The sequence below is a fragment of the Streptomyces sp. HUAS TT7 genome (genome assembly GCF_051550175.1).
Lineage (GTDB): Bacteria > Actinomycetota > Actinomycetes > Streptomycetales > Streptomycetaceae > Streptomyces.
Genome location: NZ_CP196175.1, coordinates 4,922,596 through 5,034,991 on the forward strand (window position 1 = coordinate 4,922,596; position 112,396 = coordinate 5,034,991).

At 70.0% G+C, this 112,396-nt stretch carries 107 protein-coding genes, 1 tRNA gene and 1 pseudogene (1 of these 109 cut by a window edge); 60 read left to right on the forward strand and 49 right to left on the reverse strand.

Translation table 11 applies throughout. The features are described 5' to 3' along the window. Positions 1–567 carry the 5' portion of a helix-turn-helix domain-containing protein gene (locus ACSHXC_RS22285; protein ID WP_438293280.1) on the reverse strand. It extends 267 nt beyond the left edge of the window, so 567 of the gene's 834 nt are visible here — the first part of the coding sequence; it begins with the start codon at positions 565–567; its stop codon lies beyond the left edge, outside the window. 121 nt (positions 568–688) lie between these two features. On the opposite strand from ACSHXC_RS22285, the gene ACSHXC_RS22290 reads away from it, so the two are divergent. From ACSHXC_RS22290 to ACSHXC_RS22335, 10 genes are all read left to right on the forward strand, one after another. After that, complete coding sequence (locus tag ACSHXC_RS22290; protein WP_438293281.1) at positions 689–1,135, forward strand: ATP-binding protein; 447 nt, start codon at positions 689–691, stop codon at positions 1,133–1,135. 126 nt (positions 1,136–1,261) lie between these two features. Then, entirely contained in the window at positions 1,262–1,687 is a 426-nt protein-coding gene (locus tag ACSHXC_RS22295; protein WP_438293282.1) for a hypothetical protein, read from the forward strand. A 9-nt stretch (positions 1,688–1,696) separates the two neighbouring features. Further along, positions 1,697–3,514 (forward strand): alpha/beta hydrolase, encoded by a 1,818-nt coding sequence (locus ACSHXC_RS22300; protein WP_438293283.1) that lies wholly within the window; start codon positions 1,697–1,699, stop codon positions 3,512–3,514. 100 nt (positions 3,515–3,614) lie between these two features. Beyond that, positions 3,615–4,025, forward strand: a complete 411-nt coding sequence (locus ACSHXC_RS22305; protein ID WP_438293284.1) for a hypothetical protein — start codon at positions 3,615–3,617, stop codon at positions 4,023–4,025. 455 nt (positions 4,026–4,480) lie between these two features. Further along, positions 4,481–4,894 carry a PaaI family thioesterase gene (locus ACSHXC_RS22310; RefSeq protein WP_438293285.1) on the forward strand — a complete coding sequence of 138 codons (414 nt, stop codon included), beginning with the start codon at positions 4,481–4,483 and terminating at the stop codon, positions 4,892–4,894. Between the two features lie 111 nt (positions 4,895–5,005). Then, a complete protein-coding gene (locus ACSHXC_RS22315) occupies positions 5,006–5,950 on the forward strand; it encodes an LLM class F420-dependent oxidoreductase (RefSeq protein WP_438293286.1) in 945 nt (314 codons plus the stop codon). Between the two features lie 26 nt (positions 5,951–5,976). After that, entirely contained in the window at positions 5,977–6,762 is a 786-nt protein-coding gene (locus ACSHXC_RS22320; RefSeq protein ID WP_438293287.1) for an SDR family NAD(P)-dependent oxidoreductase, read from the forward strand. 130 nt (positions 6,763–6,892) lie between these two features. Continuing rightward, positions 6,893–8,020, forward strand: a complete 1,128-nt coding sequence (locus tag ACSHXC_RS22325; protein ID WP_438293288.1) for an LLM class flavin-dependent oxidoreductase — start codon at positions 6,893–6,895, stop codon at positions 8,018–8,020. 715 nt (positions 8,021–8,735) lie between these two features. Next, positions 8,736–10,475, forward strand: coding sequence for an N-acyl-D-amino-acid deacylase family protein (locus ACSHXC_RS22330; RefSeq protein ID WP_438293289.1), 1,740 nt, complete (start codon positions 8,736–8,738; stop codon positions 10,473–10,475). After that, entirely contained in the window at positions 10,472–11,947 is a 1,476-nt protein-coding gene (locus tag ACSHXC_RS22335; protein WP_438293290.1) for an aldehyde dehydrogenase family protein, read from the forward strand. The genes ACSHXC_RS22330 and ACSHXC_RS22335 overlap by 4 nt, the downstream gene beginning before the upstream one ends. A gap of 24 nt (positions 11,948–11,971) precedes the next feature. On the opposite strand, the gene ACSHXC_RS22340 is transcribed toward ACSHXC_RS22335, so the two are convergent. From ACSHXC_RS22340 to ACSHXC_RS22355, 4 genes are all read right to left on the reverse strand, one after another. After that, the gene (locus ACSHXC_RS22340; protein ID WP_438293291.1) at positions 11,972–12,295 is read right to left on the reverse strand and encodes a putative quinol monooxygenase; all 324 of its coding nucleotides are present in this window, start codon (positions 12,293–12,295) and stop codon (positions 11,972–11,974) included. A 100-nt stretch (positions 12,296–12,395) separates the two neighbouring features. Beyond that, positions 12,396–13,142 (reverse strand): IclR family transcriptional regulator, encoded by a 747-nt coding sequence (locus ACSHXC_RS22345; RefSeq protein ID WP_438293292.1) that lies wholly within the window; start codon positions 13,140–13,142, stop codon positions 12,396–12,398. 22 nt (positions 13,143–13,164) lie between these two features. Then, positions 13,165–13,752 (reverse strand): Uma2 family endonuclease, encoded by a 588-nt coding sequence (locus ACSHXC_RS22350; RefSeq protein ID WP_438293293.1) that lies wholly within the window; start codon positions 13,750–13,752, stop codon positions 13,165–13,167. 85 nt (positions 13,753–13,837) lie between these two features. Continuing rightward, complete coding sequence (locus ACSHXC_RS22355; protein ID WP_438293294.1) at positions 13,838–15,361, reverse strand: CehA/McbA family metallohydrolase; 1,524 nt, start codon at positions 15,359–15,361, stop codon at positions 13,838–13,840. Positions 15,362–15,543: 182 nt separating this feature from the next. Between ACSHXC_RS22355 and ACSHXC_RS22360 the strand changes: the two genes are divergently transcribed. Beyond that, a complete protein-coding gene (locus ACSHXC_RS22360; RefSeq protein WP_438293295.1) occupies positions 15,544–16,374 on the forward strand; it encodes a TIGR03619 family F420-dependent LLM class oxidoreductase in 831 nt (276 codons plus the stop codon). Positions 16,375–16,428: 54 nt separating this feature from the next. Here the strand turns inward: ACSHXC_RS22360 and ACSHXC_RS22365 are convergent, their stop codons facing one another. After that, the gene (locus ACSHXC_RS22365; protein WP_438293296.1) at positions 16,429–18,126 is read right to left on the reverse strand and encodes a CocE/NonD family hydrolase; all 1,698 of its coding nucleotides are present in this window, start codon (positions 18,124–18,126) and stop codon (positions 16,429–16,431) included. Between the two features lie 208 nt (positions 18,127–18,334). On the opposite strand from ACSHXC_RS22365, the gene ACSHXC_RS22370 reads away from it, so the two are divergent. Further along, the gene (locus ACSHXC_RS22370) at positions 18,335–20,959 is read left to right on the forward strand and encodes a bifunctional FO biosynthesis protein CofGH (protein ID WP_438293297.1); all 2,625 of its coding nucleotides are present in this window, start codon (positions 18,335–18,337) and stop codon (positions 20,957–20,959) included. Here the strand turns inward: ACSHXC_RS22370 and ACSHXC_RS22375 are convergent. Beyond that, positions 20,956–21,444, reverse strand: coding sequence for a cupin domain-containing protein (locus tag ACSHXC_RS22375; RefSeq protein ID WP_438293298.1), 489 nt, complete (start codon positions 21,442–21,444; stop codon positions 20,956–20,958). The genes ACSHXC_RS22370 and ACSHXC_RS22375 overlap by 4 nt on opposite strands. A gap of 109 nt (positions 21,445–21,553) precedes the next feature. On the opposite strand from ACSHXC_RS22375, the gene ACSHXC_RS22380 reads away from it, so the two are divergent. The 4 genes from ACSHXC_RS22380 to ACSHXC_RS22395 all read left to right on the forward strand — a co-directional run bounded on the left by ACSHXC_RS22380 (position 21,554) and on the right by ACSHXC_RS22395 (position 26,362). Further along, positions 21,554–22,165 (forward strand): TetR/AcrR family transcriptional regulator, encoded by a 612-nt coding sequence (locus tag ACSHXC_RS22380; RefSeq protein ID WP_438293299.1) that lies wholly within the window; start codon positions 21,554–21,556, stop codon positions 22,163–22,165. Positions 22,166–22,192: 27 nt separating this feature from the next. Next, entirely contained in the window at positions 22,193–24,691 is a 2,499-nt protein-coding gene (locus tag ACSHXC_RS22385; protein ID WP_438293300.1) for a tetratricopeptide repeat protein, read from the forward strand. An 83-nt stretch (positions 24,692–24,774) separates the two neighbouring features. Then, complete coding sequence (locus ACSHXC_RS22390) at positions 24,775–25,899, forward strand: ADP-ribosylglycohydrolase family protein (protein WP_438293301.1); 1,125 nt, start codon at positions 24,775–24,777, stop codon at positions 25,897–25,899. Positions 25,900–25,981: 82 nt separating this feature from the next. Then, positions 25,982–26,362 (forward strand): hypothetical protein, encoded by a 381-nt coding sequence (locus ACSHXC_RS22395; protein WP_438293302.1) that lies wholly within the window; start codon positions 25,982–25,984, stop codon positions 26,360–26,362. 52 nt (positions 26,363–26,414) lie between these two features. Here ACSHXC_RS22395 and ACSHXC_RS22400 read toward each other — a convergent pair whose 3' ends face one another. Then, positions 26,415–27,989, reverse strand: coding sequence for a sodium:solute symporter family protein (locus ACSHXC_RS22400; RefSeq protein ID WP_438293303.1), 1,575 nt, complete (start codon positions 27,987–27,989; stop codon positions 26,415–26,417). Between the two features lie 380 nt (positions 27,990–28,369). Further along, positions 28,370–29,152 (reverse strand): SDR family oxidoreductase, encoded by a 783-nt coding sequence (locus ACSHXC_RS22405; RefSeq protein ID WP_438293304.1) that lies wholly within the window; start codon positions 29,150–29,152, stop codon positions 28,370–28,372. An 81-nt stretch (positions 29,153–29,233) separates the two neighbouring features. On the opposite strand from ACSHXC_RS22405, the gene ACSHXC_RS22410 reads away from it, so the two are divergent. Further along, positions 29,234–30,073, forward strand: a complete 840-nt coding sequence (locus ACSHXC_RS22410) for a hypothetical protein (RefSeq protein ID WP_438293305.1) — start codon at positions 29,234–29,236, stop codon at positions 30,071–30,073. Between the two features lie 104 nt (positions 30,074–30,177). Here ACSHXC_RS22410 and ACSHXC_RS22415 read toward each other — a convergent pair whose 3' ends face one another. The 3 genes from ACSHXC_RS22415 to ACSHXC_RS22425 all read right to left on the reverse strand — a co-directional run bounded on the left by ACSHXC_RS22415 (position 30,178) and on the right by ACSHXC_RS22425 (position 32,402). After that, the gene (locus ACSHXC_RS22415) at positions 30,178–30,381 is read right to left on the reverse strand and encodes a DUF397 domain-containing protein (protein WP_189961619.1); all 204 of its coding nucleotides are present in this window, start codon (positions 30,379–30,381) and stop codon (positions 30,178–30,180) included. A 174-nt stretch (positions 30,382–30,555) separates the two neighbouring features. Then, positions 30,556–31,425: a helix-turn-helix domain-containing protein gene (locus ACSHXC_RS22420; RefSeq protein WP_053727303.1), complete on the reverse strand. Its 870-nt coding sequence runs from the start codon at positions 31,423–31,425 to the stop codon at positions 30,556–30,558. A gap of 224 nt (positions 31,426–31,649) precedes the next feature. Then, complete coding sequence (locus ACSHXC_RS22425; RefSeq protein WP_385999856.1) at positions 31,650–32,402, reverse strand: GOLPH3/VPS74 family protein; 753 nt, start codon at positions 32,400–32,402, stop codon at positions 31,650–31,652. 145 nt (positions 32,403–32,547) lie between these two features. On the opposite strand from ACSHXC_RS22425, the gene ACSHXC_RS22430 reads away from it, so the two are divergent. Beyond that, positions 32,548–35,223 carry a serine hydrolase gene (locus ACSHXC_RS22430; RefSeq protein ID WP_438293306.1) on the forward strand — a complete coding sequence of 892 codons (2,676 nt, stop codon included), beginning with the start codon at positions 32,548–32,550 and terminating at the stop codon, positions 35,221–35,223. 221 nt (positions 35,224–35,444) lie between these two features. Beyond that, the gene (locus ACSHXC_RS22435; protein WP_438293307.1) at positions 35,445–37,385 is read left to right on the forward strand and encodes an MFS transporter; all 1,941 of its coding nucleotides are present in this window, start codon (positions 35,445–35,447) and stop codon (positions 37,383–37,385) included. Between the two features lie 12 nt (positions 37,386–37,397). On the opposite strand, the gene ACSHXC_RS22440 is transcribed toward ACSHXC_RS22435, so the two are convergent. The 5 genes and pseudogenes from ACSHXC_RS22440 to ACSHXC_RS22460 all read right to left on the reverse strand — a co-directional run bounded on the left by ACSHXC_RS22440 (position 37,398) and on the right by ACSHXC_RS22460 (position 40,823). Beyond that, positions 37,398–37,898, reverse strand: a complete 501-nt coding sequence (locus tag ACSHXC_RS22440; protein WP_438293308.1) for a hypothetical protein — start codon at positions 37,896–37,898, stop codon at positions 37,398–37,400. Positions 37,899–37,961: 63 nt separating this feature from the next. Then, positions 37,962–38,744, reverse strand: a complete 783-nt coding sequence (locus ACSHXC_RS22445) for a hypothetical protein (protein WP_438293309.1) — start codon at positions 38,742–38,744, stop codon at positions 37,962–37,964. 68 nt (positions 38,745–38,812) lie between these two features. Beyond that, positions 38,813–38,971: pseudogene (locus tag ACSHXC_RS22450) on the reverse strand (flavoprotein); the annotation flags it as partial. Positions 38,972–38,993: 22 nt separating this feature from the next. Next, a complete protein-coding gene (locus ACSHXC_RS22455; protein WP_438293310.1) occupies positions 38,994–40,340 on the reverse strand; it encodes a hypothetical protein in 1,347 nt (448 codons plus the stop codon). A 33-nt stretch (positions 40,341–40,373) separates the two neighbouring features. Then, entirely contained in the window at positions 40,374–40,823 is a 450-nt protein-coding gene (locus ACSHXC_RS22460; RefSeq protein ID WP_438293311.1) for a hypothetical protein, read from the reverse strand. Positions 40,824–40,886: 63 nt separating this feature from the next. On the opposite strand from ACSHXC_RS22460, the gene ACSHXC_RS22465 reads away from it, so the two are divergent. Continuing rightward, positions 40,887–41,153 carry a hypothetical protein gene (locus ACSHXC_RS22465; protein ID WP_438293312.1) on the forward strand — a complete coding sequence of 89 codons (267 nt, stop codon included), beginning with the start codon at positions 40,887–40,889 and terminating at the stop codon, positions 41,151–41,153. Then, on the forward strand, positions 41,150–41,317 hold the full coding sequence (locus ACSHXC_RS22470; protein ID WP_438293313.1) for a hypothetical protein: 168 nt from the start codon (positions 41,150–41,152) through the stop codon (positions 41,315–41,317). Before ACSHXC_RS22465 ends, ACSHXC_RS22470 begins: the two co-directional genes overlap by 4 nt. 81 nt (positions 41,318–41,398) lie before the next feature. Here the strand turns inward: ACSHXC_RS22470 and ACSHXC_RS22475 are convergent, their stop codons facing one another. Further along, entirely contained in the window at positions 41,399–41,902 is a 504-nt protein-coding gene (locus tag ACSHXC_RS22475; RefSeq protein WP_438293314.1) for a mycothiol transferase, read from the reverse strand. A 268-nt stretch (positions 41,903–42,170) separates the two neighbouring features. Between ACSHXC_RS22475 and ACSHXC_RS22480 the strand changes: the two genes are divergently transcribed. The 3 genes from ACSHXC_RS22480 (at position 42,171) to ACSHXC_RS22490 (ending at position 44,367) form a co-directional block, all read left to right on the forward strand. Then, positions 42,171–42,452, forward strand: a complete 282-nt coding sequence (locus tag ACSHXC_RS22480) for a hypothetical protein (protein WP_386153077.1) — start codon at positions 42,171–42,173, stop codon at positions 42,450–42,452. 676 nt (positions 42,453–43,128) lie between these two features. Further along, positions 43,129–43,815, forward strand: a complete 687-nt coding sequence (locus ACSHXC_RS22485) for a DUF317 domain-containing protein (protein ID WP_438296751.1) — start codon at positions 43,129–43,131, stop codon at positions 43,813–43,815. A gap of 96 nt (positions 43,816–43,911) precedes the next feature. Next, a complete protein-coding gene (locus tag ACSHXC_RS22490; protein ID WP_438293315.1) occupies positions 43,912–44,367 on the forward strand; it encodes a hypothetical protein in 456 nt (151 codons plus the stop codon). 343 nt (positions 44,368–44,710) lie between these two features. Here ACSHXC_RS22490 and ACSHXC_RS22495 read toward each other — a convergent pair whose 3' ends face one another. From ACSHXC_RS22495 to ACSHXC_RS22545, 11 genes are all read right to left on the reverse strand, one after another. Beyond that, entirely contained in the window at positions 44,711–45,052 is a 342-nt protein-coding gene (locus tag ACSHXC_RS22495; RefSeq protein WP_385999872.1) for a glutamate ligase domain-containing protein, read from the reverse strand. Continuing rightward, positions 45,049–45,576, reverse strand: a complete 528-nt coding sequence (locus ACSHXC_RS22500) for a C39 family peptidase (protein ID WP_438296753.1) — start codon at positions 45,574–45,576, stop codon at positions 45,049–45,051. The genes ACSHXC_RS22495 and ACSHXC_RS22500 overlap by 4 nt, the downstream gene beginning before the upstream one ends. Positions 45,577–45,612: 36 nt before the next feature. Further along, positions 45,613–46,713: a D-alanine--D-alanine ligase family protein gene (locus tag ACSHXC_RS22505; RefSeq protein ID WP_438293316.1), complete on the reverse strand. Its 1,101-nt coding sequence runs from the start codon at positions 46,711–46,713 to the stop codon at positions 45,613–45,615. Then, complete coding sequence (dapF, locus tag ACSHXC_RS22510; RefSeq protein ID WP_438293317.1) at positions 46,710–47,510, reverse strand: diaminopimelate epimerase; 801 nt, start codon at positions 47,508–47,510, stop codon at positions 46,710–46,712. Before dapF ends, ACSHXC_RS22505 begins: the two co-directional genes overlap by 4 nt. A 63-nt stretch (positions 47,511–47,573) precedes the next feature. Then, positions 47,574–47,819 (reverse strand): hypothetical protein, encoded by a 246-nt coding sequence (locus ACSHXC_RS22515; RefSeq protein ID WP_438293318.1) that lies wholly within the window; start codon positions 47,817–47,819, stop codon positions 47,574–47,576. Between the two features lie 81 nt (positions 47,820–47,900). After that, positions 47,901–48,440, reverse strand: a complete 540-nt coding sequence (locus ACSHXC_RS22520) for an NUDIX domain-containing protein (RefSeq protein WP_438293319.1) — start codon at positions 48,438–48,440, stop codon at positions 47,901–47,903. Beyond that, positions 48,437–48,802, reverse strand: coding sequence for a hypothetical protein (locus ACSHXC_RS22525; RefSeq protein WP_385999880.1), 366 nt, complete (start codon positions 48,800–48,802; stop codon positions 48,437–48,439). Before ACSHXC_RS22525 ends, ACSHXC_RS22520 begins: the two co-directional genes overlap by 4 nt. Before the next feature lie 120 nt (positions 48,803–48,922). Next, the gene (locus ACSHXC_RS22530; RefSeq protein ID WP_438293320.1) at positions 48,923–49,765 is read right to left on the reverse strand and encodes a helix-turn-helix domain-containing protein; all 843 of its coding nucleotides are present in this window, start codon (positions 49,763–49,765) and stop codon (positions 48,923–48,925) included. Between the two features lie 27 nt (positions 49,766–49,792). After that, positions 49,793–50,305 (reverse strand): DUF6879 family protein, encoded by a 513-nt coding sequence (locus ACSHXC_RS22535; protein WP_438293321.1) that lies wholly within the window; start codon positions 50,303–50,305, stop codon positions 49,793–49,795. Then, a complete protein-coding gene (locus ACSHXC_RS22540) occupies positions 50,283–50,510 on the reverse strand; it encodes a hypothetical protein (RefSeq protein ID WP_188276832.1) in 228 nt (75 codons plus the stop codon). Before ACSHXC_RS22540 ends, ACSHXC_RS22535 begins: the two co-directional genes overlap by 23 nt. Before the next feature lie 166 nt (positions 50,511–50,676). Continuing rightward, entirely contained in the window at positions 50,677–51,108 is a 432-nt protein-coding gene (locus ACSHXC_RS22545; RefSeq protein WP_438293322.1) for a hypothetical protein, read from the reverse strand. A gap of 94 nt (positions 51,109–51,202) precedes the next feature. Between ACSHXC_RS22545 and ACSHXC_RS22550 the strand changes: the two genes are divergently transcribed. The 4 genes from ACSHXC_RS22550 to ACSHXC_RS22565 all read left to right on the forward strand — a co-directional run bounded on the left by ACSHXC_RS22550 (position 51,203) and on the right by ACSHXC_RS22565 (position 53,914). After that, on the forward strand, positions 51,203–52,390 hold the full coding sequence (locus ACSHXC_RS22550; protein ID WP_438293323.1) for an ISAs1 family transposase: 1,188 nt from the start codon (positions 51,203–51,205) through the stop codon (positions 52,388–52,390). 137 nt (positions 52,391–52,527) lie between these two features. Next, positions 52,528–52,923 carry a hypothetical protein gene (locus ACSHXC_RS22555; RefSeq protein WP_438293324.1) on the forward strand — a complete coding sequence of 132 codons (396 nt, stop codon included), beginning with the start codon at positions 52,528–52,530 and terminating at the stop codon, positions 52,921–52,923. A gap of 358 nt (positions 52,924–53,281) precedes the next feature. Further along, entirely contained in the window at positions 53,282–53,557 is a 276-nt protein-coding gene (locus tag ACSHXC_RS22560) for a hypothetical protein (RefSeq protein WP_438293325.1), read from the forward strand. A 63-nt stretch (positions 53,558–53,620) separates the two neighbouring features. Beyond that, positions 53,621–53,914, forward strand: a complete 294-nt coding sequence (locus tag ACSHXC_RS22565) for a hypothetical protein (protein ID WP_438293326.1) — start codon at positions 53,621–53,623, stop codon at positions 53,912–53,914. An 807-nt stretch (positions 53,915–54,721) separates the two neighbouring features. Here ACSHXC_RS22565 and ACSHXC_RS22570 read toward each other — a convergent pair. Then, positions 54,722–54,814, reverse strand: coding sequence for a helix-turn-helix domain-containing protein (locus ACSHXC_RS22570; RefSeq protein ID WP_438293327.1), 93 nt, complete (start codon positions 54,812–54,814; stop codon positions 54,722–54,724). Positions 54,815–55,389: 575 nt separating this feature from the next. On the opposite strand from ACSHXC_RS22570, the gene ACSHXC_RS22575 reads away from it, so the two are divergent. The 3 genes from ACSHXC_RS22575 (at position 55,390) to ACSHXC_RS22585 (ending at position 58,815) form a co-directional block, all read left to right on the forward strand. After that, complete coding sequence (locus tag ACSHXC_RS22575; protein WP_438293328.1) at positions 55,390–56,043, forward strand: hypothetical protein; 654 nt, start codon at positions 55,390–55,392, stop codon at positions 56,041–56,043. Positions 56,044–56,106: 63 nt separating this feature from the next. Then, complete coding sequence (locus ACSHXC_RS22580) at positions 56,107–56,400, forward strand: hypothetical protein (protein ID WP_438293329.1); 294 nt, start codon at positions 56,107–56,109, stop codon at positions 56,398–56,400. Positions 56,401–57,072: 672 nt separating this feature from the next. Further along, entirely contained in the window at positions 57,073–58,815 is a 1,743-nt protein-coding gene (locus tag ACSHXC_RS22585; protein WP_438293330.1) for an RNA-guided endonuclease InsQ/TnpB family protein, read from the forward strand. 830 nt (positions 58,816–59,645) lie between these two features. On the opposite strand, the gene ACSHXC_RS22590 is transcribed toward ACSHXC_RS22585, so the two are convergent. From ACSHXC_RS22590 to ACSHXC_RS22615, 6 genes are all read right to left on the reverse strand, one after another. Then, a complete protein-coding gene (locus ACSHXC_RS22590) occupies positions 59,646–60,041 on the reverse strand; it encodes a hypothetical protein (protein ID WP_438293331.1) in 396 nt (131 codons plus the stop codon). A gap of 238 nt (positions 60,042–60,279) precedes the next feature. Then, entirely contained in the window at positions 60,280–62,007 is a 1,728-nt protein-coding gene (locus ACSHXC_RS22595) for a mobilization protein (RefSeq protein ID WP_438293332.1), read from the reverse strand. Further along, positions 62,004–62,345: a plasmid mobilization relaxosome protein MobC gene (locus tag ACSHXC_RS22600; RefSeq protein ID WP_438293333.1), complete on the reverse strand. Its 342-nt coding sequence runs from the start codon at positions 62,343–62,345 to the stop codon at positions 62,004–62,006. The genes ACSHXC_RS22595 and ACSHXC_RS22600 overlap by 4 nt, the downstream gene beginning before the upstream one ends. A 397-nt stretch (positions 62,346–62,742) precedes the next feature. Continuing rightward, positions 62,743–63,702, reverse strand: coding sequence for a DUF2637 domain-containing protein (locus tag ACSHXC_RS22605; RefSeq protein ID WP_438296755.1), 960 nt, complete (start codon positions 63,700–63,702; stop codon positions 62,743–62,745). 473 nt (positions 63,703–64,175) lie between these two features. Beyond that, complete coding sequence (locus tag ACSHXC_RS22610; protein ID WP_438293334.1) at positions 64,176–65,732, reverse strand: DnaB-like helicase N-terminal domain-containing protein; 1,557 nt, start codon at positions 65,730–65,732, stop codon at positions 64,176–64,178. 238 nt (positions 65,733–65,970) lie between these two features. After that, positions 65,971–66,201: a hypothetical protein gene (locus tag ACSHXC_RS22615; protein WP_438293335.1), complete on the reverse strand. Its 231-nt coding sequence runs from the start codon at positions 66,199–66,201 to the stop codon at positions 65,971–65,973. A gap of 94 nt (positions 66,202–66,295) precedes the next feature. On the opposite strand from ACSHXC_RS22615, the gene ACSHXC_RS22620 reads away from it, so the two are divergent. Together ACSHXC_RS22620 and ACSHXC_RS22625 are read left to right on the forward strand one after the other, a co-directional pair. After that, positions 66,296–66,994: a helix-turn-helix domain-containing protein gene (locus ACSHXC_RS22620; RefSeq protein ID WP_438293336.1), complete on the forward strand. Its 699-nt coding sequence runs from the start codon at positions 66,296–66,298 to the stop codon at positions 66,992–66,994. After that, positions 66,991–68,664, forward strand: a complete 1,674-nt coding sequence (locus ACSHXC_RS22625; RefSeq protein ID WP_438293337.1) for a site-specific integrase — start codon at positions 66,991–66,993, stop codon at positions 68,662–68,664. Before ACSHXC_RS22620 ends, ACSHXC_RS22625 begins: the two co-directional genes overlap by 4 nt. Positions 68,665–68,710: 46 nt before the next feature. On the opposite strand, the gene ACSHXC_RS22630 is transcribed toward ACSHXC_RS22625, so the two are convergent. Next, positions 68,711–68,783: transfer RNA gene (locus ACSHXC_RS22630), tRNA-Arg, on the reverse strand. A gap of 85 nt (positions 68,784–68,868) precedes the next feature. Continuing rightward, positions 68,869–70,137, reverse strand: a complete 1,269-nt coding sequence (locus ACSHXC_RS22635; RefSeq protein WP_438293338.1) for an Ig-like domain-containing protein — start codon at positions 70,135–70,137, stop codon at positions 68,869–68,871. A 135-nt stretch (positions 70,138–70,272) separates the two neighbouring features. Here ACSHXC_RS22635 and ACSHXC_RS22640 point away from each other — a divergent pair, with 135 nt between their 5' ends. Then, the gene (locus tag ACSHXC_RS22640; protein ID WP_438293339.1) at positions 70,273–71,364 is read left to right on the forward strand and encodes an LCP family protein; all 1,092 of its coding nucleotides are present in this window, start codon (positions 70,273–70,275) and stop codon (positions 71,362–71,364) included. Positions 71,365–71,570: 206 nt separating this feature from the next. Beyond that, positions 71,571–73,265, forward strand: coding sequence for a class I adenylate-forming enzyme family protein (locus ACSHXC_RS22645; RefSeq protein ID WP_438296757.1), 1,695 nt, complete (start codon positions 71,571–71,573; stop codon positions 73,263–73,265). 129 nt (positions 73,266–73,394) lie between these two features. Here ACSHXC_RS22645 and ACSHXC_RS22650 read toward each other — a convergent pair whose 3' ends face one another. Continuing rightward, positions 73,395–74,699: a M6 family metalloprotease domain-containing protein gene (locus tag ACSHXC_RS22650; RefSeq protein WP_438293340.1), complete on the reverse strand. Its 1,305-nt coding sequence runs from the start codon at positions 74,697–74,699 to the stop codon at positions 73,395–73,397. A gap of 290 nt (positions 74,700–74,989) precedes the next feature. Between ACSHXC_RS22650 and ACSHXC_RS22655 the strand changes: the two genes are divergently transcribed. Continuing rightward, positions 74,990–75,646, forward strand: a complete 657-nt coding sequence (locus ACSHXC_RS22655) for a TetR/AcrR family transcriptional regulator (protein ID WP_438293341.1) — start codon at positions 74,990–74,992, stop codon at positions 75,644–75,646. A gap of 136 nt (positions 75,647–75,782) precedes the next feature. Continuing rightward, a complete protein-coding gene (locus tag ACSHXC_RS22660) occupies positions 75,783–77,327 on the forward strand; it encodes an MFS transporter (RefSeq protein ID WP_438293342.1) in 1,545 nt (514 codons plus the stop codon). Positions 77,328–77,375: 48 nt separating this feature from the next. On the opposite strand, the gene ACSHXC_RS22665 is transcribed toward ACSHXC_RS22660, so the two are convergent. Beyond that, positions 77,376–77,867: a MarR family winged helix-turn-helix transcriptional regulator gene (locus ACSHXC_RS22665; protein ID WP_438293343.1), complete on the reverse strand. Its 492-nt coding sequence runs from the start codon at positions 77,865–77,867 to the stop codon at positions 77,376–77,378. Positions 77,868–78,015: 148 nt separating this feature from the next. On the opposite strand from ACSHXC_RS22665, the gene ACSHXC_RS22670 reads away from it, so the two are divergent. Next, on the forward strand, positions 78,016–78,801 hold the full coding sequence (locus ACSHXC_RS22670) for a dioxygenase family protein (RefSeq protein WP_438293344.1): 786 nt from the start codon (positions 78,016–78,018) through the stop codon (positions 78,799–78,801). A gap of 39 nt (positions 78,802–78,840) precedes the next feature. Here the strand turns inward: ACSHXC_RS22670 and ACSHXC_RS22675 are convergent, their stop codons facing one another. Continuing rightward, positions 78,841–79,377 carry an N-acetyltransferase family protein gene (locus tag ACSHXC_RS22675; RefSeq protein WP_438293345.1) on the reverse strand — a complete coding sequence of 179 codons (537 nt, stop codon included), beginning with the start codon at positions 79,375–79,377 and terminating at the stop codon, positions 78,841–78,843. 148 nt (positions 79,378–79,525) lie between these two features. Between ACSHXC_RS22675 and ACSHXC_RS22680 the strand changes: the two genes are divergently transcribed. After that, complete coding sequence (locus tag ACSHXC_RS22680) at positions 79,526–80,524, forward strand: sigma-70 family RNA polymerase sigma factor (RefSeq protein ID WP_438293346.1); 999 nt, start codon at positions 79,526–79,528, stop codon at positions 80,522–80,524. Positions 80,525–80,630: 106 nt separating this feature from the next. Here the strand turns inward: ACSHXC_RS22680 and ACSHXC_RS22685 are convergent, their stop codons facing one another. Further along, entirely contained in the window at positions 80,631–81,614 is a 984-nt protein-coding gene (locus tag ACSHXC_RS22685; RefSeq protein ID WP_438293347.1) for a helix-turn-helix transcriptional regulator, read from the reverse strand. Positions 81,615–81,678: 64 nt separating this feature from the next. On the opposite strand from ACSHXC_RS22685, the gene ACSHXC_RS22690 reads away from it, so the two are divergent. The 5 genes from ACSHXC_RS22690 (at position 81,679) to ACSHXC_RS22710 (ending at position 87,545) form a co-directional block, all read left to right on the forward strand. Then, positions 81,679–83,211, forward strand: a complete 1,533-nt coding sequence (locus tag ACSHXC_RS22690) for an MFS transporter (RefSeq protein ID WP_438293348.1) — start codon at positions 81,679–81,681, stop codon at positions 83,209–83,211. Positions 83,212–83,416: 205 nt separating this feature from the next. After that, positions 83,417–84,178 carry a DeoR/GlpR family DNA-binding transcription regulator gene (locus ACSHXC_RS22695; RefSeq protein WP_438293349.1) on the forward strand — a complete coding sequence of 254 codons (762 nt, stop codon included), beginning with the start codon at positions 83,417–83,419 and terminating at the stop codon, positions 84,176–84,178. Continuing rightward, positions 84,175–85,131: a 1-phosphofructokinase gene (pfkB, locus tag ACSHXC_RS22700; RefSeq protein ID WP_438293350.1), complete on the forward strand. Its 957-nt coding sequence runs from the start codon at positions 84,175–84,177 to the stop codon at positions 85,129–85,131. The genes ACSHXC_RS22695 and pfkB overlap by 4 nt, the downstream gene beginning before the upstream one ends. A 40-nt stretch (positions 85,132–85,171) precedes the next feature. Continuing rightward, positions 85,172–87,151 carry a PTS fructose transporter subunit IIABC gene (locus ACSHXC_RS22705; protein WP_438293351.1) on the forward strand — a complete coding sequence of 660 codons (1,980 nt, stop codon included), beginning with the start codon at positions 85,172–85,174 and terminating at the stop codon, positions 87,149–87,151. A 139-nt stretch (positions 87,152–87,290) separates the two neighbouring features. Next, positions 87,291–87,545: a hypothetical protein gene (locus tag ACSHXC_RS22710; protein WP_386153008.1), complete on the forward strand. Its 255-nt coding sequence runs from the start codon at positions 87,291–87,293 to the stop codon at positions 87,543–87,545. Positions 87,546–87,596: 51 nt separating this feature from the next. Here ACSHXC_RS22710 and ACSHXC_RS22715 read toward each other — a convergent pair whose 3' ends face one another. From ACSHXC_RS22715 to ACSHXC_RS22735, 5 genes are all read right to left on the reverse strand, one after another. Continuing rightward, positions 87,597–88,454, reverse strand: coding sequence for a DUF6227 family protein (locus ACSHXC_RS22715; protein WP_438296758.1), 858 nt, complete (start codon positions 88,452–88,454; stop codon positions 87,597–87,599). 166 nt (positions 88,455–88,620) lie between these two features. Then, entirely contained in the window at positions 88,621–89,922 is a 1,302-nt protein-coding gene (locus tag ACSHXC_RS22720) for a L,D-transpeptidase (protein WP_438293352.1), read from the reverse strand. A gap of 112 nt (positions 89,923–90,034) precedes the next feature. After that, positions 90,035–91,057 (reverse strand): P1 family peptidase, encoded by a 1,023-nt coding sequence (locus ACSHXC_RS22725; RefSeq protein ID WP_438293353.1) that lies wholly within the window; start codon positions 91,055–91,057, stop codon positions 90,035–90,037. A 302-nt stretch (positions 91,058–91,359) separates the two neighbouring features. Next, positions 91,360–92,499 (reverse strand): low temperature requirement protein A, encoded by a 1,140-nt coding sequence (locus ACSHXC_RS22730; RefSeq protein WP_438293354.1) that lies wholly within the window; start codon positions 92,497–92,499, stop codon positions 91,360–91,362. 38 nt (positions 92,500–92,537) lie between these two features. Beyond that, the gene (locus ACSHXC_RS22735; RefSeq protein WP_438293355.1) at positions 92,538–93,209 is read right to left on the reverse strand and encodes a sirohydrochlorin chelatase; all 672 of its coding nucleotides are present in this window, start codon (positions 93,207–93,209) and stop codon (positions 92,538–92,540) included. A gap of 470 nt (positions 93,210–93,679) precedes the next feature. On the opposite strand from ACSHXC_RS22735, the gene ACSHXC_RS22740 reads away from it, so the two are divergent. The 16 genes from ACSHXC_RS22740 (at position 93,680) to ACSHXC_RS22815 (ending at position 111,222) form a co-directional block, all read left to right on the forward strand. Further along, entirely contained in the window at positions 93,680–94,204 is a 525-nt protein-coding gene (locus tag ACSHXC_RS22740) for a cupin domain-containing protein (protein ID WP_438293356.1), read from the forward strand. Then, the gene (locus ACSHXC_RS22745) at positions 94,201–94,599 is read left to right on the forward strand and encodes a VOC family protein (protein WP_438293357.1); all 399 of its coding nucleotides are present in this window, start codon (positions 94,201–94,203) and stop codon (positions 94,597–94,599) included. Before ACSHXC_RS22740 ends, ACSHXC_RS22745 begins: the two co-directional genes overlap by 4 nt. A gap of 676 nt (positions 94,600–95,275) precedes the next feature. Beyond that, a complete protein-coding gene (locus tag ACSHXC_RS22750; RefSeq protein WP_438293358.1) occupies positions 95,276–96,139 on the forward strand; it encodes a helix-turn-helix domain-containing protein in 864 nt (287 codons plus the stop codon). Further along, positions 96,136–96,390 (forward strand): DUF397 domain-containing protein, encoded by a 255-nt coding sequence (locus ACSHXC_RS22755; RefSeq protein WP_438293359.1) that lies wholly within the window; start codon positions 96,136–96,138, stop codon positions 96,388–96,390. The genes ACSHXC_RS22750 and ACSHXC_RS22755 overlap by 4 nt, the downstream gene beginning before the upstream one ends. Before the next feature lie 43 nt (positions 96,391–96,433). After that, positions 96,434–96,688 (forward strand): DUF397 domain-containing protein, encoded by a 255-nt coding sequence (locus ACSHXC_RS22760; RefSeq protein WP_438293360.1) that lies wholly within the window; start codon positions 96,434–96,436, stop codon positions 96,686–96,688. A gap of 150 nt (positions 96,689–96,838) precedes the next feature. Further along, positions 96,839–97,591, forward strand: a complete 753-nt coding sequence (locus ACSHXC_RS22765; protein WP_438293361.1) for a DUF1838 family protein — start codon at positions 96,839–96,841, stop codon at positions 97,589–97,591. Between the two features lie 153 nt (positions 97,592–97,744). Continuing rightward, positions 97,745–100,510 carry a nitrite reductase large subunit NirB gene (gene nirB, locus ACSHXC_RS22770; protein ID WP_438293362.1) on the forward strand — a complete coding sequence of 922 codons (2,766 nt, stop codon included), beginning with the start codon at positions 97,745–97,747 and terminating at the stop codon, positions 100,508–100,510. 162 nt (positions 100,511–100,672) lie between these two features. After that, positions 100,673–102,103, forward strand: a complete 1,431-nt coding sequence (locus tag ACSHXC_RS22775; RefSeq protein WP_438293363.1) for an MFS transporter — start codon at positions 100,673–100,675, stop codon at positions 102,101–102,103. Positions 102,104–102,415: 312 nt separating this feature from the next. After that, a complete protein-coding gene (gene pflB, locus ACSHXC_RS22780; protein WP_438293364.1) occupies positions 102,416–104,686 on the forward strand; it encodes a formate C-acetyltransferase in 2,271 nt (756 codons plus the stop codon). Between the two features lie 130 nt (positions 104,687–104,816). Continuing rightward, entirely contained in the window at positions 104,817–105,647 is an 831-nt protein-coding gene (gene pflA, locus ACSHXC_RS22785) for a pyruvate formate-lyase-activating protein (protein WP_438293365.1), read from the forward strand. Positions 105,648–105,742: 95 nt separating this feature from the next. Continuing rightward, entirely contained in the window at positions 105,743–106,864 is a 1,122-nt protein-coding gene (locus ACSHXC_RS22790; protein WP_438293366.1) for an MFS transporter, read from the forward strand. Continuing rightward, positions 106,861–109,161: a molybdopterin oxidoreductase family protein gene (locus tag ACSHXC_RS22795; RefSeq protein WP_438293367.1), complete on the forward strand. Its 2,301-nt coding sequence runs from the start codon at positions 106,861–106,863 to the stop codon at positions 109,159–109,161. Before ACSHXC_RS22790 ends, ACSHXC_RS22795 begins: the two co-directional genes overlap by 4 nt. Positions 109,162–109,169: 8 nt before the next feature. Further along, entirely contained in the window at positions 109,170–109,772 is a 603-nt protein-coding gene (locus tag ACSHXC_RS22800; RefSeq protein ID WP_386110977.1) for a 4Fe-4S dicluster domain-containing protein, read from the forward strand. Then, on the forward strand, positions 109,769–110,422 hold the full coding sequence (locus tag ACSHXC_RS22805; protein ID WP_438293368.1) for a Rieske (2Fe-2S) protein: 654 nt from the start codon (positions 109,769–109,771) through the stop codon (positions 110,420–110,422). Before ACSHXC_RS22800 ends, ACSHXC_RS22805 begins: the two co-directional genes overlap by 4 nt. Further along, the gene (locus ACSHXC_RS22810) at positions 110,419–110,844 is read left to right on the forward strand and encodes a hypothetical protein (protein ID WP_438293369.1); all 426 of its coding nucleotides are present in this window, start codon (positions 110,419–110,421) and stop codon (positions 110,842–110,844) included. The genes ACSHXC_RS22805 and ACSHXC_RS22810 overlap by 4 nt, the downstream gene beginning before the upstream one ends. A gap of 174 nt (positions 110,845–111,018) precedes the next feature. Further along, positions 111,019–111,222, forward strand: a complete 204-nt coding sequence (locus tag ACSHXC_RS22815; RefSeq protein WP_438293370.1) for a hypothetical protein — start codon at positions 111,019–111,021, stop codon at positions 111,220–111,222. Between the two features lie 16 nt (positions 111,223–111,238). Here ACSHXC_RS22815 and mscL read toward each other — a convergent pair whose 3' ends face one another. Both mscL and ACSHXC_RS22825 read right to left on the reverse strand, forming a co-directional pair. Then, positions 111,239–111,688: a large conductance mechanosensitive channel protein MscL gene (gene mscL / locus ACSHXC_RS22820; RefSeq protein WP_438293371.1), complete on the reverse strand. Its 450-nt coding sequence runs from the start codon at positions 111,686–111,688 to the stop codon at positions 111,239–111,241. A 123-nt stretch (positions 111,689–111,811) separates the two neighbouring features. After that, the gene (locus tag ACSHXC_RS22825) at positions 111,812–112,375 is read right to left on the reverse strand and encodes an RcpC/CpaB family pilus assembly protein (RefSeq protein ID WP_438293372.1); all 564 of its coding nucleotides are present in this window, start codon (positions 112,373–112,375) and stop codon (positions 111,812–111,814) included. Positions 112,376–112,396 lie beyond the last annotated feature (21 nt).

Sequence of the window (112,396 nt, forward strand, 5' to 3'; positions counted from 1 at the left end):
GAGGCGTTGGAGCTGGCGGCGCAGCACCATGGCCCCTCCGATCGGCCGTCGTAGCGTCACCTCCTCCTGGACGAAGCTGAGTTCGGGCGCGGGCGTGCGGTCGAAGACCGCACCTCGGACCACCCTCGCGGCGACCATCCGCTCCAGTTCGTCCGGCGAGTAGGAGGGCCGCCACGTCCGCAGCAGTGCCCGCGCGTACTCCTCCGTCTGCAACAGCCCGTGGATGTTGTGGTTGGTGTACATGCACAACTCCACGGCCCTTGCCTCAAGTTTGGCCAGCTCCCGTACCTTCTTCGGGTACCGCGCCTCAGCCACGTCCTTCTTCATCGCTGCGATCCTGCCGCCCGCGCGCAGTACCTGATCCGCCTGGTCCAGGTATTCGGGGCGGGGGATCCGGCGGCCGCCCTCCACCTTGAAGACCAGGTCCTCGCCGTACCCGATGGCCGCGCCGAACTCTGTCGCGGTCAACCCGGCTGTCTCACGCCAGAGTTTGAGCTGCCGGCCCACCGCCGCCACCACCGCGCTTGCCTCGTCGTCCGGCTCCACGCCCCAGTCGTCGATCCACACCCACCTCCGAGGCAGCCGTACCCGGGACGGCCGGGACGGCACCGGACAACGCCGGGACAGAAACTCTGTGTACTCACTCGATCACTCGCCAGAGTAGGTGCGGGTGGCCACGCTGAGTGACGTGAAACAAGAAACTGCCCAAGGGGTACGTGAGTTCAGCGTCCAGCTCTCCTGCACCCGGCGTGGCGCCCGGATCGCCAGGATCCTCGCGGCCGAGCGACTCCGCAGCTGGGAAGGGGGTTTCGCGGATGCCGAGTACGTCGTCGGCGAACTGGCGGCCAATGCCGCGTTGCACGGGCGCGTGCCGGGGCGAGACTTGCGGCTCCTGCTCAGGGCCGATGAAGTCACCCTGCGCATCGAGGTTACGGATGCGCAGGGTGACCGGCTGCCGGTCGTGCGGAGGGACCCGTACGGCGAATCGGGCCGCGGGTTGCTGCTGGTCGGCGCCCTGGCCGACCGCTGGGGCGTCCTGCCGGGGCCCGGCCCCTGCAAGACGGTGTGGGCGGAGCTGACGCTGCCGGGACGGTCCCGTCACCGTGTGGACCATGACGAGCCCGGCAGCGGCTGATGGTTGCTGCCGGTGCCGCCGCCGTGCGGGCTACGAGTGATTGAGTACGCGTACTCATGAACCTGCCCATTACTCCCTCCTAGCGTTGCGGCGGTAAGAGCGGGGCGGGTGAGGTGGAGGGGAAGAGTGGCGTCGTTCGAGGAGGAGTGGGCGCAGCTCAAGCGCGACGCTACGGCGATGCGGTTGGCGAGCGCCGCGCAGGCCGATGTCGGCACGGCGGACGTGAAGGTCTCTCGGGCCGCGTGGACGTCGGCAGGCCGCGCCGTCGGAGAGCTGGCAGGCGATGTGAAGAAGGCGCTGGGATCGCTCGACCAGGGGCAGCAGGGGCTGGCCACCGGTGGCGGGGTGGACAGCGCGGCGGCCCAGGCTGAGGTCTACCAGAGCTGGAAGACGTATCTGGACAAGGTGTCCGGGCGTTGCAGCAAGCTCCAGGGTGGGCTGGAGCGAGCGGGTAACGACCTGTTCCTGACGGACAAGGCCATCGAGGGCATTTTCGACGAGATGGGCAAGCAGTACGAGGACACCCCTGGTGTCGGCGGCCAGGGGCGGTGACCTGAGACGATGGACGTCGAAGCGCTGAAGGCGCTCAAGCCGCACGAGTTCGAGGAGGCGGCTCTCGGGTACCGCTCCAGCAGCGACATGGCGAGTCAGGCGAAGGACGCGCTGGAGCAGCGGATCATTTCGCAGATGCAGAAGGCGCTGCAGGGCGAGACGGTCGACGCCGCAATCGGGCAACTGCGGGAATTGACGAAGGACTTCCACTACATACAGGTGGAGTGCGGGTTGATCAGTACGGCCCTGAACGCCTTCGCGTCCGACGTACGCCCGGCGAAGACCAAGCTGGAGCGGGCGCTCTCGGATGCGGACGGGCATCGGTTCACGGTGGGTGCCGATGGTTCGGTTGCCTATCCGGCGGCGGGCCAGAACCCGGGCGGCCTGCCGCCCGGGCCGGGGTCGGCGAGCGGAACCCTGTCCGACCAGGCTCGGGCAATCCAGCGGCAGGCCGGCGCCTTCGATCCCAACCCGAACTACGCGATCGCCCAGGACATCGCGAACCGGATCGCGGAGGCCTTGAAGGAGGCCACGGAGGCGGACCAGAAGTGGGCGCCGGAGCTGCGCAGGCTCAAGGCGGACGACGACCTGACCGTGTCCGATGGGGACTGGGCTGATGCGCAGAAGGACATGGAAGGTGTCCGCACAGATGCCCAGGGCTACTTGAGTCACATCAAGGGTCCACCGAAGGACGGTGATGGCGAAGACAACGCGGCATGGTGGAAGGGCCTTTCCGACCAGGAGAGGTCCGACTATGTAGCCATGTATCCGGCGAGCGCCGGTGCCCTGAATGGTCTTCCGGCGACGGTCCGCGACGAGGCTAACCGGATGGTGCTGGCGGAGAAGCACGGCGAGTACACGACGCGTCTGCAGGCGATTCCCCCAGAGCCATCTCCCAAGATGAAGCTCATGGGTGCCTACGGCATGATCTATACCGACGAGTGGACGTCCTGGAACAAGAAGTACGGTGACGATCGGAAGCACTTGCAGAATGTTCTGAAGGGGATGGATGCCATTCAGAGTAGATTTGACTCCACCGGAAATAATGGTCTTCCTGAGGCCTATCTCCTTGGCTTCGATCCCGAGGCGAACTCCCACGACGGGAGGGTGATTCTGGCCACCGGAAACCCCGACACCGCAGCGCACACGGCAGTCTACGTGCCGGGTACGGGAACTCATCTGGAAAACATTGCGAAGGACTTGGGGCGAGGCGAGGCGCTCTGGGGTGCAACTCAGCAATTTGCTCAGGGGAAACCGGTATCCACCATCACATGGTTCGACTATGACGCACCGCGATCGGCGAAGCCTATGGAGAAGGGGGATCTTTTTCCGGAGGCCATGTTTGATTCTCGCGCAGCAGGAGGCGGGCCTATTTTGCGCGACTTCCTCGATGGCAATAGAGCAGCGCATCAGGCTGCTGGAGAGGGTCCTGGACATACCACTGTGATTGGGCACAGTTTTGGCAGTACCCTCGTCGGAGACGCAGCCAAGAGCGTCCATTGGCCACAAGGCTCTCTGGCAGCCGATGATGTCATTGCGGTTGGCAGCCCCGGCATGCAGGCACGTCGAGCAGCCGACCTAGGTATCCAGCACGGCCACATGTGGGCCGAGTCTGCTGGTGGCAATGACGTCGCGGTGAGAGAGGGCGGACGATATCTGGCAGGTCTTGGTGACGACTGGGTGATCCCGACCGACCCGGAATTCGGCGCGAATATCATGAAGTCAGATGCCGCAGATCATGGAGCGTACTGGGACGATAATTCCGAGAGTCTCCGCAACCAGGCAGCCGTCATAGCAGGCAGGTACAACAAGGTGACCTATGACTAAGTGGCGTTCAGTGGCGATCGGCCTGGTCGCCGCGGCATTGGTTCTCTCAGGGTGTTCTGGGTCGAGAGGGAAAAGTGTGCAAGTTCGCGACGATGCGCAAGTGAAGAAGAAAGTGCAGGACACGTCGAGCCAGCTTCTCGACATCATGGGGGTCAAGGGAAAGGTGTCGGAGCCCGGACCGTCGACACTGGCCTGTTCGGACTACCCGGACGACCAGGCGGTCCACAGGATGCGGCACCCCTGGAGCGTTTACGGCGTTCCAGACGATGAGTTGCGGCGTGCGATGGACCGGCTGCGGGATCAACTTCCTCGGAACGGGTGGCAGATCACCAAGGACGGCGTCGACAGCAGTCAGTCGAAGTCTCCGCAGATCATTGCTGAGTCTTCTGCCGACCACCTCGCCGTTGACATCCGGCTGGGGATCGAGCCCGCAGGCGGTGAGTATTCCTCGATGATCGAGGTGACCGTCTCCTCCGACTGCTTCCGTGGCCAATCGCCCGATTCTGCTTGAGCGGAAGGGGAGTTGAGGCTGGCCCGCTTCACACGCGGCGGCGTTGCCCAGCCTCCTGGCGGTGAGCAGCGCCCCCAGCACGCCCCCGCCAGCACCCCCACCCCATGGTTGTTGCTCAGAACGCACAGGACCAGGCTCGCGGCCTGGGCCAGGAGGGGGAGGAGGCGGGGTGTAGGGCGTGGGTCACGGCGAGGGCGCCGACCAAGCCGCACAGGGACACGGAGTCGCCGCCTCCCGTCGGGCTCCAGCCCGCCGTGCTCACCGCGTGCGCGGTCACCCCGGTCGCCACTGGACGAGCTTCGTGCCGGGTACCACGACGGCTGCCGCGCAGCCGTGGAGGATCACTGTGTGGAGGGATATGGGCACATGGTGACGCAGGTGGTCCGGGGTGCGGCAGGGTGGTCCGTCGTCGGGTGGCGGTGACATGTGTTCGGGCCGCCGCCACCATGGACGGCATGGCGCTGACCCTCGCAGAAGCAGAGAAGATCCTGGCCGACAACTTCGCACCCTGGGTGCTCGATCTCGGGCTGACGGTGGAGGACACCGGCGACCTCCATGCCGTGCTGCGGCTGCCCTGGAGTGACGCGCTCGCCCGGGACGGGGGCGGGATCAGCGGGCAGGCGCTGATGGCCGCCGCCGATACCGCCACCGTCATCGCCGTGGCCTCCGCGCGCGGGGCGTACGGGCCCATGACGACCGTCCAGCAGTCCACCACCTTCCAGCGCCCGGTGACCGGCGTCGACGTACTGGTCGACGCGCGCGTCACCAAGCTCGGGCGCCGGATGGCCTTCGCCGAGATCACCCTGACCGCCGAGGGCGCCGAGGAACCCGCCGCCCGGGCGTCCACGGTGTACGCACTGCTGGGCTGAGCGCCAAGTCCCAAACGCTACACACCCCTTGCCTGACGATGCGTCAGCTATGACGATGGGCCCACCAAGCCATTTGACGGATCGTCAGATCAGGGTGGAGGCGGGCGCGCGGTGCCGATACTGCCGAACGGGCGACTGGTGTACGGGATGCAGCTCCCCGTCCAGTCGCAGAGCACCATCTATGCGGAGGGGTGGGAGGCGGAGGCGGGACCGGGCGATCTGGTGGAGATCGCGCGGGCCGCCGACCGGGCCGGCTTCGCCTACATCGCCGGCTGCGACCACGTTGCCATTCCGCGCCGGCTCGCCGGGCCGATGAGCACCATCTGGTACGACCCGGTCGCCACCCTCTCCTTCCTCGCCGGGGTCACCGAGCGGGTCCGGCTGATGAGTCATGTGGCCGTCATCGGGCTCCGGCACCCCCTCGTCACCGCCAAGCAGTACGCGACCCTGGACCACCTCAGCGGCGGGCGGCTGGTCCTGGGGGTCGGGGCCGGGCACGTACGGGAGGAATTCGAGGCGGTCGGGGCCGACTTCGAGCGGCGCGGGCCCGTGCTCGACGAGACCATCGACGCGCTGCGGGCCGCGCTCGGGCCGGAGGAGTACCCGTCCTTCCGGGGCGAGCGGTTCGCGTTCAGCGGGCTCGGGCAGCGGCCCCGGCCGGCCCAGCGGCACGTACCGATCTGGGTGGGCGGATCGTCCCCGGCGGCGGTCCGCCGGGCCGCTCTGCGCGGGGACGGCTGGCTTCCCCAGGGGGACAAGAGGAGTGAACTGCCCTCGCAGATCGCCAAGTTGAAGGGCATTCGGGAGGGCGCCGGGATCGTCGACCCCATCACGGTCGGCGCGATCACCGAGGCGCTGTACGTCGGTGAGCCCGGCTGGGAGACCGGGCGGCGCACCCTCGCCGGGAAACCGGAGGCCCTCGCCGAGTCGCTGCGCGCGTACCGGGCGATGGGAGTTGACCAGATCCAGGTGCGGTTCCGCTCCCGGGGGCGCGACGAGCTCACCGACCAGATGGCCGCGTTCGGGGCCGACGTCGGCCCGTACCTCAATGACTAGGGCACTTCTACGGCTGGGAGTACGGCATGGGCAAGCTTGACGGGCGGGTCGTCTTCATCACTGGCGGGGCGCGGGGGCAGGGCGAGCAGGAGGCCCGGCTGTTCGTGGCCGAGGGGGCCAGGGTCGTCGTCGCCGATGTGCTCGACGAGCAAGGGGAAGCGCTGGCCAAGGAGTTGGGGGAGGGCGCGGCCCGCTTCGTCCATCTCGATGTGAGCCGGGAGGAGGAGTGGACGGCCGCAGTCGGCGCCGCCAAGGGCGCCTTCGGGAAGATCGACGGGCTTGTCAACAACGCGGGGATTCTGCGATTCAACGCGCTGGTGGACACCCCGCTCGACGAGTTCATGCAGGTCGTGCAGGTCAACCAGGTCGGCTGCTTCCTCGGGATCAAGACCGTCGCGCCCGAGATAGGCGCCGCGGGCGGCGGCACCATCGTCAACACCGCCTCGTACACGGCGATGACCGGCATGAGCGCGGTCGGCACGTACGCCGCCACCAAGCACGCCATCCTCGGGCTCACCCGGGTCGCCTCGATGGAGCTCGCGCATCTGGGGATCCGGGTCAACGCGGTGTGCCCGGGGGCCATCGACACGGCGATGTCCAACCCCGCCCAGCTGGACCCGACGGCGGACGCCACGGAGACCTCCGCGGCTCTCGACGAGCTCTACCGCAAGCTGGTGCCGCTCGGCCGGGTCGGCAGGCCCGAGGAGGTGGCCGCGCTCGCCCTGTTCCTGTCCGCCGAGGACTCCTCGTACATCACGGGGCAGCCGTTCGTCATCGACGGGGGGTGGCTGGCGGGGGTGTCGCTGTTCTGAGGCCCTCTTCCCATAGACGTTCTGACTCGTCGTCAGGTATTGACTGCCTTCGCGGCCGGTGGAACAGTCGAGCTCGTCACAATCTGACGATGCGTCAGAAACTCGTGATACCTCATGAAGGAGAAGTCCCTTGGAATTCGGACTCTTTGTGCAGGGATACGTGCCGGCAGCACGGTCCGCGGTCGACCCCATGGCGGAGCACAAGGCGCTGATGGAGGAGACGAAGTACGTCATCCAGGCCGACAAGTCCGGCTTCAAGTACGCCTGGGCCTCCGAGCACCACTTCCTGGAGGAGTACTCGCACCTCTCGGCCAACGAGGTCTTCCTCGGCTACCTCGCCCACGCCACCGAGCGCATCCACCTCGGCTCGGGCATCTTCAACCCGCTGGCCCAGGTGAACCACCCGGTGAAGGTCGCCGAGAAGGTGGCCATGCTCGACCACCTCTCGGAAGGCCGCTTCGAGTTCGGGTCCGGGCGGGGAGCGGGCTCGCACGAGATCCTGGGGTTCATACCGGGCGTCACCGACATGAACTACACCAAGGAAATCTGGGAAGAGACCATCGCGGAGTTCCCCAAGATGTGGCTCCAGGAGGAGTACCCGGGGTTCCAGGGCAAGCACTGGTCGCTCCCGCCGCGCAAGATCTTCCCCAAGCCGTACGGGAAGTCGCACCCGGCCATGTGGTACGCCGCCGGGTCCCCCTCCTCGTACGCCATGGCGGCGAAGAAGGGGCTCGGGGTGCTCGGCTTCTCCGTGCAGAAGGTCTCCGACATGGAGTGGGTCCTGGAGCAGTACAAGACGGCCATCCAGGAGGCCGAGCCGGTCGGTGACTTCGTCAACGACAACGTGATGGTGACGTCGACTGCGATCTGTGCGCCTACGCATGACGAGGCCGTACGGATCGCGGTCGAGGGCGGGCTCAACCGGCTCCAGTCGCTGGTCTTCCGGTACCACGACACCTTCCCCCGGCCGGAGGGGATTCCGGAGTGGCCGGAGACCCTGCCGGAGTACAACGCGGAGATCATCGAGCTGCTCATCGCCGAGGAGCTGATGATCTGCGGCGACCCGGACGAGGTCACCGCGCAGTGCAAGCGGTGGGAGCAGGCGGGGGCGGATCAGCTGTCGTTCGGGCTGCCGATCGGGGTGCCGTTCGAGGACACGCTGCAGACGATTCGGCTGATCGGGGAGCATGTGATTCCGAAGATCGACACGGATCCGGTGCACCGGTCGTCCCGGTTCCGGTCAGCGGCGGGGGGCTGACGCCCCCAGACCCCGGATGCCCCCACCCCGCCCCTTCCCGAGACCCTCCGGGGGTGCGGGTGAGCTGAGCTGGACTCCTGGGGCTCCGCCCCAGACCCCGTTCGCGCCTGAAGGGCGCTCGTCCTCAAACTCCCCCAAGGCCTTAAGGGCCAGGGGGGACCCCCATGACAGGCTAAAGACGCCGGTGCTGACCAGCGTCAACCCTGCTAGGGGCGCGGGGAACTGCGCGACCAGCCACGCACGGCCCGTAAGCCGAAAGACATGGGGTCTGGGGCGGAGCCCCAGGGCTGAACCTTTCCGTCCCCGTCACGGGCGGGTGGGTGGGCGACCCGTGGGGTCTGGGGCGGAGCCCCAGGAGCTCAGCCCATTCCATGCTGAGCAACGGGCGGGCGGGTGGGCAAACCCCCTGGGGCCCGCCCCAGACCAGGGGGTGCCGGGGGCAGAGGCCCCCGGGCAGAAAGACGCGGGGCGGTGTCTTCCCGGACCGCCGCCCCGTAACCGGCCCCGGCCGGAGGCCATTCGCGGCGGCCCCCGGCCGGGGCAGACCCGCGTACGCGGAATGCGGAGGCGCACCCCGCGTACGCAGAACCGCCCCGGCGGGGCAGACCCGCGTACGCGGAGAACGGAGGGGGCCCCGCGTACCCAGAACGGACCCCGGGCCCGCCCCCCCGCGTACCCCGCAGGACAAAGCCGCCGTACCCAGGAAAGGGACCCCATGCTCGACCACCTGATCAAGGGCGCCACCCTCGTGGACGGCACCGGCGCCCCCGCCCGGCCCGCCGACGTCGGCATAAGGGGCGGCCGGATCGCCGTCATCGCGGACCCCGGCACTGTCCGGGAGGCCGCCGCGAGCACCGAGGACGCCACCGGGCTCGTACTCGCCCCCGGGTTCGTCGACCCGCACACCCACTACGACGCCCAGCTCTTCTGGGACCCGTACGCCACGCCGTCCATGAACCACGGCGTGACCACCGTCGCCGGCGGCAACTGCGGCTTCACCCTCGCCCCGCTCAACCCCGACCGCCCCGAGGACGCCGACTACACCCGCCGCATGATGTCCAAGGTCGAGGGCATGTCCCTCAAGGCCCTGGAGACTGGGGTCGGTTGGGGGTGGTCGAGCTTCGGCGACTACCTGTCCGCCCTCGACGGCCGCATCGCCGTCAACGCCGGATTCATGGTCGGCCACTGCGCCCTGCGCCGCCACGTCATGGGCCCGGACGCCGTCGGCGGGCAGCCGAGCCCCGAGCAGCTCGACGCCATGCTCGCCCTGCTCCACGACGCCATGGACGCCGGGGCCTGGGGGCTCTCCACCACCCAGTCCTCCACCCACTCCGACGGCGACGGAAAGCCCGTGGCCTCCCGGCACGCGCTCCCGGCCGAACTCCTCGCCCTCAGCAGGGCGGTCGGCGAACACGAGGGCACGCAGCTGGAGGCCATCGTCGCCGGATGCCTCGACCAGTTCGCGGACGACGAGATCGATCTGCTCGTCGAGATGAGCGCCGCTGCCGGGCGTCCGCTCAACTGGAACGTCCTCACCATCGACGCCGCCGTACCCGAGCGCGTACCCCGTCAGCTGGTCCCGAGCGAGCGCGCCCGCAAGGCCGGCGGCCGGATCGTCGCGCTGACCATGCCGATCCTCACGCCCATGAACATGTCGCTCGGCACCTTCTGCGCCCTCAACCTCATCCCCGGCTGGGGCGAGATCCTCGGCCTGCCCGTCCCCGAGCGCATCGAGCGGCTGCGCGACGCCGGCGTACGGGCCGAGATGCTGCGCCGCGCCGACAGCAAGGAGGCCGGGATCTTCCGCCGCCTCGCCAACTTCGGGCGGTACGTCATCGGCGACACCTACAGCCCCGGGAACGAGGGCCTGTCGGGCCGGGTCGTCGGCGACATCGCCGCCGAGCGCGGGCTCGACCCGTTCCACTGCCTCGTCGAGATCTGCGCCAACGACCGGCTGCGTACGGTCCTTTGGCCCATGCCCACCGACAACGACCCCGCCACCTGGGCGCTGCGCCGCGAGACATGGGAGCATGAGGACGTGCTGCTCGGCGGGTCCGACGCGGGCGCGCACCTCGACCGGATGTGCGGCGCCCCGTACACCACGCGCTTCCTCGGGGACTGCCTGCGCGGCCGCAAGCTCGTCCCCCTGGAGCGCGCCGTGAAGATGCTCACCGACGATCCGGCCCGCCTGTTCGGGCTCCGCGAGCGCGGCCGGATCGAGGAGGGCTTCCACGCCGACCTCGTCCTCTTCGACCCCGAACGGATCGAGGCAGGCCCCGCCACCCTCGTACACGACCTGCCGGGCGACAGCCCCCGGCTCGACTCCAAGGCGATCGGCGTCGTCTCGGTCCGGGTCAACGGCATCGAGACCCTCCGCGACGACCGGGTGACGGGGGCCGTGCCGGGCACGGTGCTCCGTTCGGGCCGCGACACCAGGACGGTGAGCACCAAGTGAGCAATTCTCAACTGCCGGACCATGAACGGAAGTTGTTCGTCGGTGGTGAATGGGTCGAGCCCGACGGCGGGTACTATCCCGTGCTCGACCCCGCCACCGAGGACGTCGTCGGGCTCGCGCCCGAGGCGAGCCGCGATCAGGTGTACCGGGCGGCCGCCGCCGCGCGCGAGGCCTTCGCCTCCTGGTCGCGTACGACTCCGGAGGAGCGGGCCGCGATCCTCGACCGGGCCGCCGACCTCATGCAGCGCGACTTCGCCTCGAACGCCGAACTGGCCCGCGCCGAGACCGGCGCCACCACCGCCACCGCGCGCGGCATGCAGGTCGGGGTCGGGGTCTCGCGGTTCCGCCGGTACGCGAAGGGTGCCCTGGAGCCGGTGGAGGAAGCGCTCGTACCGCAGATCAACGAGGCCGGGCCCATGGGCAGGGCAGGGGTCTTCGGGGCGCTCGCCGTGCGGCAGCCGGTCGGCGTGGTCACGTGCGTCACCTCGTACAACAACCCCTGGGCCAACCCGGCGGGCAAGGTCGCACCCGCGCTCGCCATGGGCAACACGGTCGTGGTGAAGCCCGCCCCGCAGGACCCGCTGTCGGTGTTCCGGATGGCCGAGGCGCTGGAGGAGGCGGGGGTGCCGCGCGGGGTGGTGAACGTCGTCACCGGCTCCGCGCCCGCGGTCGGCGAGGCGGCCGTCGGCTCACCGGACGTGGACATGGTCAGCTTCACCGGCTCCACCGCCGTCGGGCAGCGCATCGCCGAAGCATGCGGCCGCGACATGAAGCGGCAGCTGATGGAGCTGGGCGGCAAGGGCGCGGCGCTCGTCTTCGACGACGCCGACCTCGACTCGGCGGTCCTGGGCATCGGCACGACCTTCGCCTTCTACAGCGGCCAGATCTGCACCGCGCCGACCCGCGTCCTGGTGCAGCGCGGCGTCCACGACCAGCTGGTCGAGAGGCTCAAGGGATACGCGGGCTTCATGAAGGTCGGCGATCCCACCGCGCGGGACACGGTGGTCGGCCCGGTGATCTCGGCCGCCCACCGGGACCGTGTCGAGTCGTACGTGGAGCTGGGCAGGAAGGAGGGGGCGACGGTCGTGGCAGGAGGCCAACGCCCCGCGTACGACCGGGGGTTCTACGTCGCCCCCACCCTCCTCGCCGACTGCACCAACGACATGCGGGTGGCCCGCGAGGAGATCTTCGGCCCGGTCGTGGTGGTCATCCCCTTCGACGACGAGGACGAGGGCATCGCGCTGGCCAACGACAGCGAGTACGGCCTGCTCGACTACGTCTGGTCCGGGGACGTGGCCCGCGCCTTCCGCGTCGCACGGCAGCTGCGCGCGGGCGGGGTCGGCGTGAACACGATCGGCCGCAACATGGAGGCGCCGTTCGGCGGCTTCAAGAAGAGCGGGGTGGGCCGGGACGTCGGCTCGTACGCCCTGCACGCGTACAGCGAACTCCAGGCGATCGTCTGGCCGGGCTAGTCGACTCTTTCGGGGACAGCTCGGCTACTTCGGGGACAGCTCGGCCATCTTGTTCCACCCCTGGCCGGGCACCTCGACGTTGATGATCTCGGGGGTGGCGGCGATGGCACCGGCCATCGACTCCATGCCCGCGCGGAAGTGGTCGGAGTCGACGTGCGCCGCACCCGCGGCCGCGTCGGCGAAGCCTTCGAGGAGGGTGTACTGGGTGGGGTCGTCCACGCTGCGCGACCAGTCGTAGAACAGGTTGCCCGGCTCGGCGCGGGTGCTGCGGGTGAAGTCGTCCACGATGGTGAGCCAGTTGTCGGCGTGCTCGGGGCGGACGGTGAACCGTACGGCGATGAAGATCATGCCTCGACGGTGCGGGGGTGGGCGGAGCCGGTGCAAGCGGGGAGCCGGCCGATTCCGGCTCCCTCGGAATCCGGGCCGGAGCCCGTCGCGGCCGGGCCGCTCAGGCCCCCGGCACCAGCTCGGCGGCCGCCCGGGCCACGGCGCCCCGGATCGCACCGTGCCGCTTGCGGAACTCGGCGGTGGCGAGCGATACGGACAAGGCATGCACACTGCCGTCCGCGCGCGGACCGGGAAGCGCGACCGCGAGGCAGGTGTACGCCGGATCGGCCTCCCCCATGGACACGGCGAACCCCTGCCCGCGGACCCGGGTGAGCTCCGCCTCGAACCGGTCCGCGGCGGTGATCGTACGGTCGGTGAACCTGGCCATGCCGTGCTCGTCGAGGTAGCGCCGGCGCACCGGCCGGGGGAGCCCGGCGAGCAGCGCCTTGCCGTGCGCGGTGGCGTGGGCTCGGATCTCGGGGCCGGGTGTGAAGGGGTTGGCGATGTCGGTGACGGGGGCGGTGCTGTCGACCACGGTGATCAGCCCGCCGCGGTACGCCGTGTAGTACGCCTCGGCCCCGGTGGCCCGGCGCAGCCGCCCGAGCAGCTCACCGACGCCGGGGGCGAGCCGCAGGTGCCGCTGGAAGGACCGGTGCAGCGCGGGCACCCGGGGCCCCGGCGCGTACCCCTCGGTGGTCCGGGTGAGGTGCCCGCGCGCGGTGAGCGCCCCGAGCAGGTGGTACACGGTCGACAGCGAACAGCCGAGCCCCCGGGCCAGCTCCTTGGCCCCCACCGGGCGGGGCGCATCGGCCACGGCATCGAGGATCGCGAGCGCGCGGTCGACGGACTGGGGAGTGCTGCTGGTCATGGGGCGAGGGTACGGCGGGGGGTCACTCGCGAGGGAATCCGTCGGTGGGGAGGACGAGGTCGACCACGGTCCCGGTGAGGTCGACCTCGGCCCCGAAGGCGACGCTGAGCTCGGTCCGGTAGTCGCCTCTCTTCGGGTCGGTGTAGACGTGGCACTTGCCGGTGTAGGGGTCGGCGATGAGGTAGACGGGCACGCCCGCGGTGGCATACGTCAGCCTCTTCGGGCCGTAGTCGTTGGCGGCGGTGCCTTTGGAGATGACCTCGGCGACGAATTCGATGTCCTGGTAGCGCCAGCGACCGTAGGAGTCCTCTTCGACCCCGTCCCGGACCTTCGCCAGGTCCGGGCAGAATCCGTTGAGATGGCCGGGGAAGTCGATGCGCACGTCCGAGAGCGCAGTGACCTCCATTCCGAACCTGGCCTCGAGGGCGTGCATGATCCTTCGGATGATCTGCCAGTGCACGTTCCGCTGTGGCGTCATGTGGACGAACCCCTCGACGATCTCGACCCTGTATCCCTCGGGGACAGGCATCCGCTCGAGTCGCTCGAACCAGCTGTCGAGATCGTCGCCGTGGTCGGCCATCTTGATCCTGTCTTCTTGAAGAACAGTCACTGTGGCGCTCCTCCCCGCTGCCGCCCGCTTGATCGAGTGCAGCCGCGCAATACAACGATAAGCACGGACGCGGGGTCACGCCGGGTTACCGGCCGTCCAGGAACACCGGATTCGTGAACGCCGCCAGCGGCCCCGGCAGCCCCGCGACGACCGGGGCGTGGCGGACCTCGGCCCGGATGTACGTCGCGTACTGCGGGGTCGTCTGCCACTGAGCCGTGCCCGCGCCCGAGGCGGGGAGCTGGGTCGTGTACAGGGTGCCCTGGTCCGTCACGAAGGCCACCGAGCAGCCCGGCGCGCCCGTCACCTCCAGGCGGGCCGTCACCGGCTCGGCGGCGTCCGCCCGCAGGCGTTCGCCGATGCCCGCGTGCTGGCCGTGGCCGCCGGACACCGAGAAGGACAGGGACACCTGCGCCGACTCCGCCACGTACGAGTGGCCCGCCTTCAGGCCCGCCTGGATCGCCTCCCGGCTCAGGTCGTCGGCCAGGACCACCGTCTGGGGGCCGCCGATGCGGTCCGGGTCGCGGTGGGCGTCGCTGTTGCCCATCGCGGGGGTCCACGGTTTTCCCCAACGCGCCGACGCTGTAAGGGAGTTGTCCCACTCCTGGAGGGTCACCTCGTCGTCCGGGGTGTACGGGCCGTTCCACACCTCCACCGCGTCCGCCTCGCCGAAGCCGAACTTCCAGTTGCAGCCCACGCACGTGGCGTGCGGGTGGGCCGGGACCACGAGGCCGCCCGCCGCGCGGACCTCGCGCGCGAAGTGGCCGAAACGGTTGTCCCGGGCCCGGTAGCGCCAGTCGATGAAGGTGCCCGGGTTCGTGCCGAGCGCCACCACGTGGCCGTTGCGGGTCGTGATCTCCTCGCCCGTCATGATCAGCAGGTCGTCGCCCCACAGGCCCTGCCACGCCCGGTGCGCCGCATTCGTGTTGTGCTCGGAGGTGTTGATGAAGTCCAGGCCCGCCGCCCGCGCCAGTGCCGCGATCTGGGCCGGGGTGCGGCCGCCGTCCGAGTACACCGAGTGCATGTGGCAGTCGCCCCGGTACCAGGCCCGGCCCCGCCCCTTGGCCCGCGTCGGCGGGTAGACCGGCGCCGGGGTCGTGCCGGGCTCGCCGTACTTCAGCGTGATCGTCACCGTGTACGGCAGGCCCTGCGGCGCCACGGTGTACGGGCCGAGCGCTACATGCCAGGTCCCCGCGTGCACCGGGCCGCGCAGATAGCCCGGCGTCGCGTCGTCCGCGCGGATGAAGAACTCCGTACGCGCCCCGCCCGACCAGCCCCTGAACCCCGCCCCGCCGAGCCCCGTACCCCGCTCGTCGAAGACGCCGATGTCGAGGGCGTTGCCCTGCGTACCGGCCGGCACCGTCACCTTCTCGTACGTGTACGAGACCGCCAACTCCCTTACTCCACCCGGCACTTCGACCGGCAGATACACGAAGTCGGGGGAGCCGGGCGGCAGCGTGCCGCGGACCACCCTCGTCTCGTCGGGGCGGCCGGCCGCGCCGCCGCCGGGTGCCGCGCTCGCGAAGCTCACGGTTCCCAAGGTAAGCGCGGTCGCCGCGCCCGTCACGATGAGACCGCGTCTGCCGATGGGTTCGGATCCGTTCTCGGTCATGAGCTGAGCTCCCAACGGGTTGGGGACGAGTCGAGATGGTTCGGGTGGGCGGAAGGGGGTGCCCGCCCACTGTCGTACCCCCGTGTGAACGCGGGGAGTCGGGGAGTTGAGCATCCCTTGCGGCCTCGCCCCGCTGAGGATAGGAAGTGATCTCCACCGCAGACCGACCGGAAGGTATGCCGATGCGCATCGCCGTCACCATCTTCCTGACCGATCAGACGATCACCCCCGTACGCCTCGCCCGTGAGCTGGAGGAGCGCGGGTTCTCCGGGCTCTACCTGCCCGAGCACACCCACATCCCCGTGGAGCGGGTCACCCCCTACCCGGCGGGCGGTGAGCTGCCGCCGGAGTACGGGCGCACCCTGGACCCGTTCGTCGCGCTCGGCCAGGCCTCGGCGGTGACCGGCAACCTCGGCCTCGGCACCGGGATCACGCTCGTCGCCCAGCGCGACCCGATCGACCTCGCCAAGCAGATCGCCACCCTCGACCACCTCTCCGGCGGCCGCTTCACGCTCGGGCTCGGCTACGGCTGGAACAAGGAGGAGGCCGCCGACCACGGCGTCGAGTGGGCGACCCGGCGTGAACTCGTCCGCGACCGGATGGCTCTGATGCGTGCCCTGTGGGCCGATCAACCGACCGACCACGAGGGCGAGTTCGGGTCGGTGAAGGCCTCGTACGCCTTCCCCAAGCCCGCCCGCAACGGCGCGCCCCGCACGCTCATCGGCGGGGCCGCGGGACCCAAGCTGTTCGCCGCCATCGCCGAGTACGCCGACGGCTGGCTGCCGATCGGAGGGCGCGGCCTCGCCGAGTCGCTGCCGGTGCTCCGCCGGGCCTGGGAGGACGCCGGGCGGGACGTGCGGGACCTTCAGATCGTCCCGTACGCCGTGCTCCCGGCCCCCGGCAAGCTCGCCCACTACGCGGAGCTCGGCATCGAGGAGGTCGTCCTCCAGCTGCCGCCCGCCGACGAGGCCGGGGTGCTCAAGGTCCTGGACGAGTACGCCTCGTATCTGTAAGAGGGAACAGCGGGAAGTGGGGGCGGCCCGTGAGCCGCCCCCGGGCCGCTCGGCTCAGCTCAGCGGGATGTCCAGGTACGACGGGTCCTCGTCGGGCGAGGTGATCGTGATCGTGCCGGGGGTCCCGGCGGGCTCGCCGTAGAACGGGTCCACCGAGTCCACGACGAGCATCAGGCGGTGCCCGGCCCTCACGTCGTACCCGGTGACCTGGAGCGCGATGTCGACCGTGGCCGGCGTCTTCGGGGTGCCGCCGAGCAGCGTGTACGGCGCGTGCGTGATGATGCGGGCGATCCCGAGCGCGTTGACGTCGAAGAGGTACGCCACGAACGTCGTGTCCGGCGCGCTCGGCGCGACCGTCAGGCGCAGCCTCGGCACGCCGCGCAGCTGGTGCCGGGAGGGCAGGGGCGCGCTCGTCCACACCCCGGCCGCGTTCCGGTCGATCTTCCCCGTCCGGTACGCCTTGGGGAGCCCCGCCAGTTCGGCGTACCCGGTGAAGATGATCCGGTCCGCGACGGTGGCCGGGGTGTCCGTTCCGGTGGTGAACGTGGTGTGCCAGCCGTTGGTGGGCTTGTCGAGGAGCCCGCCGTCCTTGGCGCCCTCGGAGGGGCCGGTGAGGTAGAAGCGCTCGGGGTTGCCGGTCGCCGCGTGCCAGGTCGCGCGCGACTCCAGGGCCCGGCCCCACATGATCTCGCTGACGACCTGGTCCTCGGCGCCGGACTCGGAGTCGAACGCGGCGGCCGCGGCCTCGTCGCCGTTCGCTTCGAGCAGGTGGCGGTCGAACCAGCGGTGCGCCTCCTGCCAGATCCGGTTGGGCAGCCCCACCATGCCGGTCATCTCGGGACCCGAGTGGTCGCCGATCGACCACAGCAGCCGCTTGGGGCCGCTCAGCGCGTTGAACATCTTCAGCGTCTGGTTGCCCGGGAACAGCGTCTCGTGCCAGGCCTGCGCGAAGAGGACCGGCACCTCGCGCTCGTTGAGCTTGCCGACGCGACGGTAGGGCGAGCGCTTGGCCGCCCACTTCAGCGTCTCCTCGACGTTCTCGTTGGCCAGCACGTCGTCGAAGGCCTTCTGGGTGCGCTCGCTGAGCCTGGCCGTGGCGGCGGCGCCGAGCAGCGTCCGGACGGCGGCCACGTGCCGGGTGTCGTTCTCGTAGAACGCCTCGCCCAGGTCGCCCCAGGTGCTGAGCGCGACCACGGCGTGCACGCGGGAGTCCTCGGCGGCGACCAGCTGGCTGATGCCGGAGCCGTAGGAGTCGCCGAGGAAACCGATCCGGCCGGCCGAATCCGGGCCGCCCACCTGGGAGATGAGGTAGTCCAGGGCCTTGATGCCGTCCGCGATGTCCTTCTCGCCGGCCACCTCGACCTCGCCGCCGGACTCGCCGAAGCCCCGCGTCGTGTAGGCGAGGACGTGGTAGCCGCGGCGGGCGAAGCGCATCGCCTGCACGGTGTAGACGGTCCAGCCCTGCTTGGCCCACGGCGAGGGCATCACGATCAGCGGGTGCGGCCCCTCGCCGTTGTGCAGCCACAACGCGGCGTCGAGCTCGACGCCCTCCTCGACCGGTACTTTCACGCCGTCCAGGAAGGTCGTCGCCTCCCGCGTCTCGGCCACCTCGGCCGCCCGCGCGGGGGCGAGCTTGGAGGTGTCGCCGGTGCGCAGCGCCTGCACGACCTGTACGAGTGCGCCTTCGTCCAGCTCCGGGTAGAGGCTCACCACGGCGGTCGGCTGCTGTCCCTTTGAACCCTTTGAAGTCACGTCGGTCCCATCCCAGTTCGTCGAACTTGTACGGAACGTGCACGGGTGTCGCCGCTCGGGCCCGGAGCGACCCCCAGTATCGGCGCGGACGCGCTGCGTAGCGCCGCCCTTTCGCGCAGAACGGCCGGAAATGTACGGCGGCTTGATCCCGGGGGCTGGTGACGACGCCCATGGTCCCGGGACGAGCGCACGCTCGTATGCTCGGTGGATGACTTCCAGCACGCAGCCCCCGCAGGCAGAAGGACCGGGCCCTGCCTCACAGCAGTCCGCCGCACCGACCGCCAACTCGATGCGGCGTGCGCTGAAACGTGCCAGGGACGGCGTCGCGCTCGATGTCGCCGAGGCCGCCGTGCTGCTCCAGGCCCGCGGCGACGACCTCGACGACCTCACCGCATCGGCCGCCCGGGTCCGCGACGCGGGCCTGGAGGCGGCGGGCCGGCCCGGGATCATCACGTACTCGAAGAGCGTGTTCATCCCGCTCACCCGGCTGTGCCGGGACAAGTGCCACTACTGCACCTTCGTCACCGTGCCCGGCAAGCTGCGCCGGGCCGGGCACGGCATGTTCATGTCCCCCGACGAGGTGCTCGACATCGCGCGCAAGGGCGCCGAACTCGGCTGCAAGGAAGCCCTGATCACCCTCGGCGACAAGCCCGAGGACCGCTGGCCCGAGGCGCGCGAGTGGCTCGACGCGCACGGCTACGACGACACGATCGCGTACGTACGCGCCATGGCGATCCGCATCCTGGAGGAGACGGGGCTGCTCCCGCACCTCAACCCGGGCGTCCTGTCGTGGACGGACTTCCAGCGCCTGAAGCCGGTCGCCCCGTCCATGGGCATGATGCTGGAGACGACCGCGACCCGGCTGTGGTCCGAGCCGGGCGGCCCGCACTACGGCTCCCCGGACAAGGAACCGGCCGTGCGGCTGCGGGTGTTGGAGGACGCGGGGCGCTCGTCGGTGCCGTTCACCAGCGGGCTGCTCATAGGCATCGGCGAGACGTACGAGGAGCGCGCGGAGTCGTTGTTCGCGCTGCGCCGCGTGTCGCGCTCGTACCACGGCATCCAGGAGCTGATCATCCAGAACTTCCGCGCCAAGCCGGACACGGCGATGCGCGGCATGCCGGACGCCGAGCTCGACGACCTGGTGGCGACGGTCGCCGTCGCCCGGCACATCATGGGCCCGGCTGCATGTCTGCAGGCGCCGCCGAACCTGGTCGCGGGGGAGTACGGGCGGCTGATCGGCGCGGGGATCGACGACTGGGGAGGGGTGTCCCCGGTCACCATCGACCATGTGAATCCCGAGCGTCCGTGGCCGCAGATCGACGAACTGGCGGATCGTTCGAAGGAGGCGGGCTTCTCTCTCCGGGAACGGCTGTGCATCTACCCGGAGTTCGTGCAGCGCGGCGAGCCGTGGCTCGACCCCCGGCTGCTGCCGCACGTCCGCGCGCTCGCGGACCCGGAGACGGGCCTGGCGAACGAGTCGGCCGAGGTGCGCGGCCTCCCGTGGCAGGAGCCCGACGAGGGTTTCGCGGCGTCCGGCCGTACGGACCTCCACCGCACCATCGACACCGAGGGCCGCACCGGCGACCGCCGCGAGGACTTCGACTCGGTGTACGGCGACTGGGGTGCGCTGCGCGAGGCGGCGGCCCCGGGCATGGTGCCGTCCCGCATCGACGCGGACGTACGCCAGGCGCTCTCGGTGGCCGCCGACGACCCGACGAAGCTGACCGACGCGGAGGCGCTCGCGCTGCTGCACGCGGACGGCGAGGCGCTGGACGCGCTGTGCCGGGTGGCGGACGACGTGCGCAAGTCGATGGTCGGCGACGACGTGACGTACATCGTCACGCGGAACATCAACTTCACCAACGTCTGCTACACGGGCTGCCGCTTCTGCGCCTTCGCGCAGCGCCGCACGGACGCGGACGCGTACACGCTGTCCCTGTCCCAGGTGGCGGACCGGGCCGAACAGGCCTGGGACGTGGGGGCGGTCGAGGTCTGCATGCAGGGCGGCATCCACCCCGACCTGCCGGGCACGGCCTACTTCGACATCGCGAAGGCGGTGAAGGAGCGGGTCCCCGGTATGCACGTCCACGCCTTCTCGCCGATGGAGGTCGTGAACGGGGCGACCCGCACCGGCATGTCGATCCGCGAGTGGCTGACCGAGGCGAAGGCGGCCGGCCTGGACTCGATCCCGGGCACGGCGGCGGAGATCCTGGACGACGAGGTGCGCTGGATCCTGACCAAGGGCAAACTCCCGACGGCCACCTGGGTCGAGGTGGTTCGCACGGCCCACGAACTGGGCATCCGCTCCTCCTCCACGATGATGTACGGCCATGTGGACCAGCCCCGCCACTGGCTGGGCCACTTCCGCACGCTGGCCCGCATCCAGCAGGAGACCGGCGGCTTTACGGAGTTCGTGACCCTCCCCTTCATCCACACGAACGCCCCGGTGTACCTGGCGGGCATCGCACGCCCGGGTCCGACGGCAAGGGACAACAGGGCGGTCACGGCCATGGCCCGCCTGCTCCTCCACCCGCACATCCCCAACATCCAGACCAGCTGGGTGAAGCTGGGCCAGGAGGGCGCGGCACAGATGCTGCGCTCGGGCGCGAACGACCTGGGCGGCACGCTGATGGAGGAGACCATCTCCCGTATGGCGGGCTCCAGTTACGGCTCGTACCGCTCGATCAAGGACCTGGTGGCCATCGCGGACGCGGCGGGCCGCCCGTCCCGCCCGCGCACGACGCTGTACGGGGAGGTGCCCGAGGAGCGGGTCCGCGCGGCCCATGCCTCGGACGGGCATCTGCCGGAGCTGCTGCCGGTGGTCGGCGACTAGTCCAGCGCCATCGTCCCCCGCGTGTACCGCATCCCGTACTTCTCCCCCAGCGCGTTGACCTTCTCCAGATCCATCGCGCCCTCGGGGGTGCGCACGGCCGGGCCCGCTTCGAACATGTCCTCCACGAAGCGGTCCCAGCCGCCCGGGGTCGAGATCTGCAGGGCGCGGACCGGGGGGTTCGAGGCGTTGCGCATGGCGTGCGGGACGCCGTGGGGGAGCAGGGCCGACATGCCTGCGGTCAGGCGGTGCGTCGTGCCCCGGTAGTCGATCTCCATCTCGCCCTCAAGGACGTACACGAACTCGTCCATCAGCTCGTGGACATGGGGCGGGATGTCGACATCCAGGCGGTTCTCCAGGACGGCCAGGCGGCCCTGGCTGTCGGTGGTGGTGACCTTCACGCCGAAGCCGGGTGGCAGCGGGACGCGGGTGGGGCGGGTCTCGCCCGGCTTGAGTACGAAGAAGCGGTCCTCGGGCCTAGCGGGCATGGGCGTGCCTTTCCGATCAGCGGCGGGTGTGCCGGTGGCTGGCTGTTCCACCGTACGCTTTATCTGGAGGAAAAGCTCCATTTAGCTTGCCGCGCCTAGCATGGTCCGCATGACAGGACTGCGTGCCGATGCCCGGCGGAACCGGGAGAAGATCCTGGCCGCGGCCCGGGAGCTGTTCCGTGAGCAGGGCACGGCCGTCGCCCTCGACGACATCGCCCGGCGGGCCGGGGTCGGCATCGGGACGCTCTACCGGCGCTTCCCCGACCGGGACGCGCTCATCACGGACGTCGCCCTGGAGGGGTTCGAGACGGTTCTCGCAGTCGTCGAGGCGGCTCGTGCGGGTGGGGGTGGTGCTGCGGTCGTGCTGGACGAGACGTTCCGGCGGGTCGTCGAGCAGCGGGAGCGGCTCGCCCTGCCGCTCGTCGGGGGACCCGTCGTGCGCGACCCCCGCGTACGGAAGCTTCAGCGGGCGATTCTGGGCGCGTTGGAGGAGGTGCTCGCCGAGGGGCGGGGCGAAGGGGTGCTGCGGGCCGACATCACGGCGTTCGACCTGGTCGGGGCGGCGGCGATGGCCTGCCGGCCCATGCCGCATCTGCCGCGCGAGGCGGCGGGCGCGCTCGCCGCGCGGCATGTCGCCGTCTATCTCCATGGGCTGCGGCCCCACGGCACTCTGGCGCTGCCCGATATGGTCGACCCCGGGGAGTATCTCGGTCTCGGCTGACGGGGGTTGGGGGGAGTGGTGGGAGGCGTGCAGCCTTCGATGCAGGAGCTCATCCGACGCCGCAAGCGCGCCGGGTTCGTGGGGCGGCGGGACGAACTAGCCGAATTCCAGCGGAACTTCGACGTTCCCGTCGACGACGAGCGGCACCGGTTCGTCTTCCGCGTGCACGGCAACGCAGGGGTCGGAAAGACCTTTCTCGTACGGGAGTTGGAGCAGGCCGCCCTGGAGCGCGGGGCGCTGACCGCCTACACCGACGAGGGCGTCGACAGCGTCCCCGAGGCGCTCGGCGCGATCAGTGCGCGGTTCGCCCGGCAGGGGTGGCCGCTCAAGGCGCTCGACAAGATCCTGGCCACCTACCGCCAGCGCCGCTACGAGGCCGAGGCGGCCGGGGCCGGGGCAGGCTCGGGCCCCTCGGCCGGAGCGGTCGTCGCGGCCCAGGCGGGGCTCGCCGGGGTGGGCCTCGTACCCGGGGTCGGGGCACTCGCCTCCGCCGTCGACCCGGTCCAACTGGCAGAAGGCGCCGAGCGGTTGAGGGCCACGCTCAGTGCCCGGCTCGGCCGGCAGGAGGACGTGCAGCTCGTCCTCGACCCGCTGCGCGTGCTCACCCCCGTCTTCGTCGAGGAGCTCGGCCGGGTGGCGGCCCATGTTCCGTGGGTGGTTCTCTTCTTCGACACGTATGAGCGCACGGGTGCGTTCCTGGACGGCTGGCTGCGCGATCTGGTCACCACCGACCGGTACGGCGGGCTGCCCGCCAACACGGTGCTCACCCTGTCCGGCCAGGGCCGGCCCGACCCCCTGCACTGGCCCGCCGCCGCGGACTACGTCGCCGACCTTCCGCTCGACCCCTTCACCGAGGAGGAGGCTCGCCAACTCCTCGCCAGCAAAGGGGTGTTGGAGGAGGACGTCGTACGCGATGTGCTGCGCCTTTCCGGGCGGCTTCCCGTGCTCGTCAGCACCCTCGCCGGGAGCCGGCCCGCGACGCCGGGCGACATCGGCGACCCCAGCGCCACGGCGGTGGAACGGTTCCTGAAGTGGGAGCCCGACCCGGTGCGCCGGTCCGCCGCGCTCGAAGGCGCGCTGCCGCGCCGGCTCGACGAGGACGTGTTCCGGGCGGCCGTCAGCGGGGACGCGGCCGGGCTCTTCGACTGGCTGCGCTCGCTCCCCTTCGTTCGGGATCAGGGCGGCCGCATCAAGTACCACGACGTCGTCCGCGCCCCCATGCAGCGCCTCCAGCGCACCGCGTCGCCGCAGCGCTGGCGGGCCGGGCACGAGCGGCTCGCCGCCTGGTACGCGCAGGAGCGGGCCGCGGCCGGCGACGGGCGCTGGCGCGACGAGAGCTGGCGCGAGCCACGCCTCGAAGAGCTCTACCACCGGCTGTGCGCCCACCCGACCGGCGCGTTCGGGGACGTACTGCGCGACGGCATCGAGGCCTGCCGCCAGGGCACGGTCACCGCGCGGCGCTGGGCGCGGGTGATCGCCGAAGCCGGCGAGGACGCCAACCGCGAGCCGCTGCGCAAGTGGGGCGCCGCCTGCCTCGCGGCGCTGGACGCCGAGCGCCGCCACGCCATAGACGTCCTCGGCATGATGCTCGCCCGCCCCGAACTCACCGACGAGGACCGGGTCGCCGTGCACATCGCCCGAGCCTGGGGCTACTTCAGGGCCGAGGCGTACGAGGACTCCCTCGCGGACTACCGGCGCGCGCTCACGCTCGACGCGTCCAGCGCGGACGCCCACCACGGGCGGGCCGTCGCCCACCGGGCCGTCGGCGACTACGCGGCCGCCCTCGCCGACCTCGACCGGCTCGAAGAGCTGGAGCCGGGCCGCCCGCGCGCACCCCGCGAGCGCGGCGAGACCCACCGGCGCGCGGGCCGCTACGAGGAGGCCGTCGCCGAACTCGGCCGGGCCCTCGCGCTCGACCCCGCGGACACGCTCGTCCTGGGCAGCCGGGGCCAGGCCAGAGCCCAACTCGGCCGTCCGGCCGAGGCGTTGGAAGACTTCGACCGGGCGCTGCTCATCGACCCCGACTACGGCTGGGCGCTGGTGCGCCGGGCCCATGTGCGGGGCCTGCTCGGCGACACCGAGGGCGCGCTCGCCGACCTCGACCGCGCCGAGCGGCTCTCGCCGTCGTGGGCGTGGGTGCTCGGAGAGCGCGGCGACGTGTACCGGTTCGCGGGGCGCTACGAGGAGGCCGTCACCGCGTACGGGCGGGCGCTCGCGCTCGACCCCGGGTACGCGTGGGCGCTGGGCAGCCGGGCGGTCGCCCTCGCGGAACTGGGGCGCGTCCCCGAGGCGCTGGCCGACCTGGACCGGGCGGTCGCCCTGGTGCCGGGCTATGTGTGGGCGTACCAGCAGCGGGCCCGGCTGCACCGGGCCCAGGGCCGCGAGGAAGAGGCCCTGGCGGACCTGGCGCGGGCCGCGCAGGCGGGCGCCGCCCAGGGCATCCCGCGCGGCCCGCTCCCGGCGGACGAGGGCGACCCGGCGTACCCGGGCGTCCCGCCGGAGCCGGGGCCGACGCCCAGACCTTGACCACCCCGGCGGACCCCGCCCGCGCAGGGTCGGTCAATTTGCCCTCTTAAACGGCCGCATCCGTTCAGGTACCGTGCTGCCGCATGAGCGCAGCAGCCGGAGCCACCGCACCCGTCTGGGGCCGTGCCGAACAGCAGGACTTCCGCAGCCGGGTACGGGGTTGTCTGCTCGGCGGGGCGATCGGGGACACGCTCGGCGCGGGCGTCGCGGGGCTCGCCCTGGCCGAGATCCGCGAGCGGCACGGCATGGACGCCCTGGGCGACCTCGTCCCCGCGTACGGCCGCGCGGGCGCGGTGAGCGCGGCCACCCAGCTCACCCTGTTCACCGTCGACGGGCTCATACGCGCCCAGGTGCGCCGCGACACCGGTGCCTGGCACCCGCCCACCGATGTGCACCGGGCGCATCTGCGGTGGGCCGCGACCCAGCGCGACTGGGGGCCCGACGAGCGCCGAGAGGACAACGGCTGGCTGGCGCGCGAGGAGTGGCTGTACGCCCGCCGCGACCCCGCCAAGGCCTGCCTCGTAGGGCTCGGCGACGACGTCATGGGCACCCTGGAACAGCCCAAGAACCCCGGCGCCGACGACCCGGCCGCGCTCACCCGGTCCGCGCCCTTCGGCCTCCTGGTCGGCTGGGAGCCGCAGTTGGTGCTCCAGCTCGCCGTCGAGTGCGCGGCACAGACCCACGGCGACCCGGCGGCCTACCTGTCGGCGGGCGCGCTCGCCGTCGTCGTGCACGGGCTCGCGCGCGGCGAGTCCATGGACGGCGCCGTCCAGCGGGCGCTTGCTCAGCTCGCCGTGCGCCCCGGGCACCAGCCGGTCACCGAGGCGCTCAAGCACGCGCTCGGCGCGGTACGGCAGGGCATGCCGAGCCCGGGCCTGGTCGCCACCCTCGGCACCGGGCACACCGCCCCCGAGGCGCTGGCGATCGGCGTGTACTGCGCGCTGGTCGGCGAGGACATCCGGCACGGCCTGCTGCTCTCGGTCAACCACGACGGGCCCTCGGAGGCCACCGGCACCGTCTGCGGCAGCCTGCTCGGCGCGATGCACGGCGAGACCGCGCTGCCGCCGGCCTGGCTCGCCCAGCTCGAAGGAAGATCCACCCTGCTCGAACTCGCCGACGACTTCGCGATGGAGATGACGCAGGGCCCCGCGCTGCACGGTCCGGCCGTCAACACGGCGGGTTGGCTGCTGCGCTATCCGAGGGGCTGAAACCACTCGTGCGGGCGGATGGCCGGTTCCGGAGCCGCGTGTCCCTCGCGCGCGCACGCGGGAGTTCGCCAGGGTCGTCGTCATGACCCCCATCCCCAGAGCCCGCACCGCGTACTCGCGCGGCCTGTCGGCACGCTGGATCACGGCCCCGCTGGTCGCCCTCGTGCTGCTCGGCGCAGGCGCGGGCACCTCGCTCGCGGCCCCGGCCGACGACTCCGGTCAGCAGCAGTACGTCCAGTCCGAGGAGGAGCCCGCGTTCACCGCCCCCTCCGCCCGCGAGGGCGACCTCCCGCCGTACGACGCCGGGGACGCCCAACAGGCCGTCGACGCCATGGTGATGGACGAGAACGAGGGCGACGGCCAGCACTGCCCGCCGCAGAACGACGACTCGCAGGGCCGTTACGAGCGCTGGGGCCCGCACCGCGACGACGCCTACCCCGACCGGCCCGAGATCATCGGCTGAACACCCGCGCCAAGGGGACCGGGGCGGGCCGTCGCACCCGTACCACCCAAGGTCAGTCCGCCGTCGCCACCTTCGCTTCCCCCGCCTCCGGCTGAGCCGGCACGGACGCCGCGGCCGATGCCGAACCCGGGCCGTCGTCATCGGAGTTGATGCGGGCGAGCAGCGCGTCCCGCTCCGGGGTGTCCTCGGGCCTGAGCAGCCCGATCAGGACGTACAGGACGAGCGAGATCGCCAGCGGCACCGACACCTGCCACTGCAGCGCCACACCGGCCTTCTGCGAGCCGTCCAGGTCGTAGTTCACGAAGAAGAACGCGAGCAGCCCGGCCGCCCAGCTGGTGAGCGCCGCTGTCGGTCCCGATCTGCGGAAAGTCCTGAGCATGCCCAGCATGAACGGGATCGCGATCGGGCCCATGAGACCGGCCACCCACTTGATCACGACGGTGATGATGTCCTTGAACGCGGGCGAGTCGACCTGCGTCGCGATCGTCATCGACAGGCCGAGGAACACGAGCGTCGACAGGCGCGCGGCGACGAGCCCCGCGCGCGCGTTCCAGGAGCGGGCCGCCTTCGAGAGCACCGGCATGATGTCCCGGGTGAAGACGGCCGAGATGGCGTTGGCGTCCGAGGAGCACATGGCCATGGTGTGCGAGAAGAAGCCGACGACGACCAGGCCGAGCATGCCGTGCGGCAGCAGCGTCTCGGTCATCAGGGCGTAACTGTCCGAACCGTCCGGCTTCTTCGCGTGGACGAGCAGCGGCGCGCACCACATCGGGAAGAAGAGCACCGTCGGCCAGACCGCCCACAGGACCGCGGAGAGCCGGGCCGAGCGGGTCGCCGAGCGCGCCGAGTCGGTGGCCATGTAGCGCTGGGCCTGGTTCCACATGCCGCCGTTGTACTCGAAGGTCTTGATGAACAGGAACGCCAGCAGGAACGTGACGGTGTACGGGCCCGCGGTGGCGTGCGCGTGGCCGCTGGGCAGCTTGTCCCAGACCGTCCACAGCGTGGAGAGGCCGTCCAGCTTGCCCATGACCGCGATCAGCATCGCGAGCCCGGCGAACAACTGGATGATGAACTGGCCCAGTTCCGTGAGCGCGTCCGCCCACAGCCCGCCGACCGTGCAGTAGACCGCCGTGATGCAGCCCGTGATGAAGATGCCCTGGGTGATCGTGATGCCGGTGAACACCGACAACAGGGTCGCGATCGCGGCCCACTTGGCACCCACGTCGACGATCTTCAGGAGCAGCCCGGACCAGGCGAGGGCCTGCTGGGTGGAGACGTTGTAGCGGTTCTTGAGGTATTCGAGCGGGGAGGCCACGTGCAGCTTGGAGCGCAGCCGGTTGAGCCGGGGCGCGAAGAGCTTGGCGCCGATGCCGATGCCGACGGCGATCGGGAAGGACCAGGTCACGAAGGACGTGACGCCGTACTGGTAGGCGATGCCCGCGTAGCCGGTGAACATCACCGCGCTGTAGCCGGACATGTGGTGCGAGATGCCGGACAGCCACCACGGCATCCTGCCGTCGGCGGTGAAGAAGTCGGAGACATCGCCGACCCGCTTGTGGGACCAGACGCCGATCGCGACCATCACGCCGAAGTAGCCGATGAGTACGGCCCAGTCGAGACTGTTCATGTGCCCCCTCCAAGGGGTCCGCCTTGTGAACGTCGCTGCGCAACGTCATGAACTCGGATGCTCTTCGTCAGTACGTCCGGATCGGCGGCGCCCCGTGCGGGAGCGGGGACTTCGGGGATTGAACCCGTTATAGGAGGGGTGGTCAAGACATCGCGCGGTCACAGATATGAACGAGGATCACAAAGTCGAACGATTTTGCTGTCCCTTTGCTTCGGGGGGTGTTGTCGTGCCTGTGGCGGGAGCCACACGATGAGGGCACTTCGTCAGGCTCGGTCCGTCGGGCTCCCTGCACATGCGAACGACCGCACGGGATGCGGGTCCCGTGCGGCCGAGAGAGTCGGGTCCAACTGCCTTGTCCGTACGTGGGTTGAGAGGCGCGCCTACCTCATCAGCTCGCCCGCGTTCACCAGCAGCGACTGGCCGGTGATCGCGCGGGACCGGTCCGAGGCCAGGAAGATCACGGCTTCCGCCACGTCCGCGTCCGTGGCCAGCTCCGGCAGGGCCATCCGTTCGGTGAGCCGCCCGAGCACCTCCTCCTCGGGCACGCCCTCGGTGTGCGCGGTGAACTGGACGTACGCCTGCACCGGCGGCCCCCACATCCAGCCCGGCAGCACCGTGTTGACCCGGATCCGGTCCGGCCCGAGCTCGCGCGCCATGGAGTACATCGCGGAGGTCAGCGCCCCCTTCGAGGCCGCGTACGCCGCCTGCCACACCTGTGAGGGCGCCGCCACCGACGACTGCGTGCCGATCACGACGACGGAGCCGCCGCGCGCCTTGAGCGCGGGCAGGCAGGCCCGCGTCATGCGCAGCGTGCCGAGCAGGTTGACGTCGATGACCTGCTGCCAGGTGGCGAAGTCCGCGTCCTGGAGGCCGCCGAAGTAGCTGTCCCAGGCGGCGACGTGGACGACCGCGTCGATCCCGCCGAAGCGCTCCACGGCGAGCTCCGCGAGCGCCTCGCACTGCGCCTCGTCGGTGATGTCGGTCGGTGCGTGCGCGGTGTGGGTGCCGCCCGGGTCGATCTCGGCCGCCGACTTCGCGAGGTTGGCCTCGGTGCGCGCGCCGAGCACCGCGTTGCCCCCGTCGCGCACGACGGCCGCGGCGACCTGGTGCCCGAGCCCGGCCCCGACCCCGGACACGATGACGGTCTTCCCACTCAGCAACATCCGGTCGCCTCCCGGCTCTGGCACTTCTTCTGACGGGGCGTCAGAGTAAGTCCGTCCGGTGGCGGAGGGAAGGGATGCGGCATGACGGAGGACACACGGCCCGAGGCGTATGCGGAGCTGGCTTCGGTGGGGCCCTACGGGGTGCGCCCGGGGCACGCGCTGATCACCATGGTGGAGCCGCACCCGGGCCATGAGTACGCGTACAACCGCTGGTACGAGGACGACCACTACTACGCCGGCGCGATGGCGATGCCCTGGATGTACGCGGGGCGCCGCTGGGTGGCGACCCGCGAACTCCAGGAGCTGCGCTACCCGGAGAAGTCGGCGATCGCCCAGCCGGTCGGCGCGGGCTGCTACCTCTCGACGTACTGGATCACCGACGGGCGCTACGACGAGCACATGAAGTGGACCGTCGGCATCAACAAGCGGCTGGGCCGCGACGGGCGCGTCTACCAGGACCGCACCCACGTCTTCACCGCGTTCCAGGACCACGAGGCGACCGTCTACCGCGACGGCGCGGCGGGGCCGCGCGACTACCACGCCCTGGACCACCCGTACGCGGGTCTCGTCCTGGAGGTCGTCGACGCCGAAAGCCCGGACGTACGGGCCGAGTTGCTGGAGTGGCTGCGCTCGCGGCAGCTGCCGAAGCGGCTCGCCGGGGGGCCCGCCGCGATGGTGACGGTGTTCCGGCCGACGCCGCTGCCGGGCGACCGCATGACGTACGTGAAGCAGGTCGAGGGCGTCGGCACCCGGCTCACGCTGCTGTGGTTCCTGGAGCGGGATCCGAGGGAGGTGTGGGCGGACCACTTCACGGGGCTGGATGCCGAGATCGCCGAAACGGGCCTGGGGAGGCTGGAGTTGGCGGCGCCGTTCATTCCCACCGTGCCGGGCACCGACCGCTACGTGGACGAACTCCGGTAGCGGCCGGGCCCGCGGACATGGCCGAGCCCCCTCGGCCGGGACGGCGGACCAGTCGAGAGGGCTCTTGTCGGTAGTGCGGGTATCACGTCGGCTGTCGTGGGTGGTCAGCTGAGGGAATCCCGGGTCACCTCGGCCACGAACGCGTTCCACGCGCCGGGGGCGAAGGCGATCGAGGGGCCCTCGGTGACTTTCGAGTCCCGCACGGCGATGGCGTGCATCTCGGGGGACTTGACTTCGACACATGCGCCGTTTCCGGTGGAGTACGAGGACTTGGTCCAGGTGTCCGTGGCGCCCTGAAGAATTGCCATGTCAGCTCCGGTTCTTGCCAGTTGGTCGTTCTCGGCCAACGTTCTTCGTTGGCGTGATCGACGCTACTCGCAGGTCCCGGGGTGCGAGGCGGCCATTCACTCGACCGGATGGCATATTCCAGCCGGGCCTTCCATCGCGGTGGGCGAGGGGTGTACGGTGCCGCGCTTCAGATCTCAGCCGGCCGTGCCGCGGGCGTAGTCCTTCGCGATCCCGGTAATGAATTCCCGGGTCTGGTCCACATTCAGGGCCTGTGCGCGCAAATGCTCGTACATCACGCTGTATTTCTGGACATCATTGGCCTTTTCCAGGTAAAGGTCGCTGGTGACGCCCTCGATGTAGACGACACTGGAGTCCGAGGCGTCCGGAAATTCCAGAATCGCGTACTGGCCGTTGATTCCCGGATGCGCGCCCATGCTGAACGGCAGTACCTGCACGGTGACATGGGGCAGCTGGGACCGCTCGATGAGGAACTCCAGCTGGTCGATCATCAATTGCTTGTCCCCGACCCGGCGGCGCAGCGCCGCCTCGTCGATGACCACCCACAGCCGCAGGGGGTTCTCCGCCGCCCGTACCCGCTCCTGCCGTCGCAACCGGACGTTCACCCGTTTCTCGACGTCGGTCGGGGCTGTCTCGGGGAGCGCCCCCGCGATGAGGGCCTCGGCGTACTGCGGGGTCTGGAGCAGGCCCGGGACGACCTGCGGATCGTAGACGCGCAGGCTCGCGGCGTCCGTCTCCAGGCCGATGTAGACGCTGTACGGGATGTCGCCGAAGGCGTGCCACCAGCCCTGCTGGCGGGAGTCCTTGGCCATCTGCATCAGCGAATCGACGATGCGGTGGTCCTCGACCTCGTACACCCCGCACAGATCGCGTACGTCGCGCTGGCTGATGGAACGGCGGCCGTTCTCAAGGCGGCTGATCTTCGACTGGGACACCAGCAGGCGTTCGGCGACCTCTTCGGCGGTCATGCCTTTCAGCTCGCGGAGCCTGCGCAACTCCTGGCCCAGTCGGCGCCGCCTGACGGTGGGATTGACATTGGACGCCACGGGAAACGCACCTCCGGCTCACGGCTTTTCTGTTCTTCTGCTCTGCAGACTGCCACCAACATCCGGGCGCGCGCTGGAAAATGGCCACACACAGCGACTACGCAAACGCGCGGGGCTGTTGGGACAGCCCCGCGCGTTCATGGTGCGGCTCCCGAACCGGGTCATGGGGACGACGGTGCGGCGGTAATGCGGTGCGACGGGTCATGCGGGTCGTGCCGGTGCTGCTAGTGGTGGGCCACAGCCCTCGCCATCGCCCCGTGATGCGGCTGCATCGGGACGCCGGCCGCCGCTGCGTGGCGGCTTCCGTTGTCCGGCGCGGCGCCGGGGCCCTGGCCGTTGCGGCGTGGCTGAGCGGCCACACCGTTCTGGACGTCCATCACGGCGTGCGCGACGAGACCGCCCATCGGGTCGTGCCTGATCAGGTCCCTGAGACGGGAGCGCGATGACCGCCCCTCGTTGCCGGGGTACAGGTGCTTGCCGAGCCCGACTGCGTGGGCCAGCGCGGCAAGCGCCGCGGTCCGCGGGTCCGGCGGTACGCCGGTGCGGATCGCACTGTCCAGCCGGGCCCTGATGTCCCGGCTGATCGCCGTGTCCGTCGCTTGGTAGCGAGTCGTCGGCAGCACCCCGCACATCTGGCCGGACACGGCATGGACCATGCCGCACCGCTCCAGGTGCGCGAGGTAAATCTGGCGGAGCCCGAGGCGGGGCCCGCCGATCCAGTGGACGGCCCGGACCGGGCTGCCGCGCCTGCGCAGCAGTTCCAGTGCGGAGTCCAGTGTCGGATCTCCTGTCGGCCGTGCCATCACCACGGCGATACGATCCCCGTCTGGGGCTATCCGTCCTGCCAGAGCCAGCTCCACTAGCTGGGCTCCGGCGAGGCCGAGGTCGAGCGACTGCGGCTGCGCTGTGGTACCCGTGGCCGGGTCCAGAGCGAGCAGCAACAGCTCTTCCGGAATAGTTCTGCGGCTCCTGCCCATCCATGCCTCCCCGCGTGGATGAATGACAGGGTGACCCCTCTCACATTCATCTGTCGAGAGCGCCTGGGTGGTTCGTACGGGAACCAGCAGGTATGTCGTTCTCGTCTAGCCGGGGGGTCCTACCCGGCACACGGGACACTGGTACATGGTTCGGACAGTTTCGGATGACGCCACCCGGCGTCTGGAGGAGGCATCGGTGGCGGGCGAGTCCCCCGACAAGTCGGAGCAGAAGCAGTCGTCGGGGGAGACGGCTACGAGCGAACGCGACCCGCGTATCGCGGTCTCCTCCCCGTCCCCCTCCGGTGAGGACGGCGCCGGGACGGCGAATGGTTCCGGCTCCGGTGCCCGCACGGGTTCCGGTTCGGCCTCGGCTTCGGCTTCGACCGCTGCGGCTTCCGCGGCGTGCGCCGTCGATCAGGCGACGGCCGTCTTCCGGGCCCCGCGCCGGGAGGACGGCGACTCCCGGCTCCGCGCGGCGGTCGCGGCGTGGGTCGACCAGGAGGCGGAGCCCAAGGGGGAGGGTCCTGCGGGGGCGGCTTCCGAGGGTTCGGCTTCTGAGAGTGCGGCTTCCGAGCCGGAGGCGGCTGCGGAGTCGACCGAGCCGGAGGGCGCCGCCAGGGCCGAGGCTGCCAGGGCCGAGCCCGAGGACGCCAAGGCCGGCGCGGCTGATGCCGAGGTCGAAACCGGTACGGACGCCGACGCGGACGAGGACGGCGGGTCCGATCCCGCAGCGCCCAAGGCGGACGCCGAGCGGGCCGCCCCCAAGGCGGACGACGGCAAGCGGGAGGGCGCCGAGCCCGAAGCCGCCAAGGACAGCAGCGCCGACACCGAGGCGGCCGCCCCGAAGGCGGACGACGCCGAGCCCGCGCCCGCGACCCCCGGCACCAAGCCCGAGGCGTCCGACAACGCTGCCACCGCCACCGCCACCGCCGCTGACGCCAAGCCCGGCGCTGCCGAGCCGAGCGATGCCAAGGCTGACGACGCCAAGCCCGGCGACGAAGACGCGGCCCCCGGCGCGCGAGCCACCTCCTGGGGAGCCAAGCCGACCCCCTCCGAGCCGAAGGCGAGCCCCGCGAAGGCCGAGTCCAAGGCGAGCCCCTCCGAGGCCGACCCCAAGGCCGGCCCCGCGAAGGCCGAGTCCAAGGCAGAGTCCTCCGACCCCAAGGCCGACGGAGCGAACCTGTCCGAAGCCGGGGCGAAGCCTGCCGAGCCCGAGGGGATCGACCACCCCACCGCCGTCTTCAAGGCCCCCGCACCGCCCGCCGTCGACCAGCCGACGGCGATGCTCAAGCTGCCCGCGCCCCAGCGGGAGCCCGCCGCCGAGCGGACCAGCCGGTTCATACCGCTGCGGTCGGACGACGCGGACGCCGGCACGGCCGCCCCGGCCAAGAACCCCGGCACCCCGGCGAAGGGCCCCGACGCCCCCGTCAGGAAGCCCGAGGCGCCGAAGGTCACCCCGCCGCCGACCGCGGCCCCCGGCTCGGCCCAGGTCATCCCCGAGCGCGCCGAGCGGACCCGGCAGCAGCCGCTGCCGCCGAAGCCCCCGCTCGACCTGCTCGCCGAGCTGACGAACACCCCGCCCCCGCCGCAGACCCCGGTCCGCACCACGGTGCGGCGGTTCAAGATCTGGACCCCGCTGGTCCTGCTCCTCCTGATCGTCTTTGCAGTCGTACAGATCCTGCGTCCGCTCCCGGATCCGAAGCTGACCCTGACCTCGTCGGCGACGTACACCTTCAACGGCGACGCGCTGAACCTGCCGTGGCCGGCCGAGGGGCAGTCGGCGGTGTCCGTGGACGGGGTGGGCAGCCTCGGCACGCACGGGGAGCAGAAGCCCGCGCCGCTGGCGAGCGTGGCCAAGACGATGACGGCGTACGTGATCCTCAAGGGCCACCCGATCAGCGGGAAGCAGGAGGGCGAGAAGATCACGGTCGACCAGCAGGCCGAGGACGACGCGAAGAAGCCCGACGAGTCGACGGCGCCGATCCGCAAGGACCAGCAGTTCACCGAGAAGCAGATGCTCGAACTGCTGATGATCCCGTCCGGCAACAACGCCGCCCGTCTGCTGGCCCGCTGGGACGCAGGATCCGAGGAGGCGTTCATCGCGAAGATGAACGACGCCGCCAAGGAACTCGGCATGACCAGCACCACGTACACCGACCCGAGCGGTCTGAAGGAGACCACGGTCTCCACGCCGGTCGACCAGCTCAAGCTGGCCCAGGCAGTCATGCAGAACGACGTGTTCCGCGACATCGTCAACACGCCCCAGATCAAGATCCCGGGCATCGACACGATGATCTACAACAACAACACGATCCTGCTCAAGCCGGGTGTCAGCGGCATCAAGACCGGCTCCTCGACCCCGGCCGGCGGCAATCTGCTGTGGTCGGCCGACACGGTCGTCGACGGCAAGAACCAGCGGATCTACGGCATCGTCATGGGCCAGCGCACCGGCACCACCCTCGACAACAAGCTGAAGGCCGCGATCAACAACAGCTACACGCTGATCCAGGCCGTGCAGAAGGCCGTCACCTCGGCGACGGTCGTCAAGAAGGGCGATGTCGTCGGGTACGTCGACGACGGGCTCGGCGGGAAGACCCCGCTGGTCGCCGCCAAGGACCTCAAGGCGGTCGGCTGGCCGGGCCTGAAGGTGGACGTCACCCTTGCCGCGGGCGGCAAGCCCGTCCCGCACTCGGCGAAGCCGGGCACCGTGGTCGGCGAGCTGTCCATCGGCAGCGGCAACGGCAAGCTGACCGCGCCGGTCGAGCTGAAGAGCGCCCTGACCGAACCGGGCACGGGCGCCAAGCTCACCCGACTGGGCTGACCGCCCCGAACGCATCGAGGGCGCCCCGGCCTGCGGGGCGCCCCCGTGCTAGCTTCGGGCAACTGGGGACGCGGGGACGGCGTCCCTGGAATCAGGGACAATCTCGGGGAGAACATTCGGGGAACCCCCTGGGGAATTCCTTCAGGGACCCCGCGCAGACCGTGTACAGATGCACACGGTCGCGTATGCCAGGTGAGACAGCGTGAGGCGGGAGAGCCGCAGTGACCACCGCTGAGCCGACGCCCACCCGCGCCGACAGCACCGCGAGTACGAGCACGACCGACACGGCGAGTACGAGCTCGACCGGGACCACGGGCACGAGCTCGACCGGGACCACGGGCACGAGCTCGACCGGGACCGGTACAGCGTCCACGACCGGTACCAGTACAGGGTCCACGCCCTGGTCCAAGGCGCGAATACGCCTCGGAATGGGACCGGGGCCGGGGCTGAGCCCGGACTTCTGGCCGATGCGCCACCCCATCGCGTTCGTGACGGTGGCCGCGGCCGTGACCCACATCCTGTGGTTCTTCCTCTTCGCGAACAGTGGCGGCGACCTCGCGGCGCAGGACGCCTGGACCGAGTTCGTCGGCCGCAACCCGGAGTCCGCGTACAACCTGGCCTGGTACGGCGGGATGCACCCGGTGTCGTACAGCGTGGTTTCGCCGTATCTGATGTCGGTGCTCGGCGTCCGGACGACGATGATGATCGCCGGGACCGTGTCGGCCGGACTGACCGCGCTGATCCTGGTGCGCGTGAAAGCGGTCCGCAACCCGCTGGCCTGCTCTTTCGCCGCGCTGTTCGCCTTCCTGTGCAATGCGATGTCGGGCCGGGTGACGTTCGGGCTCGGCATGATGTTCGCGCTCGGCGCGGTGGCCGCGGTGTTCTGCTGGCCGCACAACAAGCGCGAGAACCGCTGGCCGAAGGCGGCGGTGGCCGCGCCCTGTGCCGCGCTCGCCACCGCGAGCAGCCCGGTCGCCGGACTGTTCCTCGGCCTCGTCGCGGCCGCCCTCTTCCTGAACAAGCGCCGCCCGGGCGCGTACGCGATCGGCCTGCCACCGGTCGTGGTGGTCGGACTGTCGGCGTGGCTGTTCCCGTTCTCGGGCACGCAGCCGATGTCGCTGGCCACGACGTCGGGCCCGTTCCTCTTCGCGCTGCTGATCCTCTTCCTCGTACCGAAGGACTGGCGGACGGTCCGCACGGCCGCGCTGGTGTACGGCGTCGCGGTGCTGCTGTGCTTCGCGATCCAGTCGCAGATCGGCTCGAACATCACGCGCATGGCGATGCTGTTCGCCGGCGTGGTGCTGCTCGCGGCCCTTCCGTACACGGTGCCGAAGTCCCGCAAGTGGTACGCCGTGCTGCTGGCCTTCGCCGGGCTCAACGGGTGGATCGGCTTCAAGTCGGTGGACGACATCGTGAGCACCGCCCCCGCCGCGACCTGGGCGCGGGATCTGGCGCCGCTGGTCGACCAGTTGCAGGGGCTCGACGCGAAGACCGGCCGGGTGGAGGTGGTCCCCGCCTCCAGCCACCGCGAGGCCTCGGCGTTCACCCCGTACGTGAACCTGGCGCGCGGCTGGAACCGCCAGGCGGACATACAGCGCAACCCGCTGTTCTACGACGACACCCTGAACGCGGACAACTACCACGCCTGGCTGAACCGCTGGGCGGTGCGCTACGTGGTGCTGCCGCTGGGCCCGGCGGACGTGAACGGCGCCGTCCAGGAGGGCAAGCTCATCGAGGGGGGCCTGCCCTACCTGAAGCAGATCTGGTCGAACGAGCACTGGCGTCTGTTCGCGGTCGAGAACCCGACCCCGCTGGCGGACCCGCCCGCCACGGTCAAGCACGCCGGCGAGGGCGAGGTCACGGTCGAGGTCCGCTCCCCGGGCAAGATCCTGATCCGCATTCCGTACTCGCCCTGGCTGAAGCTGGTCGACGAGAAGGGCAAGGGCGTCGTGCCGCCGCAGGAGACCCCGGAGTCCAAACTCCGCGACCACGGCCCGAAGAGGTACACCAACCCGAACGGCTGCCTCCGCAAGGCCGCGACGACGCCGTCGGGTGACGAGTGGACAGAACTCCTCGCCCCGAAACCGGGCATGTACCACGTGGCCGCGCCGTACAGCATTCCCCGCGGGACGGGGTGCCCGGTGGGGGTTGTCGAGCCGTGACGGGGTGCTGAGTCAGGACGGCGTTCCGGTGGTACGGGTGGCGTCGGGCAGTATGCGCTGAGCGGCGAGCTCGATGAACTGCTCTATGGCCGCCTTGGCGGCATCGTCCAACTGCCCCCGCTGCTCGGGGTCCAGGGCATTGGACACATCGCGGGTGCACTGCAGGGCATGTTCACCGGCGTCGACAAGTCCACGATCACCGGCGAGCAGCTTGACGCGGTAGAGCGCCTGCCGGGCCACCGCCCGCAGCCGGTGCGCCTCGGCGCTCGCGACGACGTGAGCCTCCCCGTCGGGGTCCTCCTGCTTCCGGTACCACCGATCGGCCTGCCCCCGCCGGAAGTCCTCGACGGCCGAGGCGAACGAGCTGTAGGCCGCGATCCGTTCCTGCCGCAGCGACTCGCCCCGCGTGAACAACTCACTCTGCCGAGCGGCCCGCCCCTGAAGAACATGCGTGACGACGCCGCCCAAGAGCGTCCCGACGACTGCGACCGCACTGGTCCATAGCGCTTCCATGGGGCCAGCTGACCATAGGGAGAGCGGGTCGGGCACACCGCGCCCCGGGGCGGCTGCGTCACCTCACACATGGCAGTGCACGCGGACGAGCAGGGCGTCCGGGGCCAGCCCTTTCAGATAGGCGTCGACGGCAACCACACCCTCGCCGACGTCCGGTTCGTGCGGGCACCGGTCGGGGCCGGGGCAGGCGCCATGCAGGGGCGTGTCGCCGATCCCGTACCACCAGCCGCCGAGAGTGAGGACGTTGCGCCGGTTCAGCGCGAAGTGGCCCTGCTGCGAAGCGAATTCCTCCCGGCTCGCCTCGCCGATGTCGCTGACGGGATCGAGGCTGCCGAGCAGGCTGCCGAAGTGGTAGGTCCGCCGGGTGCGGTGCAGGGTGTCGAGCGCCTCGCCGAAGGCGCTGATCAGGGGCTGGCTCCAGTATCCGGTGCCTATCTCGCCGGTTCGGCGGGCCATGGCCGTCTGTGAATCCGCGGGTGGGTGCACTGAGGCCAGTGTGTGCCAGAGGTCCCATGCCTGCCCGGCGATCTCCTCCGCTTCGGCGCGCGGTGCGGTGAAGTCGAGCAGCTCCCGCGGGCCACCCGCGCACATCCCCTGGCGGCTGGGCTCCAGGGTGCCGTCGTACCTTGGGCGGTCGTGTATGAGCCGGGGGTCCCCTTTGTGGGCAGGCAGCACCGCAAAGCCGTGACCGTCAGCACCGCCGCAAATGCGGGCGTAATCCCAGATGTCCAGTTCGACGCTACTGGCGTAGTCGTGCTGGAAGGGAGCCATCGCCTCGACGACTGCCTCGTCCAGCCGCCCGGCGGCGGTGCCGGGGAGACACACAACGATCGACATACCTGCCATGTCGTGATCATGGCGTACTAGGTGTCTGGAGGGCGGGGAATTTCGGTGCGGCTTCGTTGGGGAGATGCCTACGACTGCGGTCCAGCCGTCGCTTCGACTGCGTCCAGTGCGATCTGCCACGGATAGCCGGCCGGCCGACGCTCACCCGGCTCGTTCGGTACGAACCCGCCCTCGCCGTACAGCACCGTCACCCCGGCCGAGCGCAACGTCGCCACGGACTGCTCGAACTAAGGGTCCCGTGGATCGTGGTCAAGCCCCGAGCACATCCATCAAATGGTCATCGAGTTCGGCCACCCAATCCTCCCGCCGCCACGGCCGAAGCTCTTGCCTGGATCGCCGCAGGCGAAGCGCCGGAACCCGCCCGCCTGTTGTCGCAGCAGCCAGTACGCACTCGTGCAGCAGACCGGCCGCCGACTGCGGATCGCCCAGGCGGATCCGAGCCAGTGCCTGGTCCGTCGTCACGATGGCTCGCTGCACCTGTTCCCGGGGCGCGACCAGCGCGCTCGCCGACAACGCGAAGCGGTCGTGGGCCGCTTGCGCGTCGCCCACGTACAGCTCACACACGCCCTCGAAGCCGCGCAGGTGTCCGGCCGTGAACGAGCTGCTCGACGGGTCGTCGGCTTGGCTGCGGTCCATGTCGAACCAGGCCAGGCCGAGCGCCGCCTCCGCCTGACGTTCCTCTCCGGCGCGGGCGGCAATCTCCGCCTGCAACGCGTGCGCCCGCGCCCGCACCACGACGCTTTCGCCGGAACGGGCATCCCGCACTGCGGCAGCCGCCAACTCCCTTGCCCCAGCCGAGCCTTGTGCCGAGTACAGAGTCACCAGCGCATGACTCATGTGGACGGTGGCGCGCCGCCACGGATCCGGCAGCAGCCCCGCCTCGCGGGTCGCGGCTGCGTACAGACCTTGCGATGCGACGTCGTCGCGCGTCTCGAACGCCAGGCGGCCGGCCAGTGTGTGGGCCGCCACGGACACAGCCCGCAGTTGGGGGAGCAACGGTTCCGGCACGGGGCCGGTGGTCAGTCGGCGGCAGGCTTCCACCGTGGGGGCCAGCATCAGTTGTAATCGTACGAACGGCAGCGAACCCACCTGCGCGTTCACGTCGGAGACGACCGTCGACAGGCCGGTCACGAGGGCCTCGTCGGTGCGCGAGGGGTCCGCCAGCGCTGCGGCCAATCCGGCCTGCGTGCTCCCGGACAGCAGGGCCAGCATGCCGCCGCCCCGGTCCGTCGCCGTCCGCACCAGTATCGAGCGCAGCTCCGCCAACTGGGCTGCGCCTTCGCCGAGATGGGCGAGGGCGTCGAGCAGCTCGGCGAAGTCTGAGCCCGCTCCGAGTGCGATCGACCCAGTCGGCGTACGGGCGTACAAGTGGGCCAGGAGCAGTTGGTGGCGGGCGTCGGGGCGGGTCGGTGCGGGGGCTTCCCAGCGGGCGACCGAACGTTGGAGTCCGGCGACGGACGGCAGTGAAGTACGGGGCCCGCCAAGCTGTCCGGCGATTGCGATGAGGGCGCGAGCCGTCTCGGCGAGGGACAGGCCGCGGCGTCGACGCAGCGCCTTGAGCATGCCCGCACCCGTCGCCCTGTCGTCACTCACCACCCCATCGTGGCCCGAAAATGCCCGTGATGGTGGCTATACGGGCACGATCAGGCGTGGTTTTCCTTGCTCTGCCGTGTAGTTGAGGGTCTGCCAAGTGCCGGTCGACGGTTCGGTGGCGTGCGGGAATCCAATGGTCATCGAGGCGTGGTCGACCATCCACCGGTTCCGGGCGTGATAGGCGGGGGTGGCGAGCTCGGCGGCGCGCAGTTCGACGACGTCCTTGATACGGGCCCTCGTACGAGCGATGGCCTGGCGCGCCTCCGCGGGCTGCTGGTCGACGGTGCCGGGTACGACGACGGTGAGGTGTGCGGCGGTGTTCTCGGCCAGCCAGGCCAGAGCGAGGCTGTCGATGCCCTTGGCGCCGCCGATGTAGAAGTGGGCGTCGTCCGCGAACGGCCCGAGGTACGCCGCGAACAGGTCGGCGTAGTCGTGACGGCTGCGATGGCCGGTCGCCCGCGTCCCCGTGATTGCCACGGACCTCATGATCAACTCCGTGTCATAGGGTGTCATGTCCCGCCCGGCCTCCCGCGTTGAGATCGTCTCCGTATGGACACCGACCTGCAGAGACTCGCAGGCCATCTGCGAAAGCGCGGACTCCACGTCGACGTCGACCTCACCAGCCCGGAGTCCCTGCAGGCGGCCAACCCCCTCGACGGGATGCTCACCGAGCAGATTGCCATGAACGGGAACCGGTACATCACCTCCCTCGACTACGAAATCGGCGAACGCGGCCACGAAGCGAGCTGCGCCGAACGCATCGCCCACATGCTTGCCGTCCCCGTACAGACCGGTCCCAGGGAGCAGACGCCATGACGCCGACGAGCCGCACCAAGTTCTGCGTCGCCTGCGACCGGCCCATCGAGGGTGCTGCCATCAAGGTCGCCGGCGAGAGTCACCTGGGCGCGTCGAGTGGGGCCAGGGGAGACGACTACCGGCATGTGAAGGGTGACCCGGCATGCCGGACGCGTGGCCGTTGATGCCGAGGCCCTCTATGCCCCGGGCCGCTGGTGGCGCGAGGCGCTCGGCCGGGCCGTGGGTGTTGGGCTCCCCGGGGTGGGTCAGAACAGGCCTCGTACGTAAGCGGCCTGGCCGACATGCTGGAGGTCGTCCCCCAGGACGCTCACCAGGCGGACGCCCAGTGTCACCGGCGGGTCCCAGCGCTCGTCCACGACGCGGTTGAGCGCGTTGCCGTCGAGCTTGCCGAGGAAGCCGAGCGTCTGCTCGTGGACGGCGTCGTAGTAGCCGAGCAGCAGCTCGCCCGAGGCCACCCGCACCTGGCCGACCTGCTTGGACGTGTGCCCGTATCCCGTGTCCGTCTTCACCAGAGGCAGGTCGAAGCGGTCTGCCCAGCCCTTCGTCAGCCACACCTGCCCGATCCCGGCCGCGTCGGCGATGTGGTCGTCCTGCACCCGGGTGAGGTGCCAGATCAGCCATGCGATGGAGTTCGCCTCGCCGTCGCCCGGCCTGGCATGGAGATCGTCGGCGGAGAGCCCGTCGACGACGGCGTGCACCTCTTCCCGGATGCGTCCGTAACCGTCGATGAGTACGTCCTGTGAGCGCATGCCGTGCAGTCTCGTCCACGCGAGGGATCCCGGCCAGCGGGGCCGGCGGGCGGTCGCCGGGGTTGCGGCACGGCTGTGGGTGGTGGATGACGCCGAAGGGCCCGGAAGGCCCGCACGCGCGCGTTACGACTTCAGGGTGGTTCCCCCCAACAAGATCACGGATTCCGGCGCGTCATCGGGCGTTTTGGGATTATCTAATACTAATTTTCGTGACTGTAAGGAATCGATCTGCCACGGATCGTATCCACTGCGCTCCATTGGAGATGAAATGAACGAGCTTCGCAAGGCGGCCGTCCTGGTCGCTGCCCTCGGCAGCTTCGCAATGCTGGCCGCCGGCACGGCCCAGGCGCACGACGGGGGGAAGGGCGGTGACCAGTTCGGCATCGGGCAGAGCAGCAACTGCCGGTCGCACGACCTGAACGTCGACGTCCTCGGCCAGGTCGGCATCCTCAACGGCGTGCTGGGCAACGCGCTCAACGGCGAGGGCAACCCGGGTGCGCAGAACACCCACATGGGTTCGAGCATGGGCTGCAACAACAGCGCCCTGTAAGCCAGGGTTGCCGCAAAGACTTGTGGCCAGGTTCGCGTGCCACCGTCGGGGCAGCTCGACTTCGTGAGTATCGCCGGCTGCTCCCCGCCCTCGGTGCGCACGCATGTGTGCCGTACCTGTGCCGCGAGACCGAAGGCCCTGCCGTCCATGAGGACGGCAGGGCCCTCGACCTGCTGCTGCGCTGGTGCCCCCGGCAGGATTCGAACCTGCGACACCCGCTTTAGGAGCGGGACGGAATCCATGATCGAGGGTGCTCATGTGTGCCGGATGGTGCTGTCCTCGCAGGTCAGCACCATCCGGCATGTCGTTTGATCCTGCCCATGACGGCTCGTGCTCTACCGTCCGCTCACGCATCGCGCACGCATTCCGGCCCTCTGACCAGTCGTCTTCCGACAGCGCAGGCACGCTTTGTCGGGGCGCCTGCCCAAGGTGTGCAACGAGCTGGCCCGGCTTGACGTCCGGCGGAGTGCCTCACCAGAGCTGCTGCATCGGATACCTCGGCGACCAAGGCGTCGTTCGCCGGGGGCAGACACAACAGATCACGTAAGGGCTGGTGCGCGGCCGCAAGCCATGTGAACCTACAACGCCCTGCTGGAAGAACTACCCCGGCTCTACGGAGGTGCCTCTGCACTCGCACCATCCCATCGATCCCTTCCGCCCTGACGCGCAAGACCAGGTGTACTGGGTCGCCCCTCGCCACTTGGCCGGTGACGACGGTGCTCTTGCCGAACAGGTCGGCGATACCTTGGCCGGGCTCGGCTGGCGTATGTGGCCGACTGCCCGGCACACGTTGTTGTATGTGAGCCCGGACGGGTTGTTCGGTGCCGAGTGGGTCCTCGCGGCTTACCCGTTCGAGCTGGGTGGCCTACCTGTTGCCTGGCAGCTGAGTGCCCGAACGCATGCCGACTCTGTGATGGCGGAGTGGAACGCGTACTTCACCGCCGGTGTCCCGTACGAGGCCCTCGTTGATCTCCTCGTCGCGATCGGCACCCGCGAGGCGCCCGACGTCGGCTTTGAAGGACCCGAGACCGTCCTCAAGGCGCTCACCGTCCTGGGCTGGATCCGAGACGTGGACCGGCCCCGCACCACCGTCACGGACCCCGGCTTCTCTGCCAGCGTTTCCCTGGAGGTGTTGCCGTCGCTCGTCCAGGACGCCGACCCACGCCCTGACCTGGTGGGCTGGCAGGCGTGGGCGGAACCTGTTCTCGGTGCTCCGTATCAGTGGTGCGCCAGCTTCAGTGCCAGCGTCCCCCACGACCTGGTCGCTGCGTTCGCCTCCACGCTCGCCTCACCGGTCCCGGTGTCCCGTCGCACGCTGCCCGAGTGCGCCGGGGGTCGGCTCCGCGTTGTCCGCCGCAGCTGACAGCCCGCGGCCTGAAGCGGCTTGTGCTGCTCGTCGCTGATTTCCCTGAGCTGCCCGCTACCTGTATCCGCCAGGTGATAGAGAAGGAGTCTCTGCGTGTTCCGACGACGTGCTCGCGCCGACCGTGAGTTCCGTGAAGCCCAGCGTGAGGCGCTCGCGATGCTCCAGAGGCTTGCGCAAGAGCCGCTGCCGTTCGACACCGTCCCGGCCGAAGAGCCGGTGTCGGCCGGATCGGACCCGGAGGCGGCGATGGGGCCTGACTTCCTGCCGCCGGAGTTCCGGGCGCCGTCCCGCCAGGACGTTGCCGGGTTCATGATGCGCTGGATGCAGCCGCTCGTTGTCGATGGCGAGGTTCGTACGTGCTGGCAGTGTGGTGCGTATCGGGACTGGATCGTCTTCTGCATGCGCGACGACTCGGTGTGGCTGCGCTGCGGGTCTGGTCACGAGACGAAGGAGCCCGGCCTGGACGCGGCTTGGTACAACCGCAACTCCGGTCCGGTCGACCAGTGGCACCCCAGCGTTGAGGACGGCCTACGCCACCTCGGCCACTGAAGCCCGAAATCCCAACCCCTACATACCGCTGGCCGCAGGGTAGGCCCAGTCGGACGTCGGGAAGCCTCGGGAGCCTGTGTCCTGCCGGTCACCAGTCGCCAGCTGGCTTAGGGGCAGCTCATGATGATCACCTTCAAGTCTCGTTCCCTCAGGGAACAAGAGGGCTGTTCCTCCAGGGAACGGGCGGCTCGTTCCCTGGAGGAACAACGGGGGCAGCACTGGTCTCGTCGATGCCCATCCGGCAAAGGGTTTCGGCGAGCCTCACCGTGCGGGATGAGTTCGCTGGTTGCGTGGCTGCCGTCTCAGCCGAAGGACAGCAAACGGTTCCCCGGAGGGGAACGCGTCAGAGTCCGGTGACGGGCTGTCCAGTGAGGGCTTGGGCGACCTGCCACAACATGCCGCCCCGTGAAGCCTTCGTGAGCACGACGTCTCCGGGGCGGAGGAGAGAGCTGACGAAAGCCGCGGCGGTCGCGTTGTCGGCGACGATCGCCACGTCGGGTACACCCGCTGCGCCCGCCGCGAGAGCGAGCTGCTTTGCGAGGTCTCCGCCGACTGCCACGACGAGATCGATGTTGTTCTCGGCGGCCATGCGCCCTACGGCCTTGTGGGCCTCCAAGGCTTCGTCGCCCAGTTCCAGCATTTCCCCGAGCACGGCGATCCTCCGGCCACCTTCTGCCTCGGTCATGAGGACGCTCCGTCGTGAATGAGAGGGGCGAACGTGATGGCTCGGCCGGTGTAGGAGGGCGTGACCCTGCTCAGGGGGACGCGGTCGTTGGTCTGTCCCCACGCGGAGGGGTCGCGGATGAAGATGGTCGGGTCCACCCCGTCCTCGTAACCGTGCGCGATGACGAGATGGCCACCGGTCCGGCCGTCGTTGGGGAACTGCTCGGTCACCGACATGATCAGCGGGGCCTCTTCGAGTCGGGCGACCAGGCTGTCGGCCGCTACAGGCTCGGCGCGGGCAGGAACTCCAAGGTCGGTTGCCAGGTTGGCGATGCCGGCATGCAGCGCTCCACGTGGGGTCAGCACCTCGTGCTTGAGGGCGAGTTTCAACAGCTCAGTGACCGATGGTGCTTCATGGCCGTAGGCGAGCAGGATCATTCTCAGCGACGCCAGGCCGCACGCCCTGTTGGACCACTCGGTTCTGTCTCCCAGTGCCCACCCTCCGTGGAGATCCCATTCGGTGGGGGCGATGAGCTGTCGGCACATGGGGACGTTGTGGACGTGCGGCACAGCGGCTGGCTCCTACGGTGAGACGGCAGCCTCCCGTGTCGGTGTGGAGCTGCTGAACGCGGGAGTGGGCAGGGGGACATCGTAGGGCGGGCGGGCCAGGGCCTCGTGAAGCATCGCCAACACGATGTCCGTGTGCGTGAGCCCGACTATGGCCCCGCCTACGGCGAAGTTGCTGTCACGCGACATGCCCGGCGTCGTGTTCACTTCCAACGCGTGCACCTGGCCGGCCTCGGTGAGCATGAAGTCCACCCGCGCCGAGCCGCGCAGGTCCATCCCGTCCCACAAGGTCGTCGCGTAGCCAGTGATCTCGGCCAACAGTGCAGGCTTCAGTTCGGCGGCCCTGACCGTCACAGAGCCCTTGGAGTCCGCGTCGAGCTTTGTGTCCGCGTCGTAGAAGTCGGCCTCGGTGACCTCGGTGACCTCGGTGGCCAGTGGCGGGAAGACGAGGACCTCACCGCCGGGCATTTCCAGCAGTCCTACGGTGAGCGGTACGCCGGGGACGTAGTCCTCGACGAGCACAGGATCACCCTCGTCGCGGGTGGCGTCCGCCAAGGCCAGAGGAAGGGCTGCCCGATCCCGGACCAGGCTCATGCCCACGCTGGAGCCGCCGAAGGGCGGTTTGACCATCACGGCCGTCCCGGCCCAATCCGCGGGGCCGCCCGACCACACCCACCAGCCGGGGGTGGGGACGCCCAGGCTCTCCATCACGCGCTTGCAGAGAACCTTGTCCGCCGCCACCGCCGACGCTGCGACGCCGCTTCCGCAGTACGGCATGCGGATGTAGTCCAGGAGTCCTTGCAGGCGCCCGTCCTCGCCGAACGGGCCGTGAAGGTTCGAGAGGGCCACGTCGTATCCGGCCAGTTCAGGGATGAACGTCGGCTCGCAGGGGTCCAGGACCTTCCACCGGACGCCGATCTCCTCCAGTGCTCCGGAGAGGGCCGTCACGGAGCGCTGCTCGACGGGGCACTTCGAGTGGTAGAGCCGGTCCTCAAGGCTGACGGGTCCGTAGACCAGGGCGACGCCGAGCCCTTGCCGGGCCGGTTGCCACTCGTGGAGTGTGCGGGTGGCCTGCCGCACGGCCTCGCTGGAACTGGCGGTGAGGAAGCGCGTCATGGGAGTACCCCTTCGAAGGTGTGGGTTACGGGGCCGCCGACCCATTGCGTACGTGCCGGCCGGTCGGGGTGGGGGCGTACCGTCAGTGGCTCTCCGGCCTGGTTGTGGACGGTGACGGGGCGCTGCGCGACCAGCCCGCGCATGGTGGCGATGAGGACGGCCGCCACCGCTCCGCTGCCGCACGACAGCGTTTCGGCCTCCACGCCACGCTCGTAGGTGCGGAGCTTCAGCTCCTGCCTGCCGGCGGCCTGTACGAAGTTGACGTTCGTGCCGAGCGGGGCAAGGTCGGCATGGTTGCGAATCAGGCGGCCCACCGTGATGGTGTCGATGGCGTCCACGTCGTCCACGACCGCGACCACGTGCTCGGTGCCGGTGTACGCGCTGTCGAACCAAGTCGGCTTGCCGTTGATGACTGCCTGCACGCGCCGTGGGTGGATGGCTCCTACTTCGGCCGTGACCCACACGGCGTCATCGCCCACGACTGCCTCGTGCGTCACCCCGGCCATGAGGAGGCGCATCTCTTTGAGGCCGTGATCTTGGCTTGCCGCCCACGCGGTGCAACGCAGGGCGTTCCCGCACATCGTCGCGGTCGAGCCGTCCGCGTTGAAGCACGCGACTTCGAGCAAGGCGGGGTCCGTGCTGACCAGCCTGCTGATGACGAGGCCGTCAGCGCCCACGCCGGTCCGTCTGGCGCAGAGCTGCTCGGCCGCCTTCGCCCAGTCGTTGTCCCTGTCCGACGTGGGGTCGGAGAGGAGGACGAAGTCGTTTCCCGCTCCGTGAATCTTGCGAAAGCGCATGGCGAAGCTCCTCGGTCGGGTGAGGCGACGGCCCTTGCGCTCTGGCCAGAAGGGCCAGCGGAATCAGGCGAGTTCGATGGGGCGGTACGTAAGCGTCGGCGCCGTCATCAGCCACGGAGGGTGCCCGTCGAAGAACAGGACCCGGTGGGCCGCGGTGCCGGCCGACCGCATGTCCGCGACCCGTAGGAACAGGCCGTCGCGGTACACGTAGTCGCCGATCTTGACGCCACTCGGGGACCGGAGCTCAGCTCTGGTGCCGAGTGGGGCGGGCGGGGGAGTCGGTTCGGTGGAGCGGTGACGCTCGTACATCAGCCTCTCCAGATGGCCAGCAGCAGTGCGCCGCCCACGGCCACGAGGCTGACGACGTAAGCGAGTTGCTCCCGCGCGGACTCATGCGGCACCGATCAAATGGTCTTGAACGCGCTCGCGCACGGAGGGAATGCCGATCTCGGCTATGGGCACCCAGGCCGCTGCGCCACTCTCGATCACGGCCGGGAAGACGGCTCCCGAGTGGGCGCGATAGAGGTAGCGGAAGCCGACCCTGATGCGAGGGCCGTACTCGCGCGGGGCCCTGGTGACGTCGACCAGGAAGGGGCCCTCGGTTCCGGGCTCGGTCCATACGTCGCGGATGCCGACTTCCTCGGCCAGCAATCGCACGGCCGCGCCGCTCAGCGAGTCGTCCTGGGGCTCGGGCGCCGTCTCGGCGAGGGAGTAGCCGCCCTGGTGTCGCAGGGACAGAACTCTGTTGAGCTGGTCGACGACGACCGCTCCCGCCATCACGAGGGGGCAGCGGCCATGGTGAAGACAGGCCCGACGCTTCGCGTGATCGCATGCTGCGTCGTACAAGGGCATGAGCGCCATGGCCTCGGCCGAGTGCTCGTGCAAGTAGTGCGCGAGCTCCTTCACGATCTGATCGCCTCGAACGCTCACGGGGCACCGAGCCCGTTGCGCTGGGTGTAGATCCACAGGAGGCGCCGCGTGAGATGGGCTGCGTCTCTGAGGTAGATGAAGGCGCCGAACGAGGGGGTCTCCGCGGTCGGGCGGCTCGTGTAGTCGACGAGCTTGCGCCCCCGGTGGAGGAGATCCTGCACATCCTCGTCCTCGGCCGCTCCCAAGTCCTCATTGAGCAACTGGTTGAGGTGTCCAAGGACCATCGGCGTGGACCCATCCATGTCCTCGCGGGTGGAGGTGGACATCTGCATGGAGAGGACCAGGTCCGTGCTTTCGGAGATCGTCTCTACGTCGACCAGCCGAACTTCGGTTTCAGCGCGGTCGGTTGCTCTCGATTCCATGCCCGTACTTGCCACAGTGATCACCGCTTCGCCTCTCCGGAGCACGATTTAGCCGTGGTGCAAAGCTAGGAAAGGCGATGGGGGGGGGGCTCCATGAGTGTGCCGGAACTTGCCAGACGTTCACCCGAGGGATTCGATGGCAGCCGTAATGATTTGCCTTGCTGCCGTGCCGTAGACGGCGAGTTCCTTCAACTCGGCGAACGTCTGGGCATACATGGCAAGTTCGTGATCCTGTACGACGGTGAGATGTGCGGAGACCAGCTCGACGTTCACGGTGTGGTCGTCGTACAGGAAGAATCCCTCGACGGGCCAGAGAGTGCGGTCGACGTCCTGAGGAATGATTCCGATGCTCACCGAGGGCAGCGCCATGACGCTGAGCAGGTATCCCAACTGCCCTGCCAGGACTTCCGCTCCGCCAATGCGGTACCGGAGCGCGCTCTCCTCCAAGAGGATGGCGAACGTGTGCTTCCCGTAGACGATGTTCTGCTTCTCCACGCGGACCTTCACGGCCGCCGGCACGTCGTTCTTGAGGCCGCGGCGGTCGCGGATGGAGGTCAGAAGGGCTGTGATGTACGACGCCGTCTGCACCGGGCCAGGGATGAGCCACGGTGAGTAGATGCGAAAGCGCTGGGTGCGTTCCCACAAGGGGAGGACCGACTCCTGGGCCAACTTGAGCCCATCGCGCTCCATCCTTCGCCACTCGACGTACATGCCCTCGATTCCACGGGCCGTCGAGATGAGATCTTCGGCTTTGCTTTCCGCCCCGCAGGCGGAGCACCAAGCGCGAAGGTCGCGCTCCGAGGGCGCACGGATGCCGCTCTCGAAGCGCGAAGCCTTCGACTCGTGCCAGCCACAGCGTCTGGCCAGTTCCCGCTTGCTTATTCCGGCCGTACCCCGGATCTCAGCCAGACGTTTCCCGAGCGCCTTGCGGGCTTCCTGAACGCTCGAAGATGGAGAGGTCATGTCGTCGCGACAGTGTCGTTCGAACTGTCAGGACAACTCGAACTCTGCGTGTGGCGTTGCCCGTTTCCACACGGCCGCAAAGGCGGCCTCGCAGAGCTCCGCCACCTCGGGGGCTTCCGTGAGTTCCATCTCCATGTTCTCGCCCTCGCCGTCAAAGTGATTCAGGAGGACGAGGCTGGAGTCGAACAGCCAGAAGTCGTTGCCGGGGAGCGCGATGTCCGTTGCCTGGCGGCGCGAGAGCCAGCGAACGTCTTCCCCCGCAGCGATGTTCAACCCGTCCGTGACAGCGTGCTCGAAGCGGATGTATTCGCTGACGGGCGTCGACACAATGCGTGCCCTGCGGACCTCGACCCCTCGGGAGGCTGCTTCCGTGACGATCGCGTGCCAGTCCGCCCAGCGCTCGGCCGGGTCGAGGGTCTTGCCGGCCTTCCAGTCGATGAAGGCCGGGTCCGACTTCATGTAGGCATCGCGCATCTCCAGATGGACGGCTGTCCTACGGCAATCGCGAAACAGATCCTCAAACGTCGGGACCTTCTTCACCTGTCACCTCCAAGAAGAACTGCACCATGGTTCGGGGGATCTCTACCACCGACTCATGACTGGGGAGGTCCATCTGGTCGAGGCGCTCCTTGTCGAGGACGGTGACGCCCTGGACGAGGTACTTGTTCGTCACATCGTCCAGGTAGATCGTGGGGGAACCGCCACTGGGGCTGTCGGGGTCCTTACCCAGCTTGATCAGGGCCATGATGTCCACCTCCGCTGAAGGCAACGATCGATGTGCCAGAGCTTGCCCCCAACTCTTGCCCCAGACGAGGAACTTGCCAGAACTTGCCAGCCAGGTGGTGCTGATGGGGAGCGGACTGGCGTGGATCGGCCCTTTGGCGGCCGGATTGGCACGAGAGTGGTCGTAATCAGCGCCGCCGTGCGGGCGGCGGCTGCGGCGCCGGAGTCGGTGTCGAAGCGGGCGCGGCGGCAGCGGGGCGTTGTGTGGTGCTACGGGCCGTGGCTGCCTGTGGACCCGGTGCGTGCCGTTGGCCGAGGCGTTCGATGCGCCAGGTCAGGACTTGTGCGGGTCGGCGGGCGTCGGCCAGGGCACGCTGGTCGGCGGCCTGCTGGAGGAGCTGCTTCGGGTCGTGGCCTGCCTTCTCGGCATCGGCGAGTACGGCGGTGAGTGCGTCGAAGGCCGGGTCCTTCAGGACCTGTTCCGCGTGGTCGTGCACGGTCTGCCGGATGAGGAGGATGTGCCGCTCCACTACCTGCTGGGGAGGCCGGCGCTGGGCGAGAACGATCAGCGGTGCGGTAGCCGTCTGCTCGTAGGCGGGGTTCTGCCAGGGCCTCGGCAAAGTCTTGGTGTGAGGGGTGTTTGTGCAGGTGGGCGGGCATGGAGGTCGGTGATCATGTGGGGTGTTGAGGCTCACGTGACCGAAGGGGACGTCCATGCCCGCTTGTACGACATCGTTGCATCCCGCGCTGGGGCGGCTGCACCGGGCGGGCTGTTCGTCGTCGGGGGCGGGGCTGCGGGAGTGGTTCGAGGCGATACCCGATCCCCGCGGATCACACGGGGTGCGGCATGTGCTCGTGGTGGTGCTGGTGATCGCGGCGTGCGCGGTCCTGGCCGGCGCGAGGTCCCTGGCCGCGATCGGCGAGTGGGCTGCCGACCTGCCCCAGCACGTCCTGGAGACCCTCGACGCACGCCGGCATCCGGCGAGCGGGGTGCGGATCGCGCCGAGTGAGTCGGCGATCCGCCGGACCCTGCAAGCGGTTGACGGGCAGGCGTTCGACCAGGCCGTATGCGGCTGGCTCGCCGAGCAGAACACCCCTGCTTCGCCCAAGGCGGCAACGCGGGAGGCCGTCGCGGTGGACGGCAAGACTCTGCGCGGAACGCAGACCGGGGACGGACAGCCCCATCTGATGGCCGCCCTCGACCACGACAGCGGCATCGTCCTGGGGCAGGTCGACGTCGACGGGAAGACGAACGAAATCACCCAGTTCCAGCCCCTGCTCGACCCGCTGGACCTGGCCGGGAAGGTCTTCACCGCCGACGCCCTGCACACCCAGCGCGCCCACGCCCGCTACCTCGTCGAAGTCAAGGAAGCAGACTACGTGCTGACCGTGAAGCAGAACCAGCCGACGCTGTTCGGCCAGCTCAGCACACTGCCCTGGGCCGACGCCCCCGGCCGGGCCCGGACACGAAACCGGGGCCACGGCCGCTGCGAGCACCGCGCCATCCTCGCTGTCACCGTCCCGGCAGGCCTCCACTTCCCCTACGCGGCCCAGGCGTTCCGGATCCGCCGCACCACCCGCCACCTCGACGGACAGCCCAAACACACCGAAACGATCTACGGCATCACCAGCCTGCACGCCCACCAGGCCGGCCCTGCCCACCTCGGCACTTACGTCCGCGGACACTGGGGCATCGAGAACCGGCTCCACTGGGTCCGCGGCGTCACCTTCGACGAAGACCGCTCACAAGTCCGCACCGGCAACGGCCCCCGCGCCATGGCCACCCTCCGCAACCTCGCCACCAGCGCCTGCCGCCTGACCGGAACCACCAACATCGCCCGGACCCTGCGCGCCAACGCCCGCGACCACACCCGCCCGCTGACCATGCTCGGCCTCATCTGAACGACTTTGCCGAGGCCCTGGGGGATGGACACCTCTGGCTTTCATGCATATGGAGCAACGCGTCGCATTTACGGAGGGCATGGACTGCTATGTTCTCCAGCCGTCGGATCCGAAGTAACTTTCAACCGAGGTGAATCATGAAGAAGGCGATTTTCACCACTGCGGCGTTGGCCATCGGCGCGGGCCTCGTGGGTGGGTCCGCCGTCGCGGCGTCGGCCGCCACCCCGCTAGCCGTGCCGACCCGATCGGGTGGCATGCTCGGCCTCGTGTCCCCGGCCAAGGTGACTCCGGCGGTCGTGCCCGCGGCCGATGTCGTGTCGCGCCTGGCCCGCACCGGCAAGATCGCCAACGGCAGTGCCTTCGACCAGAAGAAGACGCCGGGAGCCTCGGGCGTATACCTCGATGGCATGGGCCCGAACGCCTCCGAGAAAGCCACGATTCCGGTGAAGAACCCGGCCGGAAACGGCGTCGTCCAGGTCCACCCGCTGCAGGCGCCGACGTCCGCCGGGCTCGGTAGCCTGCTCAGCAAGTGACGAGACGGAAACCGTAGGAGCCGGCCATACCGGCGCAATCCCCCACCCGAACCATTTGTCCGGCCCACCGGCCCTCTCCCTTCCGGTGGGCCGGACATATATCAGCGCCTGTTCCCTTTCCGGATTGTCATTCATTTACGCCACGCGGATTCCAGATCTATTCCGGAATAGCCTTCCGGAACGTGCGTCATTGCGCCATCTGACGGAATGAACCTTGTTTTAGGCGCTCCTCCCGTGACTTATGCGCGCATATCAAGGTTTCCTGTTCCTGGTATGCAAGCGTGCGCAACCGTGAATTGAGGAAGGAACTAGTTTGCCCAGGAAGTTCGCGGTCATCACTGCCCTCACTCTCGGCGCTATGGTCAGCAGCGTCGGATTCGCCTCGGCCAGCGACACAACCACCACTGCCAAGAGCGGTAGTGGCTTCTCGGAGTCGCCGGTCGTCGTGAACGCCCCTCAGCAGGGCGTTCTCGTTGTCAACGGTACGCTCGTTGACGGCCGTTGCATCGCGCCGTGGTCCAACGGCTCCGTGGCCGGCGGCGTCGTGGCCCCGAATTCGCACTATGCCGCATGCGACACGGCGGCCGTCGACCAGACGCAGGCCGCACCGTACGCGGGCGGCCTGCTCTTCTGACCTCCTGTTCCGAGTAACTCGGAGCAGGTGCATCACCCAAAACAGCTCGGAAAGGCGCAACTCATGCATAACAAGGTTTCAGCCATTTCCGCCCTCGCCGCGGGCCTTGTCATCGCGGCGGCCGGTGGCGCTGCCGCGGCCGACGGCTTCTCGCAGTCGCCGATCGTCGTGAACCAGCCCCAGCAGGGAGTTGCCGTCGTTAACGGTTCGCTCGTTGACGGCCGTTGCATCGCGCCGTGGTCCAACGGGGCCGTGCTCGGCGGCGTCGTGGCCCCGAATTCGCACTATGCCGCATGCAACACGGCGGCCATCGACCAGACGCAGAACGCACTGTACAAGGGCGGCCTGCTCTTCTGAGCCGTACTCCACGCGATGTCGGTCCACACGCCCTTCCGGTGGACCGACATCGGGCTTTTCCGTGCGCTTCGCTCCCGTTCCGGGTCTTCGAAGTTGAGCGGTGCGGAGGTGTCCGCGGACTCGACGGGTGGTTACGCAGCGTTTGCGTAGTGCTACAGGAGCATGTAACTAGTAGACCGTCGCGGCTAACGCTTGGGGTAGAGGTGGCGCAGTTTGATGCGTGCGTCGTGGGTGGTGAGTTTCACTACGGCCCCAGTCAAGTGCTTCGGACCTGAGGTCCCGTCCATTGGCTGCGGGGCCCCGCCCCGTCGTCACGGTGACGTGCTGCGGCGAGCGATGGCCGACCACGGCCGGTGATTGTCGGCACTCGGGATGGCTATGAGGGCAGCCCGACCCCGGCGCAGGGAGCGAAGCGGCCGGGGCGGAGCTGCTGACCGGGCCGCAGCTTGCCAGGGCGCAGAAGAACAAGCGCGGCCGCCGGGCCCTCAACGGCCCTTCGGTGTCGAAAGTTACGCCCACAGGGCACGTGCCTCTCGACGACGGCCGAACGGTTCAACCGCCGCCGACACGTGCGCCATCGAGGAATGCCAGCGGCTGGAACGGGAGCCGGCCACTGTCCCAGAGGCGAGTGCCAGGGCCGACGCCGCCAACAGGGGCCCCTTGGGAGGCTGCCCTGCCCCGCGCCGCAGACAAGAGGCCGGGAGCATCCCTGCCGGGTCGCCGGGGACATCGGTGGCGTGCCGGATAGCGGGGTTCACCCGATGGTGTCACCTGTTGCACGGGGCGGTGTTGCCCCGCGGCCTGCCCCTACGGGAGCGCGCTGTCGCGTTGGACGCCGCCACGTGAGCGGAAGGTGACTCCGGCGTCCGCGAGGAGGCGGTGGACTCCGCCGGAGGCCATCGGCGAACAGCGGACTCACCAGCCGCCACTCCTTGATGGTGGTGTGTTTTTTGCTCCAAGCAGGCACGGCCTACGACGTGTTGGGCATATTGACACTCTCCCGGCCCGCAATCGGCTGGGCGGGGGAAGCGGGGCGACCGGGACTGCACCGAGTCGTCGAACCCGGCGCAAGATCAGGTAGGTAAGTGCCCCAAGGGGCCCGAGGTCTCACAAACCCTGGGACCCGCCACCCCGCCGGCCGGACCCGGACACGGGATATGCGCGTCCTTTCCAGGCGCGCCGGCGGCCACCACGTTCACTTCTGCGGATCCGCCCACGGCACAGGCCACGGCGGACAGCATGCCCACCGCTGCCGGCAGGCCCGGCCTCCCGCCAGGCCCCGGCAGGACGGGCACACACGCCGCGGGCCGGGCTCGGTGATTGCCGCGCCGGCGAGTTGGGCATTGGCCCAAACGGGCACCATCTGTGACGTTCTGGTCACGTTCCTCGTTCCAAAGGGCGGTAGGTTCGCCACTCCCCCAGGGCGGGCCTGCCACCACTTCCCCTTGCTGACCCACCGAATCGGGAGCACCACCATGATCAAGCAGGTTCTCGCCGGAGCGGCCTTCGCCACCGCCGCCACCATGGCCGTCGCCGCCCCCGCCTCCGCACAGGCCCCCAAGCCCCCGACCACCACCACCGCCACCAACGCAGCCCAGAGCGTCCTTGCCACCGCCGCGCAGAACCCGACCACGAGCGGCACCGGCACCAGCTGCAACTGCGGCACCCTCAGCAACCCCACCGGCGCCATCAGCAGCACCGCCGCCAACCCCACCGGCGCGGTCAGCAACCTCACCGGCACCAGCAACCCCACGGGCGCCGTCAGCAACCTCACCGGCACCGCCGGCAACCTCACCGGCACCGCCGGCACGGTCGGCAGCACCCCTGGCAACCTCACCGGCACCGTCGGCAACCTCACCGGCACCGCCGACCCGGCCGGCAGCACCCCTGGCAACCTCACCGGCACCGGTGGCAACGGCTTCTCGGAGTCGCCGGTCGTCGTGAACGCCCCTCAGCAGGGCGTTCTCGTTGTCAACGGTACGCTCGTTGACGGCCGTTGCATCGCGCCGTGGTCCAACGGCTCCGTGGCCGGCGGCGTCGTGGCCCCGAATTCGCACTATGCCGCATGCGACACGGCGGCCGTCGACCAGACGCAGGCCGCACCGTACGCGGGCGGCCTGCTCTTCTGACCTCCTGTTCCGAGTAACTCGGAGCAGGTGCATCACCCAAAACAGCTCGGAAAGGCGCAACTCATGCATAACAAGGTTTCAGCCATTTCCGCCCTCGCCGCGGGCCTTGTCATCGCGGCGGCCGGTGGCGCTGCCGCGGCCGACGGCTTCTCGCAGTCGCCGATCGTCGTGAACCAGCCCCAGCAGGGAGTTGCCGTCGTTAACGGTTCGCTCGTTGACGGCCGTTGCATCGCGCCGTGGTCCAACGGCGCCGTGGCCGGCGGCATCGTGGCCCCGAATTCGCACTATGCCGCATGCAACACGGCGGCCATCGACCAGACGCAGAACGCACTGTACAAGGGCGGCCTGCTCTTCTGAGCCGTACTCCACGCGATGTCGGTCCACACGCCCTTCCGGTGGACCGACATCGGGCTTTTCCGTGCGCTTCGCTCCCGTTCCGGGTCTTCGAAGTTGAGCGGTGCGGAGGTGTCCGCGGACTCGACGGGTGGTTACGAAGCGTTTGCGTAGTGCTACAGGAGCATGTAACTAGACGGAAAATGAGGGTGGTGCGGGCATGCCGGGGGTGTCCCGGCGGCCGGGGTGTGTGGGGGTCAGGCGGCGGGGGTCAGAGTGACGGTGTAGCCGAGGCGTTCGAGGTCGCGCATCCAGCGTCGTGATCGAACGCTACCGCTACCGCGGAGCCAGGATTCCGACTCCGTGGACCGTCGAAACGGCAGCCGACGACGGCTGACCACTGGGCGAGACACGTGGAGAGCCCGTTGCGGGGCCAACTCGCACGGCGGGTTCGGCGGGCGGGGACGGGAAAACCGACGTCCGTAAGGACGCACGGCGTCCTGTCCCCGACCCATCATGGAGGGACACCCTGGGCTGGCGGTGACGTGCGGCGCATGCCGGGGCGGCTGGCGTGGACGGGCTGGGTGCCCGGTCGTAACCCGGTGGCCCCGGACTCGTTGACCTGCATGAGGATTTGCCGGAAAAGCCTTAGTTCTGGGGTTTTGTTCCTATTGGGCTGAAGAGGAGGTGAGGGCTGTGCCGGTCGTAGAGGTCGTGCGTGCTTACCGGTTCGCTCTCGACGTCCCTCCCGCCGGTATCGAGGTTCTGGAGCGTCACGCCGGTGCGGCGCGCTGGGGTTTCAACTATGCGCACCAGCACCTCCTCGACCGGTACCAGGCCTACGACGCCAGGCGCGAAGCAGCCGCCCTGACGATCAGTGGGCTCAGCCCCGAGGAGCGCCTGGACGTCCTGTCGAAGGCGGAACGCACGGCTCTGTACCGGCAGGCCGGGGCGCGGGTCCGTGCGGAGAATGCGCGCTGGTGTGCGGATCTGAAAGTCCTGGACGAGCACCGCAAGCGTGTCGCTCACATGGGGAAGCCCGCCCTTGACCCGGGTGAGGAGCCAGGCCCCGACGCCGGTAATCTGGCCCGTGACCTGTATGCCCGGCGTGTCGAGCTGGCGGCACTGCAGTGTGCTGCCCCCGGGACGTACAGCGCCGAGCGCAAGGCGGAGCTTGGGCAGGTCCGTCCCCGCGTCCAGGCCCTGAAGACGGACCTCGCAGCCCGGGGCGCCTATCGGCTCGGGGCGATGGACCTGAACGCCCGTTGGCGCCTTGAGCGCGACCTTCCCAGAGAGGAAGGGGGTTCGCCGTGGTGGCGTGAGGTGCACATTGACGCGATTCTGTGCGGGATCGCCCGCGCCGACACCGCGTGGAAGAACTGGCTGTCGTCCGCAGCGGGGAAGCGCAGGGGACGTCGTGTGGGTGCTCCTCGTTTCAAGTCGAAGCGCACGGCCCGGGACTCTTTCACACTGCACAACCCGGACCGGGTCGTCGTCCATCTGCCGGACTATCGGCACCTGAGCGTGCGGGGTCTGGGCACCTTCCGTCTGCATGACACCGCGAAGCGTCTGGTACGCCTCATGCGCTGCGGCCAGGCTGAGATCACGTCGGTGACGGTCGCCCGGGGCGGACACCGCTGGTACGCGTCCGTTCTGGCCACCGTCCGGCAGACCATCCCCGACCGGCCCAGCGAGCGCCAGCGGGCCAACGGACTGATTGCCTGCGACCTCGGCTCGCAGCCCCTCGCCGTCCTGTCCTCGCCTCTAGACATCACCGACCCAGACAGCCGCACCATCGCCAGCCTCAAGCCCGGCAGGAACGCCGCGCACCATATGGCCAGAGCCCAGCGCAGGCTGGCCCGGTGCGCCAAGGGCTCCAGGCGGCGTCGCAAAGCCGCCCGGCACGTCGCCAAGATCCATCACAATGTCGCCCAGCAGCGTGCCGGACACCTCCATGTCGTGTCCAAGCGGCTGGCAACCGGTGCTGCGGTCATTGCGCTCGAGGACCTTGACCTGGTTGCTCTGACCGCGTCCGCGAAGGGGACGGCCGAGGAGCCCGGAACGAACGTCCGTGTCCGGGCCCGCTTCAACCGGAACCTGCTGGACACCGGGCTCGGTGAGCTGCGTCGGCAACTCACTTACAAGACCCGCTGGTACGGCTCGACCCTCCTGATCCTGGAACGGGGCGAGGCCACCAGCACGAAGTGCAGCCGCTGCGGCGAGCGAAACCCAAACTCGACGCCCGGCAAAGCGCGCTTCACCTGCCCCCACTGCGGCCTCGTCCTCAGCTGCCGTGACAACGCCGTCCGTAACATCTACAAAGCAGCGCGTAGGGCAGCAACGAGGTCCGTGGCCCCTGGCAGAGGGGACACGCAAAACGCCCGCCGAGACAAGAACCCCCCCCGCACACCGGAAACGGTGACGGGCCCTTGTCGATGAAGCGAACCCCGCCGGGCTAGCCCCGGCGGGTGGAAGACCCACGCGGTCACCCCAGCCCAGCAATGGACTGGCCGCCCCCAACCCCCACAACTCCACAGAGAACCCGCACGTACAAGACAACACAGCAAACCGACGGCAAATCGACCAGCTGAACCCCACGTCACGAAGTGTTCCGTCTATACACGGGGGCATGCCGCTGCTCTGACGCACGGCTCGGTGTACGGGTCTGTTCTGTCCACACACGGGGGCGGGCCGCTCCTCTGACTCTCGGCCTAAGGGCTGGGATCAGAATGAGGTCTTAGAGGGCGTTACATGGCTTCTTGTCACAGTTCGTGACGCTCTGGCGGGGCTCCTGAATCTGTATGAATCAGGCAAGTCGGCGACACGATCGCGGCGATCCCGGCCGGATGGGTCTGTGCTCGACCGAGTTGCACCGAAAGTGCAGACCAGCCGCTCGGCGGCAACCGGATATTCCGACCTGAATCGCCAATAAGGCTCATGTAACGCCCTCTCGGAAGGATCCGCATCCATCTCCTTTGAGTTTCGCTCCGGTAGCCGCTTTACGTGCTGGTCGCCTTGATCGTGCTTGCGACACGCTCTCCGGGCGCAGCACGCGCATCGCTGACACAGGCCCAGCCAGTGTTTCCGGTGGACGTGTCAGTCGGCCTGCGGCATGTGCGGACCCAGGGGACGATGCCGACGTGGAGTAAGCGGTGGCAAAAGCCCGGGTGTATACCCGTAGGTCCGGCCGGAGTTTCCGGTCGGACCTACGGGTACGTGCGAGGTCAAGGGCAACGCCGATGGATGGGCGGCGCTGGGGTGTTGGTCGGTCAGCCCTGGCCGTGCTCGGTGCTGCATCCGAAGGGGTCTCGCGCCTTGATGGCTTCGGCCAGGCGCTCGCATTCCGCGTAGTCCTGGTCGGTCATGAGGTCATAGATGTCACTGGAGCGGCAAAGGGTGCCGTCGGGGAGCTGGTCGACATACTTCGTGAACAGGTTAACGAGGGCCTTGTGCATCTCGTGGTCTTCGCGCTTCCAGTCGTCTTGCAGCTGCCTCTGTGCGTTCGCGGCGTCTATCTCCGCCGGGGTGCAGGTGTGGAGCAGGTCGAGTTCGGCGGCGGTGAACGGGCTCCCGTCGTGGCGGTACAGGTGATCAGGGGTGCGGCGGGAGGTGTCCACGTCGGTGAGGAGGACAACCACGTCGGGGCGGATGGAGGGCTGGGGCATGGGCGGTTCCTTGTGTGGTGTCGTGTGATCGGTTTGCGATGGTCAGTGGTTCGGGGTGGGGGCTTCGGGTGGTGTTCGGGGCATAAGGGGTGTGCCTTGGTTCGGGGAGGCGCGAGCTACAAGAGCGAAGGGCTTTCGTGCCGGGGCGGCTGCTGAGCGGGTGACGGTGGCTTACAGCCCGGGCCATGGGGTGGCCTGAGCCGTCAGCCGGGTGGCGTCCCCTACCCGATCGCCGTGATCAGCGGCGTGGTGTGCGGGGCGTCGATGGTGTCGACATCTGCCGCGCGGAGGCTGGCTGGCCGTTGGCGGGCTTGGCCCGGTGGGCTTCCGCCGCTGCGCCGTAGGCGGGGAGGTCTGCGGTGCGGCGCAGGCGCCACAGGAGGACTTCGCTGATGGAGTCGGCGGTGTCCAGTTCCTGCCTGGCTGCGGCCTCGGTGAGCAGGGCCTGCGGGTTGTGACCGGCACGTTCGGCGTCGGCGAGGGTGGCGGCCAGGGCATCCCAGCCCGGCTCGGCCAGCACGGTGTCGGCGAGCTCGGGCAGGGCAGCGCGCACCGTCGTGGCGTGGTGGCGGCGCAGCGACGGGGCGATACGACGACCGCGCTCACGCAGCACCGTGAGCGGTTCGCCGGCAGCTTGCTGATAGGCCGCCCGCAGATGCCCGGCGGCCCGGCGGGCGGCCTCGGCCTGCTGGGCGTGGTGCCGCTGGGCGTGCCAGTGCGCGGCGGCCATAGTGAGGAAGACCAGCATGTCGATGACCATCGCGGTGCCGGCGCCGTCCTCGCCCCGGCCGAGCGCGGGCCCGCTGTGGACCAGCTCGCGGGCCGCCCGGCGCAGGTCCTGCGCATGGTGGAACTCGGCTCGGGTGTGTGAGCGGGAGGCCCGCTCGAATTCCCAGGCCGCCTGGCGCAGTTGGTTTCGGGTGTGGAGCGCGGAGGTCCTGGCCAGTGCGTCGAGGACCTCACCGGTCGCGGCGATCTGCGCGGCGGCCGCGCCGTCGTCCCCGCTGCGGTCGAGGACGAGCAGCGCAGCCCAGGCCGCGTGAGCGGTGGTGCGCCGTGCCGCGGCCGGTGCTGAAGGTGAGGTGGGGCGCTCCGGCCGCTCGCTGCCGACGTTCGCCGGTGGGGTGGAGTCGGTGGCGAAGCGTTCCCGGATACGGGGCAGGGACAGATCCGGTGCGAGAGTGGATCCGGCGTAGTAGATGGGCGCGTTGTTCTTGCTGCGGTCGTCAGGCAGAGCGACCTTGTAGCCCTGCAAGTCACCGGAAGGCAGGACCCTGGTACGTACGAGAAGCCCGGCGTTCTTCAGGCGGTCAAGGAACTCGTCCGTGGAGGTGGCGCCGGCGGCTGCGCGGCGGACGGTCTCGCGCAGTTCCTCGCGCGGAGCGCGGTCCCGGCCCTGGCGCTCGGCTTTGTGCCGCTCGGCGCTGGTGGGGCGCTTGGCGGCGGTGCCATCGCCAGGCGTGACTCGGTGCAGGCCGTAGTCGGCCTCGATGCGGCGGGCTTCGGCCTGTGCGCGGCGGGCTTCGTTGTGCAGCCGGGGCCGACGGCCGTCGTCGCGTACCAGGGTGGCGATGATGTGGATGTGGTCGTCGGCGTGCCGCACGGCTGCCCACCGGCAGGCTCGCTCGTCACCGTCGGGGGCAATTCCGGTGGCGGCGACCGTGCGGCGGGCGATGGCGGCCCAGTCCTCATCGGACAGGACCGGGTCCTCCGGGCTGGCCCGCACAGAGATGTGCCATACGTGCTTCTCGGGGCGCCGGCTCGCGGGCAGCGCATTGACCGGCTGATCGAGCAGGCGCTGCAGCTGCTGGTAGGTGGCACGGGAGTCGCGGCCGGGGTCAGGGGTCAGCGGATCGAAGGCGGCGACCAGATGCGGGTCGATGTGCTCCTCCTTCGTGCCGGGGCCGTAGAGGTAGCGGATCAGTCCGACCGTCTCGCTACCGCGCTTGTGGATGCTGGGGATCACGCAGAGGTACCGCCGTCGCGGTGGGCGAGCAGGGCGTCGGCGGCATCCTCCATGCGGAGGGCCGCATCGAGGGTCGCCTGGGCGGTGGCGTCGAGGTGGGGTGCGTCGACTCCGGAGTTGAGGGCCTTGGCGACCTGGTTGAACAGGCCGTGGATGCGGCCCAGGTGCCGGCGGGCGGCGAAGATCTCGTCGATGACTTCCCGTTCGGTGGCGATCTCGGCGGCGGTACGGGTCAGGTCGCGGGCCGCCTTGTCGACGGCATAGGCGAGGAAGGCTGCGTTGCTCATCTCGCACTGGTCGGCAGCCTTCGTGAAGCGGGTGAACTCGGCGTCGTTCATGCGGCAGCTGGGCTGGTGCAGGCGCTTGAGTCGCTTCGGCTGACGAGCACGCTGACGCTTGTGCGAGAGGGTCTCGGACTGCTGTCTCCCTCCAGGCTGCGGTCCGCCCTCGGCCGCTGTCTGCCGACCCGGTGCCCCCTGGCGCCGGGCCTCTCCCGCCACCCCTGGGGCGGGAGATCCGGGAGCATTGCTCCCGGTACAACTTGCTGCGCTGTTGAGGTCGGTGGTCATCTCCTGCTGGAGGGTGGGGAGTTCGCGGTTCTGGTCGTGCATGGATCGTTTCTCCGTGGGGTGTTCGTGCCGGGTGCTTCGCTGTGCGCGGCCCCCGTGCTCCGCGTTTGTCTGCACGGGGCACGGGGTGAGTCGCAAGGTGGGGCGATCGGTGCGTTTGCGGGGGTCAGGAGGGGCTGGCGGGGGCTGTGCCGGGTTCCCTCTGCTGCTGGGAGGCGGCTTCGTCGCGTCCGTCGGGAGGCTCGGCCTGGCTGGTGCGCTCGGCCTGTAGTTGGTCGCGCAGGGCACGGGCGCGGTTCTGGGCGATTCGTAGTTCGGTGCGCAGGCGGTCGGCGGTCAGCCGGTCGTCGCTCCAGTCGGCAGTCAGGAGTCGGGCCTCGTCGAGGATTTCGGCGTCGGTGCGGGTGCGGGGGCGGTCGGTGGCCGACTTTGCGGTGGCGGGGACGCGACCGGTCGCCTGCCGCGGGGTGGTTCCGGTCGGCTCCGCCACGGCGGCCGACCGGGACGGTCGGGCGGCGGGAGAGGGGGCCGACTTGTCGGCCTCGGCCAGCGACGTCGTGGGCGCCTCGGCGCCCTTCACGGGGGTCGACTCGGTCAGTTGCTCGGGGGCCGACTCGACCTGGTCAGACATCGACCGTGCGGCTTGCTCACTGGCTTGTTGGTTAGCCGACTCGTCAGCTTGCTGGCTAACCGACTGGGCAGAGGCCATTTCGGCGGGGTCGGCCGATTCGGGGGTGTGGTGCAGCACCTTCGCGACGAGGTCCGATCCGAAGTAGATCGACCCGACCGGGAGCGAGGTGGCCAGCAGCACGAGGGCCCAGTTCGCCGGGTTGCAGTCGGTGAGTCGGCCCCACCGGATCGACGTGGTGTGGAGGGCCGGAATGAGGCCGTGGACGTAGTTCAGCAGGAGGCTGGCGATCGTGTAGGTCGCCAGGACCCGCAGCGCGAACTTCCGGTCGGTACCGGTCAGCACGAGCGTGGCGACCAGCGCGAGGGCCATTAGCCCGTCGACGACGATCGGGTAGAGCAGGGCGGCGGTGGGGTCGGCGCCGATGGCGCGGGCCACGTCGGACAGCGCGTTCCACGAGACGCGGAAGGCCATGAGAACGACGGCTCCCAGGCCGATGACGAGGGTGGTGCGTGCCTTGCGGTTCGCGCGACGACCCTCAGCGGGCGCGGGTGCTCGACGAGCATCGTCACGTTGGCGAGGGCGTGGTCCTCGACGGCCGAGGCGGGCGGGGGGCAGGGCGATGCCGGCGCGGATGCCGCCTATAGCCGCCGGAGTGCTTGGGACAGGGGAGTGCAAGAGGCGGTCTCCAGGGTGGGGAAGTGGGGCTCCCGATCAGGTGGAAAGAGGGCTTCGAGAGCCGGGCGATTCGACTTCGCGGCGGGGTGTGAAGATCGGGGCGCTTACGCTGCCCCCTTTCTAAAGAGGGGGCAGCGCGTAGGCGCTGGGCGCCGTAGGGGGCGTACAGCTCCACGTAAGCGTCTGATCTGCGGTTTCGCAGATTTCGTACGCGGTGAAAGCGCCGCGTAGGCGCTTCTGACGGGGCAGGGCGCGTACGGGACCGCGTACGCGCTCAAGGAGACCGAGGGAGGTCAGGACACGACGCTCATGGGGCGTGCGGTGGCCCTCCATACGGTGGCTTTGCCCCCACCGGCACCGCCTCCTGCGCCCTTGTCCTGTGCGGCGTGCCCGGCCTTGACCAGGGCGTCCAGGCGGCGCCTGGCCTTCGCGACGTCCGCAGGGTCGGGGTTGGTCTCGCCGGTGATCTCCCCGGCCAGCTGGCGGGCCGTCATCCCCTTCGCACCTGCCTGGCGCAGCAGGGTGAGCGGGTCGAGGGTGTCCTCGACGCGGGACAGGCCACGGGCGTGGTCGTGGACGACGGGCAGAGGGCCGATCTCTTCGTTGAGCGTCTTGAGGTGGTGCAGCTTGACGATCGGATCGCCCGCCGCGCCGGCGAGGAAGAGCACGCTGCCCGCTCCAGCGGTGAACCAGGCCGAGCCGTAGACCTGGTCGAGCACCGGGCGCTGGTTGCGTGAGGCGTCTGCGCCCTGCTTGCGCTGGTGGTGCAGCTCCAGCAACTGGACTCCGTCGCGGATCAGTTGCTGGCGGGCGTTGTTGTAGGCGATGCCCGCCTCGTCGTCGGTGAGCTTGCCGACGACGTCCTTGAGGCTGTCGATCACCACGGTGTCCGCCCCGTGCTCGGCGGCCAGCTCGGCCAGCAGATGAGGCTCGGCGGTCAGGGAGGCGGGCAGGGGCCCGGACCAGAACACCAGCCGCCGCTCCAGGATCTCCTTGTCGGCCTCGTGCACGATCCGGTTGAAGGCGCGGGCGAGCTGGCTGGGCCGGTCCGCCGCGATGTAGAGCACCTTCTCGCCCTCCTGTACCGGCATCTCCAGTACGTGCGAGAGCAGGCCGAGGCGGGCCATGACGAGCTGCTGGGCGATCGTGGACTTGCCCACGCCGGGCGGCCCGACCAGCATCAGGCTCTCCCCGGTCTCCCAGGCGGCCTTGCCTCGGTGACCCCAGATGGGGTCGGCCTCTTCGGGGGTGGAGGCCACGAAACTCCAGCCGTCCTTCGCGTATTGCTGCAGACGCCCACCCGCGCTGTGGCGAGCACGAGCCGCGAGCTCCTGCACCGAGGCGTTGACCAGCACGCGGACCTCCTCGGGATCCGCGCCCTCCGCGATAACGCCCTGCAGCATGCGAACCGCCATGCTGTGCATGGCCCGCAGGTCCGCCAGCTGCCGCACGATGCTCGCGTAATACTCGGCACCGCCGCCGACGGAGGCGCTGCTGGCCAGGGCGTGCAGATACTCGGGGCCGCCTACCCGTTTCAGGTCGCCCGTGCGCTGCAGCTGGTGGGTGAGCGCGATGGGGCTGGTGGGCGCGCCCTGGCGCCGCAGTTCCAGCAGGGCATACCAGATCGTGGTGTGCGCGGGCACGTAGAAATCCGACGGCTCGATGAGCTGGCGGACTTCTTCGATGGTCTCCGTGCGGAACATGCAGGCGCCGAGTACGGCCTGCTCGGCCTCCGGGTTCCGAGGCATGTTCATCGGCATGCCGGCCGTGGCCTCCGGCGCTGAGGAGCGGGGAAAGCGCGCCGACGAGCGCGTGGTGGTGGTTGCTGCGGTGCCCGTAGGCTGGGGCATAGAGGTTCCTCCCCGAGGTGCATCAGGCCCTGCCAGGCCGCACTTCGGTTGGTCGCTGTGATGGGTGGTCATACAGGGAGCTCTCTGCGGCCTCCGGCGTGCCATCGCCGGAGGCTCGCTCGCTGTTCGCGACGGCTCCGCTCCCGCGAGGGACCACGGACAGTACGTCCACGTCTGTCCACAGTCCAGCGTTTCTGTGTCAGCTCAGCGCAGACACGTCTGCTACGCAGCCGCCCTCTCATGCGGCCAGTCCCAGCACGGCCAGCAGGTCGGCGGTCACCACCCGATAGGCGCTGCCCAGCCGCAGCACCTTGCACGGGTACTGGCCCCGCTTCGCGAGCCCGTACCCCTTGCTCCGCCCGAGCCCGAGCGCCCGGTTGCCCGTCTCCAGGTCAACGGCGACGGGAAGCTCCAGCAGCTCCTCGCGGCTCATGCCCTTCATCCGGCCGACGGGCTCGTTCTCGCGCATGCGCGCTCCATCCATGACTGAGCCCTCGGCGAACACGGCGATCGCGCTCGTCTCCAGGCCATGGAATCAACGCTAAGCGAGTTAATGTGTCCTCATGACACAACACCGTTCCGACCATGGAACTGAGACGGACGACGAGGACGACGTCCTTGAGTGGGCGGACCAGGTCATGGCCACCGTGGCCGGCGAGGTCCGCAGACGACGGAAGGAACTGCGATGGAGTGCGCAGGACTTGGCCGACAAGTGCGAGGAGATCGGCCACCCGATCCCCCGCAACGTGATCGCCAACATGGAGTCCGGACGCCGCTCCAACCTGCCCCTGGTCGACGTCATGGTCCTGGCCCAGGCCCTGAACACGCCCCCCATCTGCCTGATCTACCCCGTCGGCTACATCGACGACGTACAGCGGCTCCCCCTCCAGCACCCCACCGCCACGCTGGACGCTCTGAGCTGGTTCACCGGGGAGAACACCACGCTCGGCGCGGACAACGACATGCTGCGCTACTTCCGCGCACACCAGGCCGCTGAGGAGAGGCTCAAGACCGCACGGAAAGAGGAGGAGTACGCGCGCTACCACGCCGAGACCGCCCCCAACGCAGACCGGAAGGCAGAGGCCCTCCGCACCCAGGCGCGTGCCGCCGAGGCTGCCGAGGCTGCCATGAATCGTTTGCGCAGGGCCCGCGCCTTCATCCGGAAGGACGGCGTCACGCCTCCCTTCCTGTGGCCCGACATTGCCGCCGAAGTCGATCCGCCCGAACTCAGCCCCAACGCCATTGAGGAGAACAACGTTTGAAGGGCTCTACCCACCGCCGCTGCTACTGCCGCGACGCGAACACCGGCAAGCCGCTCGGCAAGAACTGCCCCAAGCTCTCCAGCCGCAAGCACGGCTCGTACTCCGTACGCCAGGAGCTTCCGCCTCGCGAGGACGGCACCCGCCGCTCCTTCAGCCGCGCCGGCTACGAGTCGCTGAAGGCCGCCCAGGCCGACCTCGACCACATACGCGCGCTCCTCGGTCTCACCGAATCCGACGACCCCGAGGGGCTGACCCAGATCGCCGAGTTGCTGGAGAAGGTCGCCGACGAGAAGGCCCCACTGCCGGACATCGAAGCGACCCGCAAGCGCCTCAGCCACGGCCTGGACCTGACGAGCCGCCTCACCGTCGGCGACTGGCTGGACATGTGGCTGGCCGGCAAGAAGGGGCGGCAGAGCGCCATCAGCCGCGACGAGAGCAACATCCGCGTCCACCTCAAGCCGAGGATCGGGCACCTGCGGCTCGACCGGCTGCGGGTCGCCCACCTGTCGGAGATGTTCGAGGTCATTGCCGAGGCCAACGTCGAGATCGCCGAGGGAAACGCCGCGCGGCGCAAGGCATTTGAGGACCTCTCCCAGGTCCCCTGGAAGGGGCGCGAGCACCGCGCCCGCCGCAAGGCGATGAAGGCGGCGATCGATGAGATGGAGCCCTACCGCCGCATCGTCGGCGCGGCCACGCGTCAGCGCGTCCGCTCCACGCTGCGGGCCGCGCTGAACGCCGCGATCGCCCAGCAGTTGATCACTTTCAACCCGGCCGCCCACGTCGAGTTGGACGCGGGCAAGCGCCCCAAGGCGCTCGTGTGGACCGAGGAGCGCATCCTCCACTGGAAGCGCACCGGCGAGAAGCCCTCGCCCGTGATGGTGTGGACGCCGGAGCACACCGGCCTCTTCCTCGACCGCGCCGCCGAGGACCGCCTGTACGCGCTGTTCCACCTGACCGCGTTCCGTGGGCTGCGTCGCGGCGAGGCGTGCGGCCAGAAATGGACCGACACGCACCTGGACACCAGCTTCATCACCGTTGCCAAGCAACTCGTCGTCGACGGCTGGGAGGTGTACGAGGACGACCCGAAGACCGATTCCGGCGCACGCACGATTGCCCTGGACTCCGACACGGCCGAGGCCCTCAAGAGGCACCGCGTCCAGCAGGACGAGGATCGCGAGAAGTGGGGGACCGCCTGGGTCGAGACCGGCCGCGTCTTCACCAAGGAGAACGGCGAGATGCTGCACCCCGCCAACGTCACCCGCCGGTTCATCGAGCTGTACGAGGAGATCGGCCTCCCGCCGATCCGGTTCCACGACCTGCGCCACGGCGCCGCGACGCTGGCCCGCGCCGGCGGGGCCGACCTGAAGGCCATCCAGGAGATGCTCGGCCACTCCTCGATCACCATCACGGCCGACACGTACACGAGCCTGTTCCCCGAGGCGGACTTGGCGATCGCCGAGGCCGCGGCCCGACTCGTGCCGCGAGCCCGCGTCGCCTCCGAGAACACCGCCCCCGAAGCGGAGCCCGAGCTCGATGAGGCGGAGGAGCCCGGCGCTGAGCCTGTGCCGAATGGTGCTGATCCGTCGGGCGAAATAGCGGGGCCTGGCGACCCGTCCGCTCACGCACCGCTCACGCAAACGGCCCCGGACGAGAAGTCCGAGGCCGAGTAGAACGCCTCCCTGGGGGAGAAACCCCAGGTCAGCGGCGTAAAGCGTGTGCCCCCGGGCAGATTCGAACTGCCGACACCCGCTTTAGGAGAGCGGTGCTCTATCCCCTGAGCTACGGAGGCGTGCTGCCGATGGCAGACCTGGACAGGGTAGCGGATGCGGGGACGGGCCTGCTGGCGGGGCGGGGGAGTCCGCCCAAGGGGGCTGTCACGTGATCGCGCTGCCCGCCGTCCACTGCACCCACGGCATGTTCCAGCCGGAGAGGCCGTTGTCCGGGGCGACCGTGCCGCCGCCCGTCGAGTTGCGGACGATCACCACGTCGCCGAGCAGCGAGTTCGCGTAGAACCAGGCGCCGGGAGAGTCCGGGTCGCCGCCGCCCTGGGCGTCCTGGAGGCCTATGCAGCCGTGGCTGCTGGCGGTGGCGCCGAAGGCCGAGGGTGCGGCCCAGTAGTTGCCGTGGATGAACGTGCCCGAGTTGGTGAGGCGCTGGGCGTGCGGCACGTCGGGGATGTCGTACTCGTCGCCGAGGCCCACCGTGGTGCTGTTCATCTTCGTCTGCCGGTCCTGCTCGCTGATGACCATCGTGCCGTTGTACGTGGCGTACTTCGGCTGGCCGGTGGAGACGGGCACCCGCTTGAGCGTGGCGCCGCCGCGCCGCACGGTCATCTCCTGGGTGGCCGCGTCCACCGTGGAGATCTGCTCGCGGCCGACCGTGAAGGAGAAGGACTTGTCCTGAACTCCGTATATTCCCTTGGCCAGTTCGAGCCCGTCGAAGTCGAAGGCGACCGTGACCTTGGAGTCCGGCTTCCAGTAGTCCTGCGGGCGGAAGTCGATGCGGCGGTCGCCGAACCAGTGACCCGCCGCCTGCTGGCCGCTGCTCGAAGTGATCTTCACGGCGGACTCCGCGGCCCTGTGGTCGGTCACCGCCTTGTCGAACCTGAAGGAGACCTCCATGCCGACCCCGACCGTGGAGGCGTCCTCGGGGGTGTAGAACGCGATCGCCGAGTTGCTCTCGGAGACCGTCGTGAAACGCGTGGTCGTGGTCGCCGCCCGCCCGTCCGGATCCTTCGCCTCGGCGGTCAGCGTGTACGCCGTGCCGCGGGCCAGGTTCGCCGAGGGATGCCAGGCGGTGCGGGCCGGGGTCAGCGCGCCGGGTATCGCCCTGCCGTCTTGGGCCATGAGGGTGACCGAGGCGAAGGTGCCGTCCGCGACGCTCGCCCCGACGTCCTTGACGGTGATGCCGACATGGTCCGCGCCGTCCTTCGGTGTGGTGGTGATCCGCGCCTTCGACACCGTCGGGCTGGGGCTCGGGGACGCGTCCTTGCCGCCGCCCGACGAGCAGCCGACGAGCGCCAGTACGGCCATCGCGAACAGGGCCAGGGCCGGTGCGATCCCCGGGCGGCGGGCCCGTGTGCGCCCGCCGGTCGACGTGGATGCCGGGGCGGATGCCGGCGTGGACCTTGGTGTGGGCTTCAACTTGGACGTCTCCCCTCCGGCAGCTGTCAGCCTGGGTGCCCGTTCTGCGGGGTTGTGCACCTTTCTTGTAGTGTGCGATAACGCCCTGTTTGTACGCATGCGGAGTTCTGGGTCGTCGACGGACGGAGTCGAAGGATGACGTACGGACCCCGTTGGGGGCGGATACCCCGGATGGGCCGGCCCACCCGTCGGCGGGCCACCCGTATGCGCATCGTGCTCTGCTCGCTCGCCGGGGTGCTGCTGCTCGTGGGCGCCGCCGCCGCGTACACCTGGCACCGGCTGAGCGGCAACATCAGCAGCGTCGAGCTCGGCTCGCTGCTCACTCCGGAGGCCTCGGCCACCTCCGACCTCAATATCCTGGTCGTCGGCTCCGATTCGCGGGCCGGCGAGAACGCCGCGCGGGCGGGCGGGGGCGAGGACGCCGGGCGCTCCGACACCACCCTGCTGCTCCACGTGTACGACGGCCGCAAGAAGGCGGCGCTCGTCAGCATCCCGCGCGACACCATCGTCAACCGCCCCGCCTGCGCCACCGCATCCGGCCAGATGCTGCCGGGGCGCGACAGGGTCATGTTCAACGCCGTGTACGAAATGGGCGGAGCCCCCTGTACGGTCGCCGCCGTCGAGGAGCTGAGCGGCGGGCTGCGGATCAACCACTACGTCGAGGTCGGCTTCAACGGCTTCGCCGAGCTGGTGGACGCGCTCGGCGGGGCCGACATCACCCTGGTCAAGCCCATCGACGACAAGCAGAGCGGGGTCCATCTCGGGGCCGGCAAGCACCACTTGGACGGCCAGCAGTCCCTCGATCTCGTACGCACCCGGCACGGCGTCGGCAACGGCAGCGACCTCGGCCGGATCCAGCTCCAGCACCAGTTCCTGACGGTGCTGATCGGCAGGATGGCCGGCCAGGACCTGCTCACCGACCCGGTCAGGCTCTTCGCCGTCGCCGATGCCGCGACGAAGTCCCTCACCACCGACTCCTCCCTCGCCCACGTCGACAGCCTCGCCTCGCTGGCGTACTCGATGAAGGGGCTCGGCGCCGGCGACGTCCAGATGGTCACCCTTCCGGCCCAGCTGGAGCAGGGCGACGAGGACCGCCTCGTGCCGGACGCCGCCCGGGGCAGGATGCTCTGGGAAGCCCTGGAGGCCGACCGCCCGGTCCCGCAGGGCGCGCTCACCGGCACGGCGTCGGAACCGAACGGAATCGGCCAAGTGGTGACGCCGGGCTGACCCACGGGGCCGTTGTGTTTTACACCGACCTTGACCGGGGCGGGGCAGCGGCATAGCGTCGTGGCCACTGGGACTGAGCAGGCGCTTAGGAGGGCGATCCGGTGGCGACGACTGGGGCGACGGGAGCGACAGGGACGTCGGGGGCGCAAGGCGGCGGGGCGCGGGCGGCCGGGTCGCAGTCCGCCGGGGCGCCGGAAGCCGGGACGCTGGAAGCCGGGGCGCACATCGGGCCCGCTCGCGCCGAGGCGCTGCTCACCGCGCCCGGGGCGCCGTTCGCCGTTGTCCGCGGGGAGGCGGGTGCGCTTGAGTACTCCTCCGGGCCGCGCACCCTGCGGGAGTTCGTCGAGACGGTCTGGGCCTTCGGGGACCAGCCGTTCCTGATCGCCGAGAGCGGCACGTACTCCTACGCCGAGTTCCTCGCCGCCTCCTGTGCCCTGGCCCGGCGCCTCACCGACGTCTACGGACTGCGCCCCGGCGACCGTGCCGTCATCGGCATGCGCAACCACCCCGAGTGGCAAGTCGCTTTCTGGGCAGCCCAGTTGGCGGGTCTGGTGGCCGTGCCGCTGAACGCGTGGTGGACCGTGGAGGAGTTCGCGTACGCCCTCGACGACTGCACCCCGCGCGTGCTGCTCGTCGACGGCGAGCGGCTTGGGCGGGTGGCGGGCTGGGCCTCCACGCACGGCGTGCGCGGCATGGTCTTCCACTACGAGGGTGAGCTGCCCGGCGGATTCGAGCGGTTCGACGACCTCGGTGAGCTCACCTCGCCCGACCCCTGTGCGGGGCCGCCCGACGTCGACGTCCCGCCGGACGCCGACGCCACCATCATCTACACCTCCGGCACCACCGGCCGCCCCAAGGGAGCGGTCGCGACGCAGTTCGCGCAGGCCGGGGCGGTCATGAACCCCCGCTTCCAGGCGGCCATGTCGATGCTCGGACGCGGCATCGTCCCCGGTCAGGGGCCCACCCCTGTCACCCTCATGACCTTCCCCTTCTTCCATGTCGCCGCCTTCACCTCGCTGTACGCGGCGATGGCCGCGGGCGGCACGCTCGTCCTGATGCGGAAGTGGGACGCGGGGCGGGCGCTCGGCCTGATCCGGGAGCACGGCGTCACGCATTACGCGGGGGTGCCCGCCACTGCTCTTCAGCTGCTCGCCGCCGCATCGGAGGCGGGGGATTCGCTGGAGAGCCTCACCGCGCTCAACACCGGCGGTGCTGCGGCTCCGCCCGGGCTCGTGGGCGGGCTCACCGCGCGATACGGGTCCCGGATCGAGCCGCGCAACGGGTACGGGCTGACCGAGACCAGCGGGGGCGTCCTCGCCAACTTCGGCGCCGAGTACCGGAGTTGGCCCGACAGCGCGGGGCGGCCCACTCCCGCCACCGAGGTGCGGATCGCCGGGGCGGACGGTTCTGCGATCGCCGACGGTGAGGTCGGGGAGCTGTGGCTGCGCGGGCAGTCGTTGGTCCGGGGGTACTGGGGTGATCCCGCTGCCACTCAACTCGCCTTCCAGGACGGGTGGTTCAGGACGGGGGACCTCGCGGTGCTGTGCGACGGGCGGGTCGGGATCGTCGACCGGATCAAGGACATGGTGATCCGGGGTGGGGAGAACGTGTACTGCGTGGAGGTCGAGGGGGTCCTTCACGATCACCCCGCGGTGCTGGACGCGGCGGTGGTCGGGGTGCCGCATCCGGTGCTGGGGGAGGAGGTGGGGGCGGTGGTTCAGGTGCGGGGCGGGTCCGGGGTGACCGCGGATGCCCTGCGGGCGCATGTCGGGGCGGTGCTGGCCGGGTTCAAGGTGCCGGCGCACATTGTTCTGCGGGAGGGGGCGCTGCCGCGCAACGCCACGGGGAAGGTGCTGAAGCGGGAGCTTCGGGGAGTGTTCCCCACCCCGCCCCTTCCCTAAAGCCTCCGGCGGCTGGAGGGGTGGGGTGCTGGCCGTTCCCGGGGGCTCCGCCCCCGGACCCCCGTTCGCGCCTTGAGGGCGCTCGTCCTCAATCGCCGGACGGGCTCGAATCCGCCGTGGCGGGAACGGTCAGGGCCTGGTCACCCGTACGTGATAGTTCCCCATCCCGTCCACCCCCGTCACGGCTATGCGCACCCCGTTCGTTCGGTCCACGAACGTTTCTCCTGTCGTGTACGTCGCGTCCGACAGTTCCGCGTTGACGTTCGGGCTGCGGGTGCAGCCTCCCGTGGTGGGGTGGCTGTCCGAGACGTTCACCGGGCCCCTGCCCGTGTCGATCTTTGCGTCCACCCGGTAGATCAGGACCCCGGGTCTGCAGACCGCCTCGTCGTTGCCGGCCTGTGTGCGCACTTCTACCGCGTACCCGTTGTCCTTCGTCAGCGGGACGAAGACCAGCTTCGGGCCGCCCTCCGTGGCCAGCGGGGTCAGGGCGTACTGGCTCGCGCCGCTGCCCGTCGCGCAGGACACCTGGCTGTTGTCGAGCCAGCCCAGCTTCCACTTGTGCCAGCCCAGCATGTCGTTGTTGGCGCCCCAGTCCTCGGACATGATGTCCCAGTGCCCGACGGCCCCGCCGCCCTGCGGGGTGTAGAGGTCGGGCAGTCCGAAGACGTGGCCGTTCTCGTGCGGCAGCACCCGGTAGCCGGTCTGCCCGTACGAGCCGGAGCCGTCGTCCTGGCGGCTGTAGACGAATGAGGTGTTGGACAGCGGGACGCCGTCCGCGTACGGCGCGTCCTCGTTTCCCGAGAACGTCACCGAGAGGACCGTGTCCAATGCCGAGGGGCCCGCGTTCGGCGTCACCAGAACGTTCACCAGGTCGTACTTCGAGAAGTTCACCTTCGAGCCGGCCGCCGCGATCACGTCCTGGACCAGGTGGTGGTAGCCGGGTTCATAGGGGGAGCCGCGCTCGATCCCGTACGCCGTGAACGCCTTCGGCATCCTCAGCCAATCCGGGATCGGGGCCTCGGCGCGGTAGTCGAGGCGGCCGTAGGAGGCGTTGCGGAACCAGTCGCTGGTCTGCGGGAAGAATTCCTTGTACCGGCTGAGCGCGGAGCCGGGGCCCACCGCGTCCGGGAAGTCGATCATGAGGGTGAGGGCCCGGACGATGCCGGTGGAGTGCGCGTAGCCGGGCGGGGTCGGAAGGCCTTCCGACATCTGTACGCCCAGCGCGGCCGGGATCCGGCAGGGGCCGAGCAAGGACTCGCCGGGGGAGGCCACAGGGCCCGCGGAGGCGCGGGTGGCGATCGACAGCGTGGTGGAACCGGTGGTCAGCGTGGCGAGCGCGACCGAGGCGAGAGCGGCGCCGAAGAGGGTGGTCCGGCGCCGGCGGGGTATCCGGCGGCCTGGCGCCCGAGCCGGGCGGGACTGGCTGACGTCCATGCGCACGCGCTCGCCTTCGGGGACGCGACAGCCGGCCGGATCCCGACTGTGCTCGTCTGATCACCCTGTGTCGGGCGTGTCGCGTGCGCGCGCTGAGTGGGCCGAATAGGTGTTTTTCACCATATGGATGCATGTGACTCGGGTCACATTCAACTCCGGAAATAACCGGGGAGGGTTTCCCCGTTTGAACCTTCGTCCCCGCGAAACGGGGAATGCTTCCCCGCTTGGGTCAGGTCCCGGGCGGACAGTCCGATTCACTTAGACCAGCAAGAGCAAGAAGGAGCAGTGCCGTGCAGACTGCCGCCGCCCCCGTCGCCGCAGCGCCGCGCCGTGCCCCGCGTCCGCGGGCCGACGCCCTGCGCAACCGGGAGCGGATCATCGCCGCCGCGCGCGAGATCTTCGTCGAGCACGGTGCCGCGGTGCCGCTGGACGAGATCGCCCGCCGGGCCGGCGTCGGCAATGCCACGATCTACCGCCACTTCGCCGACCGCTCGGAGCTCATCACCAGCGTGGTGCTCTATGTCATGGACCGGGTCTCGGGCCGGGCCGAGACGGCGGCCGCCGAGGAGACGGACCCCTTCGAGGCCCTGCGCCGCTTCGTGCACGCGGCGGCCGACGAGCGGATCGGGGCGCTCTGCCCGATGCTCTCCGAGACCTTCGACCAGGACCACGCGGAGCTGAACGCGGCCCGCGAGCGCCTCGAACGCGACGTCGAGGGGCTCATGGGGCGGGCCCGCGCGGCCGGCCGGCTCCGCACCGATGTCGCCGTCGGCGACCTCATGGTCGCCCTCTCCCAGCTGACCAGGCCGCTGCCCGGCACGCCCTGCCTGAACATCGACCAGTTCGTCCACCGTCACTTGCAGCTGTTCCTCGACGGGCTTCAGGCCCCGGCGCGGTCCGAGCTGCCGGGCAGTGCGGCGACCCTCGACGACCTCCGGCGGAGTTGATCGCCTCCCGCTTTCAACTTCCCGTTCGCGCCCTCAACTCGCCGTTCAATAAACCTGGTTGAGGCATCGTGCAAGCGTAGATCAAGCTAGTTTCCGCACTTATCTCGGTAATCCGCGTCCCAAGGTGGCTACCCCCATGTCAAAAACAGTCGGTCTCGACAAGACGGACCAGCTCTCGCTGGCCCCAGATCCCAGTCGCTGGAAGGCGCTCGCCTTCATAGCCCTGGCCCAGCTGATGGTCGTCCTCGATGCGACCATCGTGAACATCGCGCTGCCCTCCGCCCAGCACGCGCTGCACATCAGTGACGCCAACAAGCAGTGGGTCATCACGGCCTACGCCCTCGCGTTCGGCGGGCTGCTCCTGTTCGGCGGGCGCATCGCCGACCTGTGGGGCCGCAAGCGGACCTTCGTCGTCGGCCTGCTCGGCTTCGCCGCGGCCTCCGCGCTCGGCGGCGCCGCCACCGGCGAGGCCATGCTGCTCGGCTCGCGCGCACTCCAGGGTGCCTTCGGCGCTCTGCTCGCGCCGGCCGCCCTGTCGCTGCTCGCGGTGATGTTCACCGACGCCAAGGAGCGCGCCAAGGCGTTCGGCATCTATGGTGCGATCGCCGGTGGCGGTGGCGCGGTGGGCCTGATCCTCGGCGGCTTCCTCACCGAGTACCTGAACTGGCGCTGGACCTTCTTCGTGAACATCCCGTTCGCGATCGTGGCCGCGCTCGGCGCCTACCTCGTCATCCGTGAGCCCTCGGGCACCCGCAACCGTTCGCCGCTGGACGTGCCCGGCGTGATCCTTTCGACCACCGGTCTGGTCGCGCTCGTCTACGGCTTCACCCGCGCCGAGTCGGCCGGCTGGTCGGACGCGCTGACCGTCTCGATGTTCATCGCCTCGGCGGTGCTGCTCGCGGCCTTCGTGACCGTCGAGGCCAAGGTGCGCCACCCGCTGCTGCCCCTGCGCGTGATCACCAACCGCAACCGCGGCGGCGTCTACCTCTCGCTCGGCCTCGCGGTCATCGCGATGTTCGGCCTGTTCCTCTTCCTGACCTACTACCTCCAGGTCGTGAAGGGCTTCTCGCCGGTCAAGACGGGCTTCGCGTTCCTGCCCATGATCGCGGGCATGATCACCGGCTCCACCCAGATCGGCGCCCGCCTGATGACCCGGGTCCCGCCGCGCCTGCTGATGGCCCCCGGCTTCCTGACCGCGGCTGTCGGCATGCTGCTCCTGACCCAGCTCGACATCGACACGTCGTACGCCGGCGTGATCCTGCCCGCGCAGATCCTGCTCGGCCTCGGCATGGGTACGGCGTTCATGCCCGCCATGTCGCTCGCCACCATCGGGGTCGAGCCCCGGGACGCCGGTGTCGCCTCCGCGATGGTCAACACCTCGCAGCAGGTCGGCGGCGCGATCGGCACCGCCCTGCTCAACACCATCGCCGCCTCGGCGACCACGGCCTACGTCACCGGCCACATGGCGCTCGGCGCCACCAACCCGGAGCTCCTGAAGCTCCAGGCCATGGTGCACGGCTTCACCGCCGCCATCTGGTGGGCGGTCGGCATCCTGGTGACGGCCGCCGTCATCGCCGCCACCTTCATCAACACCGGTCGACCCGGCGGCAGTTCGGTCTCCGGACCGGGCGCCGGTGAGGACATCGAGGACGAGGTGCGCATCCCGGTGGTCGCCCACTGACCCCCCGGTAGCACCCCGGACGCACGACCTGCCCTGGCCCCGCTGACATCAGCGGAGCCAGGGCAGGTCCGCTTTCGCGTCCGTGGGCTGGAGGCCCTGCGCCATCACCCGCATGATCTCGCCGAGCTGGTCCGCCTGCTCCGGGGTCAGCCGGTCGAACATCGCCTGCCGTACGGCGGCCACATGCCCCGGCGCGGTCCGCTCCAGGACCTCGTAACCCGCGTCCGTCAGGATCGCGAGCTGGCCCCGCTTGTCCGAGGGGCAGTCCTCGCGCTTGACCCAGCCGTTGTTCTCCAGGCGGGCGACGGCGTGCGAGAGCCGGGACCGGGTGATCTTCGAGTTCTTGGCCAGCTCGGTCATCCGCATCCGGCGCCGCGGGGCCTGCGAGAGCTGGACGAGCAGCCCGTAATAGATGTGCGGCATCCCGGCGTCGCGCTGGAGCTGTCGGTCGAGGTGGTCTTCGAGGAGCCGGGTGGCGTGGAGGTAGGCGCGCCAGGTGCGCTGCTCCTCGTCGCTGAGCCAGTTGGGTGCCGAGGTCATACATCTACTGTACGGACACTTCTTGAAAGTTGAAGTAGATCGCGTTAGGGTGGCACCAGAGCTTGAGACTTCAAGCATGTCTGCTCGTCCCGCGCCCGGTCGCCGGGCCGGTCGGCCGGACTGTCAGTGAGTGAGCCGGAGAGTCGTCATGACCGTCGCCCGCGCCGAGCGCATGCCCGCCCTGTACCTCTCCCACGGTGCCCCGCCGCTCGCCGACGACCCGCTGTGGCCGGGCGAGCTCGCGGCCTGGTCCGCCGGCCTGCCCCGGCCGACGTCGATCCTGATGGTCTCCGCCCACTGGGAAGAGGCCCCGCTCGCGCTCGGCGCCACCGAGGCCGTGCCGCTCGTGTACGACTTCTGGGGCTTCCCCGAGCACTACTACCAGGTGCGCTACGCCGCCCCCGGCGCCCCCGAACTCGCCGACTCCGTACGCAAGTTGCTGCGCGCCCCCGGCATGCCCGTGCAGGACATCCCGGACCGCGGGCTCGACCACGGCGCGTACGTCCCGCTCGTCGAGATGTTCCCCGCCGCCGACATCCCGGTCCTCCAGATCTCCCTGCCGACCCTCGACCCGCGCAAGCTGTACGACATCGGCCGCAAGCTGGCGCCGCTGCGTGACGAGGGCGTGCTGATCGTCGGCAGCGGATTCTTCACCCACAACCTGGCCGCCCTGCGGCACGCCGGCGGCCAAGTGCCCACCTGGTCGGCCGAGTTCGACGACTGGGGCGCGCGGGCGCTGGCCTCCGGCGACCTCGACGCCCTGCTCGACTTCGAGCACAAGGCGCCCGCCGGGCGGCTCGCCCACCCCCGCACCGAGCACTTCGCCCCGCTGTTCGTGACGATGGGCGCGAGCGAGAGCGAGCCGGGCGGGGCCCGCAGTGTCATCGACGGATTCTGGATGGGGCTCGCCAAGCGGTCGGTGCAGTACGGCTGAACGGGCCCGCGGGGCAAGGGAGTCGGCCGCTTCGGCCCCCTACGCCTCCCCGAGCTCCTTCTCGTACCAGGCCACGTCCCAGTAGCGGCCGAACTTGCGGCCCACCTCCCGGTACGTGCCGACGTGGGTGAAGCCGAAGCGTTCGTGGAGCCGGAGGGAGGCCTCGTTCGGCAGGGCGACCCCGGCGTACGCCCGGTGCACGTCCTCGCCCGCGAGCGCCTCGAAGAGGGAGCGGTACAGGAGCGTGCCCACGCCCCGGCCGGTCGCCTCCGGCGCGCAGTACACGCTGACCTCCACGGAGGTCGCGTACGCGGGCTTCGGGCGGAACGGGCTGCTCGTCGCGTAGCCCAGAATGCCGTCCCGGCCGACAAAACGGTCATCGTGAGCAACCAGAAGGCGGTGCGGGCCGTCTTCAGGGTGGGAGTGCAGCCACGGACGGCGCTGTTCGGTGGTGAAGGCGGCCGTGTCGAATGTGATGGCGGTCTCACGGATGAAGTGGTTGTAAATGTCCGTGAGGGCCCCCAGATCGGCCTCCACGCCAGGCCTGACCTGCACCTCTGTACGTTCCTGCGGCACCTGAACCCCTCCCGTGGCGGCACAGGGTACTGCATGATCACGAAAATCGATGGGCGGGACGGGAATTCTGTCCGGATTCCAGCCGTTGTTTCCATCGGATGCAGGGCACCCGGGAGGGTGTCGCGACCCACTCAGTAAGGGAGCACGCATGGCAACCCGCGCCGTCGCCCGCCGACAGTCCGCCTCTGGCGGTTCGGAGTCGGGAAGCAGGGTCCGCGCAGTCAGCGGTGAGATCGCCGACCGTGACCTGGTCGGTATGTACCTCGACGAAATCGCGCGTACGCCGCTGCTCGACGCCGCCAAGGAGGTCGAGCTCTCGCAGACCATCGAGGCAGGCGTGTACGCACGCCAGATCCTCGACGGAGAGGTGGAGAGCAAGGCAGGGGGCGCTTCGCGCGAGGAGCTGGAGGCGCTGTACGCCGCCGGTGAGCGCGCCAAGGACCTCTTTATCCGGTCCAACCTCCGCCTTGTCGTGGCCGTCGCCCGCCGCTACCCGAGGGCCGGTCTGCCGCTGCTCGACCTCATCCAGGAGGGCAACGCCGGCCTGGTGCGCGCGGTCGAGAAGTTCGACTACGCCAAGGGCTTCAAGTTCTCCACGTACGCGACCTGGTGGATCCGCCAGGCCATCACCCGCTCCATCGCCGACCAGTCCCGCACCATCCGCCTGCCCGTCCACCTGGTGGAGGAGCTGGGCCGCATCCGCCGGGTCCAGCGCGAGTTCAACCGGGAGAACGGGCGCGACCCCGAGCACACGGAGATCGCCGCCGAGCTGGGCACCACGCCCGAGCGCGTCGGTGACGTCCTGGACTGGGCGCGCGACCCGGTCTCGCTGAACATGCCGGTCGACGACCAGGGCGAGACCCAGTTCGGTGACCTGCTCGAAGACACCTCCGCCGTCTCCCCCGAGCAGTCCGTGCTCACGCTGCTGCGCAGCGAGGAGCTGGACGACCTGATCTGCAAGCTCGACGAGCGCACCGCCTCCATCATCAAGATGCGCTACGGCATCGACGACGGCCGTGAGCGTACGCTGACAGAAGTGGGCAAGGAGCACGGTCTGACCCGCGAGAGGATTCGTCAGATCGAGAAGCACGCCCTGCTCGAACTGAAGAAGATGGCCCGCGACACGGGCTTCGACGCGGCGGCCTAGGCCCCGCCCCCCCAAGACGAGCTCCGGCACCTTCCCCCCCCTGGTGCCGTGGGCTCCCGGCCCCGGCACCTCTCCCCCCCTGGTGTCGGGGCCCCTCTCATTCCTCTCATTCCCCCGGTCCGGGCGAGGTCGCCCGCGTGAGGCGCTCGCCCAGGTCGCGCAGGTAACCGGTCATCGCCTGCGGCCCGTTGACGGTGAACTCGCAGTCCACCAGGGCCAGGCGCAGCGCCACCCACTCCAGCGAGTCGGTGCACGAGGTACGCAGCCGGCAGCGCCCGCCGTCCAGCGGCTCGGGCGCGCCCATCGAAGAGGGCAGCCGGGCGGTCACGAAGTCGGCGGGCGCCTCGAAGGTGACGTCGACGTCCAGGACGGGCTGCAGCCTGTTCATCGAGTTGCGCACGAACTCGGCCGCGTTCGCCTCGGGCAGCTCGCGCGGCGCGAACCGGGCGCCGGTCGCGAACGGCTCGGCGACCCGGTCGACCCGGAACGTACGCCAGTCGCCGCGCTCCACGTCGTACGCCACCAGGTACCACCGGCGCCCCGTCGACACCAGGCGGTACGGCTCGACCAGGCGCTTGGTGGCCGTGCCGTCGCCGGAGACGTAGTCGAAGCGGAGGCGTTCCTGGCCGGTGACGGCGGAGGCGAGCGTGGTCAGGGTGCGCGGGTCGACGGTGGCGCCGTCGCCGCGCCAGGGCCCGGCCAGCGGCATCGTCGCCGCCTGGAGGCTCGCGACGCGGTGGCGCAGGCGCGAGGGCAGGACCTGCTCCAGCTTCGCCAGGGCCCGGACCGAGGCCTCGTCCACGCCGTCCACCGCGTGGCCCGCGCCCGCGCGCAGGCCGACCGCGATGGCCACCGCCTCCTCGTCGTCCAGGACCAGCGGCGGCATCGCCTTGCCCGCGACCAGCCGGTAGCCGCCCTCGGCGCCGCGCGCCGCCTGCACCGGATAGCCGAGCTCGCGCAGCCGGTCGATGTCGCGCCGCACCGTGCGCCGCGACACCCCGAGCCGGTCGGCGAGCTCGCCGCCGGGCCACTCGCGCGGGGTCTGGAGCAGGGAGAGCAGTTGCAGCAGCCGTGCCGGGGTATCGGTCATGTCATCCAGGATGCCCGGCCAAAGAGGACACGCTTTGACCTATAGGGGGTCTAACTTTCTTCTCATGACCTCCACCACGACCAGTAGCACCACCCCAGAGTCCGCGGCCACCGCCGCAGCAGACCGCCGCCGGTGGTTCGCCCTGGCCATCGTGATGACCGCGGCCTTCATGGACCTGGTCGACGTCACGATCGTCAACATCGCCATTCCGTCCATCCAGAAGGACACCGGGGCGAGCTTCTCCTCGATCCAGTGGATAACGGCCGGCTACGCCCTCGCGTTCGCCGCGGGCCTGATCACCGGCGGCCGCCTCGGTGACATCCACGGCCGCAAGAAGCTCTTCCTGATCGGCATCGGCGGCTTCACGCTCGCCTCCGCGCTGTGCGGCTTCGCCGCAAACCCGGAAATGCTGGTCGCCTCCCGCATCCTCCAGGGCGCGATGGCCGCCATGATGGTGCCGCAGGTCCTCTCGATCGTCCACGCCACCTTCCCCGCGCACGAGCGCGGCAAGGTCTTCGGCCTGTTCGGCGCGGTCGTCGGCCTCGGCGCGGTCTCCGGGCCGCTGCTCGGCGCGCTGCTCACCGAGTGGAACCTGTTCGGTCTCGAATGGCGCCCGATCTTCCTGATCAACCTGCCGGTCGGCATCGCGGGCCTGATCCTCGGCATCAAGTTCATCGGCGAGTCCAAGGCCCCCAAGGCCCTCAAGCTCGACCTCGTCGGCATGGTCCTGGTGACCCTCGGCCTGCTCATGCTGCTCTACCCGCTGACCCGCGGCCGTGAGCTCGGCTGGCCGCTGTGGGGCCACCTCTCGATGGCCGGCAGCGTCCTGGTCTTCGCCGGTCTCATCGCGTACGAGCGGATGAAGGCGCGGCGCGACGGCTCCCCGCTCATAGAGCTGTCCCTGTTCAAGGTGAAGAGCTTCGCGGCGGGCATCGCCGTGCAGGCCACCTTCGGTGTCGCCCTCGGCATCTTCTTCCTCGTGTGGACGCTCTACATGCAGATCGGCCTCGGCTGGAGCGCCCTGCGCGCGGGCCTGACCGGCGTGCCGTTCTCGATCGCGGTGTCGGTCGCGGCCGGCATGTCCGTGCAGAAGCTCGTCCCGCGCTTCGGCCGCAAGGTCCTCCAGGCGGGCGCCCTGACGATGGTCGCCGGGCTGCTCATCTACATCTGGGAGGCCGACCGCTACGGCATGGGCATCGCCTCCTGGCAGATGGCGCTCCCGCTGGTCGTGATGGGTCTCGGCATGGGCCTGATCGTGGCCCCGCTCACCGACGCGGTGCTCTCCGACGTTCCCAAGGAGCACTCGGGTTCCGCGTCCGGGCTCATCAACACCGTGCAGCAGATGGGCAACGCGCTCGGCCTCGGCCTGGTCTCCGTCGTCTTCTTCGGTTCGATCGGCGACGACCTCGTACCGCCGCAGCTGAACCGGGCCTTCGTGGACGGCTTCCAGCACTCGCTCTGGTACGTCGCCGGGGTCCTCGCGGTGATCTTCCTGGTCATGTTCGCGCTGCCCGCCAAGCCGCAGCAGCACGTCGAAGGCGCGGTGGACGAGGCCGGGCTCCTCGACCTGGCGAAGGACACGCAGCCGGTCGGCTGAGCCCGCCCCCCTCGCGCGATGGCCCCGCACCTTCCGAGGTGCGGGGCCGTCGGCCTGTCCGGGGCCGGGCCGGGCGGCTCCCGGCCACCGGGACCAAAGTCCGTTTGTGTCCGCAGGATGCCCGAATCGATTTACTTCCGGGAGGTGCGGCCGTAACCTGGCGGTGTAACCGCAGGTTCGGGCACGGAAACGGACGTAAACAGACATGTATGCACCGGAGCGGCAGCAGGAGATCCTGCGGATCGCGCGGGAGAGCGGGCGCGTGGACGTGCTCTCGCTCGCCGAGACCTTCCAGGTCACCGCCGAGACCGTACGGCGCGATCTGAAGGCCCTCGACCGGGCCGGTCTGGTGCGCCGCGTGCACGGCGGGGCCATCCCGGCCGGGCGGCTCGACTTCGAGCCCGACCTCGCCGAGCGCGAGTCCACCGCCGCCGACGAGAAGGACCGCATCGCGCGGGCCGCACTCGCCGAACTGCCCGCCGAGGGCAGCGTCATCCTCGACGCCGGATCCACCATCGCGCGCCTGGCCGCCGAGCTGCCCCTGGACAGCGGGCTCACCCTCGTCACCCACGCCCTGCCCGTCGCCGCCCGGCTCGCCGACCACCCCGCCATCGACCTCCACCTCGTCGGCGGCCGGGTCCGCCATCGCACCCGGGCCGCCGTCGACGCCTGGGCGCTGCGCGCCTACGGCGAGATCCGCGCCGACGTCGCCTTCCTCGGCACCAACGGGTTCTCCGCCGCCCACGGCCTCACCACCCCCGACCTCGCCGAGGCCGCCGTCAAGCGGGCCGCGATCGGCGCCGCCCGGCGCGTGGTGCTGCTCGCCGACTCCGCCAAGCACGGCCAGGAACACTTCGCCCGCTTCGGCGACATCGCCGACGTCGACCTGCTCATCACCGACCGCGGGATCGCCCCCGACGACCTCGCCGCCATCGAAGCCGCCGGCACGGACGTGATCACCGTATGAACATCCTCACCGTCACCCCCAACCCCAGCCTCGACCGCACCTACGAGGTCCCCGGCCTCGCCCGCGGCGAAGTCCTTCGCGCCACCGGCGAGCGCGTCGACCCCGGCGGCAAGGGCGTCAACGTCTCCCGCGCCGTCGCCGCCGCCGGGCACCGCACCCTCGCCGTCCTGCCGCTCGGCGGCGCCCCCGGCGCCCTGGTCGCCGAACTCCTCGGCGCCGAGGGCATCGAGGTCGCCCCCGTCCCCGTCGCGGGCCACACCCGCTCCAACATCTCGGTCGCCGAACCCGACGGCACCCTCACCAAGATCAATGCGCCGGGGCCCCGACTGACCGCCGCCGAGAGCGAGTTGCTGCTCGACACCGTCCGCAAGCACTCCGGCCGTGCCGACTGGATCGCCTGCTGCGGCAGCCTCCCGCGGGGCCTGGCACCCCAGTGGTACGCCGACCTCGTCGCCCGCGCGCACGCCGCCGGAGCCAAGGTCGCCCTCGACACCTCGGGCCCCTCCCTCATCGCCGCGCTGCGCGAACGCCCCGACGTGGTCAAGCCCAACGCCGAGGAACTCGCCCAGGCCGTCGGCCGCCCCCTCGCCACCGTCGGCGACGCGGTCAAGGCGGCCGAGGAAGTACGGGAGATGGGGGCGGGAGCCGTCCTCGCCAGCCTCGGCGCCGACGGCCAGCTCCTGGTCACGGCCTCGGGGACGTACTTCGCCTCCGCGCCCGTCGCGACCGTACGCAGCAACGTGGGAGCCGGTGACGCCTCGCTCGCCGGGTTCCTCGCGGCCGGCGGCGAAGGCCCCCGGGCGCTCGCCGCCGCCGTCGCCCACGGCGCGGCCGCCGTGCAGCTCCCCGGCAGCGTGATGCCGGCCCCCGGCGACCTCGACCCGGCAGCCGTCACCGTCACCGTCACCGACGCCGTCCCGCTGGACCGCCGCCTGACGGAACCGGCGTCATGACCCCCGCCCCCGCCCCTCACCGCCTGCAAAGGAGCCCGCGATGAGCCAGATGATCACCGCGGAACTGGTCGACCTCCACCTCGACCTGGCCGCCGACTCCAAGGAAGCCGCCGCCCGTGCGCTCGCCGAGCGGATGGCCGCCCTCGGCCGCGTCACCGATCTCGACGGCTTCCTCGCCGACGTGGCGGCCCGCGAGGCCCAGATGCCGACCGGCCTCGACGGCGGCATCGGCATCCCGCACTGCCGCAGCGCCCACGTCACCGAGCCGACCCTCGCCTTCGGGCGCAGCGCCGCCGGGATCGACTTCGGCGCGCCGGACGGCCCGGCCGACCTGATCTTCCTCATCGCGGCCCCGGCGGGCGCGGACGACGCCCACCTCTCGATCCTGTCCTCCCTGGCCCGCCAGCTGATGGACGACGGGTTCACGGCGGCGCTGCGGGCGGCGACGACGGCGGGGGAGGCGGCGGCGCTGATCGGCGGCGAGGAGGCGGCGCCCGAGCCGCAGGCCGAACAGGTCCCGGAGCCCGAGTCCCAGCCGCACGAAACCGAGCCCTTCCGGATCGTGGCCGTCACCTCCTGCCCCACCGGCATCGCCCACACCTACATGGCGGCGGAGTCCCTGGAGCGGGCCGGGCGGGCCGAGGGCGTCGAGATCGCCGTCGAGACGCAGGGCTCGTCCGGGTTCACCCGCCTCGACCCGGCCGTCATCGAAGCCGCCGACGGCGTGATCTTCGCGCACGACGTGCCCGTACGGGACAAGGAGCGCTTCGCCGGGAAGCCCACCGTGGACGTCGGCGTGAAGGCGGGCGTCAACCGCCCCGGCGAACTGATCGCGGAAGTCCGCGACAAGGCGGCCCGCGGCGAGATCACCGAGGCGGGCGCCAAGCCGTCCCCGGTGGAGGCGGCGGGCGAGCCGGGCGAGGGCTACGGCACCAAGCTGCGCAAGTGGCTGATGTCGGGCGTCAGCTACATGGTGCCGTTCGTCGCGGCGGGCGGCCTGCTCATCGCGCTCGGCTTCGCCATCGGCGGCTACAAGGTCAGCGACGCGCCCTTGGTCACGGACCACTTCCTGTGGACCGACAGCGGCAGCTGGGCCGCGCTGCTCTTCCAGGTCGGCGGCGTCGCCTTCAAGTTCCTCGTCCCGGTCCTGGCCGGCTACATCGCGTACGGAATGGCCGACCGGCCGGGCCTGGTGCCCGGCTTCGTCGGCGGCGCGATCGCCCTCGACATCAAGGCGGGCTTCCTCGGAGGCCTGGCGGCCGGTCTGATCGCGGGCGCCGTGGTCATGGCGATCCAGAAAGCCAGGATCCCGGCACCACTACGCGGCATCATGCCGGTGGTGGTGATCCCGCTGATCTCCTCGGCGGTCGTCGGCTTCCTGATGTTCCTGGTCATAGGCGAACCGATCTCCAAGCTCCAGTCCGCGCTGACCGGTTGGCTCAACGGCCTGGGCGGCGCCAACGTGATCGTCCTCGGCGTGATCCTGGGCCTGATGATGTGCTTCGACCTGGGCGGCCCGCTCAACAAAGTCAGCTACACCTTCGCGGTCGGCGGGCTCGCCGAGGGGAGCGACGGCAGCTTCAAGGTGATGGCGGCCGTGATGGCCGCGGGCATGGTCCCGCCGCTGGCGATGGCCCTGGCCACCACCGTACGGGGCCGCCTGTTCACCCGTGCCGAGCGCGAGAACGGCAAGGCGGCCTGGGTGCTCGGGGCGTCGTTCGTCACCGAGGGCGCGATCCCGTTCGCCGCCGCCGACCCGCTGCGGGTCATCCCCTCCGCGATGGCGGGCGGCGCGGTCACCGGCGCCCTGTCGATGGCCTTCGGCTGCACCCTGCGGGCACCGCACGGCGGGATCTTCGTGGTGCCGCTGATCGGCAACGCCTTCCTGTACCTCCTGGCCGTCGCCGCGGGCACGGTGGTCAGCGCCGGCCTGGTCATCCTGCTCAAGGGACTGCGCAAGCAGCAGCCCGAGAGCCCCGTCCCGGCGCTCGACGAGGAGAAGGTGGCGGTCGCCGCCTGAGTGGTTCGACCCGATATGCCCGGTCCCTGGCGCGGGGCCGGGCATCTTCGGCCGTCATGGCGTGACATGTACCACTTGAGGACCAAAGTCCCTGCATCTCCCTGCCACAAGTCCCGGCCCATGTTGTCTACTGGGGCGCGTGGCTCAGAACATCACGATCATTCAGCAGATAGGCCTCTCCGTCCTCGCTGCGGCGAGTGTCGCCTGGGTCGTCGGCCTGGTCCGCATACTGCGCCGGGAGCGCGCCGACCGGGCCGAGTGGCATGCGCTGCGCACCCTGCGCGCGGTGGGCCGGCAGGCCGGGCCGCCCGCCCAGGAGAAGGTGGCGCTCACCGAGGCGGAGCGGGCCGCCTTCGCGGGCCTGATCCGCCAGCTCGATCCGCGCAGTTCCTGAACGTACGGCCGGAACGTACGGCCCGAGGTGAGCTGGGGGCCCGCGCGGCCCTCAACTCACGTGTGCGCGGCGCTCCATGGCGGCCCTGGCCGCCTGTTCGGTCGCGTACACCTCGCACATGTGGCGGCCGTCCGGAGTCGCCGTGTGCTCGACCTCCCACAGGCTCAGCTCGCCGCCGTCGAGCAGCAGGAACGCGTGCTCGTACAGCGTGAACGCGGCATCCCGGCCGGGCGTGCGGCAGCGGCTGCCGAAGGCCTGGGTGATCCGGTGCGCGTGCGCGGCCCGCAGCCTCAGCGCCGTCCGCTCGCCCGGCCGGTCCGGGTTCTCGGCGCGGCGAAGGAGCCGGCGCGCATGGTCGGCGGAGTCGTCCGGGGCGTACGGGTGGGGGCGCGGCGCGGCACCGTCCCGCTCGGCGAGGGAGTCGGGGCCGAAGCCGGCCTCCCAGCAGTCCTCGAAGTCCTGGAGCGGGCCGCTGGCGCCGCCCCCGTATCCGCTCAACTCGGCCTCCAGCGCGCCGAGTTCTTCGTCCGGGTGAGGGGGCTCGTGGGGAAGGGCCCTGCGGCGCAGCCGGGCGGCGGCGATACGGGCGTCCTCCTCGGCCGCGTACACCTCGTGCGCGTACTCGCGGCCGTCGTGGTGGGCCAGTTCCCACAGGGTGACGGTGGTGCCGTCCAGGAGCAGATAGCAGTGCCGGTACGTCTCGCGGCTCAGGCGGTGGCCGCCGGGGCCCGCCGCCGAAGTGTGCAGCGAGGAGTGCAGCGAAGTGGTGTGCGCCATCGCCAGGGCGAGGCGCTCGACGAGCTCGTCCGGCAGGTCGAAGGAGTTCAGGGCCCGCCCCAGGAGTGCGGCCAGCTGTTCCTGGGCCGAGTCGTCACCGGGGCCGCGCTCGCCGTCGAGCGGGTGGGGCACATGGAGCACCAAGGCTTCTCCTGGCCGTCGCTGTTGGTCACGTAGAAGGTGCTCAACGTAGCCCCTGAGGGCGGATTGCGCAGCGGGCATGGCCGAAACTTTTCCGGCCGGCACCCCGTCAAAGGGTTACCGGCCGGTCAAGTCTCTTGCGGAGAAGGTGAGTTGGTCAGGAGGCGCTGTCCGCGGTCCACTGAGCCCACGGCATGTTCCAGCCGTTCAGGCCGTTCTCCGGGGCGATCGTCTTGTCGGGCGAGCCCTTCACGACGACCACGTCACCGATGAGGCTGTGGTCGAACATCCACTTGGCCGGAGTGTCGCCGGAGGCGCCCTTCACGTCCTTCATGCCGACGCAGCCGTGGCTGGTGCCCTCGTTGCCGAACACCGAAGGGTCGCCCCAGTAGTTGCCGTGGATGAAGGTGCCCGAGGTGGACAGGCGCATCGCGTGCGGCACGTCCTTGATGTCGTACTCGCCGCCGAAGCCCACGCTGTCACCGTTCATGCGGGTCTGCGTGAACTTCTCGGAGATCACCATCTGCCCGTTGTAGGTGGGGTGTTCGGAGCTTCCGGTCGACACCGGAATCGTCTTGATGGTCTTGCCGTCCTCCTGGACGGTCATCTCCTGCGTCTTCACGTCGACGGTGGAGACCTGGTTGCGGCCGATGGTGAAGGTGACTTCCTTCGACTGCACGCCGTAGACGCCCTTGGCTCCCTCGACCTTGTCCAGGTCGATCTTCATGGTGACCTTGGAGCCGGCCTTCCAGTACTGCTCGGGCCGGAAGTCCAGACGCTGCGAGTTGAACCAGTGCCCGACGACCTGCTGCCCGCTGCTGCTGGTCACCGTGATGTGCGAGAGGACGTCCTTCTTGTTGGTGATCTCCTTGTTGAAGTCGAAGGACACCGGCATGCCGACGCCGACCGTGGAGCCGTCGTCAGGGGTGTAGTTGGCGATGAAGCTGTCCTTGGCCGACACGGTGGAGAACTGCGAGTTCTCCGTCGCGGCCCGGCCCTTGTCGTCCTTGCCGTTGGCGGTGATCCGGTACTGGGTGCCGCGCTCGACCTTTCCGGTCGGCTTCCAGGAGAGCCCGTCGGCGGCGAGCGTGCCGGGCACGGCCTTGCCGCCCTGCACCTCGGTCATCGTCACGTCGGACAGCTTGCCGCCCTCGGCCTTGACCGAGACGTCGTTGATGGAGGCGTTGGTGGAGCCGTTCTTCGCCGAGATGGTGATCTTCAGCGTCGAGGCGTCCTTGGCGGCCGAGGCGTCCGCGCCCTTGCCGCCCTTGGCGTCGTCGTTCGCCTTCGCGTCGCCGCCGCAGGCGGTCAGCGCGAGCGCGCCGACCAGGAGGCCCGTGGCCCCCGCGACGATCCTGACCCGACGCCGGGCGAGCGGACGCGCGGGGCGCGGGGTGCTGCTGAACTGCTGAGGCTGCGCTGCGTTGTCCGACGCCGGCGGTGTCACGGGCTGCTCCATGTCTGCGTGGTGTCCTGCGAAATGAATCCAGTACGGACATAGAGAACCCAAATGGCCCAATGGTTGCGAGCCCCGACAGTGACGGCGGTCACAATCGGGGCTCTCGGGAGGCTCAACTCCCGTACAGATCCCCATAAGAGGGGAAAGTCCCCCCGGGCCCCTCGATGCTCTGGGCGGCCCGCACGCCCCGCACGATCGCCCGCGCGACGACGTCGGCCCCGGCGGCCAGGACGTGGTTCAACTCCTCGGGGCCGAGGGGGCCCACTGTGCCGGAACCATGCGATCCGGTGGCGAGGGCGAAGATCGTGTCCCCGTCGTGCATCAGGTGTACGGGGCGAATGGCGCGGGCGAGCCCGTCGTGGGAGGTCCCGGCGAGCTTCTGCGCCTGCGGCCGGGTCAGCCGGGCGTCGGTGGCGACGACGGCGAGGGTGGTGTTGAGCGGCGGCATCGCGGTGCGGGCCGCGGCGAGCCGCGCCTGGGCGCCCAAGTGCTGTTCAGGGGAGGGGAGTTGAGGAACTGGAACATCTCCGTACTCTCCGTACAAGGCGCCGTTGTGGGGGTCGACGGGGGAGCCGACGGCGTTGACGACGGCGAGGGCGGCCACTGTCGCCCCGGAGGCGAGGGTGACGCTCGCGGTGCCGACGCCGCCCTTGAGGCCGCCGACCACGGCGCCGGTCCCGGCCCCCACGTTGCCTTCCGCCACCTCGCTCCCGGCGGACGCGGCCGCCTCGACGGCCGCCCGGCCCACCGCCGCGTCGGGCCTGGCCCGCCAGTCGCCGCCGCGCCCCAGGTCGAACAGGCAGGCCGCGGGCACGACCGGGACCACCTGGTGCGGCTCGGGCCCCACCCGCACCCCGCGCCGCTGCTCCTCCAGCCAGGCCATCACCCCGGCCGCCGCGTCGAGCCCGTACGCGCTGCCGCCGGTCAGCACGACGGCGTCGATGCGCTCGACGACGTTCTTCGGGTCGAGCGCGTCGGTCTCCCGGGTGCCAGGGCCGCCGCCGCGCACGGCGACGGCGGCGACCGCGCCGCCGGGCGGGGCGAGCACGACGGTCGTGCCGCTCAGTGCGTTCGGTCCGGGCACGGCCGCGTGCCCGACGAGGAACCCGGCCACATCGGTGAGGGAATTGTTCATAGCCCCCTCCCTACCACGGCAGTTGGGCCACCGCGGCAGCTGACGGGGTGGGGGTGGGGTGGTGAGTGCGGGTCGGGGGTGGCTGGTCGCGCAGTTCCCCGCGCCCCTAGCAGGGTCGATGCTGGCCAGGACCGGCATCTTCAGCCCGTCCGGCGTTTGAGGACGAGCGCCCTTCAGGCGCGAACGGGGTCTGGGGCGGAGCCCCAGGAGTCCGGTTCAGCGCATCCACACCCCCGGAGGCCACGCGGCGGAGCCGCAGAGTGTCGCAGCGGGAAGGGGCGGGGTGGGGGAAAGCCCCCGGGTCAAGCCTCCGCCCGGCGGTGGCTCAGCGTCCAGCCGACCGCGACGGTCACCGCCGCCACCGCCCCGGCCAGCGGCACCCCCGTCCGCCCCGCGAACGTACACCCGAGGATCACCAACGCCGAGACAGGCAAGGTAAGTTGCTGCGCAGGGCCCCGCTTGAAGTGGCGGGAGTGCAGCCCCCACACCGTCAGCATGAACAACGCCGCCGGCACCGTCACCGCGGAGGCCGCCGCGATCGCCGAGATGTGTGCCTTGCCGACGGTCTGCTCGATCGCGACCTCCATCCCCGCCCCGATCGCCGCCGCCGACGCGAGCACCACGTAATGCCCGTAACCCCACAGGAACGCCTGCCGGTTGGAGGTGAGGTGGTCGTGGATGGGCACCGCGAAGTAGATCCACCACGCGGCGAACACGATGAGCAGCCCGCCCGCCGCGAGCGGCAGCAGATCGCCGAGCTCGTCGTGCTCGTCGAGGGCCTCCTGTACGGCGATGGTGGCCGCCGACACCGTCTCGCCGAGCACGATCAGCGTGAAAAGGCCGTACCGCTCGGCAATGTGGTGCGGATGCCAGCTCGTGGTGTGGCGGAGTTCGGCGAGCACGGGGACGGACAGTTCGGCCAGGGCGAGCAGCGGGAACACCCAGGTGCGGGCGGAGTCCGGGACGAACAGCATGCCGACCCAGCCGAGCTGGCACACCACGAGCCCGGCCGCGTACCGCAGGCACACCTGGCGTTCGGCCGGGTCCCGGCTGCTCGCGGCGGCCCGCAGCCACTGGCTGGTCAGCGCGAGCCGCATCACGATGTAGCCGATGACGCTGATCGTGAAGTCGCCGTCGTCGAACGCGCGCGGCACGCCCGCCGCCAGGATCAGCACGCCGGTGATCTGCACGAGCGTCACGACCCGGTACAGGGCGTCGTCGGTGTCGTACGCCGAGGCGAACCACGTGAAGTTCATCCACGCCCACCAGATCGCGAAGAACACGGCTGCGTATCCCGCGAGCCCCGTGCCCACGTGCCCCTCCGCGAGCGCGTGGACGAGGCGGGCGCCGGCCTGGGCGACGGCGACGACGAAACAGAGGTCGAAGAACAGCTCCAGCGGCGTCGAGGCGCGGTGTGCCTCGTGGCGGCTGCGTGCGGTCATGCGTGGCATGCGCACAGCACACCAGACGGCCCGGTGCGCTAGGCGGCCAACACTTCCGGCCGCATGGATTCGTACCGGTTCAGCACAAGGCGGGCGAGGAGCGGGTGGTCGGCGATCGGCGCGGACACGGCGTGCACGCCGGGGGTCGCGGCGGCCAGCGCGTCCAGGGCGCGGGTGAAGCGGCCGGGGGCGAGGAGGTGGGCGGCGATGGTGATCCGCCGGTGGCCCGCGTTCTCCAGCTGGGCCACGCGCTCGGGGACGGTCGGCGATGCGGCGCCGCAGTACGCGTCGAGTACGGGGATGTCGGGGTGCGCGGCGCTCAACTCCCGTACGACGGCGCGGGTTCCGTCATTTCCGTGCGGGCGGGTCGAACCGGCGCCCGCGACGACGATGGCGTCCCCGGGGCCGCCTGCCGCGAGCAGCCGCACGTGTACGGCGCGGGCGACGTCCGGCTCTCCCGCGAGCCCGTCGGTGACGGTGCAGCGGAAGCGGCGGGCGATGGCGGGGATGTCCACGCGGCGGTGGTAGCCGTCGCCGAGGAGGAGGGGCACGACGGTGGCCCCGGGGTTCCTGGCGAGGACGTCGGCGAGGGACGGCCGCTGCCCGTCCAGGTGCCCTACGAGGGTGGGTACGGCCAGTGCCCGTACGAGGCGGCCGATGGTGGTGGCTGCCTCGGGGGCGGGGCTGCCGTGCACGGCGACGACCAGCATGTTCGCGACGACCTCCCGTCCGGGGGGGGAGAGAGTGGGCGCCGGGGTGGTGTCGTGGCACCCCGGCGTTCCTCACGCTAACGCGGTGGGGGGCGGGTGCGGCCCCGCCAAAGTCCCGTTCCGGGGGGACCTTTTCCCCACCCCGCCCCTTCCCTAGACCCTCCGGGGGTGAAAGTGCTCCTGGGGCTCCGCCCCAGACCCCGTTCGCGCCTTAAGGGCGCTCGTCCTCAAACGCCGGACGGGCTGAAATGCCCGGTGCGGGCCAGCACCAACCCCGCCAGGGGCGCGGGGAACTGCGCAAAGAACCACCCACGGCCCGCACGCCGAAGGGTCAGGGGAGTCGGGGCACAGCCCAGGAGGTGCCGCAGTGCCACCCCTCAAGGAACGGAGGCCGCACCTCCAGATTGGCCCACCTCAAACGCGCCAAATTGGCCTGTTCATAGAGCCGTTCAAGATCGTAAAGTCGGGGCATGACCCAGGAAACGACCTCCCAGGCCGCCCGGACCACCCCGCCGTTCCAGCCCGTGCTCACCCGCCGCGGCGACGCCGAGACCTGTGCGGACCCCAGCAGCGTCATGACGCTGCTCGCCGACTCGGACCGTACGGCCGACGGCTTCACCACCTACCGGTCCACCTTCGCCAAGGGGGCCGTGGGGGCGCCCGCCCACTTCCACACCAAGGCGAGCGAGCTGTTCTTCGTGATCAGCGGGTCCCTCCAGGTGCTGGTGGGCGAGGAGGTCACCGTCCTGGAGGCCGGCGACTTCCTGGCCGTGCCGCCGCACACCCCGCACGCCTTCGCCGCCGCGCCCGGCTGCGAGGCCGACGTCCTGTTCGTGTTCACCCCGGGCATGGGCCGCTTCGACTATCTGCGCCTGCTCGGCCGGGTCATGCGCGGCGAGGCCGACCCGAAGGAGATCGCCGAGTCCGCCGAGCGGTTCGACAACCACTACTGCGACAGCCCCGCCTGGCGCGCCGCCCTGGAGGCGTCCGCATGATCGATGCCGCGACCCACGTCCGGGTGGCCCGGCCCTCGCGGGACCTCGTCGCCGCCGAGCACTTCTATGTCGACGGCCTCGGCCTGGACGTCCTGTGGCGCACCACCGAGCGCGTCTCCGGCGAGCACGACCTCGTGATGGTCGGCCCGTCCGGCGGCTCCTGGCACTTCGAGCTGACCAACGACCCCGAGCACCCGCTGGAGCCGACCCCGACCGTGGACGACCTCTTCGTGGTCTACCTCGGCACCCCCGTGGACGACGCCCTGGTCGACCGCCTCGTCGCGGCCGGCGGAACCCGCGTCCCCGCGCACAACCCGTACTGGGACGAGTACGGCGTCACCCTCGCCGACCCGGACGGCTACCGCCTGGTCCTGTGCTCCCGCACCTGGGGCTGAGCGGACCCCGGCCGATCGCGGGTTCCTGATCGCTCGCCCCGGCCAGCGGTGGTCCCAAGGGTGCCCCAACTCCGCGTGTGCGTAGGCGAGTTGTACCCAATCGGCGACCATCTCCGGGTCGCCGACTTCAGCGGCCTCGATCCCGAGCGTCTTGACCCGGGCGCACACGGGGCAGGTTTTCGGGTCGACCCGGCCGGGCCGTGGTTTCGTGAAGTCCGCGACGTCCAATGCGGCTGGGTTCAGCATGCTGGCCCCTCCCTCCCGAGCGCGGGCCGCGCTCAGCACTCGTCGTCGCGCTTATGGGGGTGCTGCCGGATGGTGTCGGTGGCTTGGGTCACGTCTGCGGTGTTGCCCGCCATGTGCGCGTGCGCGCGAGCGGTACTGGCGGCCGAACAGGTGCCGCAGCCGGGGTGAGGTACGGATTCGAGCCGAGGCGCGTGCCGCGCTGGAGAAGTCATGGGTTCCAACCGCCTTTGCAGTCCTTGCAGTCCGGTCAGTGCTGCCCTGAGTACGTCAGGGGTGGGTGGTGCGTACGGGCCCCGTGAGACCCAGTCCGGGGCGAGTCGCCAGAAGCCGCCTCTCGCATCGAGTGACACGGATCCCTCCTCTCTGTAGCGAAAGCGCTACCAGGAGTGTTCGGCGTGGGCCACACTTGGGCAGCATTCAACCTGTCCGAATGGAACGAAGGGTTGGTGAACTGCCTTTGAATCGCAAGGACTTGAATCCGGACGCGTCTCCTCAGGCGGCTTACGGGGCGCGCCTACGCAGTTTGCGGGAGGCGCGTGGCTGGACTCAGGAGGACCTTGCCGAGCGCACGGACTATTCCAGCGTGCACATCTCGGCAGTTGAAACTGGGCGCAAGCCTCCAACCCTCCGCTTCTCGCGCAGCGCGGACAGGGCGCTCGGCACAGAGGGCACGGCCGAAGCGTTTGAGCTGCAATACCGCGAGATCAAGCACGGCGGCCTGCTGGAGGGGTTCCCGCAGTACGTAGAGCTGGAGGGCCGGGCGGTGGAGATCCGGCTGTACGAAATCGGGATCGTGCCCGGGCTTCTCCAGACCGCGGAGTACGCGCGGGTGCTGGCCTACAGCGCCGTGCGGCGGGGCACCATCACACCCGAACAGGCCGATGAACGCGTCTCGTTCCTCGCGAGGCGACAAGAGGCGCTGGTGCGGACACGCCCGCCCTCGATGCTGGTGGTGATGGACGAGAGCTGCATCCGCAGGCCGATCGGTGGCCCCGAGGTCATGGACGCCCAGCTCGACCGGCTGGTGGAGTTCGCCGCGCTGCCGAACACCGTGCTCCAGATCGCCCCGTACAGCATGGGGGAACGCCGCCCGTTCGATCTCCCGGTGAACTTGCTGACGTTGGCGGACCTGTCCGTGACCGCGTACGCGGAGTCCCAGATGCGGGGCCACTTCGACCGGGACACGGCCACCGTGCTTCCCCTGCTGGCGGCCTACCATCAGCTACAGGCCGAAGCGCTGCCGCAGGCGGCGTCGGTGGACCTGATCAACGAGGCGCGAAAGGGCAACCCGTGACCACGACCGACTCCCTCCACTGGACCAAGTCTTCGTACAGCAACAATGGCGGCAACTGCATCGAGGTGTGCGCCTGGACCAAGTCTTCGTACAGCAACAACGGCGGCGACTGCATCGAGGTCGCCACCAGCCTCGCCGACTCGCACAGTGTGGCCGTCCGCGACAGCAAGAACCCCAACGGCCCCGCACTCATACTCACGGCGGCCGCGTTCACCGGGCTCGTGGAGTTCGCCAAGCGTGCCGACGCGTAGCGGTATCTGTACCCGTGATCGGGCAGGCAGGAAGGGGCACTCCGTGACAGCCGAACCCAACCTCCGCTGGTTCAAGTCCAGTTACAGCAACAACGGCGGCGATTGCATCGAGGTGTGCGCCTGGATCAAGTCTTCGTACAGCGACAACGGCGGCAACTGCATCGAGGTCGCCACCGACCTCACCGCCTCGCACAGCGTGGCCGTCCGTGACAGCAAGAACCCCCACGGACCCACCCTCCTACTCGCGCCGCAGGCCTTCGCCGGACTCGTAGAGTTCGCCAAGCGCGTCGACGCGTAGTGGCCCGTACGAGCTGAAGCCCCGCCCCTTCGCAGCCGCGGGGCTTCCTGCCCTCGGGCGGCGGCCCGGGAAGGGCTGTTTCCGGCCGCCCTCGCCCCGCGCGGGGTGTTTCCCTCGCGGCCGGGGCGACGGCCGCGCACAGTGGTGCGTATGACGACACCGACACCCGCAGAACTGCTCCGCGACTTCGCCCGCACCCGTGCCTCGCTCGACGGCGAGGAGGTCACCTACTGGTGGTCCGGAGACGTGTACTCCTGGGCCCCCGACGAGCCCTACCAGCGCCTCTTCGGCTTCGAGGGGCTCAACGTCGCCCGGCTCGTCCAGGACGAAGAGGCCGGGCCGGACGCCTATCAACTGCTCACCCGGGAAGCCGCGTTCTACCTCGACCCCGGCACCCGTGAGATTCTGGAAACCTGGCAGGACCTGCCCGTGGTGCACGTCTGGAACGACCCGGCGAACCAGAAGTGGCGGCCCTTCCCGATCCCGACGACCGAGCTCGGCGGACAGGTCTGCTTCAGTCTGGAGATCCCGCTCGCCTATCCGTCGCCGCTGCCGGTGGCCCAGTACCCCCGCCACTCGGCCGGTGACACGTACAAGGCGCTGGAACTCTTCCAGTTCTTCGCCGACCGTGCCGACCTGGCAGGCCCCGCGCCCAGCGTCCCGGCCACCATGTCGTGGACCCGGATGTCCCCGTGGCTCCCCTGGATGGCCCGGGGCCAGCGGCCCGGCGGGCTCACCTTCCACTGCCGGGGCCGCAAGCTCGGCTCGTACGCCGAGGTTCCCGAGCGCACGCGCGCCTACATAGCCGACCGCCATCCCGAGTTCGCCCAGGCCCCCGAGAAGTGGAGCGAGCCGAACGAAACCAGCTGGACCTACTTCCGCAAGCTCAACCCGCCGACGTAGCCTCCCGAAGCGGGTCCAAGTGCCCTGTCCAGGAGGCCGCAAGGCCCTGGTGGGGAGGGCTTTTTCGGCGGCCGGGGCGGGCTCGGGCGGTCTAGCGTCGAGGGGGTAGACCCCCGTCGACGGGGTAGACCCCCAGCCCCCCGGAGCGAAGCCATGCCGCACCCCGCGACGCAGAACCTCGTGCTGATCGGCCACGGCATGGTCGGCCACCGCCTCCTGGAGGCGCTCGCCGAGCGTGGGGCCCTGGCGGCGCCCGGCGCCCCCGGCTGGCACGTCACCGTACTCGCCGAGGAAGACGTCCCCGCATACGACCGCGTACACCTGTCGTCCGCCTTCACGGGGGCCACGCCCGAGCAACTCGTCCTGACTGATGGGGAGTTCATGCGGCGGCACGGCATCGACCTGCGGCTCGGCGATCCCGCCGAAGTCGTCGACCCCGCCGCCCGCACCGTCACCACCACCTCCGGCGCGGTCGTCCCGTACGACACGCTCGTGCTCGCCACCGGCTCCTACCCCTTCGTGCCGCCCATCCCCGGCGCCGACGCCACCGGCTGCTTCACCTACCGCACCCTCTACGACGTCGAGCAGCTCACCCAGTACGTACGCGACGGCGCCCGCACCGGTGTCGTCATCGGCGGCGGGCTGCTCGGTCTGGAGGCGGCCGGTGCGCTGCGCACCCTCGGGCTCCAGACGCACGTCGTCGAGTTCGCGCCCCGCCTCATGCCGCTCCAGGTCGACGACGGGGGCGCGGCAGCCCTGCGCACCACCATCGAGTCCATGGGCGTCGCCGTGCACACCGGCGTCGGCGCACACGAGGTCGAGCTGGACGACGCCGGGCGGGTGCGCGAGCTGCGGCTCAGCGACGGGCGCCACATCGGCGCCGATGTCGTCGTGTTCTCCGCCGGGGTGCGGCCGCGCGACCGGCTCGCCCGCGCGTGCGGGCTCGCCGTCGGCGACCGGGGCGGCGTCGTCGTCGACGCGTACTGCCGCACCACCGACCCGTACATCTACGCCATCGGCGAATGCGCCCAGAGCGTCGACGGGAGGGTCTACGGCCTGGTCGCGCCCGGCTACCAGATGGCCGAGACCGTCGCCGAGCGCCTCGCGGGCGAGGGTGTCCTCACCTTCACCGGCGCTGACACCTCCACCAAGCTCAAGCTGATGGGCGCCGACGTCGCCTCCTTCGGCGACCCCTTCGCCACCTCGGAGACCGGCGCCGTCGAGGTGCTCTTCTCCGACGGACGCGAGGGCGTCTACAAGAAGCTCCTCCTCGGGCCCGACGGGCGGCTCCTCGGCGGCATCCTGGTCGGCGACGCCGACGCGTACGGCTCGCTCAAGCCGCACACCGGACGCCAACTCCCGGCCCCAGCGGAGGTGTTCATCGCCCCCAGCGGCGGCGAGGCGCCCGGAGCCGACGCCCTGCCCGACGACGCCGTCGTCTGCTCCTGCCACAACGTCACCAAGGGAGACGTGCGCGGCGCGATTGCCGAGCACGGGCTCAGCGACATCGGCGGCATCAAGCGGTGCACCAAGGCCGGCACCGGCTGCGGCGGCTGCATCGGGTCCCTCCAGGCCGTCCTCGACACCGAGCTGGCCGCCGCCGGCCACGCCAAGGCACGCGGACTCTGCGAGCACTTCGAGCTCTCCCGGTCCGAGATCTACGCCGTCGTCAAGAACCAACAGATCCGCTCCTTCAGTGAGTTGATGGAGCGTCATGGCGTGGGCGGGGAAGGGTGTGCTGTCTGCAAGCCCGTTGTCGGGAATGTGCTGGGCACGCTTGCGCCCGAACTCGGCCTCGGGCACGTCCTCGACGGGGAGCAGGCCACCCTCCAGGACTCCAACGACCTCTTCCTCGCCAACCTCCAGAAAGACGGCACGTACTCCGTCATCCCGCGCGTCCCCGGCGGCGAGGTCACCCCCGAACAGGTCATCGTGCTCGGCGAGGTCGCCCGCGACTACGACCTCTACACCAAGATCACCGGTGCCCAGCGCATCGGCCTCTTCGGCGCCCGCGCCGACCAGCTCCCCGACATCTGGCGGCGCCTGGGCACAGCCGGCTTCGAGTCGGGGCAGGCGTACGGAAAGTCGCTGCGCGCCGTCAAGTCCTGTGTGGGCGCCCGGTTCTGCCGCTTCGGGCAGGGCGACTCCATCCAGCTCGCCATCGACCTGGAACAGCGTTACAGGGGGCTGCGCACCCCGCACAAGTTCAAGGGCGGCGTCTCCGGCTGCCTGCGCGAATGCGCCGAGGCACGCGGCAAGGACATCGGCGTCATCGCCACCGCCGGCGGCTGGAACCTGTACGTCTGCGGCAACGGAGGCGCCCAGCCGCGTCACGCGGACCTCCTCGCCTCGGACCTGTCCACCCCCGAGCTCTTCAAGACCGTCGACCGGTTCCTCATGTACTACGTGCGCACCGCCGAACGCCTGGAGCGCACCGCCGCCTGGATCGAGCGCATCGACGGCGGACTCGACCACCTCAAGGACGTCCTGCTCGCCGACTCCCTCGGCATCTGCGCCGAGCTCGAAGCCCAGATGGACCGCCACGTCGCCGCCTACCAGGACGAATGGCAGGCCGTCCTCGCCGACCCCGCCGCCCTCGACCGCTTCGGCCGCGTCGACTTCGGCGCCGTCGACGACCTGGAACCCGGCCGAGGCCGCCCCGCCCGGCTCCCCGACGGCACCGAGGCCGCCCTGTTCAAGTCCCGTACGGGTCAGGTGTACGCGGTGTCCAACCGCGACCCGTTCTCCGGCGCCGACGTCATCGCGGGCGGCATCATGGGCAGCCGCGACGGCATCCCCGTCGTCACCTCGCCCATGCACAAGCAGGACTTCGACCTGCGCACCGGCCAGTGCCTCGACGACCCGGACGTCTCCCTCCCCGTCGTCGACCTCACGGACGTGCCCGTCACCCGGTTCTAGAACGTTCTAGAACCCGGGCGGCCTTTGTCCCTGGGGGCCGTACGGCAGCCCCCTCGGGGACCTAGGGCCGCCCGCACTCATGGCATTCGCCTCTCACCCCCACCCCGGCCTCAGGCGCACCGTGGATATGTCAGGACTCGTCTCAACCCCCTGGGAAGCACCATGAGTTCCGCGCTCCAGCCGTCCACCCGGCAAGACGCCGGCCCCGACGCCACAGCCACGTACGACCCGGAGAACTACCGGCCCGGCCGCACCATCGCCGAATGGGAGCCGGAGAACGAGGTCTTCTGGCGCTCGGTCGGCCGGAAGGTCGCCAACCGGAACCTGTGGATCGCCGTCCCCGCCCTGCTCGTCGCCTTCGTGGTGTGGCAGGTGTGGTCCGTCACCGCGACGAACCTCAAGGACGTCGGCTTCTCCTTCTCCACCTCGCAGCTGTTCTGGCTCACCGCCATCCCCGGCCTGACCGGCGGCACGGCCCGCATCCTCTACACCTTCCTCGGCCCGAGGATCGGCCAGCGCCGCTTCACCGCGCTGTCGACGGTCGTGCTGATCGTGCCGCTGATCTGGCTCGGCATCGCCATCCAGGACACCTCCACCCCGTACGGCGTCATGGTGATCATTGCGGCGCTGTGCGGCATCGGCGGCGCCAACTTCGCCTCCTCGCTCGCCAACATCGGCTTCTTCTTCCCGAAGAAGGAGAAGGGCAACGCCACCGGTATCAACGGCGGCCTCGGCAACCTCGGCGTCTCCGTCGTCCAGCTCCTGACCCCGATCGTCATCACCTTCTCGACCATCGCGATCGGCACCGCCCAGCACAAGAAGGACGGCACCCCGGTCTACCTGCAGAACGCCGCGTTCCTGTGGGTCCCCGTCCTGATCGTGCTCGCGCTGATCGCCTGGTTCGGCCAGAACGACCTGAAGGTCGCCTCCACCCCCTTCAGCCGCCAGAAGGTCATCTTCAAGCGCAAGCACAACTGGCTGATGACCTGGCTGTACGTCGGCACCTTCGGCTCCTTCATCGGCTTCGCCGCCGCCCTGCCGCTGCTGATCAAGACGACCTTCCCGGCCTACTCGGTGGCCACCTACGCCTGGATGGGCCCGGCGCTCGGCGCACTGGCCCGCTGGGCCGGCGGCTGGATCGCCGACAAGCTCGGCGGCGCGAAGGTCACCATCATCTCCTTCGTCGGCATGTCCCTCTCGATCGTCGGCGTCATTAACTTCCTGCCGGCAGGCGGCGATTCGGGCAACTTCTACGGCTTCTTCGCCTGCTTCCTGGCCGCGTTCCTCTTCTCCGGAATCGGCAACGGCTCGACCTTCCGGCAGATCTCGGTGATCTTCCGCAACCAGCACCTGAAGGGCCTGACCGAGGGCACCCCCGAGTACGCCAGGGCGCTCAAGCAGGCCGAGATGGAGGCGGGCGCCGTCACCGGCTTCACCTCCGCCGTCGCCGCCTACGGCTTCTTCTTCATCCCGGCGATGTTCGCCAACTTCGCGGTGACGAGCGCGATGTGGGGCTTCGTGGCCTTCTACGTCAGCTGCATCGTGGTGGCGTGGTGGTTCTACGCCCGGAAGGGTGCGGAGGCGCCCAGCTAGGTCTTATTCCTTCGCTTGAACGGGGCTCGCACGGAATGTGCGGGCCCCGTTATCTATATGTTTCGGTACGTACCGCGAAATTCTTGTGAATGGATTCACAAGTGAACTAGGGGCCAAAGTCCTGAATGAACGCCCAGGTCAGGGTGGGTGGCAAGTGGTGAGGGAGGGGCGGGACAGGGCTTTCGGCCCGGATCTGGTGACCTATGCCGCCGCATTTGATCGATCAAAAGGAGTGGAATGGGAAGCGGTCGAAGAGCTTCGGCTCGACGGCACGAAGTACGACGTCAACGGTGATTCGGAAGGGTGCCTGCCATGACTGCGACTCCTGCAGAGGCAACGAAGAACGGCGGAGCCTGGGACGGCTTCAAGGGCGGACTCTGGCGCGACGCCATCGACGTCCGCGACTTCGTCCAGCAGAACTACACGCCCTACGAAGGCGACGCCGACTTCCTCACCGGCCCCACCCGGCGCACCACCGCCGTATGGAACAAGCTCCTGTCGATGTTCCCCCGGGAGATCGAGCAGGGCATCTACGACGTGGACGTGAAGACCCCGTCCCGCATCGACGCCTTCAAGCCCGGCTACATCGACGGCGACGCCAAGAACCACAAGGACCTCATCGTCGGCCTCCAGACCGACGGCGCCCTCAAGCGCGCCATCATGCCCAACGGCGGCTGGCGCATGGTCGAAGGCGCCCTGGGCGCCTACGGCTACGAAGCCGACCCCGACGTGCGCGACGTCTACACCCACCTCCGCAAGACCCACAACGAAGGCGTCTTCGACGCCTACACCCCCGAAATCCGCGCCTGCCGCTCCTCCGGCATCATCACCGGCCTCCCCGACGCCTACGGACGCGGCCGCATCATCGGCGACTACCGCCGCGTCGCCCTCTACGGCGTCGACCGCCTCATCGCCGCCAAGGAAGCAGACAAGGCCCGCCTCGGCGAGGACTGGGCCACCGAGACCGTCATCCGCGACCGCGAGGAGATCTCCGAGCAGATCAAGGCCCTGAACGAACTCAAGGTCATGGCCCTGTCGTACGGCTACGACATCTCCGCCCCGGCGACGACCGGCCGCGAAGCCGTCCAGTGGCTGTACTTCGCCTACCTCGCCGCCGTGAAGGAGCAGAACGGGGCAGCCATGTCGATCGGCCGTATCGACAACTTCCTCGACATCTACCTCCAGCGCGACATCGAAGCCCGCCTCATCACCGAGGAACAGGCCCAGGAATTCATCGACGACTTCGTCATCAAGCTCCGCATCGTCCGCTTCCTGCGCACCCCCGAATACAACGAGCTGTACTCCGGCGACCCCACCTGGGTCACCTGGTCCATGGCCGGCATCGGCGAGGACGGCCGCCCCCTCGTCTCCCGCACCACCTTCCGAGCCCTGCAGACCCTCTACAACCTGGGCCCCGCCCCCGAGCCCAACCTCACCGTCTTCTGGGACCGCGAACTCCCCGCCGGATTCAAGGACTTCGCCTCCAAGGTCGCCATCGACACCTCGGCCATCCAGTTCGAGTCCGATGAGCTGATGCGCCCCAAGTACGGCGACGACACCGCCATCGCCTGCTGCGTCTCCGCCATGGCCGTCGGTAAGCAGATGCAGTTCTTCGGTGCGCGGGTGAATGTGGCGAAGGCTCTGCTGTACGCGATCAACGGCGGCCGCGACGAGAAGACCGGCAAGCTGGTCGTCGAGGGCTTCACGCCCATCGAGGGCGAGTACCTCGACTACGAAACCGTGGCCCGGCAGTACGACGCCATGCTGGACTGGCTGGCCAAGACGTACGTCCACGCCCTCAACGTCATCCACTACATGCACGACAAGTACGCCTACGAGCGCATCGAGATGGCGCTCCACGACCAGCGGATCCTGCGCACCATGGCCTGCGGCATCGCCGGCCTCTCGGTCGCCGCCGACTCGCTGTCCGCCATCAAGCACGCCAAGGTCAAGGTCGTCCGCGACGAGACCGGCCTCGCCGTCGACTACGAGATCGAGGGCGACTACCCCGCCTACGGCAACAACGACGACCGCGCGGACGCGCTGGCCACCCGGATCGTGCACGACTTCATGGAGAAGGTGCGCAAGCACCCCACCTACCGCGACGCCGTCCACACCCAGTCGGTGCTGACCATCACCTCCAACGTCGTCTACGGCAAGAAGACCGGCAACACCCCCGACGGCCGCCGCGCAGGCACCCCCTTCGCACCCGGCGCCAACCCCATGAACGGCCGCGACGAACACGGCTACATCGCCTCCGCGCTGTCGGTCGCCAAGCTGCCCTACGACGACGCCGAGGACGGCATCTCGCTGACCAACACCATCACGCCGGGCGCGCTGGGCCGCACCCCCAAGGAGCGCATCGACAACCTCTCCGGCGTCCTGGACGGCTTCATCGCCAGCAACGGCTTCCACATGAACGTCAATGTCCTCGACAAGGCCACCCTGGAAGACGCCATGCGCCACCCGGAGAACTACCCCCAGCTCACCATCCGGGTCTCGGGTTACGCGGTGAACTTCGTTCGCCTCACGCGCGAGCAGCAGCTTGACGTCATCAACCGGACGTTCCATGGGGCGCTTTGAGGGGTGAGGGTCTGGGGCGGGGGTGGGGGCGGGGGTGGGGGGTCCCCCTCCCCCCCCACCCCCCTCGCCCACCCACCCCACCCCCTCCCCGCGCCCCACCCCACCCCACCGTTTGAGGAAGGTCCCTGCCATGGCCGTTCTGCTCAGCCCCGAGTTCCCCGTCGGCCGGCCGGCCCGCGCCGGGGGTGACGAGGACGCCAGCACGCTCGCAGGGGCGGCCACCCGCCGGCCGATCGTCGGCTCGGTGCACTCCTGGGACCTGTCGACCGGCGTCGACGGTCCGGGCACGCGCTTCGTCACCTTCCTCTCGGGCTGCCCGCTGACCTGCCTGTACTGCCACAACCCCGACACCTGGCGGATGCGCAACGGCAAGCGCACCACTGCGGATGACGTGCTCGCCGAGGCCGCGAAGTACACGACGTTCATCCGCGCGGCGGGCGGCGGTGCCACCGTGAGCGGCGGCGAGCCGCTGCTCCAGCCCGTGTTCGCCGGTGAGCTGCTGCACCGCTACAAGCACGAGCTGGGTCTGCACACCGCCCTGGACACCTCCGGTTTCCTCGGCGCCCGGGCCACCGACGCGCTGCTGCGCGATGTGGACCTGGTGCTGCTCGACATCAAGTCCTGGGACCGTGAGACGTACAAGAAGGTCACGGGCCGGCCGTTGCAGCCGACGCTGGATTTCGCCCGTCGTCTCGCGGACCTCGGCAAGGAGGTCCATGTCCGCTTCGTTCTGGTCCCGGGGCTGACCGACGACCCCGCCAACATCGACGGCGTCGCCTCGTTCGCCGCCTCCCTTGGCAATGTGTCCCGCGTCGACGTCCTCCCGTTCCACAAGCTGGGCGAGGGCAAGTGGCAGGCCCTCGGCATGAACTTCACCCTCCGTGACACCCCGTCACCCACCGCCGGCCAGGTGGCGACGGCCCGGGAGGCCTTCGCCGCGCACGGGCTGTACGCGGTCTGAAGCAGGTGCGGCGGGCACGGCAAAGGGCCGAGCGGACTCACCCCGTTGATCGCTAAAACAGGTGGTTAGTACCGGTATGTCCATACCGTGATGGAGTGACCGAGCCACCCGCACCCCCTGTCGCACCCCCGGACGCCTCTTCTTCCGGCGTGCCACCGCCACCGGTGCCGGCCGTCGCTCCCGCGCCCGCCCTGCGTTCCGCCGCGATGCGCGCGACGCTGGCCGGTACGGCCGTCTCCGTTCTGCTCGTCCTGGCCATCGTGTTCGGCAGCCGGCTGCTCCAGGACTTCGATTCCGCGCTCCTTCCGTACGCGGTCGCCACCGTCTTCCTGGCCTTCGGCGTCGCCTACCGCTACACCGTGTGGATCTCCTCTCCGGGCGCCCGCCGTCTGTTCAAACAGGGCTGGCGGAGCCTGTTCTCGGCGGCCAACTTCCGCAGGGCGCCCACCGCCCTGCCGAAGATGATCGCCACCTATCTCGGCTTCCAGAAGTTCCTCGGCGCCCGCTCGCACGCCCGCTGGGGTGCCCACCAGCTGATCTTCTGGGGCTGCATCCTGGCCGCCGCGATCACGTTCCCGCTGACCTGGGGCTGGTTCACGTTCACCTCCAGGTCCGGCTCGGGGCCGGGGTACGAGATGCGGATCTGGGGGTTCAAGGTCCTCGGGTTCGACTCGCTGAGCGTTGTCGGCTGGCTGATGTTCCACGGCCTGGACATCGCCGCCGTCCTGGTGATCCCGGGCGCCTCGTACTTCCTGTGGCGGCGGATGAAGGACCGCGGCGCCATCACCGGCCAGCGCTTCGCCTATGACCTCGTCCCGCTGATCGCGCTGATCGTCATCTCCGTGACGGGGCTCCTGCTCACCTTCTCGTCGATCTTTCTGCACGGCGGCGGCTACCAGTTCCTGGCGGTCCTGCACATGGTCTCGGTCGTCTTCACCCTCATCTACATCCCGTTCGGGAAGTTCTTCCACATCGTGCAGCGGCCGGCCGCGGTCGGCATGCAGCTCTTCAAGTACACGGCCCGCCAGGACGAGCAGGTCTTCCCGTGCAAGCGCTGCGGTCAGCCCATCGACACCGCCCCGTACGTCGAGAACCTGCAGGGCACCATGCGTGACCTGAAGCTCGACTTCGACGCCTGGGCCCAGTACTGCCCGCGCTGCAAGCGGGTGCTGCGCGGCACCGCCTACCTCGGCCACGTCAAGAAGGGCTTCAAGTGAGCAGCCGGCCCATTCCGCTCGACCCTTCGATCGCGCCGCCCGGCACCCGCAACTTCCGGGACGCGGGCGGCATCCCGGCCGACCAGTGGCACGCCGACCAGAACGGCGAGACCCTCGTCCCCACCCACTGCTGCTTCTGCGGGGTGCAGTGCGGCATGTATCTGCGGGTCGACCGGGCGGGCAAGGTGTTCGGGGTCGAGCCCCGCAACCACGACATCAACCGGATGCGGCTCTGCCCCAAGGGCATCAACGCCTACCAGCAGGTCAACCACCCCGACCGGCTGACCTCGCCGCTGCTGCGCCGCTCCCGCGACGAGCCGTTCCGCGAGGTCTCCTGGGAGGAGGCGCTCGACTTCACGGTCGCCGAGATCCGCCGCATCCAGTCCGCCCACGGCAACGACGCGTTCGGGCTGCTCGGCGGGGCGAGCCTGTTCTCCGAGAAGACGTACCTGGTCGGCAAGTTCGGCCGGGTCGCGCTCAAGACGCGGCACGTCGACTACAACGGCCGGCTGTGCATGGTCTCCGCCGCAGGCGCCAACAAGCTCGCCTTCGGCATCGACCGGGCGGGCAACCCGTTCTCCGACATCCTCCTCACCGACTGCCTGCTGATCGCCGGGTCCAATGTGGGGGAGTGCTTCCCCGTCATGACCCAGTACCTGTGGGGCGCCCGGGACCGAGGGGCGAGCCTGATCGTGGTCGATCCGCGCGAGACGGCCATCGCGCGCACCGCCGACATCCACGTCGCCCTGCGGCCCGGCACCGACGCGGCCTTCTTCAACGCCGTACTGAACGTCGTCATCCAGGAGGACCTCGTCGACAAGGAGTTCCTCGCCGAGCACACCACAGGCTGGGACGAGGTGTGCGCGGCCGTCGCCTCCGTCACGCCCGATGTGGCCGCCGACATCTGCGGGATTCCCGCCTCCCAGGTCGTCCAGGTCGCCCGGGCCTTCGCGGGCGCCGACCGGGCGATGGCCTGGCACGCACGGGGCATCGAGCATCATTCGCAGGGTGTCGAGAACTGCCTGACCGTCATCAATCTCTGTACGGCCACCGGCAACCTCGGCAAGCCCGGCGCCGGTTACGGCACCATCACCGGCCAGGGCAACGGGCAGGGCGGGCGGGAGCACGGCCAGAAGTCCGATCTGCTGCCCGGCGGGCGTTCCATCTCGAATCCGGAGCACCGGCGGCAGATCTGTGAGATCTGGGGCATCGAGGAGTCCGAACTGCCGCCCGCGGGCACCTCGATGATGGAAATGGTCTGGCAGATGCAGCGCGAGGAGATCCGCGGCCTGATCGGCATCTGCAACAACCCGTTCGTCTCCCTTCCCAACTACGGGACGGTGAAGGCGGGTTACGACTCTCTGGAGTTCCACGCTCAATTCGATTTCTTCCTTTCCGAGACCGCGGCCAACGCGCATGTCGTCTTCCCCGTCACCACCTGGGCCGAGGACGAGGGCGTAATGGCCAACGCCGAGGCCAGGGTGGTCAAGCACAACAAGGCGCAGGAGCCGCCCGGGGGTGTGCGCACCGACACCTGGGTGATGTGCCAGCTCGCCCAGCGCCTGGGCGTGGGCGACAAGTTCGCCTATCCGGGCTCCCGCGAGGTGTTCGAGGAGCTGCGCATCGCGTCGGCCGGAACGGTCAACGACTACTACGGCATCACCTACGAGCGCCTGGAGGAGACCGGCGGTATCGCCTGGCCCTGCCCCTCCACCGACCATCCGGGCACGCCCCGCCTGTTCGAGGGCGGCAAGACCTTCCACCCGGACGGCAGGGTCCATATGCAGGCCGTCGAGTGGCATCCGCCGATGGATCCGTACGACGAAGAGCATCCGATGTCGCTGACCACGGGCCGTACGGTGGCGCACTTCCTGTCCGGCAACCAGACCCGCCGGCTCGGCGCGCTCGTCGAGCAGACCCCGCGCCCCTGGGTGGAGGTCCACCCGTCGCACGGCTTCCGCAACGGCGACCCGGTGCGGGTGGTGACCCGGCGCGGCAGCGAGGTCTTCCCGGCGCTGGTGACCGAGGCGATCCGGCCCGACACGGTGTTCATCCCGTACCACTGGCCCGTTCCGACGGCCGCGAACGCGCTCACCATCGACGCCCTCGACCCCCGTTCCAAGATCCCCGAGTACAAGGTGTGCGCCTGCCGGATCGAGGCCGCCGAGCGGATCGACGAGGTGCCGGCGCCGCCGGCCGCACCGGGCCACGAGGCGTACCCGGCGACGCAGGTCTCGCGCACCGACCCCCTGCCGCCCACGTCTCCGCAGGGCCGTGGCACCGCGGAGAGGAGCTGACGCCCGCCATGATGGGCAGAACGATCTTCATCGACCCGGGGCGCTGCATCGGCTGCCAGGCCTGTGTGTCGGCCTGCCGCGAGTGCGACTCGCACCGCGGCAAGTCCATGATCCATCTCGACTATCCCGACGAGGGTCATTCCGTCGCCTCTCTTCCGACCGTCTGTATGCACTGCGAGGACCCGGTCGCCCCGTGCGCCGAGGTGTGTCCCGCCGACGCGATCCTGGTGACCGCGGACGGTGTCGTGCAGCAGGCCGACACCACCCGCTGCATCGGCTGCGCGAACTGCGTGAACGCCTGCCCCTTCGGCGTGCCGAAGATCGACCTTCAGGCGAAGCTGCAGATGAAGTGCAATCTCTGCTACGACCGCACCGCGTACGGGCTTGCCCCCATGTGCGCCACGGTCTGCCCGACCGGCGCGCTGTTCTACGGGACGGTCGAGGAGCTCCGCGCGGAGCGCCCCGGCGTCCAGGTCGCCGACTCCTTCACGTTCGGCGACGTCGTCGTCTCCACCGGCGTGGCCATGGTCGTGCCCGCCGACAAGGTCCAGTGGCCGGTGCCCGGCGGCCTCCCGATCGTTGAGGTCAACGGGAAGAAGGTGGGCCCGTGAGCGTCACCGATCAGCCGCCGACCGCCCCCGACCCCGGCACGGATCCCGCCCAGGCCGCCCTTCACGACCGCATCGCCGCCGGCTCCCTCACCACCCGCCGCGACTACCTCCGTATCGTCGCCACCGTCTCGGGCGGCCTCGCCGTCGGCGGCGTGGCCGTTGCAGGGGGAGTGCTGCACCGGCACGGCGACAGCGACGACCCGCCCGCCGCCAAGCGCGTCGCGGCCGTGCTCCCCCCGGGCGAGTCCGTCGCCTTCCGCTTCCCCGGCGAGGACGACCGTGCCGTCGCCGTACGCCTGACCGACGGCACCCTCGTCGGCTACTCCGCCGTGTGTACGCACCTGGCCTGCGGGGTGTTGTGGCGCGAGGACCGCGGCGCGGAGGGCGAGCTGTACTGCCCTTGTCACGAAGGGGTCTTCGACGCCCGCACCGGCGAGGTCACCGCCGGCCCGCCGCCGCGCCCGCTGCCCAAGGTGCTCCTCGTCGAGGAGGCCGACGGCAGCGTCTGGGCGGTGGCCACGGCGCGCTCCGGCGAGAGCGTCAAGGACGCCATGTGCCGCCAGTTCGCCGACAGGCGGCCCGACATGGCGGCCCGCATGGGCTGCCCCGCCGCGAACGCGAAGCCGGCCGAGAGGAGCGAGCGGACATGAGCAACGAGGGCAACGCCGCCCCCGGACAGGCCCCCGATGGCGGGCCCGGCCCGGGCGAGGGCCTCGCGGTCCCGCCGCGGCCCGCGTACACCCCGGGCTCGGCACGGCCCCGGCTCAACCGGCCGGTCCACGAGCGCTACCCGCAGATCCGCGCGACCAGCGGCTACGGCGACCCCCGGATCCGGCACACCGGGCCGGGGCCGGGCGCCGGCAGCGAGCAGGAACCGGAGCGCTCCTCGAAGCTGACGGCCCGCCTCACCCTGGCGATCACCGTGGTCATCGGCCAGCTGTGGGGCCTGACCGTGGTGGTCAACGAGTGGATGCGGGGCAACACCGGCACCGCCTGGTGGGGCGCGGGATTCCTCTGTCTGTCTTTCCTGGTGGTCCTCGGCCTCTGGCTCCTCGACCCGAAGGACCGCTGAGCGGAGGCTGCCGGATCGGGGCTTTGCCGACCGGAAGACCGCTGCCCGGGCCCCTGCCCGGGCCCCGTACGCACCTGGCCGAAGGGCCGCTGGGGCCGCCGTCCGCAGGACCGGCGCCCCGAGTGCCGCCGACCGGCCCGTGTGCGTCGTCCCCGACCGCCGTACCCTTGACCTATGAGCACCGCCCCCGCCCCCGGACCGCGCGACCGGGAATCAGCGCCCAAGGAGCAGTCCAGGCCGACGCTGGTCTTCGACGATCCGCTGGACCAGCAGTCCGCGGACGACACGGACCGCGGGTGGGGTGAGCGGCCCACGTCCGCGGGCAGCGCCGCCGACCTGGCGCGCTTCCTCGACGAGAAGCCACCCCACCACATCTGAGCCGTACGCGGCGGCGCTACGACTCGCTGGGGCCGCGCTGGGCGACCAGGACGTCGCGGATCTCCTTCAGGACCTCCAGCTCGCTGACCTCCATCGTCTCGCGCACCCCTTCCTTCGCCTTGTCCTGCCGGGCTCGCCGGGCCAGGAACTTGGCCATCGGCAGCACCATCAGGAAGTACACGACGGCGGCGGTGATGATGAAGCTCAGCAGGGCGCTGAGCACTCCGCCCCAGGCGATCCGGATGCCCGAGTCGGCAGTGCAGGGGCCCTTCAGGCAGGAGGCGTAGCTCTCCAGGTCCTTGGTGCCGAAGGCGCCGACGAGCGGGTTGATCACACCCTTCACGACCGAGTTCACGACGTTGGTGAACGCGGCGCCGATCACCACGGCGACGGCCAGGTCGATCACATTCCCGCGCATCAGGAAGGCCTTGAAGCCGGCCAGCACGCCTGTCTTCTCCTCGCTCACCAATGAGCCTTTCTTCGCATGTGCAGGGGGCGGAGCAAACTCCTGCGCCACCTTGGACAGGGCAGCACCGTGCTGTCCAATCCATGTATGCGAATGGGGGACTTGACCGTTCTCCTGTGCGAATCAGCACAGCGTCACCGCCAGCCGGGACGTCGTCCCCGCGCCGACCAGTGCCCTGGCAGCCTCGCGCGGCACGGCGAGGACGACGAGCGCTCCGGCGTCCGAGGACGTCGAGCGTGCTCCCGGAACTTCCGTGACCCGGGCGCCCGTTGCCACCACACGGGCCTGATCGCCGCCTGTGGAGGGTGAGTTGGGGGACGCGATCACATCGACCCGGTCGCCGGGCTTCAGCAGCCGTACGGTCTCGGCGTCCGCGATCCGTACCGGCGCCGACACCAGCGCGGCCGGCCGCGCCGGCCCGCGCTCGCGTGGCGCGGGGGCTGCGGGCGGATGCGTACGCTCGGCCGCCTGCGGGCTGGAGACGGCGAGGGCCGCCGCCGTGACGGCCAGCCCGGCGGCCATGGCGCGCCGTCGCCTGCGCATCGCGCGCCGCAGCCCGTGCTTTGTGCCGCGCACCCGCAGCGGCGGGAAGAACGGCACCCCGCCGGGCTCGGGCGCGGGCACGGGGGGCAGGTGGGGGAGCGGGCGGGGGGTGGGCGAGGCGGGTGTGACGGAGCCTGCGGACATGGTGATCACTGCCGATCGTGA

Bases quoted from the DNA above. Each gene is read 5' to 3' on its own strand.
- ACSHXC_RS22775 (WP_438293363.1), top strand. From the start codon at position 100,673: ATGAGTTCCGCGCTCCAGCCGTCCACCCGGCAAGACGCCGGCCCCGAC.
- ACSHXC_RS22310 (WP_438293285.1), top strand. From the start codon at position 4,481: ATGGCGCTGACCCTCGCAGAAGCAGAGAAGATCCTGGCCGACAACTTC.
- ACSHXC_RS22825 (WP_438293372.1), bottom strand. From the start codon at position 112,375: ATGTCCGCAGGCTCCGTCACACCCGCCTCGCCCACCCCCCGCCCGCTC.
- ACSHXC_RS22480 (WP_386153077.1), top strand. From the start codon at position 42,171: ATGAACGAGCTTCGCAAGGCGGCCGTCCTGGTCGCTGCCCTCGGCAGC.
- ACSHXC_RS22500 (WP_438296753.1), bottom strand. From the start codon at position 45,576: ATGTGCCGACAGCTCATCGCCCCCACCGAATGGGATCTCCACGGAGGG.
- ACSHXC_RS22705 (WP_438293351.1), top strand. From the start codon at position 85,172: ATGAGCCAGATGATCACCGCGGAACTGGTCGACCTCCACCTCGACCTG.
- ACSHXC_RS22810 (WP_438293369.1), top strand. From the start codon at position 110,419: ATGAGCAACGAGGGCAACGCCGCCCCCGGACAGGCCCCCGATGGCGGG.
- ACSHXC_RS22415 (WP_189961619.1), bottom strand. From the start codon at position 30,381: ATGGCAATTCTTCAGGGCGCCACGGACACCTGGACCAAGTCCTCGTAC.
- ACSHXC_RS22690 (WP_438293348.1), top strand. From the start codon at position 81,679: ATGACCTCCACCACGACCAGTAGCACCACCCCAGAGTCCGCGGCCACC.
- ACSHXC_RS22670 (WP_438293344.1), top strand. From the start codon at position 78,016: ATGACCGTCGCCCGCGCCGAGCGCATGCCCGCCCTGTACCTCTCCCAC.
- ACSHXC_RS22390 (WP_438293301.1), top strand. From the start codon at position 24,775: ATGAGCGCAGCAGCCGGAGCCACCGCACCCGTCTGGGGCCGTGCCGAA.
- pfkB (WP_438293350.1), top strand. From the start codon at position 84,175: ATGAACATCCTCACCGTCACCCCCAACCCCAGCCTCGACCGCACCTAC.
- ACSHXC_RS22745 (WP_438293357.1), top strand. From the start codon at position 94,201: ATGATCGATGCCGCGACCCACGTCCGGGTGGCCCGGCCCTCGCGGGAC.
- ACSHXC_RS22660 (WP_438293342.1), top strand. From the start codon at position 75,783: ATGTCAAAAACAGTCGGTCTCGACAAGACGGACCAGCTCTCGCTGGCC.
- ACSHXC_RS22505 (WP_438293316.1), bottom strand. From the start codon at position 46,713: ATGACGCGCTTCCTCACCGCCAGTTCCAGCGAGGCCGTGCGGCAGGCC.
- ACSHXC_RS22725 (WP_438293353.1), bottom strand. From the start codon at position 91,057: ATGAACAATTCCCTCACCGATGTGGCCGGGTTCCTCGTCGGGCACGCG.
- ACSHXC_RS22460 (WP_438293311.1), bottom strand. From the start codon at position 40,823: ATGAGGTCCGTGGCAATCACGGGGACGCGGGCGACCGGCCATCGCAGC.
- ACSHXC_RS22560 (WP_438293325.1), top strand. From the start codon at position 53,282: ATGGTCAGCAGCGTCGGATTCGCCTCGGCCAGCGACACAACCACCACT.
- ACSHXC_RS22720 (WP_438293352.1), bottom strand. From the start codon at position 89,922: ATGGAGCAGCCCGTGACACCGCCGGCGTCGGACAACGCAGCGCAGCCT.
- ACSHXC_RS22590 (WP_438293331.1), bottom strand. From the start codon at position 60,041: ATGCCCCAGCCCTCCATCCGCCCCGACGTGGTTGTCCTCCTCACCGAC.
- ACSHXC_RS22565 (WP_438293326.1), top strand. From the start codon at position 53,621: ATGCATAACAAGGTTTCAGCCATTTCCGCCCTCGCCGCGGGCCTTGTC.
- ACSHXC_RS22695 (WP_438293349.1), top strand. From the start codon at position 83,417: ATGTATGCACCGGAGCGGCAGCAGGAGATCCTGCGGATCGCGCGGGAG.
- ACSHXC_RS22620 (WP_438293336.1), top strand. From the start codon at position 66,296: ATGACACAACACCGTTCCGACCATGGAACTGAGACGGACGACGAGGAC.
- ACSHXC_RS22300 (WP_438293283.1), top strand. From the start codon at position 1,697: ATGGACGTCGAAGCGCTGAAGGCGCTCAAGCCGCACGAGTTCGAGGAG.
- dapF (WP_438293317.1), bottom strand. From the start codon at position 47,510: ATGCGCTTTCGCAAGATTCACGGAGCGGGAAACGACTTCGTCCTCCTC.
- ACSHXC_RS22340 (WP_438293291.1), bottom strand. From the start codon at position 12,295: ATGATCTTCATCGCCGTACGGTTCACCGTCCGCCCCGAGCACGCCGAC.
- ACSHXC_RS22765 (WP_438293361.1), top strand. From the start codon at position 96,839: ATGACGACACCGACACCCGCAGAACTGCTCCGCGACTTCGCCCGCACC.
- ACSHXC_RS22680 (WP_438293346.1), top strand. From the start codon at position 79,526: ATGGCAACCCGCGCCGTCGCCCGCCGACAGTCCGCCTCTGGCGGTTCG.
- ACSHXC_RS22555 (WP_438293324.1), top strand. From the start codon at position 52,528: ATGAAGAAGGCGATTTTCACCACTGCGGCGTTGGCCATCGGCGCGGGC.
- ACSHXC_RS22515 (WP_438293318.1), bottom strand. From the start codon at position 47,819: ATGTACGAGCGTCACCGCTCCACCGAACCGACTCCCCCGCCCGCCCCA.
- nirB (WP_438293362.1), top strand. From the start codon at position 97,745: ATGCCGCACCCCGCGACGCAGAACCTCGTGCTGATCGGCCACGGCATG.
- ACSHXC_RS22575 (WP_438293328.1), top strand. From the start codon at position 55,390: ATGATCAAGCAGGTTCTCGCCGGAGCGGCCTTCGCCACCGCCGCCACC.
- ACSHXC_RS22740 (WP_438293356.1), top strand. From the start codon at position 93,680: ATGACCCAGGAAACGACCTCCCAGGCCGCCCGGACCACCCCGCCGTTC.
- ACSHXC_RS22640 (WP_438293339.1), top strand. From the start codon at position 70,273: ATGACGTACGGACCCCGTTGGGGGCGGATACCCCGGATGGGCCGGCCC.
- ACSHXC_RS22380 (WP_438293299.1), top strand. From the start codon at position 21,554: ATGACAGGACTGCGTGCCGATGCCCGGCGGAACCGGGAGAAGATCCTG.
- ACSHXC_RS22355 (WP_438293294.1), bottom strand. From the start codon at position 15,361: ATGACCGAGAACGGATCCGAACCCATCGGCAGACGCGGTCTCATCGTG.
- ACSHXC_RS22320 (WP_438293287.1), top strand. From the start codon at position 5,977: ATGGGCAAGCTTGACGGGCGGGTCGTCTTCATCACTGGCGGGGCGCGG.
- ACSHXC_RS22465 (WP_438293312.1), top strand. From the start codon at position 40,887: ATGGACACCGACCTGCAGAGACTCGCAGGCCATCTGCGAAAGCGCGGA.
- ACSHXC_RS22540 (WP_188276832.1), bottom strand. From the start codon at position 50,510: ATGGCCCTGATCAAGCTGGGTAAGGACCCCGACAGCCCCAGTGGCGGT.
- ACSHXC_RS22430 (WP_438293306.1), top strand. From the start codon at position 32,548: ATGGTTCGGACAGTTTCGGATGACGCCACCCGGCGTCTGGAGGAGGCA.
- ACSHXC_RS22370 (WP_438293297.1), top strand. From the start codon at position 18,335: ATGACTTCCAGCACGCAGCCCCCGCAGGCAGAAGGACCGGGCCCTGCC.
- ACSHXC_RS22440 (WP_438293308.1), bottom strand. From the start codon at position 37,898: ATGGAAGCGCTATGGACCAGTGCGGTCGCAGTCGTCGGGACGCTCTTG.
- ACSHXC_RS22570 (WP_438293327.1), bottom strand. From the start codon at position 54,814: ATGGCCTCCGGCGGAGTCCACCGCCTCCTCGCGGACGCCGGAGTCACC.
- ACSHXC_RS22360 (WP_438293295.1), top strand. From the start codon at position 15,544: ATGCGCATCGCCGTCACCATCTTCCTGACCGATCAGACGATCACCCCC.
- ACSHXC_RS22550 (WP_438293323.1), top strand. From the start codon at position 51,203: ATGCCCGCTTGTACGACATCGTTGCATCCCGCGCTGGGGCGGCTGCAC.
- ACSHXC_RS22330 (WP_438293289.1), top strand. From the start codon at position 8,736: ATGCTCGACCACCTGATCAAGGGCGCCACCCTCGTGGACGGCACCGGC.
- ACSHXC_RS22475 (WP_438293314.1), bottom strand. From the start codon at position 41,902: ATGCGCTCACAGGACGTACTCATCGACGGTTACGGACGCATCCGGGAA.
- ACSHXC_RS22685 (WP_438293347.1), bottom strand. From the start codon at position 81,614: ATGACCGATACCCCGGCACGGCTGCTGCAACTGCTCTCCCTGCTCCAG.
- ACSHXC_RS22470 (WP_438293313.1), top strand. From the start codon at position 41,150: ATGACGCCGACGAGCCGCACCAAGTTCTGCGTCGCCTGCGACCGGCCC.
- ACSHXC_RS22600 (WP_438293333.1), bottom strand. From the start codon at position 62,345: ATGAACGACGCCGAGTTCACCCGCTTCACGAAGGCTGCCGACCAGTGC.
- ACSHXC_RS22530 (WP_438293320.1), bottom strand. From the start codon at position 49,765: ATGACCTCTCCATCTTCGAGCGTTCAGGAAGCCCGCAAGGCGCTCGGG.
- ACSHXC_RS22730 (WP_438293354.1), bottom strand. From the start codon at position 92,499: ATGACCGCACGCAGCCGCCACGAGGCACACCGCGCCTCGACGCCGCTG.
- ACSHXC_RS22580 (WP_438293329.1), top strand. From the start codon at position 56,107: ATGCATAACAAGGTTTCAGCCATTTCCGCCCTCGCCGCGGGCCTTGTC.
- ACSHXC_RS22750 (WP_438293358.1), top strand. From the start codon at position 95,276: ATGGAACGAAGGGTTGGTGAACTGCCTTTGAATCGCAAGGACTTGAAT.
- ACSHXC_RS22495 (WP_385999872.1), bottom strand. From the start codon at position 45,052: ATGACCGAGGCAGAAGGTGGCCGGAGGATCGCCGTGCTCGGGGAAATG.
- pflA (WP_438293365.1), top strand. From the start codon at position 104,817: ATGGCCGTTCTGCTCAGCCCCGAGTTCCCCGTCGGCCGGCCGGCCCGC.
- ACSHXC_RS22665 (WP_438293343.1), bottom strand. From the start codon at position 77,867: ATGACCTCGGCACCCAACTGGCTCAGCGACGAGGAGCAGCGCACCTGG.
- ACSHXC_RS22525 (WP_385999880.1), bottom strand. From the start codon at position 48,802: ATGGAATCGAGAGCAACCGACCGCGCTGAAACCGAAGTTCGGCTGGTC.
- ACSHXC_RS22445 (WP_438293309.1), bottom strand. From the start codon at position 38,744: ATGGCAGGTATGTCGATCGTTGTGTGTCTCCCCGGCACCGCCGCCGGG.
- pflB (WP_438293364.1), top strand. From the start codon at position 102,416: ATGACTGCGACTCCTGCAGAGGCAACGAAGAACGGCGGAGCCTGGGAC.
- ACSHXC_RS22735 (WP_438293355.1), bottom strand. From the start codon at position 93,209: ATGCTGGTCGTCGCCGTGCACGGCAGCCCCGCCCCCGAGGCAGCCACC.
- ACSHXC_RS22345 (WP_438293292.1), bottom strand. From the start codon at position 13,142: ATGACCAGCAGCACTCCCCAGTCCGTCGACCGCGCGCTCGCGATCCTC.
- ACSHXC_RS22800 (WP_386110977.1), top strand. From the start codon at position 109,170: ATGATGGGCAGAACGATCTTCATCGACCCGGGGCGCTGCATCGGCTGC.
- ACSHXC_RS22410 (WP_438293305.1), top strand. From the start codon at position 29,234: ATGACGGAGGACACACGGCCCGAGGCGTATGCGGAGCTGGCTTCGGTG.
- ACSHXC_RS22405 (WP_438293304.1), bottom strand. From the start codon at position 29,152: ATGTTGCTGAGTGGGAAGACCGTCATCGTGTCCGGGGTCGGGGCCGGG.
- ACSHXC_RS22400 (WP_438293303.1), bottom strand. From the start codon at position 27,989: ATGAACAGTCTCGACTGGGCCGTACTCATCGGCTACTTCGGCGTGATG.
- ACSHXC_RS22815 (WP_438293370.1), top strand. From the start codon at position 111,019: ATGAGCACCGCCCCCGCCCCCGGACCGCGCGACCGGGAATCAGCGCCC.
- ACSHXC_RS22615 (WP_438293335.1), bottom strand. From the start codon at position 66,201: ATGCGCGAGAACGAGCCCGTCGGCCGGATGAAGGGCATGAGCCGCGAG.
- ACSHXC_RS22375 (WP_438293298.1), bottom strand. From the start codon at position 21,444: ATGCCCGCTAGGCCCGAGGACCGCTTCTTCGTACTCAAGCCGGGCGAG.
- ACSHXC_RS22650 (WP_438293340.1), bottom strand. From the start codon at position 74,699: ATGGACGTCAGCCAGTCCCGCCCGGCTCGGGCGCCAGGCCGCCGGATA.
- ACSHXC_RS22610 (WP_438293334.1), bottom strand. From the start codon at position 65,732: ATGCCCCAGCCTACGGGCACCGCAGCAACCACCACCACGCGCTCGTCG.
- ACSHXC_RS22425 (WP_385999856.1), bottom strand. From the start codon at position 32,402: ATGGGCAGGAGCCGCAGAACTATTCCGGAAGAGCTGTTGCTGCTCGCT.
- ACSHXC_RS22395 (WP_438293302.1), top strand. From the start codon at position 25,982: ATGACCCCCATCCCCAGAGCCCGCACCGCGTACTCGCGCGGCCTGTCG.